Origin of the sequence: Paenibacillus nicotianae (genome assembly GCF_042681745.1) — a bacterium.
Classification (GTDB): domain Bacteria; phylum Bacillota; class Bacilli; order Paenibacillales; family Paenibacillaceae; genus Saccharibacillus; species Saccharibacillus nicotianae.
The window spans coordinates 1-115,343 of the sequence record NZ_JBHUGF010000009.1 but is presented as its reverse complement, the minus strand read 5'-3'; the positions used below and the strand labels follow the sequence as shown (position 1 = coordinate 115,343).

At 39.5% G+C, this 115,343-nt stretch carries 106 protein-coding genes, 2 tRNA genes and 2 other annotated features (1 of these 110 running past the window's edge); of the genes, 86 read left to right on the top strand and 22 right to left on the bottom strand.

The genetic code is table 11. The annotated features are described in order from the left end of the window. Positions 1–598, bottom strand: partial view of an aminotransferase class I/II-fold pyridoxal phosphate-dependent enzyme gene (locus tag ACFSGI_RS03670; protein ID WP_204826772.1) — the start only. The gene continues 701 nt to the left of window position 1, outside the view; only the first 598 of its 1,299 coding nucleotides appear in the window; it begins with the start codon at positions 596–598; its stop codon lies beyond the left edge, outside the window. 193 nt (positions 599–791) lie between these two features. Further along, positions 792–1,409 (bottom strand): pyridoxamine 5'-phosphate oxidase family protein, encoded by a 618-nt coding sequence (locus ACFSGI_RS03665; protein WP_204826771.1) that lies wholly within the window; start codon positions 1,407–1,409, stop codon positions 792–794. A 114-nt stretch (positions 1,410–1,523) separates the two neighbouring features. Between ACFSGI_RS03665 and pdxR the strand changes: the two genes are divergently transcribed. Together pdxR and ACFSGI_RS03655 are read left to right on the top strand one after the other, a co-directional pair. Beyond that, complete coding sequence (pdxR, locus tag ACFSGI_RS03660; protein ID WP_204826770.1) at positions 1,524–3,083, top strand: MocR-like pyridoxine biosynthesis transcription factor PdxR; 1,560 nt, start codon at positions 1,524–1,526, stop codon at positions 3,081–3,083. A 109-nt stretch (positions 3,084–3,192) separates the two neighbouring features. Next, a complete protein-coding gene (locus ACFSGI_RS03655; protein WP_204826769.1) occupies positions 3,193–3,978 on the top strand; it encodes a helix-turn-helix domain-containing protein in 786 nt (261 codons plus the stop codon). Positions 3,979–4,455: 477 nt separating this feature from the next. Here ACFSGI_RS03655 and asd read toward each other — a convergent pair whose 3' ends face one another. Continuing rightward, positions 4,456–5,292 carry an archaetidylserine decarboxylase gene (gene asd / locus ACFSGI_RS03650; RefSeq protein ID WP_204826768.1) on the bottom strand — a complete coding sequence of 279 codons (837 nt, stop codon included), beginning with the start codon at positions 5,290–5,292 and terminating at the stop codon, positions 4,456–4,458. A 334-nt stretch (positions 5,293–5,626) separates the two neighbouring features. Here asd and ACFSGI_RS03645 point away from each other — a divergent pair, with 334 nt between their 5' ends. Together ACFSGI_RS03645 and ACFSGI_RS03640 are read left to right on the top strand one after the other, a co-directional pair. Continuing rightward, a complete protein-coding gene (locus ACFSGI_RS03645) occupies positions 5,627–6,226 on the top strand; it encodes a histidine phosphatase family protein (RefSeq protein ID WP_204826767.1) in 600 nt (199 codons plus the stop codon). A gap of 40 nt (positions 6,227–6,266) precedes the next feature. Beyond that, entirely contained in the window at positions 6,267–6,884 is a 618-nt protein-coding gene (locus tag ACFSGI_RS03640) for an NUDIX hydrolase (protein ID WP_204826766.1), read from the top strand. Positions 6,885–6,961: 77 nt separating this feature from the next. Here ACFSGI_RS03640 and ACFSGI_RS03635 read toward each other — a convergent pair whose 3' ends face one another. The 3 genes from ACFSGI_RS03635 to ACFSGI_RS03625 form a co-directional block, all read right to left on the bottom strand. Beyond that, positions 6,962–7,906, bottom strand: a complete 945-nt coding sequence (locus ACFSGI_RS03635; RefSeq protein WP_204826765.1) for an AEC family transporter — start codon at positions 7,904–7,906, stop codon at positions 6,962–6,964. Between the two features lie 280 nt (positions 7,907–8,186). After that, positions 8,187–9,158, bottom strand: a complete 972-nt coding sequence (locus ACFSGI_RS03630; protein WP_204826764.1) for a nuclear transport factor 2 family protein — start codon at positions 9,156–9,158, stop codon at positions 8,187–8,189. Between the two features lie 197 nt (positions 9,159–9,355). After that, positions 9,356–10,564 (bottom strand): cytochrome P450, encoded by a 1,209-nt coding sequence (locus tag ACFSGI_RS03625; RefSeq protein ID WP_204826763.1) that lies wholly within the window; start codon positions 10,562–10,564, stop codon positions 9,356–9,358. A gap of 128 nt (positions 10,565–10,692) precedes the next feature. Here ACFSGI_RS03625 and ACFSGI_RS03620 point away from each other — a divergent pair, with 128 nt between their 5' ends. The 3 genes from ACFSGI_RS03620 (at position 10,693) to ACFSGI_RS03610 (ending at position 13,627) form a co-directional block, all read left to right on the top strand. Then, the gene (locus ACFSGI_RS03620) at positions 10,693–11,484 is read left to right on the top strand and encodes a GNAT family N-acetyltransferase (protein ID WP_204826762.1); all 792 of its coding nucleotides are present in this window, start codon (positions 10,693–10,695) and stop codon (positions 11,482–11,484) included. Positions 11,485–11,687: 203 nt separating this feature from the next. Further along, positions 11,688–12,599 (top strand): helix-turn-helix domain-containing protein, encoded by a 912-nt coding sequence (locus tag ACFSGI_RS03615; RefSeq protein WP_204826761.1) that lies wholly within the window; start codon positions 11,688–11,690, stop codon positions 12,597–12,599. Between the two features lie 59 nt (positions 12,600–12,658). Continuing rightward, on the top strand, positions 12,659–13,627 hold the full coding sequence (locus ACFSGI_RS03610; protein ID WP_204826760.1) for an aldo/keto reductase: 969 nt from the start codon (positions 12,659–12,661) through the stop codon (positions 13,625–13,627). 116 nt (positions 13,628–13,743) lie between these two features. On the opposite strand, the gene ACFSGI_RS03605 is transcribed toward ACFSGI_RS03610, so the two are convergent. Next, positions 13,744–15,459 carry a glycoside hydrolase family 13 protein gene (locus tag ACFSGI_RS03605; RefSeq protein ID WP_204826759.1) on the bottom strand — a complete coding sequence of 572 codons (1,716 nt, stop codon included), beginning with the start codon at positions 15,457–15,459 and terminating at the stop codon, positions 13,744–13,746. 279 nt (positions 15,460–15,738) lie between these two features. Between ACFSGI_RS03605 and ACFSGI_RS03600 the strand changes: the two genes are divergently transcribed. The 7 genes from ACFSGI_RS03600 to clpB all read left to right on the top strand — a co-directional run bounded on the left by ACFSGI_RS03600 (position 15,739) and on the right by clpB (position 22,641). Then, the gene (locus ACFSGI_RS03600) at positions 15,739–16,182 is read left to right on the top strand and encodes a GNAT family N-acetyltransferase (RefSeq protein ID WP_379282456.1); all 444 of its coding nucleotides are present in this window, start codon (positions 15,739–15,741) and stop codon (positions 16,180–16,182) included. Positions 16,183–16,249: 67 nt separating this feature from the next. Continuing rightward, on the top strand, positions 16,250–16,807 hold the full coding sequence (locus ACFSGI_RS03595) for a pyridoxamine 5'-phosphate oxidase family protein (protein ID WP_204826758.1): 558 nt from the start codon (positions 16,250–16,252) through the stop codon (positions 16,805–16,807). Positions 16,808–16,883: 76 nt separating this feature from the next. Continuing rightward, a complete protein-coding gene (locus tag ACFSGI_RS03590; RefSeq protein WP_204826757.1) occupies positions 16,884–17,108 on the top strand; it encodes a hypothetical protein in 225 nt (74 codons plus the stop codon). Between the two features lie 28 nt (positions 17,109–17,136). Beyond that, entirely contained in the window at positions 17,137–18,093 is a 957-nt protein-coding gene (locus ACFSGI_RS03585) for an acetylxylan esterase (RefSeq protein ID WP_204826756.1), read from the top strand. Positions 18,094–18,387: 294 nt separating this feature from the next. Then, positions 18,388–18,879, top strand: coding sequence for an Hsp20/alpha crystallin family protein (locus ACFSGI_RS03580; RefSeq protein ID WP_204826755.1), 492 nt, complete (start codon positions 18,388–18,390; stop codon positions 18,877–18,879). A 173-nt stretch (positions 18,880–19,052) separates the two neighbouring features. Beyond that, complete coding sequence (locus tag ACFSGI_RS03575; protein WP_204826754.1) at positions 19,053–19,964, top strand: DnaJ C-terminal domain-containing protein; 912 nt, start codon at positions 19,053–19,055, stop codon at positions 19,962–19,964. Positions 19,965–19,977: 13 nt separating this feature from the next. After that, entirely contained in the window at positions 19,978–22,641 is a 2,664-nt protein-coding gene (gene clpB, locus ACFSGI_RS03570; RefSeq protein ID WP_204826753.1) for an ATP-dependent chaperone ClpB, read from the top strand. A 115-nt stretch (positions 22,642–22,756) separates the two neighbouring features. Here clpB and ACFSGI_RS03565 read toward each other — a convergent pair whose 3' ends face one another. Beyond that, positions 22,757–23,647 (bottom strand): LysR family transcriptional regulator, encoded by an 891-nt coding sequence (locus tag ACFSGI_RS03565; RefSeq protein ID WP_204826752.1) that lies wholly within the window; start codon positions 23,645–23,647, stop codon positions 22,757–22,759. Between the two features lie 120 nt (positions 23,648–23,767). Here ACFSGI_RS03565 and ACFSGI_RS03560 point away from each other — a divergent pair, with 120 nt between their 5' ends. From ACFSGI_RS03560 to fba, 13 genes are all read left to right on the top strand, one after another. Next, complete coding sequence (locus ACFSGI_RS03560) at positions 23,768–24,682, top strand: DMT family transporter (RefSeq protein WP_204826751.1); 915 nt, start codon at positions 23,768–23,770, stop codon at positions 24,680–24,682. Positions 24,683–25,497: 815 nt separating this feature from the next. After that, positions 25,498–25,791, top strand: a complete 294-nt coding sequence (locus ACFSGI_RS03555) for a hypothetical protein (RefSeq protein WP_204826750.1) — start codon at positions 25,498–25,500, stop codon at positions 25,789–25,791. Continuing rightward, positions 25,788–26,081, top strand: a complete 294-nt coding sequence (locus tag ACFSGI_RS03550; RefSeq protein WP_204826749.1) for a hypothetical protein — start codon at positions 25,788–25,790, stop codon at positions 26,079–26,081. The genes ACFSGI_RS03555 and ACFSGI_RS03550 overlap by 4 nt, the downstream gene beginning before the upstream one ends. 69 nt (positions 26,082–26,150) lie before the next feature. After that, positions 26,151–26,606 carry a hypothetical protein gene (locus ACFSGI_RS03545; protein ID WP_204826748.1) on the top strand — a complete coding sequence of 152 codons (456 nt, stop codon included), beginning with the start codon at positions 26,151–26,153 and terminating at the stop codon, positions 26,604–26,606. A 127-nt stretch (positions 26,607–26,733) separates the two neighbouring features. Beyond that, on the top strand, positions 26,734–27,753 hold the full coding sequence (locus tag ACFSGI_RS03540; RefSeq protein WP_204826747.1) for an ABC transporter ATP-binding protein: 1,020 nt from the start codon (positions 26,734–26,736) through the stop codon (positions 27,751–27,753). Next, positions 27,750–28,463 carry an ABC transporter permease subunit gene (locus ACFSGI_RS03535; protein WP_204826746.1) on the top strand — a complete coding sequence of 238 codons (714 nt, stop codon included), beginning with the start codon at positions 27,750–27,752 and terminating at the stop codon, positions 28,461–28,463. Before ACFSGI_RS03540 ends, ACFSGI_RS03535 begins: the two co-directional genes overlap by 4 nt. Before the next feature lie 5 nt (positions 28,464–28,468). Continuing rightward, a complete protein-coding gene (locus ACFSGI_RS03530) occupies positions 28,469–29,884 on the top strand; it encodes a GldG family protein (protein WP_204826745.1) in 1,416 nt (471 codons plus the stop codon). 18 nt (positions 29,885–29,902) lie between these two features. Then, positions 29,903–30,889 carry a DUF4340 domain-containing protein gene (locus ACFSGI_RS03525; protein WP_204826744.1) on the top strand — a complete coding sequence of 329 codons (987 nt, stop codon included), beginning with the start codon at positions 29,903–29,905 and terminating at the stop codon, positions 30,887–30,889. 282 nt (positions 30,890–31,171) lie between these two features. Further along, complete coding sequence (gene iolA / locus ACFSGI_RS03520; RefSeq protein ID WP_204826743.1) at positions 31,172–32,644, top strand: methylmalonate-semialdehyde dehydrogenase; 1,473 nt, start codon at positions 31,172–31,174, stop codon at positions 32,642–32,644. Between the two features lie 15 nt (positions 32,645–32,659). Further along, a complete protein-coding gene (gene iolB, locus ACFSGI_RS03515; RefSeq protein ID WP_204826742.1) occupies positions 32,660–33,475 on the top strand; it encodes a 5-deoxy-glucuronate isomerase in 816 nt (271 codons plus the stop codon). A 48-nt stretch (positions 33,476–33,523) separates the two neighbouring features. Next, a complete protein-coding gene (iolC, locus tag ACFSGI_RS03510; RefSeq protein WP_204826741.1) occupies positions 33,524–34,516 on the top strand; it encodes a 5-dehydro-2-deoxygluconokinase in 993 nt (330 codons plus the stop codon). A 10-nt stretch (positions 34,517–34,526) separates the two neighbouring features. Beyond that, complete coding sequence (gene iolD / locus ACFSGI_RS03505; protein WP_204826740.1) at positions 34,527–36,437, top strand: 3D-(3,5/4)-trihydroxycyclohexane-1,2-dione acylhydrolase (decyclizing); 1,911 nt, start codon at positions 34,527–34,529, stop codon at positions 36,435–36,437. Positions 36,438–36,550: 113 nt separating this feature from the next. Next, positions 36,551–37,408, top strand: coding sequence for a class II fructose-1,6-bisphosphate aldolase (fba, locus tag ACFSGI_RS03500; protein ID WP_204826739.1), 858 nt, complete (start codon positions 36,551–36,553; stop codon positions 37,406–37,408). Between the two features lie 140 nt (positions 37,409–37,548). On the opposite strand, the gene ACFSGI_RS03495 is transcribed toward fba, so the two are convergent. The 7 genes from ACFSGI_RS03495 to efeO all read right to left on the bottom strand — a co-directional run bounded on the left by ACFSGI_RS03495 (position 37,549) and on the right by efeO (position 45,865). Continuing rightward, entirely contained in the window at positions 37,549–38,304 is a 756-nt protein-coding gene (locus ACFSGI_RS03495; protein ID WP_204826738.1) for a DeoR/GlpR family DNA-binding transcription regulator, read from the bottom strand. Positions 38,305–38,465: 161 nt separating this feature from the next. Then, the gene (gene nagA, locus ACFSGI_RS03490) at positions 38,466–39,659 is read right to left on the bottom strand and encodes an N-acetylglucosamine-6-phosphate deacetylase (RefSeq protein ID WP_204826737.1); all 1,194 of its coding nucleotides are present in this window, start codon (positions 39,657–39,659) and stop codon (positions 38,466–38,468) included. Beyond that, positions 39,659–40,387: a glucosamine-6-phosphate deaminase gene (nagB, locus tag ACFSGI_RS03485; RefSeq protein ID WP_204826736.1), complete on the bottom strand. Its 729-nt coding sequence runs from the start codon at positions 40,385–40,387 to the stop codon at positions 39,659–39,661. Before nagB ends, nagA begins: the two co-directional genes overlap by 1 nt. A 2-nt stretch (positions 40,388–40,389) precedes the next feature. Next, the gene (locus tag ACFSGI_RS03480; RefSeq protein WP_204826735.1) at positions 40,390–41,250 is read right to left on the bottom strand and encodes a MurR/RpiR family transcriptional regulator; all 861 of its coding nucleotides are present in this window, start codon (positions 41,248–41,250) and stop codon (positions 40,390–40,392) included. Positions 41,251–41,617: 367 nt separating this feature from the next. Beyond that, on the bottom strand, positions 41,618–43,441 hold the full coding sequence (locus tag ACFSGI_RS03475) for an FTR1 family iron permease (protein WP_204826734.1): 1,824 nt from the start codon (positions 43,439–43,441) through the stop codon (positions 41,618–41,620). Positions 43,442–43,568: 127 nt separating this feature from the next. After that, positions 43,569–44,960, bottom strand: a complete 1,392-nt coding sequence (efeB, locus tag ACFSGI_RS03470) for an iron uptake transporter deferrochelatase/peroxidase subunit (protein ID WP_204826733.1) — start codon at positions 44,958–44,960, stop codon at positions 43,569–43,571. Positions 44,961–44,965: 5 nt separating this feature from the next. Further along, the gene (efeO, locus tag ACFSGI_RS03465) at positions 44,966–45,865 is read right to left on the bottom strand and encodes an iron uptake system protein EfeO (protein ID WP_204826732.1); all 900 of its coding nucleotides are present in this window, start codon (positions 45,863–45,865) and stop codon (positions 44,966–44,968) included. 987 nt (positions 45,866–46,852) lie between these two features. Between efeO and pgmB the strand changes: the two genes are divergently transcribed. Together pgmB and ACFSGI_RS03455 are read left to right on the top strand one after the other, a co-directional pair. After that, entirely contained in the window at positions 46,853–47,491 is a 639-nt protein-coding gene (gene pgmB, locus ACFSGI_RS03460) for a beta-phosphoglucomutase (protein WP_204826731.1), read from the top strand. A gap of 108 nt (positions 47,492–47,599) precedes the next feature. After that, positions 47,600–48,814, top strand: a complete 1,215-nt coding sequence (locus ACFSGI_RS03455) for a MalY/PatB family protein (RefSeq protein WP_204826730.1) — start codon at positions 47,600–47,602, stop codon at positions 48,812–48,814. Between the two features lie 182 nt (positions 48,815–48,996). Here ACFSGI_RS03455 and ACFSGI_RS03450 read toward each other — a convergent pair whose 3' ends face one another. Next, entirely contained in the window at positions 48,997–50,352 is a 1,356-nt protein-coding gene (locus ACFSGI_RS03450; RefSeq protein ID WP_204826729.1) for a dipeptidase, read from the bottom strand. A 409-nt stretch (positions 50,353–50,761) separates the two neighbouring features. Between ACFSGI_RS03450 and ACFSGI_RS03445 the strand changes: the two genes are divergently transcribed. The 3 genes from ACFSGI_RS03445 (at position 50,762) to ACFSGI_RS03435 (ending at position 54,316) form a co-directional block, all read left to right on the top strand. After that, positions 50,762–52,129, top strand: a complete 1,368-nt coding sequence (locus ACFSGI_RS03445; RefSeq protein ID WP_204826728.1) for an Nramp family divalent metal transporter — start codon at positions 50,762–50,764, stop codon at positions 52,127–52,129. A 646-nt stretch (positions 52,130–52,775) separates the two neighbouring features. Continuing rightward, positions 52,776–53,207 carry a hypothetical protein gene (locus tag ACFSGI_RS03440; RefSeq protein WP_204826727.1) on the top strand — a complete coding sequence of 144 codons (432 nt, stop codon included), beginning with the start codon at positions 52,776–52,778 and terminating at the stop codon, positions 53,205–53,207. 131 nt (positions 53,208–53,338) lie between these two features. Beyond that, on the top strand, positions 53,339–54,316 hold the full coding sequence (locus tag ACFSGI_RS03435) for an MBL fold metallo-hydrolase (RefSeq protein WP_204826726.1): 978 nt from the start codon (positions 53,339–53,341) through the stop codon (positions 54,314–54,316). Between the two features lie 120 nt (positions 54,317–54,436). Here ACFSGI_RS03435 and ACFSGI_RS03430 read toward each other — a convergent pair whose 3' ends face one another. After that, a complete protein-coding gene (locus ACFSGI_RS03430) occupies positions 54,437–54,865 on the bottom strand; it encodes a hypothetical protein (RefSeq protein ID WP_204826725.1) in 429 nt (142 codons plus the stop codon). A gap of 128 nt (positions 54,866–54,993) precedes the next feature. Here ACFSGI_RS03430 and ACFSGI_RS03425 point away from each other — a divergent pair, with 128 nt between their 5' ends. Continuing rightward, complete coding sequence (locus ACFSGI_RS03425; protein WP_204826724.1) at positions 54,994–55,656, top strand: hypothetical protein; 663 nt, start codon at positions 54,994–54,996, stop codon at positions 55,654–55,656. Between the two features lie 128 nt (positions 55,657–55,784). Here the strand turns inward: ACFSGI_RS03425 and ACFSGI_RS03420 are convergent, their stop codons facing one another. Continuing rightward, a complete protein-coding gene (locus ACFSGI_RS03420) occupies positions 55,785–56,369 on the bottom strand; it encodes a phosphatidylglycerophosphatase A family protein (RefSeq protein WP_204826723.1) in 585 nt (194 codons plus the stop codon). A 165-nt stretch (positions 56,370–56,534) separates the two neighbouring features. Between ACFSGI_RS03420 and rph the strand changes: the two genes are divergently transcribed. The 7 genes from rph to ACFSGI_RS03385 all read left to right on the top strand — a co-directional run bounded on the left by rph (position 56,535) and on the right by ACFSGI_RS03385 (position 63,472). After that, positions 56,535–57,293 carry a ribonuclease PH gene (rph, locus tag ACFSGI_RS03415; protein ID WP_204826722.1) on the top strand — a complete coding sequence of 253 codons (759 nt, stop codon included), beginning with the start codon at positions 56,535–56,537 and terminating at the stop codon, positions 57,291–57,293. A gap of 5 nt (positions 57,294–57,298) precedes the next feature. Further along, a complete protein-coding gene (locus ACFSGI_RS03410; RefSeq protein ID WP_379282519.1) occupies positions 57,299–57,922 on the top strand; it encodes an XTP/dITP diphosphatase in 624 nt (207 codons plus the stop codon). A gap of 126 nt (positions 57,923–58,048) precedes the next feature. After that, positions 58,049–58,900: an STM4015 family protein gene (locus ACFSGI_RS03405; RefSeq protein WP_204826720.1), complete on the top strand. Its 852-nt coding sequence runs from the start codon at positions 58,049–58,051 to the stop codon at positions 58,898–58,900. Between the two features lie 10 nt (positions 58,901–58,910). Next, complete coding sequence (locus ACFSGI_RS03400) at positions 58,911–60,275, top strand: STM4014 family protein (protein WP_204826719.1); 1,365 nt, start codon at positions 58,911–58,913, stop codon at positions 60,273–60,275. A gap of 13 nt (positions 60,276–60,288) precedes the next feature. Next, positions 60,289–61,077, top strand: coding sequence for an STM4013/SEN3800 family hydrolase (locus ACFSGI_RS03395; protein ID WP_204826718.1), 789 nt, complete (start codon positions 60,289–60,291; stop codon positions 61,075–61,077). Between the two features lie 197 nt (positions 61,078–61,274). After that, positions 61,275–62,585, top strand: coding sequence for an STM4012 family radical SAM protein (locus tag ACFSGI_RS03390; protein ID WP_379282517.1), 1,311 nt, complete (start codon positions 61,275–61,277; stop codon positions 62,583–62,585). Positions 62,586–62,587: 2 nt separating this feature from the next. After that, positions 62,588–63,472, top strand: coding sequence for an STM4011 family radical SAM protein (locus tag ACFSGI_RS03385; protein WP_204826876.1), 885 nt, complete (start codon positions 62,588–62,590; stop codon positions 63,470–63,472). Between the two features lie 80 nt (positions 63,473–63,552). Here the strand turns inward: ACFSGI_RS03385 and ACFSGI_RS03380 are convergent, their stop codons facing one another. Continuing rightward, positions 63,553–65,427: a DUF342 domain-containing protein gene (locus ACFSGI_RS03380; protein WP_204826716.1), complete on the bottom strand. Its 1,875-nt coding sequence runs from the start codon at positions 65,425–65,427 to the stop codon at positions 63,553–63,555. 292 nt (positions 65,428–65,719) lie between these two features. Here ACFSGI_RS03380 and ACFSGI_RS03375 point away from each other — a divergent pair. Beyond that, positions 65,720–65,793 (top strand) — tRNA-Arg (locus ACFSGI_RS03375). A gap of 105 nt (positions 65,794–65,898) precedes the next feature. On the opposite strand, the gene ACFSGI_RS03370 is transcribed toward ACFSGI_RS03375, so the two are convergent. Further along, positions 65,899–66,246 carry an aegerolysin family protein gene (locus ACFSGI_RS03370; RefSeq protein WP_204826715.1) on the bottom strand — a complete coding sequence of 116 codons (348 nt, stop codon included), beginning with the start codon at positions 66,244–66,246 and terminating at the stop codon, positions 65,899–65,901. Positions 66,247–66,483: 237 nt separating this feature from the next. Here ACFSGI_RS03370 and psiE point away from each other — a divergent pair, with 237 nt between their 5' ends. The 3 genes from psiE to ACFSGI_RS03355 all read left to right on the top strand — a co-directional run bounded on the left by psiE (position 66,484) and on the right by ACFSGI_RS03355 (position 68,172). Continuing rightward, positions 66,484–66,903 carry a phosphate-starvation-inducible protein PsiE gene (gene psiE, locus ACFSGI_RS03365; RefSeq protein ID WP_379282439.1) on the top strand — a complete coding sequence of 140 codons (420 nt, stop codon included), beginning with the start codon at positions 66,484–66,486 and terminating at the stop codon, positions 66,901–66,903. A gap of 39 nt (positions 66,904–66,942) precedes the next feature. Continuing rightward, positions 66,943–67,383 carry a hypothetical protein gene (locus ACFSGI_RS03360; RefSeq protein WP_204826714.1) on the top strand — a complete coding sequence of 147 codons (441 nt, stop codon included), beginning with the start codon at positions 66,943–66,945 and terminating at the stop codon, positions 67,381–67,383. Positions 67,384–67,626: 243 nt separating this feature from the next. Beyond that, a complete protein-coding gene (locus ACFSGI_RS03355; RefSeq protein WP_204826713.1) occupies positions 67,627–68,172 on the top strand; it encodes a GNAT family N-acetyltransferase in 546 nt (181 codons plus the stop codon). Positions 68,173–68,264: 92 nt separating this feature from the next. Here ACFSGI_RS03355 and ACFSGI_RS03350 read toward each other — a convergent pair whose 3' ends face one another. Then, the gene (locus tag ACFSGI_RS03350) at positions 68,265–69,149 is read right to left on the bottom strand and encodes a helix-turn-helix transcriptional regulator (protein ID WP_204826712.1); all 885 of its coding nucleotides are present in this window, start codon (positions 69,147–69,149) and stop codon (positions 68,265–68,267) included. 195 nt (positions 69,150–69,344) lie between these two features. On the opposite strand from ACFSGI_RS03350, the gene ACFSGI_RS03345 reads away from it, so the two are divergent. Both ACFSGI_RS03345 and ACFSGI_RS03340 read left to right on the top strand, forming a co-directional pair. Then, positions 69,345–70,637: a Gfo/Idh/MocA family protein gene (locus ACFSGI_RS03345; protein ID WP_204826711.1), complete on the top strand. Its 1,293-nt coding sequence runs from the start codon at positions 69,345–69,347 to the stop codon at positions 70,635–70,637. 197 nt (positions 70,638–70,834) lie between these two features. After that, complete coding sequence (locus tag ACFSGI_RS03340; protein WP_204826710.1) at positions 70,835–71,806, top strand: Gfo/Idh/MocA family protein; 972 nt, start codon at positions 70,835–70,837, stop codon at positions 71,804–71,806. A gap of 67 nt (positions 71,807–71,873) precedes the next feature. Here the strand turns inward: ACFSGI_RS03340 and ACFSGI_RS03335 are convergent. Then, positions 71,874–71,947, bottom strand: a tRNA-Arg gene (locus ACFSGI_RS03335). Between the two features lie 274 nt (positions 71,948–72,221). Here ACFSGI_RS03335 and ACFSGI_RS03330 point away from each other — a divergent pair. The 40 genes from ACFSGI_RS03330 to pheA all read left to right on the top strand — a co-directional run bounded on the left by ACFSGI_RS03330 (position 72,222) and on the right by pheA (position 115,150). Further along, positions 72,222–73,112, top strand: a complete 891-nt coding sequence (locus tag ACFSGI_RS03330; protein WP_379282434.1) for a hypothetical protein — start codon at positions 72,222–72,224, stop codon at positions 73,110–73,112. Between the two features lie 139 nt (positions 73,113–73,251). Further along, complete coding sequence (tig, locus tag ACFSGI_RS03325; protein WP_204826709.1) at positions 73,252–74,568, top strand: trigger factor; 1,317 nt, start codon at positions 73,252–73,254, stop codon at positions 74,566–74,568. A gap of 213 nt (positions 74,569–74,781) precedes the next feature. Further along, a complete protein-coding gene (gene clpP / locus ACFSGI_RS03320; RefSeq protein WP_204826708.1) occupies positions 74,782–75,372 on the top strand; it encodes an ATP-dependent Clp endopeptidase proteolytic subunit ClpP in 591 nt (196 codons plus the stop codon). A gap of 14 nt (positions 75,373–75,386) precedes the next feature. Beyond that, on the top strand, positions 75,387–76,643 hold the full coding sequence (clpX, locus tag ACFSGI_RS03315; RefSeq protein ID WP_069325531.1) for an ATP-dependent protease ATP-binding subunit ClpX: 1,257 nt from the start codon (positions 75,387–75,389) through the stop codon (positions 76,641–76,643). Positions 76,644–76,767: 124 nt separating this feature from the next. Continuing rightward, on the top strand, positions 76,768–77,886 hold the full coding sequence (gene ispG, locus ACFSGI_RS03310; protein WP_204826707.1) for a flavodoxin-dependent (E)-4-hydroxy-3-methylbut-2-enyl-diphosphate synthase: 1,119 nt from the start codon (positions 76,768–76,770) through the stop codon (positions 77,884–77,886). Between the two features lie 192 nt (positions 77,887–78,078). Next, entirely contained in the window at positions 78,079–80,436 is a 2,358-nt protein-coding gene (lon, locus tag ACFSGI_RS03305) for an endopeptidase La (protein WP_204826706.1), read from the top strand. 319 nt (positions 80,437–80,755) lie between these two features. Next, complete coding sequence (gene yihA, locus ACFSGI_RS03300) at positions 80,756–81,445, top strand: ribosome biogenesis GTP-binding protein YihA/YsxC (RefSeq protein ID WP_204826705.1); 690 nt, start codon at positions 80,756–80,758, stop codon at positions 81,443–81,445. A 197-nt stretch (positions 81,446–81,642) separates the two neighbouring features. Next, positions 81,643–82,224, top strand: coding sequence for a non-ribosomal peptide synthetase module (locus ACFSGI_RS03295; RefSeq protein WP_204826704.1), 582 nt, complete (start codon positions 81,643–81,645; stop codon positions 82,222–82,224). 318 nt (positions 82,225–82,542) lie between these two features. Beyond that, positions 82,543–82,947 (top strand): adenosylmethionine decarboxylase, encoded by a 405-nt coding sequence (gene speD / locus ACFSGI_RS03290; protein ID WP_204826703.1) that lies wholly within the window; start codon positions 82,543–82,545, stop codon positions 82,945–82,947. Positions 82,948–83,226: 279 nt separating this feature from the next. Then, positions 83,227–84,612, top strand: a complete 1,386-nt coding sequence (gene hemA / locus ACFSGI_RS03285) for a glutamyl-tRNA reductase (protein ID WP_204826702.1) — start codon at positions 83,227–83,229, stop codon at positions 84,610–84,612. Between the two features lie 149 nt (positions 84,613–84,761). Then, entirely contained in the window at positions 84,762–85,454 is a 693-nt protein-coding gene (ccsA, locus tag ACFSGI_RS03280; RefSeq protein WP_379282515.1) for a cytochrome c biogenesis protein CcsA, read from the top strand. After that, complete coding sequence (locus ACFSGI_RS03275) at positions 85,451–86,152, top strand: precorrin-2 dehydrogenase/sirohydrochlorin ferrochelatase family protein (protein WP_204826700.1); 702 nt, start codon at positions 85,451–85,453, stop codon at positions 86,150–86,152. The genes ccsA and ACFSGI_RS03275 overlap by 4 nt, the downstream gene beginning before the upstream one ends. 34 nt (positions 86,153–86,186) lie before the next feature. Further along, positions 86,187–87,137 carry a hydroxymethylbilane synthase gene (gene hemC / locus ACFSGI_RS03270; protein WP_204826699.1) on the top strand — a complete coding sequence of 317 codons (951 nt, stop codon included), beginning with the start codon at positions 86,187–86,189 and terminating at the stop codon, positions 87,135–87,137. 4 nt (positions 87,138–87,141) lie between these two features. Next, entirely contained in the window at positions 87,142–88,692 is a 1,551-nt protein-coding gene (gene cobA, locus ACFSGI_RS03265; protein WP_204826698.1) for a uroporphyrinogen-III C-methyltransferase, read from the top strand. A 122-nt stretch (positions 88,693–88,814) separates the two neighbouring features. Next, complete coding sequence (hemB, locus tag ACFSGI_RS03260; protein ID WP_204826697.1) at positions 88,815–89,819, top strand: porphobilinogen synthase; 1,005 nt, start codon at positions 88,815–88,817, stop codon at positions 89,817–89,819. 39 nt (positions 89,820–89,858) lie between these two features. Next, a complete protein-coding gene (gene hemL / locus ACFSGI_RS03255) occupies positions 89,859–91,166 on the top strand; it encodes a glutamate-1-semialdehyde 2,1-aminomutase (RefSeq protein WP_204826696.1) in 1,308 nt (435 codons plus the stop codon). 62 nt (positions 91,167–91,228) lie between these two features. After that, positions 91,229–92,122: an RluA family pseudouridine synthase gene (locus ACFSGI_RS03250; RefSeq protein WP_204826873.1), complete on the top strand. Its 894-nt coding sequence runs from the start codon at positions 91,229–91,231 to the stop codon at positions 92,120–92,122. Between the two features lie 82 nt (positions 92,123–92,204). Continuing rightward, positions 92,205–92,465 (top strand) — a binding site (T-box leader). A 62-nt stretch (positions 92,466–92,527) separates the two neighbouring features. Beyond that, positions 92,528–95,197: a valine--tRNA ligase gene (locus ACFSGI_RS03245; RefSeq protein WP_204826695.1), complete on the top strand. Its 2,670-nt coding sequence runs from the start codon at positions 92,528–92,530 to the stop codon at positions 95,195–95,197. 10 nt (positions 95,198–95,207) lie between these two features. Next, the gene (locus tag ACFSGI_RS03240; protein WP_204826872.1) at positions 95,208–96,584 is read left to right on the top strand and encodes a bifunctional folylpolyglutamate synthase/dihydrofolate synthase; all 1,377 of its coding nucleotides are present in this window, start codon (positions 95,208–95,210) and stop codon (positions 96,582–96,584) included. Positions 96,585–96,589: 5 nt separating this feature from the next. After that, positions 96,590–97,975 carry a UDP-N-acetylmuramate--L-alanine ligase gene (gene murC / locus ACFSGI_RS03235; RefSeq protein WP_204826694.1) on the top strand — a complete coding sequence of 462 codons (1,386 nt, stop codon included), beginning with the start codon at positions 96,590–96,592 and terminating at the stop codon, positions 97,973–97,975. A gap of 171 nt (positions 97,976–98,146) precedes the next feature. Beyond that, positions 98,147–98,389 carry a DUF4321 domain-containing protein gene (locus tag ACFSGI_RS03230; protein ID WP_204826693.1) on the top strand — a complete coding sequence of 81 codons (243 nt, stop codon included), beginning with the start codon at positions 98,147–98,149 and terminating at the stop codon, positions 98,387–98,389. A 42-nt stretch (positions 98,390–98,431) separates the two neighbouring features. Beyond that, positions 98,432–99,034, top strand: a complete 603-nt coding sequence (locus ACFSGI_RS03225) for a Maf family protein (protein WP_204826692.1) — start codon at positions 98,432–98,434, stop codon at positions 99,032–99,034. Positions 99,035–99,062: 28 nt separating this feature from the next. Continuing rightward, complete coding sequence (radC, locus tag ACFSGI_RS03220; protein WP_204826691.1) at positions 99,063–99,752, top strand: RadC family protein; 690 nt, start codon at positions 99,063–99,065, stop codon at positions 99,750–99,752. Between the two features lie 40 nt (positions 99,753–99,792). Beyond that, positions 99,793–100,827, top strand: a complete 1,035-nt coding sequence (locus tag ACFSGI_RS03215) for a rod shape-determining protein (protein WP_069325512.1) — start codon at positions 99,793–99,795, stop codon at positions 100,825–100,827. A 60-nt stretch (positions 100,828–100,887) separates the two neighbouring features. Beyond that, positions 100,888–101,760: a rod shape-determining protein MreC gene (gene mreC / locus ACFSGI_RS03210; protein WP_204826690.1), complete on the top strand. Its 873-nt coding sequence runs from the start codon at positions 100,888–100,890 to the stop codon at positions 101,758–101,760. Then, entirely contained in the window at positions 101,760–102,290 is a 531-nt protein-coding gene (mreD, locus tag ACFSGI_RS03205; RefSeq protein WP_204826689.1) for a rod shape-determining protein MreD, read from the top strand. Before mreC ends, mreD begins: the two co-directional genes overlap by 1 nt. A 111-nt stretch (positions 102,291–102,401) precedes the next feature. Then, the gene (gene minC / locus ACFSGI_RS03200) at positions 102,402–103,076 is read left to right on the top strand and encodes a septum site-determining protein MinC (RefSeq protein WP_204826688.1); all 675 of its coding nucleotides are present in this window, start codon (positions 102,402–102,404) and stop codon (positions 103,074–103,076) included. 3 nt (positions 103,077–103,079) lie between these two features. Further along, positions 103,080–103,874: a septum site-determining protein MinD gene (minD, locus tag ACFSGI_RS03195; protein WP_204826687.1), complete on the top strand. Its 795-nt coding sequence runs from the start codon at positions 103,080–103,082 to the stop codon at positions 103,872–103,874. Positions 103,875–103,880: 6 nt separating this feature from the next. Further along, a complete protein-coding gene (locus tag ACFSGI_RS03190) occupies positions 103,881–105,026 on the top strand; it encodes an FtsW/RodA/SpoVE family cell cycle protein (protein ID WP_204826686.1) in 1,146 nt (381 codons plus the stop codon). A gap of 145 nt (positions 105,027–105,171) precedes the next feature. Then, positions 105,172–106,419: an Rne/Rng family ribonuclease gene (locus ACFSGI_RS03185; RefSeq protein ID WP_204826685.1), complete on the top strand. Its 1,248-nt coding sequence runs from the start codon at positions 105,172–105,174 to the stop codon at positions 106,417–106,419. Positions 106,420–106,475: 56 nt separating this feature from the next. After that, positions 106,476–106,561 (top strand) — a sequence feature (ribosomal protein L21 leader region). 14 nt (positions 106,562–106,575) lie between these two features. Continuing rightward, entirely contained in the window at positions 106,576–106,887 is a 312-nt protein-coding gene (rplU, locus tag ACFSGI_RS03180) for a 50S ribosomal protein L21 (protein ID WP_204826684.1), read from the top strand. A 13-nt stretch (positions 106,888–106,900) separates the two neighbouring features. Next, the gene (locus ACFSGI_RS03175) at positions 106,901–107,236 is read left to right on the top strand and encodes a ribosomal-processing cysteine protease Prp (protein WP_204826683.1); all 336 of its coding nucleotides are present in this window, start codon (positions 106,901–106,903) and stop codon (positions 107,234–107,236) included. A gap of 16 nt (positions 107,237–107,252) precedes the next feature. Further along, positions 107,253–107,564: a 50S ribosomal protein L27 gene (gene rpmA / locus ACFSGI_RS03170; protein WP_204826682.1), complete on the top strand. Its 312-nt coding sequence runs from the start codon at positions 107,253–107,255 to the stop codon at positions 107,562–107,564. Positions 107,565–107,743: 179 nt separating this feature from the next. Next, positions 107,744–108,595 carry a Spo0B domain-containing protein gene (locus tag ACFSGI_RS03165; RefSeq protein ID WP_379282416.1) on the top strand — a complete coding sequence of 284 codons (852 nt, stop codon included), beginning with the start codon at positions 107,744–107,746 and terminating at the stop codon, positions 108,593–108,595. Between the two features lie 10 nt (positions 108,596–108,605). After that, on the top strand, positions 108,606–109,916 hold the full coding sequence (gene obgE, locus ACFSGI_RS03160; RefSeq protein WP_204826681.1) for a GTPase ObgE: 1,311 nt from the start codon (positions 108,606–108,608) through the stop codon (positions 109,914–109,916). 192 nt (positions 109,917–110,108) lie between these two features. After that, a complete protein-coding gene (locus ACFSGI_RS03155) occupies positions 110,109–111,278 on the top strand; it encodes a DUF418 domain-containing protein (protein ID WP_204826680.1) in 1,170 nt (389 codons plus the stop codon). Between the two features lie 115 nt (positions 111,279–111,393). Further along, complete coding sequence (locus ACFSGI_RS03150) at positions 111,394–111,831, top strand: ACT domain-containing protein (protein WP_204826679.1); 438 nt, start codon at positions 111,394–111,396, stop codon at positions 111,829–111,831. Positions 111,832–111,942: 111 nt separating this feature from the next. Further along, the gene (locus ACFSGI_RS03145) at positions 111,943–113,232 is read left to right on the top strand and encodes a homoserine dehydrogenase (protein WP_204826678.1); all 1,290 of its coding nucleotides are present in this window, start codon (positions 111,943–111,945) and stop codon (positions 113,230–113,232) included. A 47-nt stretch (positions 113,233–113,279) separates the two neighbouring features. Further along, a complete protein-coding gene (gene thrB / locus ACFSGI_RS03140; protein ID WP_204826677.1) occupies positions 113,280–114,275 on the top strand; it encodes a homoserine kinase in 996 nt (331 codons plus the stop codon). Then, positions 114,272–115,150, top strand: a complete 879-nt coding sequence (gene pheA / locus ACFSGI_RS03135; RefSeq protein ID WP_204826676.1) for a prephenate dehydratase — start codon at positions 114,272–114,274, stop codon at positions 115,148–115,150. Before thrB ends, pheA begins: the two co-directional genes overlap by 4 nt. The last annotated feature ends 193 nt before the right edge of the window (positions 115,151–115,343 follow it).

The window sequence follows — 115,343 nt, the reverse complement described above, 5'->3', positions numbered from 1 at the left end:
GGAAGTTCAGGACTACGATCGCTTTACCTTTTTCTTTTTGCGCGAGTAGAGCATCTCGTAAACCATCGCTGTTAAATGTCATTTCTGCTGTAAATAATGGATACGTGATGATCTCAGCTCCGCGACGAACCGCGAAAGTAAGCTCATAATTTTCCCAGTTTTTATCTGGATATATAACAGCATCGCCTACGTCTGCGAATAGATCTGCTACAATACTCAGACCATGAGTCAACGCATTAGTAACGATAGGATTGCTGAATTTTTTATCTTGTAATGAAGGATTATCTTTGATCATTTTCTCACGCCATACACCGCGAAGTTCTGGTTTGCCCGCAGGTGGAGCATAAGGATACAAATCTTTAGGAGCAAAAGCAGACAGCGAATCTTGCAATACCTTCAAATGCATCGGTCCACCATTTTCAGTTGCAATTCCGATCGTTGCATTATATTTTTTAGCCTGGCTTGATGCTTCTGCCGATTGGCTTAATATACCTTCTTTAGGAAAATAAATCTCTCTGCCAAGAGTCGATAGCATTTCATAAATATGAGGGCTATCTGTTTTTAGTTTCTCGTTCAATTGTCCAGCCAGTGGGTTCATCGTTTTCATCCTTCCAGGTCTGTTAAATAATGAATCAGCCGCACCTGATGATAATGGAACAGTAGAAGTTCGCCTGATTTCTGCTGCCCTAGTATATCATTTTTAGCGTTGAAGTGTCACCGTTCAGGAAGTGAAATTTGATAGGTTAGTTGTGAATATGATGTGAATCTTATAGGATACCGTCCAATCCTACTTAACTTTGGTGATGTGGACAGTATTTTTTCATCATTTCGATTGTGGTGAGATCATCATCAAGACCTCGTTTTTGTAATCCATCTATAATATGTTGACGTTCTTCTTCTTTAGCATTTTGACCGAATTTGAATTTGGCTGTCCACTCCTGCGGGACAATTTTGATCAAAGCGACTCCGTTTAGACGTGGAATATAACGCGGATCATTAGCATCAATCGTATCATAACCACCTTCAGGTTGAAGCTTGTGCATAAAGATCGAAAAGGCATCTGCTTTTTCTTCCAGATCAGTAATTAACTCTGCATGACCACGTACCGTAACACTTTTGAAAAAGGCAGAAGCCGGACATGCCATTTCAGCATCGGTAAAGTAAGAAGGAATCAGTGCATATTCTTTAGCTACTGAAAATGTCACCTGATTATCATTTTTAAGCAATTTTATCTTTTCTCCTGCACGACTACCATGAATATAAAATACTCCGTTGCCATAAGCAAAATTGAGTGGAATCACACGCGGAAATCCATCTTCATGACTCATCCCCAGAAATCCAAAACTCATTTCTTCCAAAAATAACGCTAATTCTTGTTCTTCCTCAATCGTAAATTCTTTGCGTCTCATATGTATCTCTCCTTTTCTCTATTGACCATCTATTTGTTTCAGCATATGCTACAATTGGATTAGTCAAAAGAGCCAATTTGCATGAAAACAAGTAGTCCAATAAAGGAGAATACGATGGATATTACGATTGCTTATCAGCGTGCTATTCAGCAATATCCCCATAAATATGTAGCGTTATATCATGCGTTGCGAGAAGGTATTCTGAATGGATCGCTGGCGAGTGGAACACGTTTACCTTCTACTCGTGATCTAGCTACGATGTACGGGTTATCACGTGGAAGTGTATCCGAAGCATATGACATGTTACTGGCTGAAGGATATATTGAATCTGCTGTAGGTAAAGGAACATTTGTGATCGAGCAATCTCTTTTATCTCCTTCTACTAAAGGAGTTCAGAACCAAGCACACAATATATCCAATACACCAGCACCTTTGCCTCCTTTATCAGTATGGGGACAACGGGTTATTCAGATTGAACAAGAAATCAAAGACTCTCGAACGTATATACCAGATTCAGCGTATTCCGAAGAGCATCTAGCGAAGTCTCAATATCAACAAATGAGCGCTATTGATATATCATCTGAAATGATTTCTTTTCGATCAGGAGAAATTATATTAGAAGGCAATTCGCAGACTTCGTGGAAAAGTGCATTATCTGCCGCAGGTAAAGATGTGCAAAAATCAGCGCTTGATTCCAATATAGCGACTGTTCAAGGTGATCCCTGGTTACGTGAAGCAATCTGCAACCATGTAGGTAGAACAAGAGGAATTACAGCGACTCCTGAACAAGTAGTGTTATGTAGCGGTTCTATGGAAGTAATTGCATTACTGTGTCAGTTGTTGATCAATGAACAAGATACCGTCATTTTGGAAAATCCATGTTATTCGGGCATAAGACGTGCCATTACTGCATGCGGAGGACAGATCGAACCGGCTCCACTAGATCAGCATGGCATTATTCCAGAAGATTGGAATGCTCAACTATTATTTGTAACACCCGGGCGTCAATTTCCAACCGGATCTATATTGCCACTGGCGCGTCGTCAACATATTTTACAATGGGCAAGGTCTCGTGGAGCATGGATTATCGAAGATGATTATGACAGTGAATTTCGCTGGTCTGGGCGTCCGATTGAACCGCTCAAAGCATTAGACGATACCGATTGTGTAATCTATGTCGGTTCTTTTTCCAAAAGTATGTTCAGCAGTCTGCGTCTCGGATATGCGATTTTACCGACTGTACTTGCACAAGCGCTTACTGCTGCCAAACGCATCTATGATCCACTGCCACCTGCTAGACTAGAACAAAGAGCGTTAGCACGATTTATGATTCGTGGTGATTATGTAAGACATTTGCGTCGTATGAATCGAATCTATCGCTCACGTTATGATGTTTTTCAACAAGCGGTGCAAGACTATAATCTGGATGAACTGTTTCACTGGCAACAAACGGATTGCGGATTGCATGCTTATGCCACATGGAAGCACGAACCTGCTAAGTATAGCGATTGGATGAATAATGCTCGTCATCATGGTGTAGTCTGGCGTGATGCCGCTACCTATCAGATTGTGCCTACAGTACCATCTGCTTGTTTTATTTTCGCTTATTTACCTGAATCTCAGATTATTGAAGGGATTCGACGTCTACGTGAGTCATGGGATCGTATGCAATAGAATGATTGACGGTTACCGACTTTTTGGTCAATATAAAGAAAAGCTATATCATCTGTTGTTAGGATTTAATATAGCTATAGATCAAATAAAAATTAAGGAGGGTTGAGTGATGCTGAATTTGTCACCTTCTTCATTTATACTAAAACCAGCTTTTGCTAAAATCTTTTGTGAACCGGAATGGCGTTGGCCCAAACGTGAAAAACCGATGCCTAATTATGATTTATTCTATGTGTGGAGCGGTGAAGGAGAATTAATTCTGAACGGTGAACCTTATCCGATCAGTCAAGGCAGTTGTTTTTTGTTTTACCCGGGAGATGAGACAACAGCGACACACAATCCGCAAAAGCCGCTAGTTCTTACGTATATTCATTTTGATATTGCAGAACCAGCACACATGATACCTGTACGTTATCGCAAATTAGAAGAACGCATAGATTTTGAATATATGTTGGTACGGTATGTACGATTGTTTCTTGAACAAGCTTTTGCCGCAGAAGAAGAAGCGAAGTTGATTTTGAAGCAGTTAATGATCCATTTGCTACGCGAAGATCAGCGTGAACCGGTAGAACGCAAAGTCAGTAATCAACTTAGCGAGGTCGTACAGGAGATTGCTAACTATATTCGTCAACATCCCAGTCTGGCTCATCGAGTAGAAGATTTGGCTTCACGAGCTGGATTGTCACCACGATATTTTTCGATCAAATTTAAAGAGTTAATCGGTGTATCAGTCCAATCCTATATTATCAAAATGCGAATCGAACGAGCAGAGCATTTGTTAGTCTACACAGGAATGAATGTCACTGAAGTGGCAGATGCACTAGGATATCGTGATATCTTCTTTTTCAGTCGTCAATTTAAGCAGTATACCGGTAAAAGCCCTTCTGAGATTAGATAGTTAGGATAGAGCAGTATTGAAGTTCTTCTGTAAACTTTGCATTTTACATTATGCTTGATTTAAGATAGGGATACCCTTGATTTCTGATTGTTTCACAATAATTGTCAACGGGTAATACTTGTCATGTTAACGTAATGTAAATGGAAGGAGGTCTACAGAAAATGCGTTTTAGACAGCGGATTCGTAACAGAGGCGGTTCATCTACAGCAGGTAAAAACATTTTTCGTAATCGGCTGCGTCGATTTAAAATGTCCACTACTCTTACAGAATCGTGGTTTTAATAACAAGGTATATACTTAGGTCGTTCTTTTAAACTTATACGAAGTTTGTTGAATGTGTATTCGGCAATCTACTATATATAGCATACCTCAATCGTTATCGGTTGATCAGATGATAGAAAGACAGCCCTGCTTGAAAGAATACTTTCAAATAGGGCTGTCTTTCTATTCTTCTCTTTACAGACATGAATTCATATGATTAAGATTGAACTGTTTCTGGAGTTACGCGACGATAAGGACGAGTAGCTTGCAAATCGACCAGTGTACCCAGACGTTCTCCCATTTTCACTTTACTACCAATCTGTAATTGTTCATTCGCTACAAATGTGCCTTGTTGAACTAGTAAAACAACGGTTGAACCAAATTCAAAATAAGCCAGTTCGTCGCCTTTTTGCCATGACGTACGTTCAGGATCAGCGTATTGAATACTACTTACATTGAGCGCACCTACTTTGACAACAGCCACTTCACCACAATCATGAGACATATAAGTGATTAATCGTTCATTGCGGCTAAGCACAGAACGCATAAAGGTCATACCTTTGTCATTCACAGGATAGACTTTGCCGGGAATATGCTCTGACTCGGTCTGTCTACCGGTTACAGGTGAATGAATACGATGATAATCCGTAGGGCTTAAATACAACACAAACATATATCCATCTTTGTACGACTCCATACGTGGAGAATAATTAAGTAGTTCTTCCAGCAAGTAATCTTGACCTTTCACTTGTGGAATTAAATTGTTCTGAAGTGGACCCATTGCTGTAATCACAGCATCGACCGGACTCACAAGCGACATCGGATCAGTATCAATCGGACGCATTCCAGGGCGAAGTCGACGTGTGAAAAATTCATTAAGGCTATTATAATCTTGTATGTTTTTTTCGGCTTCTTCGGCTGGAATATGGTATGCCTGGATAAATTTCGGGATAAATGTCCGGCTGGCCCGTGATTTAGCGAAGCTTCCTGTAAGCCGCGAAACCCACTTGCGTGAAGATAACTCGGTCATCAGGCGAAACACTGTGTTGGCCATAATAAAGTTGAACCCCTTTCTACATTCGGGAAAACACATACGATTGAGCGCTTCATTGTGATAAGCGCGACTATCAGTCAATCAAAAACTGCTTTTTATTAGTTAAATTACTGGAAGATAACGCTCGTTGGTTCGCTACGTTATATTGCCATATATAACACATGAAATCAATGGTTTGAATCAAATGTGACAGGATCGTATCTAAAATCAGCCTACGAATCGTCACCTAACAGTGATAAAATAGAAAGATCACAATTGATAATCGTACCATTTGCTATATAAAGAATGATATGTTGAATCACACAGAAGTAAGTACGTGAATGGAGGAATAACAATGACTACATTTGGATTGATAAGACATGGAAGTACTATTTGGAATAAAGAAGGCAGAGCACAGGGAAGTTCAGATATTCCACTAGATGCAGGTGGTTGGGCACAAGCTTATCAATTAGGCAAACGAATCAAAACAGAATCGTGGGATCGTATTTATGCAAGCGATCTAATTCGTGCACAGCAGACGGCTCAAGCGATAGCAGAAGGTGGAGAGTTGCAGATTAGTTCTGATCCTCGGCTACGTGAATTGGATGGAGGTCTAATTGAGGGAACAACGCAAGCAGATCGTATCGAACGCTGGGGAGAAGACTGGAAAAATCAAGATCTTGGATTGGAAACGCCCGAGTCTGGAGCAGCACGTGGAGTAAGTTGTCTGGAAGAATTGGTAAGTCTATATCCAAATGAGCGTATTCTGATTGTAAGTCATGGAGTATTACTCAACCATGTATTGAATCGGATTTTGGCAGATGAACCGAAATGGCATGGACTGGAAAATATGTCGATGACTGTTGTACACTGTAATGAAGATCATGTGTGGAGTTGCGAGTTATACAATTGTACTCAACATTTACTACCTTCTGAAGCAGAAGCATTGGACTAAAATAGGTACAGATCGTTTGTAATCAAAGGAGATTATAATCATGCAATTAAAATGGCTAGAATGGGCAAAACAGATTCAAGCGATCAGTCAAGCAGGACTAGAATACTCTAAAGACATGTACGATATTGAACGTTTCCAACAGTTACGCGAACTTAGTGTAGAGATTATGCATCAGTATACAGATGTAGAAGTGGAGAAAGTGCAAAAGCTTTTTGCGAATGAGACAGGGTATGCAACGCCCAAAGTCGATATTCGGGCTGTTGTTTTTCAAAATGATAACATCTTGATGGTACGTGAAAAGCAAGATGGGGCATGGGCATTACCAGGTGGATGGGGAGATATAGGATTATCGCCCAAGCAGATTGCAGTTAAAGAAACAAAAGAAGAATCTGGCTTCGATGTAGAAGCTGTGCGTCTGCTTGGTGTCGCTGATAAAAATTTCTATGATCATCCACCTTCTCCCTGGCATGTATACAAATTTTTTATTTTGTGCCGGATAGTTGGCGGAGAAGCAACGATAGGGGATGAGACATCCGAAGTAGGATTTTTCGGTGCTCATGAATTACCACCTTTATCGGTAGAACGCAATACCAAAGAGCAAGTTTTGAAAATGTTTGAGAGTATCAGCAGTCCACACAAAACGGTATTTTGCGATTGAGAACAGATAATGTATTTGTCATTTTAAAAAAAGACAACGCTAGGACAAGTCTAGCTACGATAACAATCTTCAGATCATTATTGTAACCAGACGATCAATACCGGCATCACGATAAATGAAGCTAGTGTTGTCCAAAGAATGCAACGCGAGACAAGCTTGGGAGCCGCATTGAATTGTCCTGCCAGAATAACCGCATTGACTGCGGTTGGCATCGATGTAAGGATCAGCAATACACTAAATAATATTCCTTCTACATGCAACAACGTTAACAATAGCCATGAAAGCAATGGAGCGCCTACGAGACGAATACTTATGCCTGCCCAGAATGCTCTGTTGCTCGATGATATTGTGCGTTCAGCAGGGATCGTAGAGCTTGTAGTGCCCATCGTAATCATTTGTGTGCCTAGAACTACAAGTGCTACAGGTGAATAAGCTGCTGCTAACATCGCAAATCCAGAATCAAGCGCACCCGGTAATGAAAGATCAGTTACCCGTAACAGAATAGCAATCACAGTAGCATAGATTGCTGGTAGTCGAAAAATAGCCATTCCTGCTTGCTTTACTGAAAATTGAGAGCGGGCTGCAAAAAATACCCCGACTGTATTCACTATAATCATTTGTCCAATGACATAGACCGATGCTTTATCTAATCCCAATTGTCCAAAAGCCAGTAGCACTAACGGTAGACCATAGTTCACACAGTTCGTAAATGTAGAAATAAGCGTCAGACCGGCTTGTTCTTCTTGATTCAATCGTAAGATACGACTTAGCCCGATAGCAATCGCCCATAGTAACACAAGACTTAATAATGAAAAACTAATCGTAGTACCAATATCTTGTATTGAGATATCCGCATGCAATAAAGTATTAAAAACAATCGCTGGCGTTAATACATAAAGAGACATCGTAGCAATCGGCTTACTATCTAGATTGCGAAATCGCTTGAGCAGAATACCACCAATAACAGGTAGCGAGATCGGCAAAAAAACTTGATACAACGTATGTAACAGATTCATAATCAAATGGTATTCATCCTTTCCAAGTACGATGTTACCAATTTACGTCTGAATGTACTCTGCGTCAAATATGTATATCCTATTCGTTTATAGCCTGTACCTATTAGTGTTTATTTGTTTATTGATTATAGTGATATTATTCGATACATAAAATAGATGTAGGCACACAAAAGCCACTTCGTTATGCTTCTATCTATCGCATAAATGAAGTGGCTTTTGTATGTTCCCAATAACACTTAACCAAGTAAGCGAAGGTTATAGATGTAGAGTATAGATCAGAGACAACTTAAAACATTGTATTTTTGTTAGCAGATTTTTCAGGTACAGCTTGGATAGTGTCCCAGTGTTCTACAATTTTACCATCAGCTACTCTGAAAATATCGACTACCGCAGAACCGCGATCATTTTTATCCATACGACTCCAGCTATGCAGAACAACAATATCGCCTTCTGCAATGACACGAATAATTTTGTTGCTACTATTTTTGTTAGATTGTAAAAATGAAGCAAATTGATTTAAAGGTTCTCTGCCTGTAGGTACAGTAGGATTATGTTGAATATAATCTTCAGCAATATATTTATTAATTACAGAGACATCGTGTTTGTTAAATAAATCATCATAGAATGTTCTGACCATTTTGGCATTGGCATTCACTTCGCTTGGGCTAAGTGGAGTAACTTCTACAGGTGTGCCTTTAGCAGGGAACATCGTATTGGTATTGGCAGACTTGGCAGGAACCGGTTGAAAAACATCCCAGTGCTCGACAATTTTGTTGTTTTTGATACGGAAAATATCGACTACAGAACTGCCGCGATCTTTCGCTCCTGTTGTCACATGATTATGCACAACAACCAGATCATTTTGCGCAATAATGCGTTTTACTTCAGATTTATAATTTGGATTTTGCTTGAGGTATGATCCAAAAAAGGTAACAAACGCTTGGCGACCGTCTGCCGCTAAAGGATTGTGTTGCTTATAATTAGAAGCAATATACAGACTCGTTTTGTTCAATTCATGATCGTTGAAAACATCTTTGTACATGTTGAGTACAAGTTTTTTGTTTTTAGCCAGTTGAGCTTCTGTAGACTTCGCTGTAGTCGTGCTAGTCGTTGTAGCACTGGTAGAAGACATTTTGACAGGGGAAGAGGTACATGTATTCTCTTTTGATCCTGCAAGTGGACTCGCCTGAACACCTGTAATCGCAAGGGCAGATACTAATGTGAAACTGATTGCTAATGTACTTGTTTTCTTCATCATGAATAACACTCCTTTGTATAAAATGATCTTGTATCCGGTATGGATGGAATGATTGTAACTTATATAGTTACATGTGTGCAAGTTTTACTTTGAAGCGATTACATACTTGTAGAAACAACAAAAAAGCTTGTATTAACAACAAAAAAGGCCACTTCATGTCAGGTAGACGATGAAGTGGCACTTCGTATATAATGCTTCTATTCATTTACATTGCGTGGTGTGAATGTAACAGGGTATTCTTTCACTCCAAATACGAAAGCGCTTTGAATCGGTTGCAATGTCGTATCAGGAACAAGTTGAATATGCTCCATATGATTTAATAAGGTCTGCAATACGACTCTACCTTCTAAGCGAGCAAGAGGAGCACCAAGACAGAAGTGAATCCCAAATCCGAATCCCATATGTTGATTAGGCTTGCGGTTCGGGACAAATGTATCTGCATCTGCAAATTTCTGTTCATCTCGATTGGCTGAGCCGACCCATGAGATCACTTGATCTCCTGCTTGGATCGTCTGTCCACCTAGTTCAACGGTTTCTTTGGCAACACGTCCGATAGCTACAATCGGTGGATAATAACGCAAAGTTTCTTCGACAGCCGTCTGGATCATTTCTGGATGTTCACGTAATTGCTGTTGCAATTGAGGTTGTTCCGCTAGAATCCGAACGCCATTCGTAATCAGATTTGTAGTCGTTTCATTACCTGCTGCTAGCAACAGAATGCAGAAGCCGACGATTTCTTTATCTGTTAATTTCTGACCGTCAATCTCGGCTGCTAATAATAATGAAATCAAGTCGTCTTCAGGCTGTACACGACGGTGCTCCATAATAGCAGTGAAATAATTAGACAATTCTTCATGATTTTTAGCTTTTTCCGCCATCAATTCTTGGAAAGCTTCATCGCTATCATCTCTAGCGCCTTTCACCTGTACATCTGACCATTCTTTAAACTTATCACGATCTGATGTAGGTACACCGATTAATTCAGCAATCACGATCACTGGAAGCGGTGTAGCGAGATCATGCACCATACGGATCTGTCCTTTTGCCAGATGAGAAGAAAGCAGATCATCGGCAATTTCTTGAATACGTGGAGCCAAAGCTTCTATCGCACGTGGAGTAAACGCTTGATTGACTAAATCACGTAGTTGTTTGTGTTTGGGTGGATCGGTTGTCAACATACTCTCGTTGGCACGATTACGTTGAGACGAGAATAATTTTGGATTTTTCAGCACATATTGAACATCTTCATAACGGAAAACGTCCCAGCATTTGCGATTTTCATCATACCGAACAGGGGTCTGTTCGCGCATTTCATCATAAACGGTAAAAGGAGATAACTGACTTTCAATCGCTGCCAGTTCTCGTATAGGAATGTAGTTAGCATATTTCTTGGTAGCTTGATTCATGATATTCCTCCACCTTTATATATTTATTTACATATAAAACTCTTTCTTTATTATAAACGTACTTGTGCCAAGATACAAATTTTGTAATTTTCTGTGATTCATACATACAGTTAAAGGATGTGCGAGATATGAATAGATTGTGGGAAAAAATAGAGCAAAGTTCACTACAGACATGGCCTGCGCTACAGAGCAAACAGGTCAATGGATGGAATCTACGTCTTTCTGATGGCTATAGTAAACGTTCCAATTCGGTTAGCCCTTTGCATTATGTAGAAACAGCAATGACACTAGGTGAACAGATCGCTTATTGTGAAGCAGAGTATCATCAAGCACAATTACCTGTTGTATTTAAAATGACTTCTTTTACACAACCATCGACACTGGATACGATTTTGAATACACGAAGTTATCAGATTCAAGACGAGACCAGTGTACAGTTGAAGTCGCTGGCAGTGATCGATGAAGAGGTAGAACGATATAAAGCTTCTAAAGGAGAATCTTTATCGGAATTAACATTTTCTATACAAGAACAGTGGAGTCAAGAATGGATTAGACAAGCAAGTGCGCTTGGAGAATGGTCGGATCAAGTAGGTCAATCAATCGCCAAACTGATGAATGTAAATACATTACCCAAAGCGTATATCACAGTCTATCAAGCGGAACAACCTGTAGCTTGTGCGATTGGGATTATTGATAGTGAATATATGGGCATATACGATGTGATCACAGGTACCGCATATCGACGGCAAGGTCTTGCAAGAGCTATGCTGTATCATTTGATGCAATGGGCGAAAGAACAAGGAGCAACGTATGCTTATCTGCATGTAGGTGAACATAATGAAGTCGCGATCGGGCTATATCGTAAGCTAGGATTTGAAGAAATATATCGTTATTGGTATCGTGTATTGCTGGAGAAATAAACAAAGAGCGCCTGTAAGATAGGCGCTCTTTGTTATATAACAATATTCAACATCTTCAATTTAACTACAATAATCAGGGATTCGATTATTCAACTGATGTATTTATCTCTATACAATCAATATATAAACATTCAACATAAATACGTTTAACTATAAGGAGGGGTATATTAATACTAAAAAAGGGATACGAAAGGAAGAACAGTATGACAGATGAAAGATTGCCCGTTATCAAAATAAATTCTATTTCTGAACAGCACCATTATATGGGACTTCCGAAACCTGAACATCCTTTAATTAGTATTTTTAAAATAGACGATCTTCCTCGTACCAATCATGATGCAGTGCGAATGACTATGAATTTGTATACTATTTCTTTGAAAAGAAACGTAGATAACAAAATAAAATATGGTCAGAGTTACTACGATTTTGATGAAGGAATTATGGGGTTAATGTCGCCCGGTCAAATTTTCACCAACGATCATAGAGGGAATATTACAGGATGGTTTTTGGCTTTTCATCCCGATTTCATCAGAAATTATCCATTAGGACGAAAAATCAAAGATTATGGCTTTTTTTCCTATCATGTAAATGAAGCATTACATGTATCAGAAAAAGAAGAAAGTATGATCTTGAATATTATGGATAGTATCAAAAAAGAATATCATGCCTCTATTGATAATTATAGCCAGGATGTTATGGTGTCTCATCTTGAGGTGTTGCTTAATTATACGAACCGATTTTATAACAGACAGTTTATAACGCGCAAAACGCCTAATCTGGAATTGGTAGATAAAATAGAAAATTTACTTACAGTCTATTTAGACAATGAATTAGGACAGGAACATGGTCTACCAACCGTACAGTATCTGTCGGAACAATTAAATATCTCGGCAAACTATTTGAGTGATATGTTGCGAAAATATACAGGACAAAGCGCACAAAAACATATTCATTATCAGTTGACTGAAAAAGCAAAAAACTACCTGGTGACAACGACATTATCAGTCAGTGAAATTTCGTATTTGTTGGGATTTGAACATCCACAGTCATTCAGTAAGTGGTTTAAAAGCAAAACCGATCAATCGCCATTAGAATATAGAAGTTCGTTTCATTGATGGGATCGGAGTTATGAATAGACACGAAATATATTAGAATATTAAAGGAGCTTATCATAATGAAAACGACGAAATTAGGCAATAGCGATATTACAGTATCTTCTATCGGTTTGGGACTTATGGGAATGTCAGGTATATATGGTCAAAGTAACGATGAGCAGTCGATTCAAACGATTCATAGAGCATTAGAACTTGGTGTGACTCTTTTGGATTCAGCAGATGTTTATGGAAATGGACATAATGAAGAATTACTCGGCAAAGCTTTAAAAGGACGTAGAGATCAAGCGATTGTAGCTACAAAATTTGCATTTCAATCTGATTTTCAGACGATTAGTGGTCATCCCGATTATGTGAAAAAAGCCGTAGACGAAAGTTTGCGTCGATTAAATATTGACTATATCGATCTTTATTATCAACATCGTGTAGATCCAAATGTACCTATTGAAGAAACAGTTGGAGCTATGAGTGAGCTCGTTCAAGCAGGTAAAGTCCGTTATCTTGGACTATCAGAAGCATCTGCACAGACGATCCGAAGAGCACATGCGGTACATCCTATCTCTGCACTACAAACAGAGTATTCTCTTTGGAGTAGAGAAGTGGAAGCAGACATTTTACCTGTTGTTAACGAATTAGGCATTACTTTTGTAGCGTATAGTCCTTTAAGTCGTGGATTCATTTCTGGTGAACTTCGTCGATTTGAAGATCTTGCAGAGGACGATGCACGTAGAAATTTACCAAGATTCCAAAAAGAAAATTTCCAACAAAACGTAGACATTGTTGAAGAAATTCTAAAAATGGCTAAAGAAAAAGGCTGTACAGCATCACAATTGGCATTAGCATGGACGATAGCTAAAGGTGCTCTGCCTATTCCGGGAACAAGACGAATTAGTTATCTAGAAGAAAATGCAGAAGCAGCCAATATTGTATTAACTCCAGATGAGTTAGCACGCATAGAAGCAGTTAGTCCGGGATCAGCTATTCAAGGTGGTCGTTACGATGATTCACATATGAAAGGGTTAAATATCTAAATAAAATGATGGATTTGAAATCGAGAAAACAAAAAGAGCGCTTATACTAAAGGCGCTCTTTTTTGCTTGCTAGAATTGGGTTATATCATCGTATAGATTCTGTCTTTTGTATGATATTAATGAGTCGCTTTAGGCAACACAGATGGAGTATCTTTATAATACACTCTTGTCTCATACGGACGTAGTGGTAACGAATGAAGTTGATGGTGTTCATGATCTTTATAATTAGACAATACCAGTTCCCATCCTTCATCACTTATACGTTCAGATAATTCAAATGTAGGTTCATCATCGAAGAAATTCATAATTACCATTAATTCTGTACCTTCATAACTACGTATAAATGAATACACTTGATGATGCAACGCACATAATAGACGGTAATCTCCGTAGATCACAACCGGATATTTTTTGCGTAATGCGATTAGACTTTTGTAATAGTAAAAGATCGAATCAGGATCATTCAGTGCTTGTTCTACATTGATATCCGTATAATTTGAATTGACTTGAATCCAGGGATTCCCATCGGTAAAGCCAGCATGAGTGGTATTATCCCATTGCATCGGAGTCCGAGCATTATCACGACTACGTCTAGCTAAATTTTTCAGAATCTCTTCTTCTGTTTTGCCTTCTTTTAACGAAATATTGTAATAATTAATCGTCTCTACATCGCGGTAATCTTCGATATGCTGGAAGCTGGCATTGGTCATTCCAATCTCTTCACCTTGATAGATATAAGGCGTTCCTTGTAGTAAATGGATCAGTGTTGCTAACATTTTGGCAGATTGTTTGCGATATTCGCCTGTATTCCCAAAGCGAGATAGATGTCTTGGTTGATCATGGTTAGAGAAGTAGTTCGCATTCCAGCCTTTGCCATGTAGAACCGTCTGCCAGTGACTCATAATCTTTTTGATATCTAATAAGTTCCAGCTTCGTCCTACCCATTTGGAACTTCCTGTACCTACACAATCCAGATGCATATGTTCAAATTGGAACACCATATCCAGTTCATGACGTTCATTTCCCACGTATTCTAATGCTTGTTCAGGCCCAAGACCGGATGTCTCGCCTACAGTCATTAGATCGCGTGTTGCAAATACTTGCTGATTTAGGTCTTTAAGCAAAGTATGCACTTTTTCCAGATTGGAGAAAAATTGAAAAGCTTGTACCACCGGTAAGTTTTGTGGATTATCTGCATCCGGTAGACCTACTGCTTTGACAATATGCGCAATCGCATCCAGACGGAATCCATCGACACCTTTGTCCATCCACCAGCGAATCATATCGTGTAACTCATTGACGACTTCTTTGTTTTCCCAGTTCAGATCAGGCTGTTGACGAGCATAGAGGTGCATATAGTATTCTTCTGTTTCTTGATCATATTCCCAGACTGAACCGCTAAAATATGACTCCCAGTTATTCGGATAGCCGCCATGTTTTCCTTTACGCCAGATATAATAATCTCGCTTTGGATTATCAATAGAAGAACGTGATTCGACAAACCAATCATGCTTATCCGATGTATGATTTAACACCATATCTAGCACTACTTTAATTCCTCGTTCATGAGCTTCACGCATAAATTCATCGAAATCTTGCATCGTTCCGAAGTCTTTCATAATTGCTTGGAAATTGCTGATATCATAACCATTATCAAAATTAGGAGATTCGTAAATAGGACAAAGCCAGATCGCTCCGATCCCCAATTCTTGCAAATAATCTAATTTGGAAATAATACCTTGAAAATCCCCGATCCCATCACCGTTAGAATCTTTAAAACTTCTTGGATAAATCTGATAAATTGCATTTTCTTTCCACCATTTGCGTATCATCGTTGGTTCCTCCATCTGCAAGCTGAGTATGTGTTTATTGTAAATAATCAATAAGGGGCTAGACGTTTTGGCGTTCAAGCAGAATATAACAGCTTATTCTTCTAAGTATTGCGATGTACGCGATATCTCTACTTTACTTTTATCCAATTTAGTCACTGACGAAAACGAAATAGAGCATTATCACTGAATCGATCCTCTGAAAGTGTATTTATTGTGATCATTTCAAGGATCTGCTACACTGCTAACAAATACATAATTTATCTAAAGGAGCTTGCTATCATGAACAATCACACCGTTGTTATTCGTGAAGCCCATCAACAAGATATCACGCCATTAGTAGGATTAATGGAACAATTAGGCTACCCGACTACAGAAGAAGTGTTCAAAATAAGAATCGATGCATTAGAGCAACATGAAGATTATCAAATATACGTAGCCGAAATAGAAGAACAAGTGGTCGGTATGATTGGATTGATTCGTGAACTGCGTTTTGAACGAGATGGAGTACATGTCCGCATCGGCTCATTAGTCGTTGATGAGCAATATCGTGGAGCAGGGATAGGTCATTCTTTGATACAAGCAGCCGAAGGATGGGCAGGTAGCGTCGGTGCTCAAGCGATCGCTCTCAATAGCGGTAATCGTGATGAGCGTGAAGGTGCACATGCTTTTTATCGCAAATTAGGATTTGCAGGACTGTCCACTGGATTTGTCAAAAAGTTGTAAGTCATTAGCATAGAAACGTGTCTATATCAGAATAATCATATCTATATGTATAGAGAGGATGTTCATGATGGCTAAAGTATTTGATTCTATGTCTCCCGAGCACATCGCCTTTATTCAAGCACAGAAGATGTTTTTTGTAGGTAGCGCGGCAGCAGAAAGTCATGTCAATATTTCGCCGAAAGGCTACGATTCATTTCGCATTTTGTCTCCTAATCAGGTAGCTTATCTTGATCTAACAGGGAGCGGCAATGAGACCAGTGCTCATTTACAAGAAAGTAATCGGATGACTTATATGTTTATTGCTTTGGAAGGTAAACCACTGATTTTGCGATTGTATGGAGATGGGCAGGTTATTTTACCCGATGATCCAGCATGGGAACAGTACGCAGATTTATTTGATCTTCATCTAGGATATCGTCAAATCATTGTCTCAAATATTCACCGGGTACAGACGTCTTGCGGCTATGGGATTCCTTTCTATACGTATGAAGGTGAACGGGAGACGTTGATAGATTGGGCGGAGAACAAAGGCGAAGAGAAATTAGAACAATATCGTAAGCAGAAAAACTCGACCACTATAGATGGCATGATGACCCCTATTGGTAAAAAGTTTGCTGATATATAGTAAGGTGTTGTATTTCATCTGTATTATTGATAGCATGCAAATGATGGATTATACACGCAGATAAAGAGGGATGAGCATGAAATTGGTCAATACGATCAAAAATAATTTTAGATTATCGGATTTTATAACATGGTATGTCATTATGGCGATTTTACTGATTGTATTGGAAGTGCGAAATAATCCTGAAGGTGTGACATTTTTGGGTGTCGTGATTACCCTTATCACCGCTCTTATTCCAGCCGCTATTTTTAGTTTCTTTTTCCGCTTAATTACAGGTTGGATTGTCAAACTGAACGAATAAATCAAAGCTACACAAAGGAGTCATGATGATGAAGAATCATGCGATTGCTAGACGAGTGCGTGAATTGGAACAATATGCCCCGATGCATACAGCACAACCTGATTTGGCTGATTTCTGGCAATATACATTACAACAATTTGCAGATAAGCCGTTAAACGCTCAGCAGACAGAGCAAGTAACACCGATGAAGTCGATTCAGTCTTATCAAGTGATCTATGAAGGTTTTGACGATACACCACTTCATGGAATCTATGTACGACCTGCCGATCAAGCAGGGCAAGCAATTCCTTGTATCGTTATGTTTCATGGATATACGATGAATAAAGGATACCCTGAAGATTATGCTCACTGGACAGCGATGGGATATGCAGTATTTGCTATTGATACTCGCGGACAAGGTGGAGATACAGGTAATCATTTGAATTCTGATTTTGGGATGAGTAGTGGTTGGTTAACTCAAGGATTGTTGGATAAAGATCATTTTTATTATCGTGCTATTACGATTGATGCGCTCAAAGCGATACAATGGGTAGCCGAGCAATCTGATGTAGATCATAGTAAAATTGCAGTCTATGGCGGTAGTCAAGGAGGCGGGCTAGCGTTAATTACGTCTGCTCTGAGCGATATTCCGGCGATTACTGTCGCTAATATTCCGAATATGAGCCATATGGATTTTGGAATATTAAATTCAGAAAGTTCTCTTCGCGAAGCCGCTCAGTTTGTAAGCCGTTATCCTGAACATCTGGATCAAGTGCTAGAGACGTTGAGTTATTTTGATATGATTAATCTAGCAGACCGTATAAATTCACCTATATTGATCTCATGTGGTCTTAAAGACACTGTCTGTATGCCTGAAACGGTCTATGCAGTATACAATCGGATTCATGCAGAAAAAGAAATGTGTCTGTATCCATTTGATGGACATTTTGTGAGTCCATATCATCAACGCAAAACGATGGAATTTGTTCAAAAACATTTCGGATAAATCAGTATAAAGTCTAAACAAAAGTCTGTTTCTGAGTAACTGAGAAACAGGCTTTTTTGCTATAAAAAAAGTAGAAATAGTAACAAAAGGTCAAAAAAGGTCAAAATCGATAAAAAATGTTGAAAACAAGAATTTTAAGTAGAAAAAAGGCTTTAAATCGATCTAAATGAGCTTATTTTACTGATAATGTATTTTGCTTATTACCGGTGTTCTCACTATAATAAAGACATAAGGTCAAACAAAGTCAAACTTATGAAAAGCAGTTCAAAACATCATGTCAGGAGGAGATTGGATATGTTTGATTTGGTTCCTTTTGGTAAACGTCGTGAGGATGCTTTGAGTCAATGGATGAAGTCATTTCAAGATATTTTTGAAGATGATTTGCTAACTCCGTTCAAAGGATCGACCTTATCCTTCCGTACGGATATTCGGGAAAATGACAAAGCTTATCTTGTTGAAGCCGAATTGCCTGGTTTGCAAAAAGAAAATATCGACATTGATTATGCCGCTCCTTATTTGACGATCAAAGCTATACAACAACAAGAACGACAAGAAGAAAATGAAGATCAGCGTATGGTGCGCAAAGAGCGTCGTTATGGAGAATACGTTAGAAGATTTTATGTGCAAGATATTGAAGAAGATCAGATTCAAGCCACTCTGAAAGATGGAATATTGTTATTAACGATTCCGAAAAAACAGCCTGCTGAAGGACGACGGATTCAGATACAAGATGGAAGTTCCTCTTCGGCTCGACTGGAAGATGGACAACAACACTCTGCTGAATAAAAGTCGCATGATTCGTCAGTTAGCTGTAAAATAATCTTATACCCAGAGGTGCATTGTAGATTAAACAGCTATAATGCACCTTTTTTTTAGTAAAAAGAAGCCATTCCGCTTATTTTCCTGTAAAGTACGTTAATAAATAGAAAGATTAGAGTTACAGGAAAGGGGGAGAACCTATGGTCAAAGATTACTATAAGATTCTAGGCGTCGATCGCCAGGCTTCACCGAAAGAGGTCAAGAAAGCGTATCAACAACTGGCTAAAAAGTGGCACCCTGATGTGAACAAAGCGACAGAAGCTGAAAGTAAATTTAAAGAAATAGCCGAAGCCTACGAAACATTAAGTCAACCTACCAAAAAAGAAACGTATGATCAACAGTTGCATTATCAAGAAAATCCTCCTCGTCATACAAGAGCGAACACCGCGAATTCGACGCGTAATCATAGAGCAAGTCAAGCTTATAATTTTGAAAATTTTGATAATGCTGGTTTTCCTGATGAAGATTTATTCGATATGTTTTTCAATAGTCGTACCGGTAGTGGTCGTGGGATGGAGAATACAACTCAAACGTTACGTACAAATCTGGATATCACACTGGAACAAGCGTATCGGGGCGATCGAATTTCTGTACGAGTCAGTGGCAAATCGATTCAACTCAAATTGCCTGCGCGCATCAAAAATAATAGCACATTAAAAATTCGTGGAAATGGTAGCAATGGACTTGATCCACATGAAGAGTTATTGATTAGCTTCCATATTACTAACCATTCGATGTATACCATCGAAGAAAGTAATCTGATTGCTGTAGCTCAGATTGCACCCTGGCAAGCGATTTTTGGCGGCGATATGCCTGTACGTCTGCCAGATCAATCTACAGTGCGTCTCAAAATTCCTGCGGGTACACAGACCGGTCAGACGTTGCGCCTTTCTGGTAAAGGATTAAGCAAAGACAAGCAACATTATGGAGATGTACTGATTCGTATCGAAATGATTATTCCTGAGATTAATGATATTGATGAACATGAACGCAAATTGTATCGTCAATTAGCAGAATTTAATCCGTTTCAACCACAAATTAAAACCAAATAAGGAGGAGTTCACAATGGATTATAATAAGCTGACTCAAAAGCTTCAAGAAGCGGTTGCTTCTTCACAATCCATTGCTTCAACGATGGGACATCAAGAGATTGATACCGCCCATCTATTAAAAGCATTACTTGAACAATCAGAAGGATTATTACCTCGATTGTTACAAAAAATGAATATTTCGTTGTCTGAAGTCGCCAGACTAAACAATGAATATTTAGGTCGCAAACCAACGATCAGTGGATCGTCGGGAGCTGTACGCCGTTATGCTTCACCTGCATTATTATCTGTATTGGATCAAGCTCAGCAAGAAGCTACTACTATGCAAGATGAATTTGTAGCAGTAGAGCATGCTGTACTAGCTATGGTGTCCGGTCATGATCGGGAGAATCAAGAACTGCGTCATATGTTACAGCAACAAGGATTACAGCGTGATCCGTTGTTAACGGCTTTAGCCGAAATACGAGGACATCAACGGGTAACTAGCCGAGAGCCGGAAGCTACCTATGAAGTATTGCAGAAATACGGTCGTGATCTGGTTGCAGAAGTACGCAGTGGCAAAGTCGATCCAGTAATTGGACGAGATGCAGAGATTCGCCGGGTTATTCGTATTTTATCGCGCAAAACCAAAAACAATCCCGTACTGATTGGTGAACCTGGTGTAGGTAAAACAGCGATTGTAGAAGGGCTGGCACACCGGATTGTACGCAGAGATGTACCGGAAGGGCTAAAAGACAAAACAATTTTCTCACTGGATATGAGTGCACTTGTTGCCGGAGCTAAATACCGTGGTGAATTTGAAGAACGTCTGCAAGCAGTACTGAAAGAAATTCGGGAAAGCGATGGACGTATTATTTTATTTATCGATGAATTGCATACGATTGTAGGAGCAGGTAAAACAGAAGGTTCGATGGATGCGGGGAATATGCTCAAACCAATGCTAGCGCGCGGGGAACTTCATTGTATCGGCGCAACAACATTGGATGAATACCGCAATTATATTGAAAAAGACCCTGCATTAGAACGCCGTTTCCAACAGGTACTTGTACATGAGCCTAATGTAGAAGATACAATTTCTATTTTGCGCGGCTTAAAAGAACGGTTTGAAGTGCATCATGGTGTCAAAATTCATGATAGTGCGATCGTAGCCGCAGGTGTGCTATCCGATCGTTATATTTCAGATCGCTTTTTACCGGACAAAGCAATCGACTTAATCGATGAAGCTTGTGCGATGATTCGTACCGAAATTGACTCGATGCCAAGTGAAATGGATGAAGTCACTCGCCGGATTATGCAGATTGAGATCGAAGAAGCAGCTCTTAACAAAGAGACCGATGATGCGAGTCAACGCCGATTAGCACAATTACAACGTGAACTGGCAGATCTCAAAGAAAAACAATTGGAAATGACAGCACGCTGGGAAAAAGAAAAATCAGCGATTCAAATGGTACGTGATCTCAAAAAAAATCTAGAGCAAGCACGTAATGATCTATTCGAAGCACAAGAAGAATATGATTTGAATAAATCGGCTGAACTCAGTTACGGAATTATTCCAGATTTAGAACGTCAGTTAAAACAAGCCGAAGAAGAAGCCTATCAGGATCAAGATAACCGTCTATTACGTGAAGCAGTTACAGAAGAAGAAATATCAGATATTGTTTCCCGCTGGACAGGGATTCCGGTGAGTCGTCTGGTTGAAGGCGAACGGGACAAATTGTTACGGTTAGAAGAAAGTCTGCATGAACGTGTCGTCGGTCAAGATGAAGCGGTACAATTGGTTGCTGATGCTGTGATACGTTCGCGTGCAGGTATCAAAGATCCGAATCGCCCGATTGGTTCATTCTTATTCCTCGGCCCTACCGGAGTAGGGAAAACAGAACTTGCCAAATCGATTGCCGCTTCTTTATTTGATCGGGAAGACGGTATGATTCGTATCGATATGTCAGAATATATGGAAAAACACAGCGTATCTCGATTAGTCGGAGCGCCACCTGGATATGTCGGTTACGAAGAAGGCGGTCAATTAACCGAAGCTGTACGTCGTCAACCGTATTCGGTATTGCTATTGGATGAAGTGGAAAAAGCACATCCTGACGTATTCAATATTCTGTTGCAACTACTAGATGATGGACGATTGACCGACTCGCAAGGACGGGTTGTCGATTTTAAAAATACTATTGTGATTATGACTTCAAATATAGGGTCTGCTCATCTGGTAAGTGGATTAGGCACAGATGGAGAATGGAGCGAGACGGTACGTGACAATGTGATGCGTGAATTAAGTAATCATTTCCGCCCTGAATTTCTGAATCGTGTCGATGATATTGTGTTGTTCAAACCACTAAGCTTAACAGAGATTGGACAGATTGTTCGTAAATTGGTAGAGCATTTACAAGATCGTTTGAATGATCGCCAGATTACGTTACAATTGACTGATGAAGCCATCCAACTTATCGCTGAACAAGGATTTGACCCGGCTTATGGAGCAAGACCACTCAAACGATTTATTCAGCGTGCATTAGAAACCAAAGTCGCTCGTGCGATGATTGCTGGTGAAGTTTCAGAAGGATCAGTGGTGGTTGTTAATGTGGTGGATCATGAATTGCATGTTGTGATTCAGTCATCGCCTTCAGAAGGCAACCCGGCAGAAGAGTCTCCTGCTGCTATCTCGATCGGCTGACCATAAAGTGCTGTACAAGTTGTAAAAGATGCACTATTTTTACTAACTAAATCTAGAATATATTATAAAAAGTCTGCATGCTCGTAATGAGCGGATGCAGACTTTTTGCGTTTGGTTAGGACGAAATTAATTCAGGAGACTCTAAAAATAATTCTTGTGCTGTTTTGATCAGTAATTGTACCGCCAGTGAAGCTTGAGATAAAGAAGGAATAGCGATTCCAATCTGACTTGTTATACGCGGGGTGACTTCGCGCATATCCAGATGATGAGGATGCATTGACAAGGCTAGATTAGAAACGATACCAATTCCGAGTCCTTGACGAACCATATTGATCAATGCGCTCACATTATGAGTAGTAAAGGTAATATTAAGATCACAGTTTTCTTTGTCAAAAGCTTCAATAATCGCAGTCTCGTGACCACCTTTGCACAAAATCATATCTTCGCCATGAAGATGCTGAATAGTAATATTGGTCTGCTGTTGCAATGGATGATTATCCGGTAACAGAATGACCATATCATTTTCAAATAATGGAATTACATCTAATTCAGGTGCAGGCAAAAGAACAATGCCTGCTTCAAGCTTACGAGTGTAGACCCATTCTTTCACATCATTCGCAGAACCTTCATGGAGATCGAAGATCAGGTTAGGATAGTTTTGTTTAATCTTTTGAATAATCGGTGGCAAAAAATAAGCAGATGCCGAAGGAAAAGCGCCGACACAGATCGTACCTACATCCAATCCTTTTACAGCAGCGACCTGTTGTTGTACTTTTTCCATACTGTGTAAAATCGTACGGAATTGCACTAACACTTGCTCGCCGATTTCAGTTAGCAATACTCCTTTTTTGCGATCCCGTAACAGTAATAAAGTGTCTAATTCATTTTCAATACTGGCAATCGCATGGCTCACAGCAGGCTGGGTCATATGCAAGTCATGTGCAGCTTGAGTAAAACTTAATGTCTCGGCAACCCGTACAAATGTCATAATCTGAGTAATGGTCATAACAATATCGTTATCTCCTTTATGCAAAATATTCATTTTCTTTATAAGTGATAAAAGTATAACCTAAAGAAGCACAAATTTAAAATAGTGTACACCGTAATAGATGAAAGGATGAATAACATGAAGACTTTATCACCTAAAATGACATTATGGTTAGTTATTTTTCTTGTAACGATCTGGGGAATCAACTGGCCTTTAACCAAATTAGTATTACCTGATGTACCTCCGCTTTTATTTTCAGGTCTGCGAACATTGATCGGTGGACTGATTTTGCTAGGATTTGCTATGAAGCATGTAGAACGATTGCAATGGAAACGAAATATGAAGATATACGCAGTACTCGCCGTTTTAAATATTATCGGGTACTATGGGTTGCAAACGATTGGAATCGGTTATTTGCCAGCAGGTCTATTTTCAACCATTGTATTTTTACAGCCTATTTTATTAGGATTGTTCTCATGGTTATGGTTAGGCGAAAAAATGAATACGCTGAAAGTGGTTGGATTAATATTAGGTTTTATAGGTGTAGCTGTGATTAGTTCAGGCGGGCTTGAAGGGAATCTATCTTTAACGGGTATCGGATTTGCTCTCGCTTCTTCCTTATGCTGGGCGCTAGGTACCATCTATATGAAGAAAAATAATCAGCAACTGGATTCACTATGGACAGTGACGATGCAGTTATTGATCGGCGGAGTCGTCTTAATGATTGCTGGGTCATCTACTGAAAGTTGGAGTGATATTCAGTGGACATCTTCATTTATCGAAGTATTGTTGTTTATCTCTCTATTTGTTATCGCAGGTGGATGGATGGTGTATTTTAAATTGATCGACAGTGGAGAAGTCAGCACCGTAGGAACGTATACATTTATGATTCCGGTGTTATCTAATATTTTTAGTATCTGGATTCTTCATGAGTCGATTACACTCTCATTATTGATCGGTCTGGTTATGATTGCTTGTAGTATCGCTCTCGTCAATTGGAAAAAAGCGGTGAAAGCTCCGTTGGTAGTCCCGGTACCATTAAATAAAAAGTAACTTCGGTTACAGCTAAAGGAGTAAATCTTCATTATCAAAAGACTATTTCGATTGTAGAAATAGTCTTTTTTTGATTGCAAATGATCATAAGAGTGAATGTTGAACCATCTATTCTAAGGCGTATTTCAAAAATTTGAACAAAATCTAGGTCAAGCTGACCATGAAGTAAGTACCTTTCTATTCTGACCGATAGACCTTATTTATATTACATATAATGGTAATTGTGTCGAACATTAATGAGGTTTGCACTATTTTTTAAATGGAAATACCTAATTTTGGTTATTTATATCAGAAAAAAATACAGTATTAAATAGTAAGTTGCTATTTTTTCCTTTTATTAGGAAAACAGCTCTATTTACCTCTGCTTTAAATTCGGACAAAATAAGAACATGTTTTTCAAAACTTATTAATGAGTCATATTTACAGTTTGATCTTAAACATAAATTTAGGTATAAATCATAATCTCATAATTAAGGAAAGAGAGAAACATTATGATAGAGTTATTAAGGAAAAATTTCGATGATCGAAAGCAAAGTAAGTATCTGAATATTAGTCTTGTGATTATGATAATTACTCTTTTTACAGTAAGTTATCTTAGCAGACATTTAGGTGTTATAAGTGATTACTGGGGAATAGTCCTTATTAGTGTATCTTTTATACCCGGAATTCTAGTGATTATTGCTATGTATATACTTGCAGATGAATCAGAACGTAAACAATATCGAATACGACTCTATCTAGGTGTAATCGTGTTTAGTATGATTGGATATTGGAGGTACGGAAGGTAGTCACATTCATTTGAAGGAGAAAATCATTTGCAAAAAATCCGTAAATATTTTACTCATAAGCGTCAACTTCATTATTTGAGATTAAGTGCTCTTATTTTTGTGTTTGCTATGTTGTTAACTAGTTATCTGAATAGACACTTAGGAATATTAAGTTTTAGATTGGGTGTAATGATTGTAGTTGCTTCATTAATACCTGCTTTGGCTATAATAACAATTAATTACATAATTGCAGATGAGCCAGAACGCAAACAATATCGAATACGACTATATCTTGGTGTGATTGTGTTCAGTATGATTGGATATTGGAGATATGGAAGATGATCAATATGTTAAAGAATATAGATAAGCAATTAATTAATCGATGGCTGAATATGTCTTTGATTATTATGTTTGTTGGTGCTGCGGTGCTGAGCTATTTGGGTGGGAATTTAAATCTGTTCCATCTAAATATATTTATTGTTATATGGATCATTTGTGCTCTTCCTTTTTTGTTTGTAGCTGTAACGATGTATATTCAAGCAGATAAGCAAAAAAAATCATATATGCGTTTGCAGTTTTATTTTATTCTTATCTTTATTATAGGCATGACGATATGGAGATTAGTAGATTAGAATAATACAAAAATATCTATTATACTCTTTATTATAAGCACTACATTTCAATCAAAAAGGAGGATTTCATTGTTATCACCTAAAGTTCAGCAATATTTCAAAGAACAAAACGCATGGTATGAAGAAGCTTCAACAGACTATGCAGGGGCATTGGAAACGTTACATATTCCACTGGATTCAGACTTTGCGCAGTTTTATCTTCATGCAGAGACAGGGCCTACTTTTTACAGTCGACATCAGGAGCTTTACCATATTTGCTGGTTTGTATTGTATTCAGATTATGATCTAAGTGTACATAGTGCTCGCGAGACATTGAAATTACCTGAAGAATATCTTCCGCTGGATTCTTTTGTCGGGGAAGGTGGGTACTTTTACAATCGGCAGACTGATCAAGTGTTGGAGTTGAATCTAGGTCAACGATTACAAGACTTTTGGGCAGGGCAATTACAACCGCAATGGCAGAACTTTAACTCTTTTTTAGAATGGTTTTTTGAATTGGATCATTCTTCTCATACTTCATCTTAAATAAGTCGCTAAGATCATCATGATCTGGCGGCTTTTTTTAAGCTTTCCTTTACCTTCTTTTAAGCTGAATTTATAACAATTACGTTATAGTAAAAAGGATTTTGGGAAAAGCGGGAGGGAACAAAATATGCTGCAAGTCCAGCAAGTAAGCAAATGGTTCGATCAGCGTCGAAGTGTAGACGGGATCGATTTTGAAATGAAGCGGGGCGAAATTGTTGGCTTTCTAGGTCCCAATGGAGCTGGCAAAACAACCACAATGCGTATGATTACAGGCTATCTCACACCATCCTCTGGACAGATATGGGTAGATGGCTTACCGATGCATGAACAATCCAGACAAGCGCGTAGCAAAATAGGTTATTTACCGGAGACGCCTCCACTTTATCCGGATATGACGGTACGTTCTTATTTACGTTTTGTAGCAGATTTACGTGACGTAGCAGTGCGAGAGCAGAAGTTGCGAATTAGCGAAATGATCGATCGGCTTGGACTACAAGGAAGAGAACGACAGGTGATCCGTTCTTTATCCAAAGGGTATAAGCAACGGCTTGGTCTAGCTGGTGCGATTATTCATCAACCGGAATTGCTTATTTTGGATGAACCGACATCTGGGCTTGATCCGAATCAGATTATGGAGATTAGACAATTGATTCGTGAATTGGGTGAACAACATACCGTACTATTGAGCACGCATATTTTACCAGAAGTCAGTATGCTGTGTAATCGGATGTTAATTATTCATGAAGGCAAATTAGTACTGGATCGCGATGCTGACCATATTGGTGATTTCTTACATGAGAATTTCCAGGTGCAATTGGAAGTGAAGTCGAAGCCGGTTATTGTACGCTCTGTACTGGAACATGCTGCTTTTGCACATACTGAATTTCAGTATTCTGATACAAATGAACAACAAGAACAATTGATTACGATTAAATTAACAGGAGTCGACCAAGAAGATTTTAGAGAATCATTGTCTCTTTTATTAGCAAACGCGAAGATTCCAGTATTGGAGATGCGTAAAGAAGGTCACAGTCTGGAAGAGTTATTTGCCAAATTAACAACTGATTCCGAATCTCATCTTGATATAAATGCTGCTTCTATCGATCGTTCAGACACTCCTTTGCCAAAGGAGGATACAACCAAGTGAGACGTATGTGGGCGATATGCTCTAAAGAATTACAGTTGTATTTTTTAAATCCAACAACGTATTTTGCAATAGCTGTCTATGTATTACTATCTAGCTATATGTTTTATGTAAGTTTTGTTGGTTACCAGCCAAGTATACTGGATTACCGCTTGATTTTGGGTAATACCATTTTTATGTTGTTAATTATTATTCCGTTATTAACGATGCGTTTGATCTCGGAAGAATTTAGACAGGGAACAGATGAACTATTACTGACTTCTCCTGTAACAGTCACCGAGATTGTTATCGGTAAATACTTAGCTGCGCTTGGATTGTTGCTAGTATTAATTGCTTGTAATCTGGTGTATCCGATAACGATGTCTTTTTTCGGTACGATGAATATGCCGCTGTTATTATTATCTTTATTAGCGGTATTTTTACTAGGCGCTGCAATGATGGCAATCGGATTATTTGCTTCCAGTCTGTCTCAACACCAGATGGTATCGGCTGTGATTGCATTTGTACTATTACTAGGACTATGGATTCTGGATTCTTTTACAATGAATTCAGATATTGCGCAGAAATGGTTAGAACCTTTTTCAATATCTAGCCGAATCGATAATCTGGTCAAAGGTGTATTACATGGCCCGGATATTCTGTTCTATATCACCTTATCGCTATTGTTCCTTGTACTGAGTATACAAGTCGTGGAACGGAAAAGGTGGAGGTGAGCACAATGAAAAAGTGGATACAAGGAACAAATGCAGTCGTTTTTTCAGTAGCCATAATCGGCATTTTTATTATTTTGACCTTATTTCTTAATTCTATCGGAACGTTTCAAGTCGATTTAACCAAAAACAAACAATATACATTATCCGATCAGACAATCACAACACTGCAAGGATTGGATCAGAATGTTGAAGCGCTCGTATTTCTCAATTCACAAGATGCAGAAGTATATACCCGCGAAGTGACCGATTTGCTAGCAGAATACCATAAAGTAAACAGCAAGCTAGAAGTCAAAACATATGACCTTTTGACCAATCCGACACTTGCGAAGCAATATGGAGTTACAGAAAGTGCAGTAGTATTGAAAAAAGGAGACACCACCAAAGTGGTACCTGTCTACGATATGTTCGCTGATGGTGCAGGAGCTAGCGATATGAGTGCAGAAAGTGCAGAAGCCAGTACGTCATATCAATTTAGTGGTGAAGAAAAGATAACATCTGGTCTATTATCGCTTTCTTCATCTACTACGCACAAAGCATATTTGCTTAATGGACATAATGAATTTGCAGCAACAGATATGAGTACACTGGTGAGTCATTTACAAGAAGAACATATTACAGTGAGTGATCTGTCGCTATTGCAAGCAGGATCGATTCCAAAGGATGCTAATCTGCTTATGATTATCGGGCCGCAAAATGATTTGAGCGATGGAGAAACCCGACTGATTAAGCAGTACTTGAACAATGGCGGTAAATTATTTTTATCGCTTGGCTTTAATGAAAAGATGAGCAGTAGCTGGAAAAACTTAGACTCTTTAATGAGTATGTATGGTGTCAAAGATACCCATGCTGTAGCAGTAGAACCCAAAGATACTTCATTATACGATCCGCTTACGATTATTCCAGACTATGGACAACATGAGATTACAGCCAAATTAGCGGCAAATAAAATGTATACGATGATGTCATTATCGATAGGATTGCAGTTAGAAGCAGTCAAAGGATGGACAACTACACCATTACTAACTTCTTCGAGTAATAGTTATGGAGAAACAAATCTATCTGGATTGCTAGAATCCAAAACAGAGCGAGATACCAAAGACCTTGCAGGGCCATTTGATCTAGGATTTGCTGTAGCAGATGCTAAAGGTGAACCTAAAGCTGTCATTTTGGGCGGGTCTACCTTTATGATGGATCAGGAAATTGTGCAACAAGCGAATTTGGATTTTGCGCTCAATAGTATCAATGATCTACTGGGTAACACCAACAAAATCACGATTCGACCGCAAGTACAAGAGCAATACCAGACAGCGAATTTATCGTTATCTCAAGCGAAAATCATTTTCATTGGAACAGTGATTGTATTTCCTCTGTTATTTGTCATTGTAGGAATTGTACTATGGTGGAGACGACGTAGAGGATAGAAAGGAGTCGGGCAGATCGTGCAACTTCGCAAATGGATGCCAACAATCATAATGGTGGTGATTTTGCTGTTGGGTGTAGCTTATGCTTATTCACAGAATTTTTTTCAAAAAGATCAGACTGCTCCTGTGGAAGCCAAATGGGTTACATTTACACCTGCTAACGTACAGCAAATCGAGATGCAATCTTCACCGGACAATGCAAACACCACCACAACACCGGCATCGATTACGTTAGAAAATAAACAAAACCTATGGCATATGCGTACACCTGCGAACTATCCTACCAATGCGTATGCCATTACAGATTGGTTAACTACACTACAAGCGGCAACGGTGCACGATATTGTAGAAGATTCACCTACCGATGTTGCTAAATATGGAATAGATGCACAGCAACCTACGATTATCTTAACAACATCGACCGGGAAACAGGATAAACTCTATATTGGTAGCAAATTACCAACCGATGGGTATTACTATGCACGCTTAAATGAAGGAGCGATTATTCAATTATCTCAGCAGACGGTGACTGACTTATCTGCTACTGCATTTTATTTTGTGGATACGACTCCATTTGGTTGGGATGATCAATATATGACAGCTTTAAGCTGGACAGGTCAAGATCAGACCAATAACTGGACTTTAACACATCAAGCCAATCTGGAAGACCCAAGTCAAGATCGTTGGACATTTGATGGTCATTCGATTAGTAGCGAGCAAGCGTCTAATTTGACTGACAGTATCAAAAATATTCCTACCGATCAATTGCCAACACCAGCTTCTAAGCTATCTTCCAAGTCGCCGTTATTCACGCTTCGGGTTACTCGTACTGAAGGTGAGCGGACAGTGAACGATACTTATCAAGGATTCCAGTCTGCTAATAACCCTGCTTATATCGATGTGGTCGATTCTTCTCAGCAATGGGCATATCGATTGCCTTCCGAATCGATCAAGCAAGTGATGAAAGCAGCTCAAACGATAACCGATTCAACTTCTTCTGAATAAGTTCAAATCTGTGTGACATCGATCCTGGATGCACCTGATCGAACGCTAGATCATGAACATCTTTTATAGAGTAGATCATATACTCTGTAAAAGGTGTTTTTATTTTGCTCAAAAAGCAGTACTATTGCATAAAATGATTGACTGTAGATCATTTTGATAATAATATCTAACTATAAATTAATCAAAACATAATCAAAAAGTGATAAATGAATCAAAATATAACAAACATATCAATCATTCAGTTATTTTTTATCATGTGTATCGATTAGAGGAGGAATAGCAATGACAGAAGCACGAGAAGTAGAAAAGTTGAAAAATTATATCAACGGAGAATGGGTAGAAAGCCAAACAACCGTCTACGAAGATGTATACAATCCAGCTACCAAAGAAATTATCGCTAGAGTCCCTCTTTCTACTAAAGAAGATATTGATTATGCCGTTGAAGTCGCTCAGCAAGCTTTTGAATCCTGGCAAAAAGTCGCTGTTCCCCGGCGTGCTAGAATTCTGTTCAATTTCCAACAATTATTATCGACTCATAAAGAAGAATTAGCTCGTCTGATCACGATCGAAAATGGTAAAAATCTAACTGAAGCGCTCGGAGAAGTAGGGCGGGGGATCGAAAATGTAGAATTTGCGGCAGGTGCACCTACATTAATGATGGGTGATTCACTTGCTTCGATTGCAACCGATGTAGAAGCTGTTAATTATCGCTATCCGATCGGTGTAGTTGGTGGAATTGCTCCATTTAACTTTCCAATGATGGTGCCTTGTTGGATGTTTCCAATGGCTATTGCGCTAGGAAATACATTTATTCTCAAACCTTCTGAACGTACCCCGCTATTAACAAGACGGCTAGTAGAATTATTTACAGAAGCAGGTCTACCTAAAGGAGTATTCAATATCGTCTACGGAGCGCATGATGTCGTTAATGGCGTATTGGATCATCCTGCTGTTCAAGCGATCTCATTTGTCGGTTCAAAGCCTGTCGGAGAATATGTATTTAAGCGTGGAAGCAATAACCTCAAACGTGTCCAAGCTTTAACCGGAGCCAAAAACCATACGATTGTATTGAACGATGCCGATCTCGAAGATACGGTCACCAATGTGATTGCATCTGCTTTTGGTTCGGCAGGTGAGCGTTGTATGGCTTGTGCGGTAGTCGCTGTTGAAGAAGGAATCGCTGATGCATTTATCCATCGATTAAAAGAAAGAGCAGGCGAGATCGAAATCGGTAACGGTCTGGACGATGGCGTATTTTTGGGTCCTGTTATTCGGGAAGAAAATCAGAAACGCACGATAGGATATATTGAAAAAGGAATTAGTGAAGGAGCTACATTAGTCTGCGATGGTCGTGAACAGGTATCGGATGAAGGATACTTTATCGGGCCGACTATTTTTGAAAATGTAACTACCGATATGACGATCTGGAAAGATGAAATTTTTGCTCCGGTATTATCTATTATTCGAGTCAAGCATTTAAAAGAAGCTGTCGAAACCGCTAATCGATCTGAATTTGCAAATGGAGCTTGTATTTTTACATCCAATGCGTCAGCGATTCGTTATTTCCGCGAAAATATAGATGCAGGCATGTTAGGTGTGAATCTAGGTGTACCGGCTCCTATGGCATTTTTCCCATTTTCTGGTTGGAAATCTTCATTTTTTGGTACATTGCATGCGAACGGCAAAGATAGCGTAGATTTTTACACTCACAAAAAAGTAGTAACCGCTCGTTATGTTACACCTACATTTGAGTAAAGGAGATGGCACATCATGAGTACATTATTGCGCAAGCTTCAACAACAACCTCTCAGCACAGGTGTCACTCTGCTCCATGAAGTGAATCAAGACAATTCTCCTTTACACTATGTAGGATTCAAAATGATAGATATCGAACCAGGTGCAACTTATAGCGAATCACTAGGCGAAATCGAATGTTGTATTGTAGCAGTCACTGGCAAAATAACAGTTAGCGATCATGAGCAGACTTTTACAGGAGTAGGCACACGTACAAGTGTATTTGAGAAAAAGCCTACCGATAGCGTATATATCTCCAATGATCGTTCGTTTACCATCACCGCAGAGACAATGGCTAGAGTAGCATTATGTTATTCTCCTTCATTAGTACAACGTGCAACCCGTCTGATTTTAGCTAGTGAAAATAGTGTAGAGCATCGTGGAAAGTATAATAATCAACGGCTAGTGCATAACATTTTGCCAGATTCAGATGATAGTGTGAACAGTCTATTGGTAGTTGAAGTGATTACCGAAAGTGCGAACTGGTCAAGTTATCCACCACATAAGCATGATGTAGATCAATTGCCTGCTGAATCTTTATTAGAAGAAACCTATTATCACGAAATTGATCCTGCACAAGGATTTGTATTTCAACGAGTATATACCGATGATCGCTCCCTTGATGAGACGATGGCGGTAGAACATCGCAACGTCGTTATCGTTCCTGCCGGTTATCATCCGGTAGGCGTGCCTGATGGATATACATCGTATTACCTCAATGTTATGGCAGGACCCAAGCGCATCTGGAAATTCCACAACGATCCTGATCACGAATGGATATTGCAACGTTAAGCAGATCACCAAGTAGAAAATAGTGAAGGAAATGGAGTGGAAGTACAGATGAAATTTGAATTAAAAAGTGAACGTGTATTCGATATGATTGCGATCGGTAGAGCATGTATCGATCTGAACGCAACTGAATATAATCGTCCGATGGAAGAAACAATGACCTTTACCAAATATGTTGGCGGATCACCGGTTAATATCGCGATTGGTAGTTCCAAACTAGGGCTCAAAACTGGATTTATCGGAAAGCTTGCTGATGACCAACATGGTCGTTTTATTTCAAATTATATTCAGAATCTAGGTATTGATATTACAGGAGTCGTTATTGATCAGGCAGGTCACAAAACAGGGCTTGCTTTTACCGAGATCAAAAGCCCGGAAGAATGTAGTATTCTAATGTACCGCGAAAATGTAGCCGATCTGTACTTGGAGCCTGATGAAGTAAGCGAAGATTATATTCAGCAAGCAAGCGCTCTATTGGTGTCAGGCACTGCATTGTCTCAAAGCCCTTCACGAGAAGCTATCCTCAAAGCAGTCAGTCTGGCTCGTAAGCATCAGGTGAAAGTAATTTTTGAATTGGATTATCGTCCGTATACATGGACATCCAAAGAACAGACTTCGATCTACTATGCCCTGGTTGCTGAACAAGCCGATATTGTGATTGGTACACGTGATGAATTTGATATTCTGGAAAATCGTACAGGAAATAATGAGCAGACGATAGCGTATTTATTCCAGCATACCCCTCAATTGATTGTGATCAAGCATGGAGTCGAAGGATCATATGCATACACCAGGTCAGGGGATGTATTTCAAAGCAAAGCCTATATGACTAAAGTGTTAAAAACATTTGGTGCTGGCGATTCGTATGCGTCTGCTTTTCTATATGCTTTATTTGCGGGCAAAGATATTGCTACAGCGCTCAAATACGGGAGTGCTTCGGCTTCGATCGTTGTTAGCAAACATAGCTCCTCTGAAGCGATGCCTACAGTGAGTCAGATTGAACAGTTAATTGCAGCAGACGAAATCGAGGCACAATACAGATAGAGGTGAAACTATGCAAACGATTCGGCTTACAACAGCGCAGGCATTAATTCGTTTTTTGAATGCACAATATATCCATATTGATGGGAACGAATTTCCTTTTGTCGAAGGGATATTTACCATTTTCGGACATGGTAATGTACTTGGAATCGGTCAAGCATTAGAACAAGAATCCGGTCATCTCCATGTGATACAAGGTAAAAATGAACAGGGGATGGCTCATGCAGCAATTGCCTACAGTAAGCAAATGTTGCGCCAAAAAATATATGCAGTTACAACTTCTGTCGGGCCAGGTGCGGCGAATCTAGCAGCGGCAGCAGGCACAGCACTTGCTAATCAGATTCCGGTACTTTTTTTACCAGGAGATACGTTTGCTAGCCGTCAACCTGATCCGGTACTTCAACAAATTGAGCAACAATACAGTGCCGCAGTTACAACGAACGATGCTTTAAAACCATTATCACGTTATTGGGATCGTATTACGCGTCCAGAACAATTGATGTCTAGTTTACTGCGAGCGTTTGAAGTGATGACTGATCCTGCCCAAGCAGGGCCAGTGACGATCTGTATTGCACAAGATGTTGAAGGAGAAGCTTATGATTATGATAAGACTTTTTTTGCCCGTCGTGTCCATTATGTAGATCGCAAATTGCCAACAACACGCGAATTAGCAGGAGCAGCAGCATTGATCAAAGCAAGTCGCCAACCGGTGATTCTAGTCGGTGGTGGAGCCAAATATTCGGAAGCAGGCGCTATATTAAAAAAATTATCCCAAAAGCATCATATTCCATTAGTGGAGACACAAGCTGGCAAATCGACGGTAGAATATACATTTGCAAACAATCTAGGCGGGCTAGGCGTAACCGGTACATTATCAGCTAACAAAGTAGCACGACAAGCTGATCTCATTATTGGTATCGGTACACGTTATACCGATTTTGCTACTTCTTCCAAAACAGCATTTGATTTTGAACAGAGTCAATTTTTAAATATTAATGTTAGCCGTTCGCAAGCATACAAATTGGATGCTTTTCAAGTAGTTGCTGATGCCAAAGTCACTTTGGAACAACTTACTCCATTATTGGAAGGGTATACAAGTGAATTTGGTAATCAGATACAAGAACTCAAAGTAGAATGGGATCAAGAGCGAGAACGGTTAAGTCAGATTACCTTTAAGCGTACAGAATTTAAGCCAGAAGTAGACAATCAATTTGATCAGGCGACACTTAATGAATATGCAGATGCACTTCAGACCGAGTTACCACAGACGACTGCTTTGATTGCTATTAATAAAGCTATTCCGGCAGATAGCATTATTGTTGGTTCAGCAGGGTCATTGCCAGGTGATCTGCAACGGATCTGGAATCCGACAGTTGCTAATACGTATCATCTGGAATACGGATATTCCTGTATGGGTTATGAAGTATCCGGCGCGCTTGGGATTAAATTAGCTGTTCCTGATCAAGAAGTATATTCGATTGTCGGGGATGGTAGCTTTCTCATGTTACATTCCGAGTTGGTTACTGCGATTCAATACAATCATAAAATCAATGTCATACTTTTTGATAATGCAGGCTTTGGTTGTATTAACAATCTACAGATGGAGAACGGTGGAGGCAGTTATTTCTGCGAATTCCGTACTCACGATAAGCAGATTATGAATATTGATTATGCCAAAATAGCTGAAGCGTATGGAGCCAAATCGTACAAAGTAAACAATATGAAGCAATTGCACGAGGCTCTGGCAGATGCACAGCAACAATCGAATTGTACATTGATAGAGATCAAAGTATTACCGAAAACGATGACCCATGGATATGATAGCTGGTGGAATGTAGGAGTAGCCGAAGTATCGAACAACGAACGGATTCAGCAGGTATTTGACGCGCAACAAGAAAAGTTGAAAACAGCTAAACAGTATTAGAATGTTTTCCTTTGCATGTGAATCGATGATTCCTGTACATCCTGTTAGAGTCGAAGTTACATTAAAATAATATATGCTCTTCTGACTGTATAATGATAAAAGGAGAGATGAAGTTGAGAACGGTATCTATGAAACCGATGTTACTCCAAGCACAAGCAGGTGGATATGCAGTAGGGCAGTACAATATTAACGGTGTGCAATGGGTACAAGCTATTCTCCAGGCGGCTCAAGCTGAGCAAGCACCTGTTATTCTGGCGGCTTCGGATCGACTGGTATCATTTCTCGGTGGCTATCCTTTGATCGCAGCTATCGTAGACAAGTCGATACAAGAATTATCGATTACAGTACCCGTCGCTTTACATTTAGATCATGGAATCAGTGTAGAACGTTGCAAACAAGCTATTGATAGTGGATTCAGTTCAGTAATGATCGATGGTTCACATTATCCTATTGAACAGAATATAGCGATGACACTGGAAGTCGTACAGTATGCCAAGTCTTTTGGAGTATCGGTCGAAGCAGAAGTAGGGACAGTCGGTGGAATAGAAGATGGATTAATCGGAGGTATTCAATACGCAGATCCACTTGAATGTGATCAACTGGTCAAACAAACAGGAGTAGATGCACTAGCCGCTGCTCTTGGCTCGGTGCATGGCCCTTATCAAGGAGAACCTGTACTTGGATTCGCTGAAATGAAGCATATTGCAGACATAACAGGGGTACCATTAGTATTGCATGGAGGTTCCGGTATTCCAGAGCATCAGATTCGGCAAGCGATCGGATTAGGGCATGCCAAAATTAATGTTAATACCGAATGTATTCAAGCATGGGCATCAGCCGTACGTACAGTGCTGAACCAGAATCCTCAACTTTATGATCCTAGCCATATTCTGACACCCGGTACAGAAGCTATCCAAGCCGTAGTTCAAAGTAAAATGCAAGAGTTCGGTACCAGTGGGCAGGCTGTATAAATTAATATGGATTACAAGTGAAAGATATACAACAGATTGTTATTGAATAGCTAAGCAGCAGGATAAATCATATATTACACTAAAAAAGACATTTCTTTTTCTAAGTTAATAGTAGAGAAAGAGATGTCTTTTTGGATATGTTATTGACAAATATACAATTCAATCTGATGTTCCCGACAGAAAGAATGATATTCATCCGATAAAGTGCCAGAAGTAATTAACACATTCACTTCTTGCAGAGGAGCATACGTAAGCTGAGTAGACTTGCCAAATTTGGAAGCATCCGCAAGTAAATAGACAGCCTGTGCTTTTTCAGCTATTCGTTTTTTTATTTCATATTCCAAAATATCCGAATTGGTCAAACCATGCGCAATCGATACTCCCGTTGCCGCCATAAAAGCTTTACTGATATTATATTTATCCAAAATATGTAGATCATCAATACTGACAAACGATTTTGTTTTGCGTTTGTAGCGATTACCGATCGTGATCAATGTAATATTTTCAAAAGCAACAGCCGCATTAATAACATCCAGACTATTAGTCAAAATGGTTAACTGTTGAGAGGAAGAAAGAAATTCAACAATATTGCGTGTTGTGGTACCGGAGTCGATAAAAATCAAATCTTGATCTTCTACCAATGCTGCCGCTTGTTTACCGATTTTTAGTTTTTCAGGATGATTGGTATGATCGCGATTTTCAAATGGAATCAAAGCAGGTGTGACAGAAGTAACACCACCATATACTTTTTGAATCGTTCCTTTTTCTAAAATCTGATTTACATCACGACGTACTGTATTTTTAGAAACGTTAAAATATTCACAAAGTTCGTCTAAAGAGACAGTACCTACCGAATGAATATAATCTTCCAAATGTTGTAGACGTTTTTCTTTCATGAAAGTAAACTCCTGTCTCGTTAAAAATGGTACTCAGAATATAACATATGACCAAAAGTTAATCAATAGTTTATCTTTAAATAGTAATTCAATAGCAAACATCACTAAAAAAGCAAGTTCTCTAGTGATTATCCATAGAGAACTTGCTGTTATATTGCATATTAACGATAAGATTTGAGCAATCCTTTGATAAAAATATGCTGTAATTCCATCTCTGGATTGAGTACCAGAATATCAGCACGTTTACCAATATCAAGGCTACCTGTCTGTTCGTATAAGCCTAGTTCACGAGCAGGGTTACCACTTGCGGCGGCAGAAGCTTGCATAATCGATAATCCGGCTTGCTGAATTAAAAAGCGGAACCCTTCGATCATCGTTAAGCGACTACCTGCTAATGTTCCGCTATCATCTGGTAGAGTAGCTATACCGTTGATAACATTTACAGGTTGATCGCCAAGCATATACTGACCATCTCCAAGTCCAGCCGCAGACATTGCATCGGTAATCAGGATAAGATTATTGTTTTGCTTGAGCTGTGCGAGCAAAGAAACAGCCGCAGGATGAACATGAATACCATCGGCTATCACTTCAGCATGAATAGCAGGAGTACTTAACACAGCACCAGCGACTCCTGGCTTGCGATGGTGAAGTGGAGTCATAGCATTAAATGTATGAACTGCATGATTAAGCCCTACTGCGACAGCTTCCATGATCTCTTCATAAGAAGCATCGGTATGCCCGGCAGCGGCTGTAATTCCATGCTGACGTAACCATGGGATCAATAGCAAAGCCCCTTCTCGTTCAGGAGCTAGTGTAAGTTGCTTGATTAGTCCAGGATAACGAGCTTCCCATTGCTCTAACCATTCGATATTGGGTAGTACGATATGTTCTGGATTTTGAGCACCCGGCCATTTAGGACTGATAAAAGGCCCTTCCAAATGAACACCTTCGATTTGAGCACCAGGCATTTGTCCATGATTGATATAATTGTAGACCTGTTCTAACACATGCTCGATATCGGCATGAGGTGCTGTCATGGTTGTAGCTAGAATAGCTGTTGTTCCTTGACTGGCATGAAAAGTAGTAATCGTATCTAATACTTGAGGATCAGCATCCATAAAGTCTGCACCCATTCCACCATGCACATGAATATCGATAAAGCCAGGAATCACCAGGCCACCTTGAGCATCATATGTAGTCTGATGTTGCCACATTGGGGCATTGGCTGTAGAACCAACATACGTAATGATTTGATCTTGCACTTGTACTGTTCCATTTTCAATCACATGTGTAGGTGTTACAACACGTCCATGAATAATTTGAAATGAATGAGTGGTATCTGTTGAAATCGACATTACTCAAACAACCTCCCGGCTTCAGCATCCAGTAGCACTGTAACATTGGAATGAAGTTGTAACAGCGAAGCAGGGCATTGGGTTGTAATCGGGCCTGTTACGGCGCGATGAATAATTTCAGCTTTGTCGGCACCACGCACCAATAATAGTATTTGGCGGGCTTTCATAATACTACCGACACCCATTGTGATCGCTTGTGCAGGAACTTTATCGATCGAATCAAAATAACGGGAATTGGCTTCTCGCGTCTGTTCCAATAAAGTCACTACATGGGTAGCAGGATTTAAGCTATCGTCCGGTTCATTGAATCCAATATGACCATTATGTCCAATACCTAGAATCTGTAGATCAATCACAGCTTCAGACAACATTTCATCATATAGACGACATTCAGCATCCAGATCTGTCGCTTGTCCATCAGGCACATGTGTATTTTCAAGATTGATATCAATATGGTTAAATAAATGCTCATTCATAAATGTACGATAGGAAGCAGGATGATCTGTAGGTAGCCCTGCATATTCATCCAGATTGTAGCTTTTGACTTTGGCAAAACTAACTAATCCTTGTTGATGAATCTGAATCAATTCACGATACAATCCTACAGGGGTGCCTCCGGTAGCAAGCCCTAATACTGCACGAGGAGAAGTTTGTACCAGACTAGCAACAATATGAGCAGCTACTTTATGAAAATCTTCTTCATGAGTCACTTTGATTACATTAGCCATATTTAAAAACCTCCCGAGTCTTTGCGATAGCGTTGTACATTTTTATAAGATAATTCCAACTTAGCAACAGAATCATTAAATTGAGCGCTGATCATACCGGTAAACAAAATATCGATAATATGCAGTTGAGCGATTCGTGAAGCCATATCCCCGCGGCGTACTCCTTGTTCAAGAGACGATGAGAATAGAGCAATATCCGCCATTGAAGCTAATTTGTTGTTACTGTATTGAGTAAGCGATAAGACGGTAGCTCCATTATCTTTGGCACAAGAAAGAGCATCTATTGTTTCTTTTGTTTCTCCCGAATATGAGATCGCCAGTGCTACATCTTCTGAAGAAAGTGTAGAAGCAGAAGTGATCTGCATATGAGAATCAGAGAACGACGTACTATTTTTGCCAATCCGAATTAATTTCTGATAAAAGTCTTGCGCTACGATCGATGAAGTCGCGATGCCATACAGATCGATACGACGTGCACGTGTAAGATAACCAATAGCTTGTTCAAGCTTAGGCAGATCTAGGAGACGAGTTGTATCATTGATCGATGTAATATGATTTTTTTCGATAGCTTTGACAATCTCAGCTAACGGATTGCCTGCAATAATATCTTGATATGAACTTGGAATCGATTGTTGCGCTAATTCACTAGCCAACTTCATTTTAAAATCTGGAAATCCTTCGAAATGAAATGTTTTGCAAAAGCGAGTAACGGTAGCAGGACTAATACCACATTGAGTTGCTAACTGCGTGATCCCCATACGAATCACAGTAGAAGGTTGCTGTAAAATATAATGAGCCAGTCGGCGCTCTTGAGGAGATAAACTTTCGATGCGTTGCTCCAACATATGCAAAATAGGAGACAAGTTTAATCCTCCTTAATGAAAATTATTTTTATTTTATTATTATTTATAACGAAAATTATTTTCTTTCACCATTATCTTAAAGCACAAGATAGCAGATTGCAACTGATTTTAAACAGAAAATAAATATTTAGTAAATGAATTTAACAAAAGGATAATTTAATAAAAATAATATAAATAATCAAAGCTTGATTAGTAATATGTATATCATTATGGAATGTATATGTTTGGAGAATTACAGTAAATAATCAGTACACAGTTATGCTTTGTCATCAAAGACAATAAGATATTCAAAGGTGTTAACCCAAAAAAGCCTGCACCCTTATACAAAAGGATACAGGCTTTTGAGATATCAACAAATCACATTTATTTAAGCGGTCTGTTTACGATTACGATACTCTGGCAAAATCAATCTCCATACCATCCAGATCAAGACGATCATTTGTGGAATAAACGTCTCCCATGTCGGATACATCCCGATCCAACTGATTGAAGGCAATTCTGCAACTGTATGTGCAGGGAATTTGCCTGCCACTTGAAGTGCATGAATACTTTCGCCCAGAAAACGGAAAACTAGATAATAGATCAACACTGTTGCGGTTAAGAAGAATGGACGAATCGGTAACTTCACACTGAACTTGATAATCAGTACAGCAATTACAATCAGGATCACAAGCGCAATCGCGATCCCTAAAATCAATTGCGATAGGGCAATTGCTGGAGCCATACCAATATAGAAAATCGCTGTTTCTGCACCTTCACGTAAAATAGCAAGTCCAGAGACAATAGCTAACGACCAGAGACTACCACGTTCTAATGCGCCACTGACTTGATTTTCAATATACGTATTCCAGTTTTTTAAGTTGGCTTTCTGATGTAACCAGTGCCCTACACTAAGCATCATCACGACAGCAACCAGACCGGTAATCCCTTCAATCATTTCGCGGGTACTTCCGCTACTAGACACTTGAGAGAAAGCATACACAAAGATCGCTGCCATCACGCCACTAAGCACTAACCCGGAAATAGCGCCTGACCAGATATAGTTGCCGGCAGTACGACTACCACTACGTTTGGCATAAGCTAACAAAGCAGCTAATACCAGAATAGCTTCCAGACCTTCACGTAGTAAAATAATAGCGGCATCCCAGGCGGTATAGGATGTTTTGGATGTTAAAGGTGTTAATTCATCTAGCATCGTTGCAATCACTGTATTCGCTTGTGTCCATGCAGGCGGGTTAGAAACCAAATAGCCTTGTACTTCAGCCATTTCATTTTCAATAGCAGTATACGTCGAAGCGGAAGAGATCTGTACTTCTCCTTCAACCAACGGCCACATTGAGATAAATTGAGTCATCAAATCAGACGCTTTAGTCTGATCTTGATCGGTTACCGCTGTCTGTACTTGTTGTAGTAACGTAACCGCATCACTCAAGCGAACTGTACCACTTGCAGGAGCAGTATCTGCAATATCGCCTGCCGCATATTCATTTAGCAATGTAATCAATGCTTGAGTGTCTGCTTTGGCTTGTTCTTCACGCGGAGGATCAGCTTGCAGTGCGACCCGAATCATACTCATTTTAATCTCAAGCTGACTATACACTGTAAAATTATCGGCACGAATTGCATTTTCTACATCAGGCCACGAATTAACTATTTGTTTGTAACTGTCTTGAGCAGCTTGCCAATCGTGCTGATCTATATGTTGAATTGTTGCATCTGCCAAAGGCAAAATCACTTTGACTGCTGTTAGTCCTTGCTTAGAAGGACCATTATTACTGGTTGCACCTGTTTTGGATTGAGCTTGACCCGCTTCAGCAAATGTATTGACTGCACGTGCTAATGTTCCCAGAGCAGAGGTAGCCGCTTTGGAATCAGTAGAAGATTTGGTAAGTGCGGTTTGAGCATCGGTCAACGCTGTATTTACTTCATTGGCTTCTGTTGGAGCGACCGAGGTATCGATACCTTTCCATGCTGTAGCAAATGTATCTAATTCTTGCTGTGCATCTGTCCACTTTTGTTGTCCGGCATCGACAAGAGCGCTACCGACCAGTGGCAATAGTTGATTTACTTGCGCAGAATCACCAGAAGCGGCTTGTGCAGTAGATATCACTGTATTCCAAGTGGTTGAAGATAGTACTATAAATAGACTCAAGCAAAGCATAAACCTGATTAACAGGGCACTTTTACGCATAGCCTAGAACCCTCTTTTCCATATCAAAATAAATAACAATCATAACGATTACCCTATATGCCAACAATCATTTGTTCAAAAAGACGTATCTTAGCATAGCTCTAAAGCAAGCAATCGGCACCATCTACTAAACCAGTTGATCTCCGATATAACCGCCTTGCTGTACACCCGGAAAACAAGCAAAAACAGCACTTCCGATATGCTGAATATATTCATTCAATGCATCAATCTGTGCTAACCGTTGTTGCATCGGAATAAATTGCTTTTCGATACTGCGTTGATAACTAATAAAAAATAATCCCGCATCCAATTGTCCGGTTACTTTATCCATCCCGCTTGAATACGAATACGGACGACGCAAAATTTGCATAGTACCGTCTCCGCGTGCTACACGCATATGGGCATTCATCGGAATAACAGGTTTGCCTGAAGTGTCTTTGGCTTCCATATCGCCGCGATCAAATTCGTGCTGTGAACCGAGTGGAGCACCGCTTACCCGTTCTCGTCCGAATGTATTTTCCTGATCTGCCAGACTGGAACGATCCCATACTTCAATACGCATCCGAATACGGCGTACAACCATATAACTACCATTGGTCATCCAGCCTGCACCATCTTGTGGTTGCACCCAGACGACTTCATTCATCATATTGTTGTCTTTGACACTTGGATTCGCTGTACCATCTTTGAAGCCCATAAGATTCCGTGGAGTCGCCTGATTAGGATCGGCTGCACTACTGCGCTGGAATCCTTCTTGACTCCAACGTAATACCGCAGAACCGCGAGCAATCCGAATCAAATTACGCATCGCGTGAAAAGCGACCTGCATATCATCCGCACAGATTTGTACAGCTAGATCACCACCACACCATTCCGATTGTAGATTGTCTCCGTTAAAAGCAGGCAATTCTGCAAAGTTAGCCGGCTTTTTGCCAGAAAGTCCAAATCGATGATCAAATAAAGCAGGGCCTGCGCCAAATGTAATCGTAAGTTTGGAAGAAGAGAGTCCAGCCGCTTCTCCAGTATCAGCAGGTGGAAGATGAGGGTTTTCATTTTGTCCATCTAACAATTCACCAGCCATTAGTGAAGCACTAGCTTTGGTCCATGCTTGAAAAAGTCGCCGTAAGCCTGCGGCATCGTTTAATGTCACATCAAACGACGCAAAGCACATAAAGTTCTGGCTAGGCGTAACGATTCCTGGTTGATGGATATCGTAAAAAGAATATTGATCTCCGCCATGTGTAATACCGGTTGTTACATTTTCTGCACTGCCCGGTGTATCAGACGCAGGTTGTTTGGTGAGTCCTGTAGCTTTCATAATACCTAGTGCGCCTGAACTTCCCAAAAGAAGCCCAACACCAGAAGCGCCTGCTAACCGCAACATATCACGACGGCTAACAGGCTTTTTGAATACTCCAGTTTGAGGTTCGGTATTGATTTCTGTAGAAGAAGTTGAATCCACTTCAGATGGAACTGAAGTGGATTTTGATTGATCTTCGGATGAATTCTTTTTGCTCATTCTAATTACACCCCTAAAATAGTACCCATCTGCGATAAAGGTTCAGCCAATGCATCAAGGTTTTGACTTAATGTACGAATATCTTCTTTAGTTAGTTTGTCATAGGTTACATAACCGCCGTCTTTGGTAGCAAAAGGAGCCAACTCTTTATTTAATGCTTCAAATCGTTCACCGATTTGTTTTTCCAGGTCAGCATCTTTTTCAGCCAGACGTGGTTTGAGAATTTGGTAGATTTTTTCTGCACCTTCTACGTTAGCGACAAAATCATACAAATCGGTATGAGAATAACGTTCTTCTTCACCTGTGATTTTGGAAGAAGAGACTTCATTCAGCAGTTCTACTGCTCCGACAACAAGCATACTAGCATCAATATCAACTGTTTCCACTTTGGCACGTAACAATTGTGCATCTTGTAGCAGACGATCTGCATATTCGCTCATTCCGTCTGTTGTTTTCTTTTCCCACAGGGCTTGTTCGATCTTGTGGAATCCACGCCAGTCTTTATCATCGACATCACCTGCACGCGCATCAATATCAGGATCAAGATTTCCTAATGCTTCTGCAATCGGTTCGATCCGTTCATAATGCATACGAGCTGGAGCATAGAGCGCTTGAGCTTCTTTCAACTTGCCCGCTTTGACTGCTTCTGTAAATTTCTCTGTTTCGGTTACAAATGAATCGATCTCACCGATCGCATATGTACGATATTGTTCGGTCTCATTTTTGAAATCGGCTTTAGAAGCTGTAGTCGATTCGGTAGATGGTGTGGTAGTAGTTGACTCTGTAGTGGTTGCTTCTGTTGTTGCTGGAGCTGTTGTTGTATTAGTAGGCGCTTGATTCCCACAAGCGGTAAACAGTACAGAAGATAAAAGAATAGTTGCTGGTATAGTTACACGTGCTTTCATGAATGACACTCCTTAATAATGATAATCGTTCTCAATTATTAATCTATCATAAAGGTGAACGATAAGAGCGTCAATCTTTATTTTTATGTAAATGGATACAAGGGGAGATTGAAAATAAAACGGGGGTTGGGGGAGTGGCGAAGATTGTGAGGGAATATCGCTCTGGTAAAGGATCATTCATACGATCACTGTTAAGATCGGATATATTGGATTCTGTTTTCAACAGATTATATCCGATCTTAAAGGCGAACGCTTCGCTGCTGCTGAACGATTCCTTTACCTCCACTGGGTTCGGTGAGCACCTTTGCCAGATGTTTAGGTAGGGTGCTTATTTTCAATGAGGGGGGAGGAGGTAGAAAAGAGGATAAGGGAATAAAATATAGTTATATTTTATTTGGAATGAGTGAAGGAGGAATGAATAAAACATATATGGTGTGAGAAATATAATGTAAAAAAGTTATTTTGAGCTTAGAGCTATTAGTGTTTCTGCTAGTCTCAAAATAATAAATCAAATACGATAGAATACACTCAAAACTTATTTGTTATTAAAATAGATTCATCTAATTGTATTTCTTAATCTTGTTGCTTAATTTTATAGGGAAATTAATTTTACAGGCATGTGCACAGTAAGAAATGATATGCAAAACAATAATGTAGATAAGCACCTCTAGCGGAGCAAATGGAATCGTTCTGGAGAAGCGTAGCGTTCGCCTTTAAGAATAGATATCCTCTGCGACAGCAGATTTCAAAGATATCTATTCTTAACAGCGATCAGAAGAATAATCCGTTTGGGTAGCGGAATGACCTTTACCAGCCTCACGTATCTGCGATTCACGCCACACCAAAGTAGCGATTTTTCTACCTTACCTACAAACATAATTTAGCGTTCTCTGTCTAGTATCCTTGTTTCGTGTTTAATAAAGAACATACTTAGTTTTGCTAACCAAACATTATCAATGATTGAACATACCCGAGGAGGACGTAACAATGACGATTAAAGCGGTTATTTTTGATTTAGATGGCGTGATCGTATCGACAGATCAGTATCATTTTGAAGCATGGAGTAAGATTAGTGAAGAAGAAGGGATTCCTTTTAATGAAACGATCAATCATCAGTTGCGCGGAGTAAGTCGGATGGAAAGTCTGGATATTATTTTGCAACGTGCGACTAAAACATATTCGGATCAAGAAAAATTACAGTTGGCAGAGAAAAAGAATGAGTATTATCGCCAATCCCTGCACCATTTAAGTCCAAATGATCTTTTGCCAGGGGTAGAATATACGTTAAAAACATTGAAACAAAATAATATCAAAATTGCTATCGGTTCTTCCAGCAAAAATACACCTACTATTCTCAAGCAGATTGGTCTGGATAAAGAGTTCGATGCGATCGCAGATGGTAATGATATTACTCGCAGTAAGCCTGATCCTGAAGTGTTTTTACTAGCAGCAACACGTCTGGATATTGCTCCCGAAGAATGTCTGGTTGTAGAAGATGCACTAGCAGGCGTAGAAGCAGCGATAGCTGGTAAAATGAATGTAGCTGCTGTAGGAGAAAGTCTGCGTAGTTCTGATGCAGACTACTATTTGGAAAGTATCGATGAATTACTTGAATTAGTATTATAACTTGAACACCCTTCAAAACCTGCTATGATAAATATATCTTAAATTCATTCTGGGATAAAGATAATGAATAGATAGAATATTTGGATAGATGGATATGGGGGGACTCTTATGGATTATACTTCAACATTTGATTGTACACCTGAGCGCATAGGGACAGGTTCAGAGAAGTGGGATGCACTGCATAAGCATTTTGGCACAGAAGATATTATTCCTTTGTGGATCGCGGATATGGATTTTGCTGCACCTTTGCCTGTACAGGATGCAATACGTCAGCGGATCGAACATGGAGTACTTGGATACACATTTCGCACTGATGACTATCATCAATCTATTGTAAATTGGATGGAGCGTAAGCATCAATGGAAGATAGAAAAGGACTGGATTGTGTTCACACCGGGTGTTGTATCTGCGTTGAACTTTGCGGTTCAGACCTATACAGAACCTGGAGATAAAGTGATTATTCAGACCCCGGTGTATCCTCCTTTTTATAATGTCGTCAAAGGGCATGGGCGAGAATTAGTCGAAAATCCGCTAGTACAAGATCAGTATGGAGATTATCGCATGGATCTGGAACACTTGGAGACGGTGCTGGACGAACAGGTGAAAATGTTGATTTTGTGTAATCCACATAATCCTTTAGGACGTGTATGGACACGTATAGAGTTAGAACAATTAGAATCTCTATGTGCAAAATGGAATATTATTGTTGTGTCTGATGAAATTCATGGTGATCTTGTGTATAAACCTCATGCTCATATTCCATATGCCAGTCTATCGGAATCGGCAATGAATCGAAGTGTTATTTGTACAGCACCAAGCAAAACATTTAATATTGCAGGCATGAATACGTCTAATATTATTATCCCGAATGAACAACTACGGAATGCTTTTGCATTAAAAATCAATCAGTTCGGTGTCGGACAAATTAATACATTTGGCGCTGTAGCTACGCAAGCCGCTTACACGTATTGCGAAGAGTGGTTAGAACAGTGCAAAGTGTATATGTATCGCAATATGGAGTATGTACAACAATATATAGAAGCACATTTGCCAGAATTATCGGTGCGACTTCCAGAAGCCACCTATCTGCTATGGATCGATTTTAGCAAACTTCATATGGAACAATTGGATTTGGTTTCTTTTTTACTGGATCAAGCTAAGATTGCCCTGAATGATGGCAATGCGTTTGGCAACAAAGGTCAAGGATATATGCGTATGAATATAGCCTGTTCACGTGGATTGTTAGAAGAATCTATGGAACGATTGCACAATGCTATCAAGACATGGAGAACGACGCAAGTAGTAACAGCTACTTTGGAATAGACTGTGAATACTAAGCAATTATCAGCTTGAATTGATATTAGTACGCTCACATTATCAAAAACAGACTGCTTTCTACTATACCGATATACAGGTATGTAAAAAGCAGTCTGTTTTATTTTAAACCTAGTAATCTGGTTATAGTTACAAAGATGATTCAGTACACAACTGCTGTACTGACAATCTTAGATTTGGTTCAGATATTCTACAATCGTAAGCAAGCCTTTATCGAAATTCTCCAAGTTGAAATGTTCATTCGGAGCATGAAGATTTTCATCAGGTAGCCCGAAGCCCATCAATACAACAGTAGGAGCAATCAGACGAGAAAATGCTTCAACGATCGGAATCGAACCACCATCTTTGGTAAATAGTGCACGTGTACCGTAGACAGTTTGGAAAGCGTCTGCCGCTTTTTGCAACAATTCGCCAGAAGGATCGATATTGAACGCACGCGCTTTTTCACCAGGCTTAATATCAATTGTTGCGCCTGTTGGTACATTTGCTTCTAAATGCTTAATAATTTGATCCAATACATAAGCAGGATCTTGATTAGCCACTAGACGACAAGTGATTTTGGCACTGGCTTCTTTAGGAATAACTGTTTTGCTTCCTTCGCCCTGGAAACCACCATACAATCCATTGATTTCAAGCGTTGGACGAGCACCAACACGTTCTACAAATGAATAACCTTCTTCACCATGAAGAGATTCTAGAGCCAACGATTGTTGCAATTTCTTTTCATCGAAAGCTTGTTTAACAAATTCATTGCGCATGTCATCAGATAGTGGCAATACACCTTCATAGAATCCATCAACCAGTACACGACCTTGTTTATCATGCAAAGAGTTCAACAGTTCTACAATCGAATGAAGAGCATTCGGAACACCGCCACCGAAGCTACCGGAGTGTAGATCGGTATTCGCTGTATGAATTGTAAATTCAAGTGAGCACAATCCGCGTAATCCGGTGCAGATAGCTGGTTTGCCTTTTTCGATCAAAGACGTATCCGAGATCAATACAGCATCCGCAGATAGCATGTCTTTATTGGTTTGCAAAAAGTCAGGCAGATTCGCACTCGAAATTTCTTCTTCGCCTTCAATACAGAACTTCACGTTAACCGGAAGTGTACCTTCTTGTTTCAGAATCGCTTCTACTGCTTTGATATGCAAAAAGATTTGACCTTTATCATCCGTAGCACCACGAGCAAACAATTTGTCACCACGAATCGTAGGTTCAAACGGAGGCGTCTCCCATAAATGTAAAGGATCGACCGGTTGCACATCATAATGTCCGTAGACCAATACCGTTGGCTTACCTGGTGCATGCAAATAGTCCGCTGTAACGATCGGATGACCGGCAGTTGGATGAATCTCGACATGTTCTAGACCCGCTTTTTTCAACGTTTCTGCTAACCATTCAGCCGCACGTTGCATATCAGGCTTGTGCTCTGAGATCGCCGAAATACTCGGAATAGATAACCATTCTTTTAACTCATTCAAATGGTGTTCACGATTTTCTTGAAAATATGTAGCATAACTCATAATTGTATATCCTCCTTGAGAAATAGAGATCATTGCTTGAATCCGATAGGATCAATCCTGTCATCAAAAAGCGTATGTTTCTATTTTACTACGTTTTGCTCCAATTGCGAAAATTTTCATCAGATCATCTATAAATAGGCTCTACTATTTTGGATACTATTCTTCATATCTATCTAGATTTTAAAATAATTTCTGTAGAAATACCTGAACAGTTCGATTAATGGGTAATGTGTAATAGATCATATACATATTTTATAATATTAGATTGGTGTAACTATGCCTTTTATATTGTCATGAGCCATAAAAATTAGCTGTTGACAAATATGTTTCCCTAGTGCAAAATATGGTCAATGTATTATGTTGTTATTGGTATAGATAAGCTTAGAGAGAGAAAGGAGAAAGATGGAGAATGGATTCCAACACAGAATTAAATACGAATATAGATGCAAAAAAATCAAACTGGTTACACTCCAGTTCGAGTATCAGTATGGAAGAAGTAAACAATACAGTGAAGATTCCTGAAAATGCTGGATTCTGGCGCAAATTCTTCGCTTTTTCCGGCCCGGGAGCATTGGTTGCTGTTGGATATATGGACCCAGGAAACTGGGCAACTTCGATAGCAGGGGGAGCACGCTTCGGATACACACTGTTATCGGTTGTACTGATTTCTAATCTGATCGCTATGTTATTGCAAAGTCTGTCTGCCAAATTAGGGATTGTTACAGGGCGAGATTTGGCACAGGCTACTCGTGATACTACAAATAAAAGAACAGCCGTTTTTCTCTGGATTCTAACAGAACTTGCTATTATTGCTACTGATCTGGCAGAAGTTATCGGATCAGCAATCGCACTGAATTTGTTATTCGGGATTCCGTTATTATGGGGTATTTTGATTACTACTTTTGATGTATTGCTTCTATTATTATTACAGAAAAAAGGATTTCGGATTATTGAATCGATTATTATCGTTTTGATGGCGACGATTTTTTGTATCTTTGTGTTTGAAGTGATTATCTCCAAACCAGAAGTATCTGCATTGTTAGGCGGATATGTACCGAAGTTCGAGATTGTGACCAATCCAGCAATGTTATTTGTAGCATTAGGGATTTTGGGAGCGACAGTTATGCCGCATAATCTGTATCTACATTCATCGATCGTACAGACACGTCAATACAAGCGCACAGAAGAAGGGCGCAAAGAAGCAGTAAAATTTGCGAATATTGATTCGATTCTTTCTTTATCTGTCGCTTTTCTGATTAACTCGGCAATTCTGATCTTAGGAGCTTCTGCTTTTTTTGGTACAGGATTGAATGTTAGCGGGATTGAAGATGCTTATGCTCTGTTGAGTCCGACGTTAGGTGTAGGTATTGCTAGTACATTATTTGCTGTTGCACTGCTAGCTTCAGGGCAGAATTCGACAATCACAGGTACACTGGCAGGACAGATTGTCATGGAAGGATTTATTAATTTACGTATTTCTCCTGTGTTGCGCCGTATTATTACTCGTTTATTAGCAGTTATTCCTGCTTTTATCGTGACATGGATCGCAGGGGCAAAAGGAACAGGGGAATTATTATTATGGAGTCAGGTGGTACTTAGTCTACAATTACCATTTGCGATTATCCCACTTGTTCGGTTTACAAGTGATCGTGCCAAAATGGGCTCATTTGTCAATCCAGCATGGGTCAAAATTTTAGCATGGATCGCTACTGTGGTGATTGTAGCATTAAATATATTTTTAATTATTTATATTTTTGCAACCGGCGGTGGATTTTAATATCCAATCTATAGCTGTAAATAATACGAATGGGTCTATCTGATTGATGCTAATACGTATATCCAAAAAAGCTTTTATCCACTTGATAGGGTAAAAGCTTTTTTGTCATATTTTGTTCAAATAATAGACTGAAAAGTGGGAAAAATTGAATATTTTTTTATAAAATACTAATCGTTTTTGGTAGTTTGTACGTATATATAAGTAGAACAAATTTCAATATCTTTTGTCATACTTTTTGTAAAAATAGATAAATAAATACTACTTTTACGATTTGTTTGACAAGCTGTGGTTAAAATATGTATACCGCAGTACTTAATATTACTCAAGCATGATCAATTAAATGTATAATACATGTCTACACATCTATCTCTCATACTTCACAATCTACTCCTACTATCTGAATTCACTCCTTTTATAAAAGTTACTATTGAGTAATAAGAACTACTTCTTCCTATTGATTTATGGTTCTATAGGCATACTATTCCTACTCTCATACCTATGTATAGGAATATAAAAATGTCGAAAAAGAACGAATGAGAGGAAAGTGCTATAAATATTATGCAAAATTTACCGATAAACTATATAACAGGCACAAAGTCGCATCAAAGACTTCAACATTACCTAAAATCTAAGGGGGATTCAACCTATGAATTATACTAAATTATCTAACGTGAAAATTATGGAAAAAGCAAAAGCAACTTCTGGTGGATGGTTCCGATTTGTAGAAAGTAGCGAAATTAAAAACAATGCAAATGAAATGGAACAATGGGCAGCTATTTACCACGTTGCTAATGATAAATATATCGTAACTAACGATTTTCTAAATGTAGGCTTGAATGACCATGCTAACCAAGTTAACGTAGTCGGTTATGGCGACAATTTAGATAGCATCATGTTCGTGATCTGGGAACACCAAAAAGAAGCAGGTAAATCGTTCACTATTCTAGATGAAATTCGTCAAATCAAAAATGATGAGATTGAAAAAGCAAGCCAAAAATTGTGGGATTGGAACGAAAAAGCAGCAGACAGCACATACTTCAAACACGAAATGTTCAACCCGTGGGAAGAAAGTTATTGAGCAATGACTGACCGAATCAAACACAAGCTCTTCTGAACACCTTATGCTATAGAGGTGCAATCAGGAGAGTTTTTTGTGTTTAGATCGTTTATAATATACATATAGACAGACTGACGGAGGATACATATATTATGGAATTACCAGAAATCACTCATTTTGAGCACGGTATAATTCAAGTGAAAATAGCGATGTCTTATCCACTACGCTGGGTAAACAGTTATATTATTGTTGGCGATCATACATGGAGTGTGATAGACCCAGGACCTCGTAGTACAGAAAATGAAGCAGCCTGGCAAACAGTCATGGAGACGTTGGAATTATCTGTAGATCAATTGGAATCGATTATTTTGACGCATCATCATCCTGATCATTACGGGTTAGCCGGTTGGTTACAAGCACAAAGTCATGCACCTGTATATATGTCAGCACGATCACTGACTGAAGCTAGATTAGCATGGGGCGCAGGCAATACAGCCGCTCAAGATTTGATTACTTTTTATACGATTCATGGTATGCCTTCAGAGATTACAAATGAACTTCCTGAACATCTACAAAGCTTTGTTACGCAGGTATTACCACAACCGGAAGTCTCTATTATTACTCCAGGGGAACCGTTTCTGATTGCTGGACATGTATGGTTACCGATCCAGACATCCGGTCATGCAGCAGGGCATATTTCTTTTTATCAAGCCGATTGGAAAACAATGATCTGTGGAGATGCGGTTTTACCTCAGATATCGCCTAATATTAGTCTGATTCCGAACAGTGATCCTGAGCCACTAAAATCTTATTTAGAAGGATTACGTGTGCTTGGACAATATGAGGTAGAGTGGGCATATCCAGGTCATCGTCGTCCTTTTAATGGTTTTAGAGAGCGAACAGTCAAATTATTAGATCATCATGAACAACGGCTAGATGCGATGACAGAACGAATCCGTACCCAACCTTCTCATGGATACGATGTATGTATGTCTATATTCAATAGCAAGCTGACGCTTCATCAATTGAGATTTGCAATGTCAGAGACGTTGGCACATCTTGAAGAACTTATTCGACGCGGAATTGCACATAAATATCAACAAGATGGTATTTGGATTTATGCAGTCTAACCGATATGGATAACTCACCATCATAGCGATATGATAAAAAACACAAAAAAAGAAGCAGAATATAGATAGTAGTTACTACGTCTATATTCTGCTTCTTTTTTATTATCATTTAAAATGCGATTATTCATTCAGATCACCGGTTAATTTGGCAATCGCCCGGCGCGCAATCTGTAAGGTGTCTTCTGTAGCGGCTTTATTTTTAGCAGATTGTACTTGTTCCAATTGTCGTTCTGCTTGATGAATCGTATGTTGAAGACTGCGCAGCAGTATATCACGTTCATTCTCATCCAATAGCGCTTTGAGCTTATCGGTTACATTAGGCTCATAAGGCATCTGGTTATATTCGGAAGCTGACATTTTACGAATATCAAGATAGCTATTTTTGTATTCGATAACAGTTTCGGTATTACGAGCATTGCGCTCTGTTTCGACAACCACCATTTTATTCGCATAATCAGGATAAACATTCACAATTTTTTGTCTAATATGCAATAATCCACATATTTTACGAAAAGGAATTTTGTGTACTCGACTGACTTCTTGTGACATCCTATCAACCTCCGCAACCTAGCAGTATTAGTTTTAACTCTGTTTAAGTCCATTTTCATCCAATATTAAGCTAATTCTTTTACAATACATAATAATCAACACCCCGAAATACGAAAGGGGCTTCTATTATGTTTAGCACGAATGGAACTTTAATGGATATCGCAGTCGAAGGATTGCGATTTCTTGCTTATTTATTATTGCTGATTGGTGCAGTTATCGGAATATTTAGTAATATGTCTATGATACAAGAAAAGTACCGTTCTGTCTGGTATCGTTGCCGTAATATACTGGTCTTTATGGGACTAAGCGTTGGGATCGTTCAAGGGATCACCAGTATGATTAATATTATTATCCATCAAGGATGGTCTGCTGCTATTATTCCATTTACGACAGCTTCAGGACGTCTGGCTAATGGATGTGCTTTAATTGCTTTCTATATCACACTGGCTTATGTTATTCCTGCTATCTGGGTATGGAAAAGACATCATCAACCGTCACCACGTTTTATTTCTGTTCTGTTGTACCCTGTATTAGAGTTATTATTGCTATCTGGATTATTGACACGTAATGATTCTGGCATTTTATCGATTCATTTATTTTATGTATTTACAGGATTGTGCTTGATCTGGTTATTTGTACTACAATTTATGTCTGGCGAAAGTAGAAGACGGCGCGAACGCAAGCACTGGTGGGTAAGCCCTGATATCAAAGTAGGTCACCAATCGTCTTCCAGCACTCCATCTGAATCCAAAGAAGAATCATCTTCTTTATTTCATTCCAAAGGATTCTAAAAGAATCTACAACTACTACTTCTTACATTGCAATCATATATGCTTATGTCCAAATCAAAAACTCTGATCTCTGTATAAAGTATCTATACAGAATCAGAGTTTTTTTTGATGAAATGATTTTGATGAGATTAGATAGATGGTTCGCTTTCATCGTCTTCAGGCAATATAGTCGTACTTGTATCTGAGGTAGGGTCTTGCTCTTTATATTTGCCATGAGCAATACGGCTACTTGCTGCGGCTGCAATTGCACCTACAATATCGTCAAAAAACGTATGAATCGGCCCGATACTTTTATCATTTAAGCGACCAAGTACACCTGGTTTTAATTTATCGACATAACCATAATTGGTAAAGCCGATACTTCCATATACATTCACAATCGCAAATGCCAAAATCTCATCGACACCATATAGCCCTTCATCGTTTTCAATCATTTCCTGTAACGGAGAAATCAATTTACCTTCTTCTGCCAAAATATCTAATTGAATACCGGTCAGAACAGCATTTTGCACTTCACGTTTTAATAGTACTTTTTCGACACTTTCTACACACTCTTCTATCGTAAGGGAAGGATAATAACTTTTTTGAAGAAACATGACGATATCTGCTATTTCTAAAATTGTGACACCGCGTTTGAGCAACCATTCTCTTGTCGCTTGTTCTACATTTAGACTGCTTAAATTGTAAGGAACTTTGCTTGGTTTGGATTCCATACATAGCCACCTCTTTCTTAGATAACGTTATACAGTATTAACCGATTTTGGATGAAAAACTCACATATCAGTTATAGAAGGATAATCAATCATCAGATAAGGGTGCTTTTACAAGTTAGGTTTGTTAGAATAAGAAGGTGAATATGACGCAGGAGGCAACCATTTATGAGAACAGACGGACGACAACCGAATGAATTACGCCCGTTAACAATAACACCGAACGTGAACAAATATGCAGAAGGTTCTGTATATATCGAAGTAGGCGATACCAAAGTATTATGTACTGCTTCTGTAGAAGAACGTGTCCCTCACTTTATGAAAGGTCAGGGTAAGGGCTGGGTAACAGCAGAGTATTCGATGCTTCCTCGCGCTACGCATACCCGTAACCAACGTGAAGCAGCCAAAGGTAAATTAGGTGGACGCACCATGGAGATTCAACGTCTAATTGGACGTGCTCTTCGTTCTGTTATTGATCTACAAGCTCTGGGAGAACGTACAATCACAGTCGATTGTGATGTGATTCAAGCTGATGGAGGTACACGTACGACTTCAATCACAGGTTCTTTTGTTGCTTTAGCTATTGCAATGAACAAATTATCAACTCAAAATAAATTTACTAAATTCCCAATTACCGATTATTTAGCTTCTGTAAGTGTAGGTGTTGTAGGAGATCGTGCTTTACTTGATCTGAACTATGAAGAAGATTCCAAAGCCAAAGTCGATATGAACGTTGTGATGACAGGCGGAGGACAATTTGTAGAACTTCAAGGCACAGGCGAAGAACGTCCTTTTTCTCGTGAAGAGTTAGATCAATTGTTAGTATTAGGCAGTGAAGGTATTGAGAAAATGATTGCGATGCAAAAAGAAATTCTTGGGCCGATCGCTTTGAAAATCACTTCCGGTCAAGCAGGTACACAAGTATGAATCTGATGAGTAGCTCTATTGTCGTTGTTGCTACTCAGAATAAAGGGAAAGTTAGAGAGTTTGCTCATGCTCTAGCTCCTTTCGGTAAAGAAGTGCGTAGCATGTTTGATTATCCTGATCTGCCTGACGTGGTAGAAGACGGAGCAACATTTGCTGAAAATGCACTCAAAAAAGCCAAAACGGTCGGCGATGCTCTCGGTATTCCTGTACTTGCTGATGATTCAGGTCTATGTGTCGATCGCTTAGATGGAGAACCAGGAGTGTATTCAGCAAGATATGCAGGCGAATCGGCTACCGATGCAGATAACAATGCCAAATTGCTAGATGCACTTGAACGTTTACAAATGGGTGAAGATACCGACCAGACTTTACTGAGTACAGCACGATTTGTATGTTGTCTGGTATTGTATGATCCAGCTACAGGTTTAGCATTAACGACAGAAGGCTCGGTCGATGGTTGGATTACTTCTCAACCTTCTGGCAACGCTGGTTTTGGTTATGATCCATTATTTTATTTGCCGACTCATGATAAAACGATGGCAGATATTACGATTGAAGAAAAGCAAGCGATTAGTCATCGCGGAGAAGCTTTGCGCAAATTAGTCGATCAATTGAATCTAAATTCTTAATATCAGAACAGCTTAACCTTTAGTATCGGGGTTAAGCTGTTTTGATATCTATCGATATTCTTTTTTTGATTATAGAGAGAGGTCTATTGTAAAATATAAGAAATAAAACTGAAGGAGGTTTTAATAATGGAAGTGAAATTATCGGTAGATTATGATCAGAATGAAAATGGGGTAAAGTTAAAAGATTTGATCACAGAACTGGTTAGTGATCCAGAGGCATGTAAAGCGATTACCAGTTTGATTATTGGTGATTGGGGTGCGGCTTATGAAGATACGATGGATGATGCGATTCCTGCTCTGATTGCAGCAAGCCCTTTATTGCCGAATGTAAAAAGTTTATTTATTGGCGATATGTCGTCTGAGGAATGTGAAATCTCATGGATCAATCAGACGAATCTGGGTCCTTTATTATCAGCTTATCCACAGATTGAATCATTTACGATTCAAGGCAGTACAGAACTATCTTTAGAACCGCTTCATCATGAGAAATTACATACATTAGAGATTATTTGTGGCGGACTACCCAAATCTGTTTTGCAGAACGTCTACAATGGGCATTTGCCTGAGTTAACCAAATTAGTATTGTATCTAGGTGTTGAAGATTATGGATTTGATGGTTCTATAGAAGATATTTTGCCATTTTTGAATCAGAATCCTTTTCCTAAATTAACATATTTAGGTCTGACGAATAGTGAAATCCAAGATGAGATCGCTATCGCAGCCGCTGATGCTCCTGTACTAGAGCAATTGGATGTTCTGGACTTGTCTAATGGAACACTATCAGATAAAGGTGCAGAAGTACTGATCCATAGTGATGCTGTGAAAAAGCTGAAACATCTAAATTTAAATTATCATTATATGTCGGATGAAATGACTGCGCGCTGGCGGGCGACAGGACTATCTGTAGATGTAGAAGATCAACAAGAAGCAGATGCTGACGATGAGTACGAATGGCGTTATCCTGCAATCACCGAGTAACTGATTGGTCATGAATAAGTCTGCATCATCTCACTATAAACAATGGCTAGCTTCATCATCGGCTTGTATTTTATTTGGCAATCCTAATAACAAGCGGACAGCAGGCTGGCAACAAGCAAGAGAGCACCATCATTTATCTTCTGCTCTGGTTGTTCCTTATATTCGCATATTGCATAGTATTCGTGCAGGAGAATCGCTGGATGATCTGTTACAAGCCGTATTTCAAAGACAGACTCATCAGCGTGATCCTATTGATGGTAAAGAATCAAACACAGGTATCGATATCTGCTTAGTATCATCTCAGGTAGAATCTTCTTTGTCCCATCAACCTTCATTATTATTGCGTCTGGATGCACCTGGCGATCATTTTGCGGTCGAACGTGAATTGATTGCACTAGGTGCAGTGGATGCAGAAGGGGATATTGATGATGTATTTGTACCATTAGATGCTTACACTGTAGGGGCTTCGATCTCCGCAACAGCAGCCCGCCGATTGCAACCTCAGCATGGACGTATCTGGTATCCTGCTCAATGGTTTCGAGGGTATTGCCGGCTGTTATCCTGGCTTCAGCGTGAAGTATCATTGCTATTACCGCAAGCAAAGTGGATGAATGATCCGGCTGAGATTGCTATTATGTTCGACAAAAGGCGTTGTCATCAGTGGTTACATACAGCAGGTGTAGCTGTGCCTCCACTTGTACCTGATCTGCTAGGAAAGCATACTAGCTATGAACAACTTAGACAACGTATGCAGCACCACCGAATTCATCGCGTGTTTATCAAATTATTTTGTGGATCTGCGGCTTCCGGTGTTATTGCTTATCAATACAATCCCCGTACAGGTGCAGAGATTGCGACCACTACGATCGGAATCGATAACAGTGGTAGCGAATCTTATTATTATAATTCTGGCAAATTACGTCGTTATACCGAATCGGCTACGATTGCACAGATTATCGATTGGGTAGGGCAAGAAGGAATGCATGCCGAACGGTGGATCAGTAAAGATAGCTGGCAAAATAAAGCGTACGATGTAAGGCAATTAGTATGTCGATATGAAGCAGGACATGCAGTGATGCGATTAAGTCATACTCCGATTACAAATCTACATTTACGCAATGAGCGATTGTTAGTAGAACAATCTCATTTGTTAGCAGATCAGATAAGTGCGATCGAACAGACAGCTAGAGCCGGGCTACAGACATTTCCTTATTCATTTTGTGCAGGGATTGATGTACTTGTTCCTAGTGGTGGTGGACAACCTTATATTATAGATATGAACCCGTTTGGTGATTTGCTATATCATGTAGAGCATCGCGGCTTAGGCACTTATGCATGGGAATTACAACAATGGTTAGAGCATGAGGGCGAATGAAAGGATTATCGTTATGCTTAATATGAATGAAATTGTGGGTACACATGATATTTTGATGATTACACTGGATACATTGCGATACGATGTAGCCAAGTTGGAAGAAGAAAATTGTCCTCATTTGTGTGCAACCGGAGGATGGGAGAAGCGCCATAGTCCGGGCAGTTTTACGTATGCAGCACACCATGCTTTTTTTGGTGGATTTCTACCGACTCCTGCTACTACAGATAAAGCTTCACATATTCGATTATTTCATGGGAAGCACAGCGGATTTCGCACTCATCCGTATACATGGCTATTCGATGCGCCTGATATTGTATCTGGATTAGCGCAAGAAGGATATCGTACGATCTGTATCGGCGGTGTGATCTTTTTTACGAAAAAGAATCAATTGGCAAAAGTATTACCTGCTTATTTTCAGGAGAGTTATTGGCGCATGACATTTGGCGTGACTAATCCACGATCTACCGAACATCAAGTAAACCATGCGTTACAATTGTTAGACAGAGCTGATCCAGAGCAACGTTTATTTTTATTTCTTAATGTATCTGCTATTCATGGGCCGAATCATTATTTTATTCCTAATCATATTCGCAAAGACTCGATTGATACACAGCGAGCGGCTTTGCGTTATGTCGATGGAGAAGTAGGACGATTATTTGATGCTTTTCGCAAGCGGAAGCGACCAACATTATGTCTGGTATTTTCCGATCATGGAACTGCGTATGGTGAAGATGGATACGAAGGTCATCGATTAGCACATGAAGTCGTCTGGAATGTGCCTTATCGCGAATTTATATTATAGAAAATATATTATATAAACTTTCCACTGTATAAAAAGTATAAAATCATGTAGATAAAGCAAAACATGAATCTGTTTAAGTGAAGCGGTTATTGATAAAAAAGGAGTGTTGTAGTATGAATTCGGAATCATTGCAGTTACCGCTCCATGCGATCCCACTATCAGAATGGACACCAGCGTTGCAGGAATGGGAACAACAGATGAAGAGTGCTCCTTATCGTTCATATCTTTATTCTTATCCACATAAAACAGCGTATCGTGAACTCAATCCACCGTATTCGTTGCAACAATTATGGGAGCAAGAGCAACTGGAAAGTTATTTTCTTTATATGCATATTCCATTTTGCGGAGCACGTTGCGGGTTTTGCAATTTATTTACGTTGCCGGATAAGCGGGTTGATGTACACGAGCAATATGTAGATGCTCTGGAACGCCAGGCCAAGCAGTGGGCACCACTTGTAGCAAGACGACCTTTCTCACGATTTGCGATTGGTGGAGGGACGCCCACTTTGTTACAACCGGATCAATTGAATCGCTTATTTGATATCGCTGAAAATGTTATGGGGCTTGATCCTACACATGCTTCAATTTCTGTAGAAACATCGCCGGATACTGTAACTCCTGAACGTTTGGATATTTTGAAACGTCGCGGAACAGATCGAGTCAGTATGGGGATTCAAAGCTTTGTCGAATCGGAAAGTAAAGCGATCTATCGCCCGCAAAAACCGGAATTGGTACGTGAAGCTTTGCGGATGTTAGTGGATTATGACTTTCCTTTACTGAATGTTGATCTGATCTATGGATTACCTGAACAAACTGTAGAGACATGGTTATATTCGGTAGAAAAAGCATTATCTTATCATCCAGGAGAAATTTTTATTTATCCATTATATATTCGAGAAAATACCATTTTGAAGCCGGGGCATACGGGGTTAGAGAAAGATATCCGCTTGGAGCTTTATCATGCTGCTCGTAATCGTCTAGAAGCTGCTGGATATACGCAATACTCGATGCGTCGTTTTGCCAAGCCATTGTCTTCATCCAAGCAACTGTTGCCGTATAGCTGTCAGGAAGAAGGGATGGCTGGACTTGGATGTGGAGCGCGTTCTTATACCAGAGAGGTACATTATGCTTCTCACTATGGAGTAAGCGCAGCAGCAACACGTAGCATTATTGAAGATTATGTAGCCGCAGAACGTCATGATCAGGCGAATTATGGATTTGTGCTAAATCAAGAAGAACGTCAGCGACGCTTTATTCTCAAAGCGATTTTACATCGCGAAGGATTGACGATAGCTGATTATGAAGAACGTTTTGGTCAGTCACCGCTTACTCATTTTCCAGAATTACAGAATTTGATCTGGACAGGGATGGCAGAGCTTGTAGAAAATGAACAACAATCTCAAGTGCTACAACTCACCACCGAAGGGTTAGCGTATTCAGATGGAATCGGCGATTGGTTTATTTCAGATGATGTCTATGCATTGATGGAAGGATATGTAGGCTCATGAGTATGCAGGCAACTATCTATTATCGGGGCAAATTATCTTCGTGCAATTATAGTTGTCCCTATTGTCCGTTTAGCAAAACAGTCGATAGCAAAGAAACGCTGATGCAAGATCGGGAACAATTAACACGTTTTATAGAGTGGGTACGTGAACAACAGAAGTATAATCATCAGCTTTCTATCTTTTTCAATCCTTATGGGGAAGCGCTTGTACATTCATGGTACCGGGAAGCGATGATAGAATTGTCCCATATGTCTCATGTGAACAAAGTAGCTGTACAGACCAATCTGTCGGTGAAGCTAGATTGGACATCTCAATTGAATACCAATAAAGTATCGTTTTGGGCAACGTATCATCCCGAACAAGTACGTGAAGATCGATTTGTTGCACAAGCGATGACTTTGTATGAACAAGGAATTGTATTTAGTGCAGGTACAGTGGGGTTACGGGAAGCTTTTCCAGCGATTCATCGTTTGCGTGCTCGATTGCCTGAAGATGTATATGTCTGGGTCAATGCTTTCAAAGATCGCCCGCATTATTATAGCGAAGCAGAAGTGGAAGAATTAAGCGGAATTGATCCGTATTTCAGATACAATCTGCAAGATTATGATAGTCTCGGACAAGCCTGTCAGGCAGGGGAACATGTTTTTTATGTGCAAGGTTCAGGTATAGTGAAGCGTTGTTATCAAGATAAGCGAGTGATTGGACACCTCTATCGTCATTCTTTAGAACAGTTGTCGAAAGATCGTCCATGTCAGATGAAAACGTGTGGTTGTTATATCGGATATATTCATATGAAAGAGCAACCATTCAATTCTATTTATGGAGCGGGAGTATTAGAGCGTGTTCCTGAAGCGTACCGTAAGCTGTCTACACCTATACCTCTATAACAAAAACCGGAATGGAATATCTCCATAACCGGTTTTTGTTTTTTAACGATTGTATATGGAATAGGAACTAGAGAATAGATTTAGGATGAAGGGACACTGGTTTGTTGAGGCATTTTTTGTTGATCCAACATGTATTCCATATTGAACAACTGTTTTTCGACTTTTTCCCAGACGTTTAATTTATAGCTATCAATCATAATGCAACCATTATGCATATGGTTCACATACACATGAGTGCGTGCTTTGAGGATACAATGTGCATTACTACTACTACCTACCTGTTGAGCAACAATCCGATCCATAGCTTCTAGCTGAGAACCACGACATACCGAATGTTCATCTAAAAAAGCGATACTGCCAGCAGAGTATAATTCACTTTGAATAACGCCTGCTTGTGTGATAACGATATCACCATTTGATTTGATAATAGCATTTTGACATTGAGCCATTTCAATACTGACTTTGGTCTCCTGCATACTAGCTACATTCGAGTGAAGCTGTTCTAACAATAATCTCATTCGTCCTAAAGTCTGCTCGCAGAAAATATCCGCTACTTGAGCTGATTGAATGATCTGTCGAAGCAATAGCAATAACTGCTCATTTTGTTCGGTCTGTACTTGTTGGATACTTGCAAATACTTGTAGAAGATCACGCGCGAGATCAGGGATAATCTTGAATTTACTTTCTAGCAACAACATAATAACCTGTCCATAACGTACCGTTTGTTTACGGGCACGTATCTCGTTAGTCAGCAATTGAGCAGCAATCTCTAAGCGCTCCATTTCTTGCTTGAGTTGCTTGGACACCATATACATTCGATTGAACATCACTCCGAAATACCCTGAATACAACTGACCACTAATCACATTTCCTTTGACTAGAATACTGCCTGTAGCTGTAATCGTAGAATTATATACATTTCCATGAACATAGACATTGCCAAGTGATTCAATAATCATATGATCGGTGACATGACCATGAATAATAACGTCACCTGAAAAAACGATATTTCCTGTGCTGAGATCCACATTGCCTTCTACAATAAAAGCATTAGAAATATCGAATTGATGCACTTTTTTACCAGTTAAGCGCGGTCTACCTGGAGTCAAAGCAATAATTTCACCTTTATCATTCATTTCAGTCGATTCTTTAGCGACCACTATAATATCTTGAGCAGGTGTGGGTGGAAGCATATCTCCATATACATCATAGCCTGGAATACCATCAACTAATGCATGTTTGACAGCAATCACATCGCCTTCATGAACAGAAGGGATACGGCGATGACTGCGATAATCGATAACACCACCAATTTCATGAAAGATTGTTTCGACTTGTTCAGGAAAAAATAACTCTAGTCTTGCATCTATACCCGGTGTGGAGGCTTTGCCACGAGCGACTACTATCGGTTGGTGAGTAGGATGTTCCAATTCTTCCATAATAGCGGCTGTATCCACATGTTTGCGAATACCTAACTTCTCCAAGGTATTGATAATATGATTGAATTGCACTACATCAATCACAAGCTCTTTGTTTGGAGCTACTTTGATAAAAGCCCGATCAGAAGCAGGTAGATCTTGCAATTCCCATGTATATTTTTCACGCGAATGTAGAATCAATGAAGCTTCCATTCGATCGCGAGATACTTTAATTTCGAATAATGGCGGGTATTTAATATCCCACGTAATAATATCGTCTTCGGTAACTTCTGTTGCTCCATTTAAAGGAATCCCGTTGATTAATAATGTCAAAGGAGAAACTGCGCAAATTGTAGCCGGCTTTTTGCCTTCATCGGGTGAAGTGACGATAAGTTGATGATTCTCGACTTGAATCCATCCATTACCATGAAAAGAATCGGACACATTAGACTTACGATCTACAGAAGTAGACGATGAATCCAGGTTCATACGGTTAATAAGTAAGCCCAGTTCCTTTTCGGAGATGGGTGTAGCCATAAGGAATACCTCCATTTCAATTGCTGATAAATAATATAGGAAAATGGAACCGACATGAGTATGTTTGAAAAAATAAGTGGGAGCGTTTGCAAGTAGAAAAAGTATGTAAGCGTGGGAGATTCGATATAGGTATATTAATCCACTTTTTTCCAATTGAAACTTATAATTGAATATAAAGTACCACATATAGCAAACAAAAAACAGGTAATTCTAAGTATATAATAATTTTTTTTGAAATTAAATACATAATAGAGTATAATCAATAATGTTGTATTATATACATAACCTATTTGTCTCAGTAGCTCAGCTGGATAGAGCAACGCCCTTCTAAGGCGTCGGTCGGGGGTTCGAATCCCTCCTGGGACGTAAAAAAAGAAGTCTTCTCATTATACAAATGGGGAGACTTCTTTCTATATTCAATAACAATAAATAAAAATAGTAAGCATACAACCACTTAGCAATATATTTTACTTATGTGTTACTAACTAGATAAGTCACATTACATACATTCCCACTGCCACCGATAACCTGCACCGTATAAGCAGGCGAACTACTTTGCGCAGAAAATCCGTCTGAACCCACGTATGGATCATCAAAATACAACGTAATTTCTCCTTGCGGTAACTTGTAATAAATTGTTCCTTCTACCCCTGTTGCAAATCCATCCGAATCTGCTTCAAAATTAACAGGTTTAGCATTGTTTGTTACATTGGTCGGAGAAACCACCCATTCTCCATGAGCTAAATTCGTTTTACTTTCCAAAACCAATTCGCTGTCAGTTACATTAATTACAGAAATGTGTACTTCGCGTTGAGACATACGAAAATCACTCCTCTAATATAAAGTGGTATTGCAAAACTATAATAGTTTAATTTACTAATTTAATCAATATATTTATTTTAAAACATTTTTGGTATTAAAAGTAAAATGTAAATATGAATGTAATCATTTGAAGCGTTTCATTGCGGGTTCTCAATTCCGATTGTATAATCTATGAATAGACGCATATTTGCGAATTACAGATCATAGATCGTGATGCAATAAAGGAGGATAACCTTGAAATCGTGGATGAGTCATATTTATAAAATACCTGCTATTTTACAAGGAATATTGAATGTTACACTTGTTTTAGTAGGTTTTACACTAACCTTCTTTCTTCTTAAAGAGACATGGTATATTTTCAGCTTTATGTTTATTGATTCAGATGTGGGTAAAACCGATTATGAATTTACAGAACAGCTTTTAGTATTCTTTTTGTATTTTGAATTTATTGCATTAATTATTCAGTATTTTAAAAGTGGATTTCATTTTCCGTTACGCTACTTTATTTATATTGGTGTTACTGCGATTATTCGTCTAATTATTATCGATTACACTAACGCATCCAATACATTGTTGTGGTCGATTTCGATTGCTGTATTATTAGGTGCGCTAGTACTCGCTAATATGAAAGTTATGCGAAGAGACGAACACTAAAAACTTTTTAATCCAACCCCTAATTCTGGAGGAATTCGCATGAGTGAACAAGTAAAAGTATCTCAACGTACTGCACTAATTCTAGAACGCCTACGTCGTGATGGAATAACACAAGAGCAATTGATCGATGCTTTGGAACGCCAAGATATCGCTCCATTAGAGCAAATCACATCATCACAGACTGATTTTCAAGAATGGTTTGCTTATGCGACAGAGCATAGCGAACCTTTAGTACAAGCGGTAAAAGAAGGATATAGGATCACATTTAATACCATTCAAGGACTTAAAATGTGGTTGGATTATCGATTTTTGCTAGAGGAAGATGATGATTATACCGAAGGCGAAGGTCGTCTGGATGAAATTACACTAACTGCGGATCAGATTGAACAATTAAAAAGTGCACTGGCTGTAAACTGGGTTGTGCTAGAACAGGAAGATGGTACAGTTTCACTTGCTTTACGAGGTTTGTTACCTGCGTAATACTAACAATTATAAAAGACTTCTACTCTTACACGAATGACGTTATCTGTCTAGTAAGAAGAGAAGTCTTTTTGTGTATAAACATAACATCTAACAATTTATAGTAGAGAACCAAAAGAAGTATATTTGTCTCTACTAAGATTAAGATTTTTGCGTAGGTGCGAAGTTTGAATATAGCGTTAGCTTACGATATGGTATAGATAGATGTAGATCAGTTAGAACATATAAAGTAGGAGATAAATCATGAAAAACATCGTAACAGAACGATTGATGCTAAGAAATTTTATGAAAGCAGATGCTCCAGGGCTATTAGAATATTTGGGACAGCCCAGAGTAAATTGTTTTCTGGATGACAAGATCAGTACTATACAAGAAGCGGAATTAAAAATTCAAAAAAGAAGCAAAGAAGATTCCTATATCGCTGTCTGTCTTAAAGAAACGAATGAGCTGATCGGAGAATTATTTGCTTTAAAAGAAGAACCGGATACGTATTGTGTAGGTTGGAATTTCAATGCTCGGTTTGAAGGTAAAGGGTATGCCAGTGAAAGTGTCAAAGCGTTATTTGAGTATCTATTTACACAGATGCAAGCGAGAAGATTATATGCTTATGTTGAAGATGATAATATTAGATCACAGAAATTATGTGAACGGTTTCAAATGCGTCAAGAAGGTTGTTTTGTAGAATTTGTATCAATGACCAAGTATGAAGACGGCACGCCTAAATATGAGAATACATTTCAGTATGCCTTGCTCAAAAAAGAATGGTTACACCATCAATCAGTACAATAAATAATTATTCCACATACAAAGGAATCTTTGTAGATAAAGGTTCCTTTGATCACAATAGTAAATATCACTAACAGATAGATTGCACCTTATAGTTATGTGATGGTGCTTACATGTTTGATAGAAGCACGATATTCACGAGGGCTGACTTGAGAAAAATGTTTGAACATTTTACCGAAATGAGAGAAGTTGCCGAACCCTACGATATTCGCTATATCTATAATTTTGAGATCCGATTCTCGTAATAAACGCTGCGCTTCCTGTATACGAATCGTGTTTAGATACTCAGTAATACTAAATCCTGTTGTTTTTTTGAAAGTACGGCTCAGATAAGAAGGGCTTAAATGAAATTGCTCTGACAATAAAGGCAATGATAACTCTTGCTGGTAATGACATTTGATATATCGAGCGACTTCAGACATGTGTTGATGAGCTTCGCTACCGATCGTAACAGCAGGCAAAAGAGGTTGCTGCCGATCCAGACGAGCACAGGTGATCAATAATTCAATAACTATACATTGCATACATAATTCATAACCATGTGCCTGCACCGTTAATTCCCGTAACAATTGTTGTACTAATAGATGAATCGGTGATTGTTCTCGGGTAGAGAGATGCAAAACAGGTGGTTTGTTTTGAAATAAAGACAATATCCATTCATTTTGATCCGCAAAATAACGTTCGGCAAATAGATCACTAAAGTAGATAACAATCCGTTCATGTTCAGGCAGTTCTGCAGGCAGTGTTCGATGTAATTCATTTTTCTGAATAAATACAAGATCACCTTGATGCACACGATACACCTGATCTCGTATAAAATAATGCCGCTCCCCAGATAATAAAATGTACACTTCATAATGAGGATGAAAATGTTCAGTAGTCATCGCAAAATAATCACTTCGTCCTGCATATTCTACTGTTAATGAATGAGGTGTCTGTGTATCTGTTAGACTTAGTAATGTTTCCCCTGCCTTTTGCATCGATGCTTTCCTCCTAATCTGTAGCCGTTTCTTTTATGATTAATACTATTTATGTAAGCGTTATCTATAATAACAGTATATCACAACAAAATAAGCGGTATTTTTAAAATAAAACAAGATTTGCGGAGAAATATACTGTTTTATTTGTTACCCTTTGAATAATAATAAACGGAAATAATGAAAGGGGTATAGGATATGACTTTGAAAAAATACGTGTTAGTAGGTACAGGTGGACGGGCTGAATTTTTTTATGGAGCGATAGCAAATACATACCGGGATACATCAGAGTTAGTCGGGTTGTGCGATATCAATCGTACGCGTGCACAGTATGCTAATCAGTTATTACAAGATAAGTATAATTATCATGCTGTCGACCTGTATACAGCAGATCAATTTGAGCAAATGATTCATGACAAACAGCCGGATGTTGTGATTGTGACCAGTGTCGATCGTACCCATCATCGTTATATTATCAAAGCGCTAGAATTAGGATGCGATGTAATTACTGAAAAACCAATGACTGTAGATGAACATAAATGTCAGGATATTATTGATGCGGTAGAACGTACCGGTCAGAAAGTAAGAGTAACATTTAATTATCGTTATGCCCCTCATCATACCAAAGCACGACAATTAATAGCAGACGGTACGATTGGTGATATCACTTCTGTTCATTTTGAATGGTTATTGAATACCGAACATGGAGCAGACTATTTCCGTCGCTGGCACCGAGATAAGCGCAATAGTGGTGGATTACTTGTACACAAATCAACTCATCATTTTGATCTGGTGAACTTCTGGATCGGTTCACAACCGGATACTGTATTTGCTATGGGTGATCTGTTATTTTATGGACGTGAAAATGCAGAAGAACGAGGGGAAACGTCTTTCTATGCACGTTCTACAGGAAGCGAAGTTGCACAGAATGATCCGTTTGCTTTACCGCTGGATACCAATCCTAATCTAAAAGCGATGTATCTAGATGCCGAGCATGAAGATGGGTATATTCGGGATCAGAGTGTGTTTGGAGATGGGATTAATATCGAAGATACGATGAGTGTCGTTGTACGCTACAAAAACAAAGCGATGCTAACCTATTCGCTAAATGCTTATATGCCCTGGGAAGGATACCGCATTGCTTTTAACGGAACCAAAGGACGTATCGAAATGGAAGTAGTTGAAAAATCATACGTGAACGCTGGCGGAGAAAAAGCAGACGAAGGTGCTCTCAAACGCAAAACAATCAAAGTATTCCCTATGTTTGCAGAAGCATATGAAGTACAAGTAGAAGAAAAAGCAGGCGGTCATGGTGGCGGTGATCCTGTACTTCTGAACGACTTATTCGGCGAACCTGTAGAAGACCCTTTCCACCGCGCAGCCGATCATGTGGATGGAGCACGCTCGATTTTAACAGGAATCGCGGCTAACCAATCTATTCGTACCGGCTTGCCTGTCAAAATCGATGGGTTGGTTCATTTTAATAAATAAAGTAAATACTCATTTGAAGAAAAAGTAGATGTTGGTTGCAATACAATCTTTAATAGGAGCAACTTAAAAAGCCATGTATTTGGCTTTTTTTGTTATACATTTTGAGGGGTTATGTATAATTATGTATAATATAGTTGAAAGAGAAGTAGATAGAACGAATAATATATTATCGTTTTTTCATTCAAGGAGGTCAAATCATGACAAATACTCTGAATTGGGCAATAATGGGCACTGGCGAAATAGCGTACGACTTTGCCAAAGCGATTCAAGCAGTCAATGGTAAAATATATGCAGTAGCCGCTCGTCGTTTATCCAAAGCTCAAGCTTTCGCAGATCAATACCAGATCGATCACGTATATGACGATTTTCAGACGATGTTACAACAGCCTGATATTGATGTCGTTTACATAGCTACACCTCATAGTAGCCATTATGAATATATTATAGAAAGTTTACATCATCAAAAACACGTTTTTTGCGAAAAAGCGATTACTGTCAATAGCCAGCAACTTTCTGAGATTCAAGCTTTAGCTACCAAACAGCAACGGATTGTAGCAGAAGCAATGACAATCTATCATATGCCTTTGTATAAACAATTGCGAACTATTTTAGATTCGGGGCAATTAGGTGCTTTGAAAATGGTACAAGTTTCCTTTGGTAGTGCAAAGCCATATGACGTAAATAGTCGCTTTTTCAATCCTGACTTAGCAGGTGGGGCATTATTAGATATTGGAACATATGCGTTATCATTTGCTCGCTATTTTTTAAGCAGTCAGCCTCATGACATTGTAACAACAGTCAAAACGTTCGAAACTGGTGTAGATGAACAATCAGGCATTTTACTACAAAATAAAGATAATGAACTTGCAGTTATTTCGTTAACGATGCGCGCAAAAATGCCCAAACGAGGTGTAGTTGCAGGTGAATTAGGATTTATCACAGTAGATGATTTTCCAAGAGCAGACCAGGCCACGATTACTTATTTGGATGGACGATCTGAAGTGATCCAAGCAGGTCATACAGAAGATGCGTTAAAATATGAAATAGAGCATATGAATAATATTATTTTGCACGCTCAAAAGGAAACCACACTACCGTTATCGATAGATGTGATGCAAATTATGAGTAATGTACGACAACAATGGGGGATCTCGTATCCATTTGAATAAATTATCAACAAAATAAAGAACAAAAAAAGAAGCCTTCTACATAAGCGTAGAAGACTTCTTTTTGTTACGTCCCAGGAGGGATTCGAACCCCCGACCGACGCCTTAGAAGGGCGTTGCTCTATCCAGCTGAGCTACTGAGACAAATAAAATATGTGTTTGAAGCGCAACAAAAATATTGTAGCACAACATGAATAGGTAAGACAACACTTTTTTTAGATTGCAAAATAAGGATATGCAACAAGGTAAGAACGATTACCCACTTTTTGAAGCAGGGACAAGCTATGTTATAATCATAAAATCGTAACGTTTAATTGATATTTTGATCATATAAATATACAGTTGGCATGGAAATGTAGGAGGTGCTATTATAACGGACTCAACGAATTCACATACAGAATCATCTGGAAATGTTATTTTGTTTCCCAAAACGCTAGATTTTTATCAGATTGAATTAACCAATATGTTAGAAACCGAACGTTATGGCGAAGCGATGTCTTTGCTTGACTTTTTACTGCATTGTCAGGGGCAAAGCGACCAGCAAATCGAAGAGTGGGAATCACTATTAGGTTGGTTACGAATGAGCTTTCCAGAAGCAGCGATTCAAAGCAGTTCTTTGGATCAGCAAGAAGAGGAAGAAAACCATCCAGATAGCGATACGATGATGCGAGATCGTATTAAAGGGAAGCAATCAGCAGATCATTCTTATGAATCCCAACTACTGGAGACAGCCATGCAACAGCCTGTAACTGAACGTACGTTATTGGCACTTGAACAGTTATCTTATTTGGATCAACCGAAGATCGATGACGAATTGATTGAATGGTTGCAGACCGGTAAGCAACATCCTTTAATTCAGTTCCGTATTTTACAAACGTTGCGTAGACGCGGGCATTTGGGTAATGTAAGATTTGAACGTGATCACGAATGGATTGAAGTCGAAGTAGAAAATGTTCCGCTCGAACCTGCTGAGTTTCCTTTGCCGGTGATTCAGATTTTGGAGCGTGTGGCTGATAAGACTGAGAGCGATGCTCCTAACTTATTTTACTTTGCGCAAGAATTATGGTCACAATTTATGATGGGCACATACGGTACAGCTAATTATCAGTTGATTGCAAGAGGCGATGATGCTGAACTTGATATTTGGGCAGCGGCACTTCATCAGACCGTTTCGGAGACATTAGAAGGTAGTAAAGAAGAAGAAAGTATCCGTCTCCTATACGGTGTAACCGATAATATTCGCTTCCGCTATGAACAAGCTTATCGCGCGATGCATCAATTTGTGTCAGGACAATTGCCACGTTCATGATCGAAGAACAGAGAGTCCAGACCATCAAAGGAATCACGCTTGAAAAACCATCGATAGTTGTATATACTATAATGGTTATTCTGTACGTGAAATTAACATTTATACAATGTGAAATATTTTTTGGAGGGGAATACTTGAAATGACAGCAAAATGGGAAAAAACAGAAAAGAACCTTGGGGTTCTTGAGGTAGAAGTAGGTGCAGAGCGTGTAAGCGCGGCACTTGATAAAGCATTCACAACAGTAGTTAAAAAAACCAGCATCCCTGGTTTCCGCAAAGGTAAAGTGCCTCGGTCTATTTTTGAAGCACGCTTTGGCGTAGAAAGTCTTTATAACGATGCAATCGATATCTTGCTTCCAGAAGCTTACTCTGAAGCTGTTGACGAAGCAGATATTTTCCCTGTGGATCGTCCTGAAATCGAAATCGAGCAATTCGCAAAAGGCGAAACTTTCAAATTTAAAGCTAAAGTTACTGTAAAACCTGAAGTTAAATTGGGTGAATACAAAGGACTAGAAGTACCAGTTGCTAAAGCTGAAGTTAGCGAAGAAGACGTGAACGAAGAATTGACACGTTTGCAACAACGTCATGCTGAATTGTCTGTACTTGAAGAAGGCGCTGCTGAAAATGGAGACGTTGTTGTTATTGACTTCGACGGTTCTGTAGATGGCGTTCAATTCGAAGGTGGACAAGCAGAGCGTTATTCTCTTGAATTGGGTTCTAACTCCTTTATCCCTGGATTTGAAGAGCAAGTAGTTGGTATGGCTACTGGCGACTTCAAAGACGTAAGTGTAACTTTCCCAGAGAGCTACCATGCGGTAGAACTTGCTGGTAAAGATGCAGTATTCAAAGTAAAAGTTCACGAAATCAAACGCAAAAATCTTCCTGAATTGGACGATGAGTTTGCTAAAGACGTAAGTGAATTTGATACACTTGACGAGTTCAAAGCAGATTTGAAATCTCAAATCGCTACTCGTAAAGAAAACGAAGTAAAAGCAGCAAAAGAATCAGCAGCAGTAGAAAAAGCGGCTGAAAATGCTGAAGTAGAAATTCCAGAAGCAATGATCAACTCCGAAACAGATAACATGGTTCGTGATTTTGATAACCGTCTTCGTCAACAAGGTATGAACCTTGAAATGTACACAGGATTCTCTGGTCAAACAACAGACGATCTTAAAGAGCAAATGAAAGAAGAAGCTTCCAAACGCGTTCGTAACAACCTAGTGTTGGAACAAATCGCTAAAGAAGAAAATATTGAAGTTTCTGAAGAAGAAGTAACTGCGGAATTGGAAAAAATGGCTGGACAATTCCAACGTGATGCTGAAGAAGTTCGTAACATTCTTGCTGCGAACGGTTCTCTTGCAAGTCTTTCTGACGAAATCAAATTGCGTAAAACAATTGAAATCTTGGTAGATAACAGCAAAGAAGTTGAGCCTGTAGCTGCTGAGAAAGCTGAGTAATTTTTAACTTTATATGAACGTTGCAAATATTTGCAACCTTTTCAGATAAGGCACGTATACATTTGCGTGCCTTATTTTTACCTATTTATAGATAAAATGATTAGCACTGAAAAAATGACATGCGACCTTGTACATGTTAAAATGGTTCTGTGTCATTATTTCTATGCACTTTTATATCCCTATACTTTATGACAAAGAAAAGAGGTTGGTCTTATGAGTCTAGTACCTATGGTTGTCGAACAAACCAGTAGAGGTGAACGATCTTACGATATTTATTCAAGATTGCTCAAAGACCGGATCGTGTTTCTGAGTACAGCTATTGATGATGATGTAGCCAATCTTATTATTGCACAACTATTGTTTTTAGCTGCGGAAGATCCAGAGAAAGACATTCATTTATACATCAACTCTCCTGGTGGTTCTGTCACAGCAGGGATGGGTATATACGATACAATGCAATTCATTAAGCCAGATGTATCTACAATCTGTATCGGTATGGCTGCAAGTATGGGTTCACTGTTGTTAACAGCAGGTGCACCAGGTAAACGTTTTGCATTGCCGAACAGTGAAGTTATGATTCATCAACCGCTTGGTGGTATTAGCGGACAAGCATCAGATATGAAAATCCATGCTGAATGGATTATCAAAACACGTCAAAAATTGAACCAAATTTATGTAGAACGTACGGGTCAATCTTTAGACAAGATTGAAAAAGATACCGATCGCGATTATTTCTTAGAAGCTGAGGAAGCGAAAGCTTACGGAATTATAGATCAAATTCTCACTCGTCCGATCACAAGCTAAAGAGGGGTGCTTACATGTTTAAATTTAATGATGAAAAAGGACAGCTTAAATGTTCTTTTTGCGGAAAATCTCAAGATCAGGTCCGTAAGCTTGTAGCAGGTCCTGGTGTTTATATATGTGACGAATGTATCGAACTTTGCACAGAGATCGTAGAAGAGGAATTGGGACATGAAGAAGAGTTAGATCTTAAAGATATCCCAAAACCACAAGAAATTCGTGCAATTTTGGATCAATATGTTATCGGACAAGATCAAGCAAAAAAATCATTGTCTGTAGCCGTATATAATCACTACAAACGTGTAAATTCACAAAGTAAAATTGAAGATGTAGAATTGCAAAAAAGTAACATTATGCTTGTAGGACCAACAGGTTCTGGTAAAACGTTACTTGCGCAAACAATGGCTCGTATTTTGAACGTACCATTTGCGATTGCTGATGCAACTTCATTAACAGAAGCTGGTTATGTAGGGGAAGATGTTGAAAATATCTTGCTCAAACTGATCCAAGCTGCTGATTATGACGTAGAAAAAGCAGAACGCGGTATTATTTATATCGATGAAATTGATAAAGTAGCTCGTAAATCCGAAAATCCTTCAATCACTCGTGATGTATCCGGTGAAGGTGTTCAGCAAGCATTGCTGAAAATCCTTGAAGGTACAGTTGCTTCTGTTCCACCACAAGGCGGACGCAAGCATCCTCATCAAGAATTTATTCAAATCGATACCACGAACATCTTGTTTATCGTAGGTGGTGCTTTTGACGGTCTGGAACAATATATCAAACGCCGGATCGGTAAAAAAGTAATCGGTTTTAACTCGAACAATGAAGGTCAAAAAGAATTGAAAGCAGGCGAATACCTAAGCATGGTATTGCCAGAAGATTTGCTTAAATTCGGTTTGATTCCTGAATTTGTAGGACGTCTACCAGTTATTTCTGCTCTAGAACCATTAGATGAAGAAACATTGGTACGCATTTTGTCTGAACCTAAAAATGCATTGGTAAAACAATATTCCAAAATGTTGGAAATGGACAATGTAGAATTAGTATTTGAACAAGGTGCACTTGAAGCGATTTCCCGTGAAGCGATCAAACGCAACACAGGTGCTCGTGGACTTCGTGCGATCATCGAAAGCATTATGCTTGATGTGATGTATGAAGTACCGTCTCGTGACGATGTAACCAAATGTGTAATTACTCAACAAGTAGTTGAGGATAAAGTGGTTCCAGAATTGCAGACAGGCAAAGATAAAAAGCAAGAAGAAAGTGCATAATAACTTGACGTAAAGGTTGAGTATGCGTTTCTTCTATGATGTTCATAGATAACGCGCCGGCCTTTTTCCTTTGCGGGATAAAGGCTGGTTTGCGATTAAGCCCACATGTAAGGGAGCAAAAAAAATGTTTTTGAGAGAAAACACAAGACCGGTAAAAGTCGGAGATTTGACAATTGGCGGCAGTAATGAAGTCTTGATCCAAAGTATGTGTACAACCAAAACAGCAGATGTAGAAGCGACTGTAGCTGAAATCCTACGTCTAGAAGAAGCTGGTTGTCAGCTAGTTCGTGTAACTGTTAATAACGAAGAAGCGGCAGCAGCGATCAAAGAAATCAAAAAACGTATTCATATTCCTCTTGTAGCAGATATTCATTTTAATCACAAATTAGCTTTGCTTGCGATTGAAAATGGAATCGACAAAGTGCGTATTAATCCAGGTAATATCGGTAGACGCGATAAAGTTGAAGCTGTTGTACGTGCATGTAAAGAAAAAAATATTCCGATTCGTATCGGTGTAAATGCAGGATCACTGGAAAATCATTTGCTTGAGAAATACGGTTATCCAACACCAGAAGCAATGGTAGAAAGTGCATTGTTCCATATCGGTATTTTGGAAGAACTGGATTTCCACGATATTATCGTTTCACTTAAAGCATCTGATGTGCCTATGGCGATCGAAGCTTATAGTCAAGCAGCGAAAGTGATTCCTTATCCGCTTCACTTAGGTATTACAGAAGCCGGAACATTGAATGCAGGAACAATCAAGAGTTCTGCTGGTATTGGTGCGCTATTAGCATTAGGCATCGGTTCTACTGTGCGTATCTCGCTTAGTGCTGATCCTGTAGAAGAAGTAAAAGTTGCGCGTGAACTACTCAAAACATTCGGTTTGATTACGAATGCAGCGACACTGGTATCTTGTCCGACTTGTGGACGTTTGGATATTGATCTATTCTCGATTGCGAATGAAGTCGAAGAGTATATTTCCAAATTGAAAGTGCCTATTAAAGTATCTGTGCTCGGTTGTGCGGTAAATGGACCTGGTGAAGCGAAAGAAGCTGATATCGGCATCGCTGGTGCTCGTGGAGAAGGTTTGCTTTTCCGCTATGGTAAAATGATCCGTAAAGTACCAGAAGCAGATATGGTAGTTGAATTGAAAAAAGAAATCGATGCGATTGTAGTAGCTTTTGAAGCGACAGGGAAAATTCCAGGTCGTGAAGAGCGTCATGCACCTGCAACGAAGTAAATATTTTGATTAATGGTATAACGTAAACGTAAAGATACTGATAGAGGAAATTGCCTCAATCAGTATCTTTTTTTACATGAATTTCTGTAAAATAGGTTCGGTTGGAAGATCATTGGTTTTTCAATGTGATATTTGGTAAACTAGGAATGATATAGGCAGTATGATACGCACAAGCATAGGAGGTTGAAAGCGATGGGACCAAATAAAAATAAGGGGCGTCGTTTTCCTTTACTGCCTTTGAGAGGACTACTTGTCTATCCAAGTATGGTATTGCATCTGGATGTAGGACGAGATAAATCTGTAAAGGCATTAGAAAAAGCGATGGTTGACGATAATTTAATTCTTCTTTGTTCGCAATCGGAAGTCAGCATCGAAGAGCCGAGCCAGGATGAGATTTTTAGAATCGGAACGGTAGCTAAAGTCAGACAAATGTTGAAGCTGCCTAATGGAACGATTCGTGTACTGGTTGAAGGCTTGGAACGTGCAGAGATTATTCAATATATTGATAATGAAGAATATTATGAAGTGCAAGCGAAAGAACTACCGGAAGAAGAAACCAATGATCCAGAAGTCAGCGCATTGATGCGAACTGTATTGACTCAATTTGAACATTATATCAATTTGTCCAAAAAGGTCACGCCAGAGACATTAGCAGCGGTATCTGATATTGAAGAACCGGGTCGCTTGGCAGATGTGATTACCAGTCACTTGTTGATCAAAATCAAAGACAAACAAGATATTTTGGAAACGGTTGATGTTCGTGCTCGTCTGGAACGTTTGTTAGATATTTTGAATAATGAACGTGAAGTATTAGAGTTAGAACGCAAAATCAATCAACGTGTCAAAAAACAAATGGAAAAAACACAACGTGAATATTATTTGCGTGAACAAATGAAAGCGATCCAAAAAGAATTAGGTGAAAAAGAAGGTCGAGCTGGGGAAGTCGAAGAATTACGTCAACAATTATCCGAACTTTCGGTACCTGAAAAAGTACAAGAAAAGATTGAAAAAGAAATCGATCGTTTGGAGAAAATGCCTGCTAGTTCTGCGGAAGGTAGTGTTATTCGTAACTATGTGGACTGGTTGATCAGTTTACCGTGGTCGAAATCGACAGATGATGATCTGGATCTTCATCATGCAGAAGCGATTTTGAATGAAGATCATTATGGACTCGATAAGCCCAAAGAACGGGTGCTTGAATATCTAGCGGTACAGAAATTAGTGAAAAAGCTAAAAGGGCCTATTCTTTGTCTTGTAGGGCCTCCAGGTGTTGGTAAAACATCATTAGCACGTTCGATTGCCAAGTCTTTGGGACGCGAATTTGTACGTATTTCACTCGGTGGTGTACGTGACGAAGCTGAGATTCGTGGTCATCGTCGTACGTATGTAGGTGCGATGCCTGGACGTATTATTCAAGGAATGAAAACAGCAGGTTCAACTAACCCTGTATTCTTAATGGATGAGATCGATAAAATGGCGTCTGATTTCCGCGGAGACCCTTCTGCGGCATTGTTAGAAGTGCTTGATCCCGAGCAAAACAATACGTTTAGTGACCATTTTATTGAAGTACCGTTTGACCTGTCGAATGTTATGTTTGTAACAACAGCCAACAGTGTACAAAGTATTCCTCGTCCATTATTGGATCGGATGGAAATGCTTTCGATTCCGGGATATACAGAGCTTGAGAAAATGCAGATCGCTAAGCAATACCTATTGCCTAAGCAGACTGAAGAACATGGTCTAACACCCGAGCAATTAGAAATTGGTGAAGATGCTTTGCTACGTATGATTCGTGAGTATACACGCGAATCCGGTGTACGTAACTTAGAACAGCAAGTAGCTGCATTATGTCGTAAAGCAGCGAAAGCGATCGTCTCGGACAATCTAGAAAAAGTATCTATCGAACCCGATCAAATCAAAGATTATTTGGGCGTACCTAAATTCCGTTATGGTGTGATTGAAAAAGAAGATCAAGTTGGTAGTGTAACAGGACTGGCATGGACAGAAGTTGGTGGAGAAACGCTAACGATCGAAGTAACAGTTGTACCGGGTAGTGGTAAATTAATGCTAACAGGTAAACTAGGCGATGTGATGAAAGAATCAGCGCAAGCTGCTTTCAGTTACACACGTTCCAAAGCCAAAGACCTGCATATCGCAGACGATTTCCATGAAAAAAATGATATCCATATTCATATCCCTGAAGGTGCTATTCCCAAAGATGGCCCTTCCGCTGGTATCACGATCGCTACCGCTCTTATTTCCGCATTGACCGGTCGCCCTGTATCCAAAGAAGTCGCAATGACAGGTGAGATCACATTACGTGGACGTGTACTGCCGATCGGTGGCTTAAAAGAAAAAACACTAGCTGCTCACCGTGCAGGATACAAAAAAATCCTGCTTCCTATGGATAACGAACGCGACTTACGCGATATCCCGGAGAGCGTAAAAAATGATCTTACATTTGTTCCTGTATCTCATATGGATCAAGTGCTAGAACATGCTCTTATCGCTCAAACACAGACACCAGAACCAACACAACCATTAATCTAAAACAAGCAACTAAATAGCTATATTCATAACGGAATCGTTCTATAAGCAGTAAAATAGAGCGATTCCGTTTATTTGATGTGCTATACTATTACTAATCCGTTGATGGGACAGAGTATCTTTTGTAGCACGGAACGAAGCAAACGGCATTATTCGATAGAAGCGAAGCGTTCGCCTTTAAGATCGAATATCTACTGCAACAAGCAGTATTCCAAGATATTCGACCTTAACAGCGATCGACAGAATAATCCGTTTGTGGAGTGGTCAAGCTACTTGATGAAATGTTTACCTTCAACTTCTAACTAAAGGGGAACTTGTAATTATGAAAGTAAATAGCGCGGAATTTATTATTAGCGCGGTGCGTCCGAACCAATACCCGGAAGATGGGTTGCCAGAGATTGCTCTAGCAGGACGATCTAATGTAGGTAAATCTTCTATGACTAACCGTTTGATTAGCCGTAAAAACCTGGCACGTACCAGTGCAACACCAGGTAAAACACAACATCTAAACTACTATATGATCAACGAATCGATGTATTTCGTCGATTTTCCTGGATATGGTTATGCCAAAGTTTCCAAAAGCCAGCGTGAAGCTTGGGGTAAAATGATTGAAAAATATCTACTCGAACGCGAAACATTACGCATGGTTGTGCTGGTGATCGATCTTCGCCATCCACCTTCCAAAGACGACGTAATTATGTATGAATGGCTTAAATACTATGAACGGGATGTCTGTATCGTTGCGACCAAAGCCGATAAGATTCCACGTAGTAAATGGGACAAGCATATCAAAATCGTAAAACATGGTTTGAGCTTTGTACCGGAAGATGATTTTGTACTGTTTTCATCTGAAACAGGATTGGGTAAAGATGAATTATGGTCTGTGATCGAACGTTATGCTTTTGCACTTCCTGAGTCTGAAGACGATGAAGAAGTGGTACAAGTGGAGACAGAGAACGAAGAGCACCAACCAGAAATGCAAGAGTCCAAACCCCCTCAAAGCAATCAATAAAGTCATGAACAGGTCAGCAAAACGAAGAAGTTTGTATAGAAAAGTGAGTATTCAGGCCGTTCTTTAGAACTTTACGGGGATAGTTCCGTTTTTTTCTGGAATATGGTGAAAATCATTCATCTTGATCACAAGCAAGGCGTTTCGCAGATGATGTATAATGAATACATTGGAATGTTAAAAGAATTGAGGAGATTTTTATGGCTCAGCGGTTAGCCACAGAATATATTAAAGCCAGTTTACAGTTGTCGAAAGCTCAAATGTCCCAGTTTGTCCATTATGCCGAAGATCCTCAGATCCATCATCGGGTAAAAATACTTGATAACGGAAATCAGGAAATTGTTCTCGGAGTAAAAAACGGAGAAGAAGTGCATTTACCTTTTGACCTCAGAGAAGGAAGCTATGTCTGTGAGTTGTCTTTCCGCTTGGTAAATCCGCAGTTAACCAACATTATTCGCAAACTATTTGTTGCTTTTAAAGGTAATGGAATAGTGAATCGAATCTATGATGGATTTATCATGAGGTACCATTATCAACAAGGTTCTGTTCGTCAGATTGTCGAATGTATAGGCGAACAAGAAAAAATGATCTATCAACACAAACATACAGCCATAGATCTGAAAAGCCAGTGGCAATCTGTAGCTGTTGAGACGGATATCGAATTGGTACGAAGTATTGTAGATCAACTGTTAGACCAACGCTTAGCTTCACAAGGGCCATATGAGCAGATTGATCAAGAACTGCGTATTCAATCTCAACGATTATTCGGTATGGAAGCTTAATGATCAATAACAACGTCTGTTTTCCTATAGAGGGAAACAGGCTTTTTTTATAATTAAAATATTATATTTATACATAAAAATGCATGCTAAAACAGTCGAAATAAACAATCTTTAAATATTTAATAAATATTACAAAAACACTTGCATTTCATGTCGATAGATGTTATTTTTAATCTCGTTGAAAATAATATTAGGAACCAGGATTCACTCAGGACATAGTAATGTTGCGAGAGCTAATACCCTCGGGAAGTGAATGACGTAGGTCCTAGCGGATGAAATTTTTCAAACATTTTATTCCTAGGAAGGGGGAACCGGAAGATGGAATACTCAACTTTCGGAAGACACGTTGCTGTTGATACTTGGGGTGTAGATTTTGATATGCTGAATAATGCTGAGGTTTTGCAAGCTCATATGGTTGATGCAGCCGAAGCATGCGGAGCAACAGTAATGTCTGTTCAAGCCAAACAATTCGAACCACAAGGTGCTACAGTACTTGTTTTGTTGTCGGAGAGTCACCTCTCGATTCACACATATCCTGAGAGAGGATTCGCGGCTATTGACTGCTATACCTGCGGAGAAACCGTAGATCCACAGTTAGCTATTGACTACCTGGTATCCGTTCTGAAACCTGAAAAAACGTATGCCAAAAAATTAGTTCGTGGTTTGGGAGAACTTCAAGTGGAAACACCTGAAATCAAATCAGTTGAGCTTATCAATCAATAATATAAATTTTGCTTCTTACGAGCAAAAGATTAAAATGAAATAAGATGCAAACAATAGCCATAGGGGTTACCTATGGCTATTTCTTTTTAAGGATATCAATTTGACGATATGAAATCATTTGATTATGGTAGAGATAAAGAAATTGTGTCTATATTCCGATGATGATTTCATAAACATTTCATAAAAACGACGAAATTCGTAATTTAGCTGTGATATAATTAACGTATTGTTAATGAACGTATAGAGATATGACTTTTAGATTAGGCAGGTGAACTTGCAATGCACATCGTTGTTGTCGGATTGAATTACCGCACAGCACCCGTTGAAGTGAGAGAACGGTTTGCTATTGCGGACGAAGATTTACCGCAGGCGCTCCGGCAGCTCAGAGAAACTAAGAGTGTGTTGGAAGGGACTATTGTAGCGACTTGCAACCGTACGGAGATTTACGTGGTATTGGATCGTCTGCATATGTGTGGACATTTTATCCGTACCTTTATGGAGCAGTGGTTCGGTATTCCCCGTCAGGAATTTACACAGCATTTATATATATATGAAGATGAACAAGCAATAAGTCATCTTTTTCGTGTAGCTTGTGGATTGGATTCGATGGTGCTAGGTGAGACTCAGATTCTGGGTCAAGTAAAGCGTTCATTCCAATGGGCGCAAGAAAATAAAGCAACAGGTACATGGTTTAATATGTTGTTTAAGCAAGCTGTTACACTGGGCAAACGTGCTCATTCCGAGACGATGATCGGTGAAAGTGCAGTTTCGATCAGTTATGCAGCGGTAGAACTAGGCAAGCGCATTTTCGGTGCTTTTCATAATAAAGTGATTATGATTCTAGGTGCTGGTAAAATGAGCGAGCTTACTGTAAAGCATCTATATGCGAACGGTGCGGCTGAAGTAATTGTAGCGAATCGTACACTCGGACGTGCGCAAGAGTTGGCGCACAAGTTCAACGGTACACCATGTACGATCGAACAAGCGATGGATCGTTTACATCAAGTCGATATTTTGATTAGTTCTACAGGGGCACAAGGGTATGTGTTGAATGCAGATACACTTGCTCAAAGTATGAAATTGCGTAAGTCTCGTCCTTTGTTTATGATTGATATAGCGGTTCCACGTGATATTGATCCAGCGATTGGCGATATTAGCAATGTGTTTTTATACGATATCGATGATTTAGAAGGTATTGTTGAAAGTAATATGGAAATGCGTCGCGCAGAATCGATTAAGATTGAGCGTATGATCCGTCAAGAAGTAGAATCTTTCAATCAATGGCTCAAAACATTGGGTGTACGTCCAGCGATTCGCGCTTTACAAGAACGTGGAGCAGATATTCATGCGGAGACACTGGAAAGTCTATTTAACAAATTGCCAGAGTTGGATGAACGACAACGTAAAGTGATCAGTCGTCTAACCAAAAGTATCGTAAATCAAATGAATCATGAACCGATTCATCGGATAAAAGAAATGGCTGCCGAGAAAGATGGAGCTGAAGCACTTGATTTGTTCACTCGAATATTTGCTTTAGAAGATCAGCTTGAACATTCAGCAGATCAAGTCAATCCAAGCGAAGTTTCTAAAGCACAGTCGCCTGTGCAAGCTAATAAATTGGGATTAGAAGGTAGTTTTGGGTCTTTTGCTCCCGCAACCCTATAGGCAGGTGATTCGCTTTGACGCTTTTTAACCTGTTATACGATATTATTATTTATTTATACGCCCTGAGCCTTCTGTTTTATTTCTCGGATTGCATTCGTCGCAATCCGAGGGCGAAGCGGTTAGGCACAGGGTTTCTTGTTTTGGTATTTGTGATTCAGATTGTCAGTATTACGATTCGAACGATTGAGGAAAAAACATTACCGTTATTTTCAACGTATGATTTTTTCTTTGTACTGACTTTTATTTTAATATTAATTTCCTTTTTTATCGAAAAGGTATTGAAGACTGATTATGCCGTATTGCTGTTAAATGTAATCGGCTTTTGTGCTATGGTGCAAAATCGACTTCATTCACCAGGTGAAGGTGTACTCCCTACAGGTTGGGATACCGTTCATGGATTATTAATTTTACACGTGATCTTTGCCAATATTAGTTTTGCTGCTTATACAGTAGCTGCTGTTTTTGGTTCGATGTATTTGTTTTTACATCGTAAATTAAAACAGAAAAAATGGGATAATACAGTACGCCGTTTACCTAGCTTAGAAAGTATGGAAAAGTACACTTATACAGCGATGTTAATCGGTACACCGGTATTGATCGTTTCGCTAATTGTGGCTTTGATGTCGATTGTAGCAGAAGGCAGATATATTCTTTTGCTCGATTCCAAAGTTGTTTTTACCTTATTAGCGTTATGCGTGTATGTTGCTTTTTTTGCTACCAAAAAAATGCGTAACTATTCAGCCAGCACGATGGCTTTATGGGCAATCTTAGGATATATTTTGTTTATTTTAAATTTCGTTTCTAATTCATGGTCTGCTTTTCATCAATGGGTGGGTGTATGAGTGATCCTATTCATTATCTGCCTATTATGCTGGATTGCAGAGATCAAGATTGTCTGATTGTAGGTGGCGGTAAAGTGGCTGAACGTAAAAGTATTTCTTTGCTTCAAGCAGGAGCGATACTCACGATAATCAGCCCTACTGTAACCGCGAAATTGCAACAATTAATCGATCAGCAACAGATACGCTGGCTGGATCGAGAGTATCAGACAGATGATATCGCTAATTGTGCTTTTTCCGATAAGAAACTTAGTGAAATTGGTTACAGACCTTATTTTTTGGTACATGCGGTAACTTCGGTGCCTGAGATTAATAATCAGGTTGCCACTGAAGCGAAAGTGTATCGTATTCCTGTAAATGTAGCTCATCAGCGTGAACAAAGCACCTTTATCAATCCGAATGTCATTCGCAGAGGACGATTAACGATAGCTGTAGCCACTTCGGGAGCCGGGCCTTTAGCAGGTCGGCATATTGCTAAAGAAATTAATCAACACTTTGGTAATGAATATGAGATATATATTGATTTTTTATATCATGTACGGGAAACGATTGCTAAACAAGTGAGCGAGGAATCATTACGCAAATCCTTGCTACATCAAGCGATGTCGCTTTCTATTTTAGAAGATATTCGACAGGGTGTATTTGAACCCTGGAGTGAGCAACAAATACAACACTGGATCAACCAATCAATAGAGGAATAGACTATTGAATACAATGGGATCAGGAGATGAATATATGCGTACGATCGTAGTAGGAAGTAGACAAAGTGCTCTAGCGTTAACGCAAACAGGTCATGTGATCGATGCATTAACAGCGATTAGTGAAGAGCAGGGGTTAGATGTTCATTTTGAAATTAAAAAGATTATTACCAAAGGCGACCGGATTCTAGATGTGACTTTATCCAAAGTCGGCGGGAAAGGTCTATTTGTCAAAGAGATCGAGCAAGCACTATTAGATGGTGAAATCGATATGGCTGTGCATAGTATGAAAGATATGCCCTCTGAATTACAAGAAGGTCTAATCAATGGTGCAATCCCACCAAGAGTAGACCCTAGAGATTGTTTGATTACACGTACAGGTTGTTCATTAGAAGAACTTCCTCAAGGCGCTAGACTGGGAACAAGTAGTCTGAGACGTGCAAGTCAGCTTAAATTATATCGTCCTGATCTACAGATTGAGTCAATTCGTGGGAATATTGATTCTCGTTTGCGTAAGCTTGAAACCGAAGGTTTTGATGCTATTATGTTAGCTGCCGCAGGGCTAGAACGGATGGGTTGGTCTGATCGAATCACTTCCTTTTTACCAACAGAAATCTGTCTGCCTGCTGTAGGGCAGGGAGCACTTGGAATCGAATGTCGCGCAGATGATATTGAAATGTTGCAATTGCTGTCTCTGTATAATGACGATCTTACCGCAGTGACGGTAACAGCAGAGCGTACATTTTTGGCTGAGTTAAATGGTGGTTGTCAGGTGCCTATTGGTGCTTATGCCGTTCGTCTACAAAGTTCGGATGTGCCTGAGGAGCAAAGTATTATACAATTAACAGGAATGGTTGCTACACCGGATGGTAGTATTATGCTGAAAGAAACGATGCAGGGTACAGATCCTGTAGCACTTGGTATTGCTGTAGCAGCGCAACTGAAAAGTCAGGGAGCAGATCGGATACTGGCAGAAGTAAGGGGATGAGTGGATGACCGGTAAAGTGTATTTGGTGGGGGCAGGCCCAGGAGCATTAAAATTAATTACGCTTCGGGGCTGGGAATGCATAGGGCTTGCAGATGCAGTTGTATATGATCGTCTAGCAAGTCCACGGTTGCTCAAGCAAGCAAAGCCAGGAGCAGAGAAGATTTATGTTGGCAAATTGCCTGATCGTCATACGATGAAGCAAGAAGAGATTAATCAGTTGCTGGTTGATCTGGCTTTACAAGGGAAAACGGTAGTTCGTCTAAAAGGTGGCGACCCGACAATTTTTGGCAGAGTAGCTGAAGAAGCTGAATTGCTACGCCAGCATCAGATTCCGTATGAAATTGTACCGGGTATCAGCTCTTCGATTGCTGTTCCTGCCTATGCAGGTATCCCTGTGACTCATCGTGATTTTGCTTCATCTTTATCTATTATTACAGGGCATGAGAGTCCTGATAAATTAGATCAAAGTATTCACTGGGATAAGGTGACTAACGCTACAGGAACACTTGTCTTTATGATGGGTGTTGCTAAGATCGGTTATATTAGTGAGCAATTGATCAAGCATGGACGACCGACATCTACACCTGTTGCATTGATCCGCTGGGGAACGCGAGCAGAACAGGAGACACTGGTGGGTACACTTGAAGATATCGCTGCTAAAGTAGAAGCTGCTCATTTCAGACCACCTGCTGTAATCGTAGTTGGGGAAGTCGTGAATCAGCGTGAACATTTGAAATGGGTAGAAGATTTACCTCTTTTCGGTAAGCGTATTTTGGTAACTCGTGCACGCAGTCAGGCTAGTGAATTGGTCAATCGTATCGATGAACTGGGTGGAGAACCGTATGAGTATCCAGTGATCGAGACAAGGTTACCTGTAGATGAAGAAAGTATTCAAAATATCGGCAATGCTTTATCAAATTTGCCCAAATATGATTGGGTATTCTTCACCAGTGTTAATGGAGTAGAGTACTTCTTTGAACATTTGAAGTTACATGCTCAAGATATTCGAGCATTGTATCGTGCCAAAATAGTCGCTGTCGGCCCTGCGACATTAGAAGCTTTACGATTGCATGGGATTGTTGCGATGCCTTTACCGGAGAAATTCCAAGCAGAGGGCTTGTTGGACAGCTTAGAAGGTCAACTACAAGCCGGACAGCATGTGTTGTTACCTCGCGGTGATCTAGCACGCTCATGGTTGCCAGATACACTGCGTACGATGAATATAGAAGTAACTGAGATTGATACGTACGAGACGGTAATGGTCGGAGAAGATGATATTGAGTTACGTAAGTTATTAGAGGAAGAAGCGATTCATGCTGTGACGTTTACCAGTTCTTCGACAGTCACTAATCTTTTAGCTGCTTTGAAAAAGATGGGTATTGAAGATCCTGTACAAGCGTTGCAACATTCGATGATTGCTTGTATTGGTCCGCAGACTGCTTTGACAGCCGAACAAGCAGGACTAAAAGTAGGATTATTAGCTGAACAAGCCACGATTGAAGGATTACTAGATGTACTTTGTCGTTGGAATGCTGATGTATTGATAGATGTTTAAATTGTAAATGGATGATCGACATCAGATATGCCGACCTTGCTAGTGCTGGTCGGTTTTATTTATCTAGGGTAGTCAAAATATTTCGTTATTTATGATGTATACATTCAAGGAGGAATATAATTATGAGTCAACCTTTTTCACGTCACCGTCGTCTTCGCAAAACGCCAGCTATTCGTAGCATGGTCAGAGAAACAATACTGCACAAAAGCGATTTTATTCAACCGGTATTTGTAACATACGGCACAAATGTAAAAGAAGAAATTTCGTCGATGCCTGGCGTATACAATTTCTCATTAGATACGATGCAAGCAGAAATTCAAGAAATTGCTGAATTAGGTATTCCAGCAGTGCTGTTATTTGCGGTTCCTGAAGTGAAAGATAGTGTAGGCACAGGTGCTTATGCTCAAGATGGTCTAGTGCAACAAGCGACTCGCTGGATCAAAGCGCATTATCCGAATTTGCTAGTTATTGCAGATACATGCCTATGTGAATTTACAGATCATGGACATTGCGGTGTGGTACATGCACATGAATGTGATGGTCATATTGAAGCAGAAGTGGACAACGATGAATCGTTAGCATTGTTAGTCAAAACAGCCGTATCTCAAGCAGAAGCAGGCGCAGATATTATTGCTCCTTCTAATATGATGGATGGATTTGTCTATGCGATTCGTGAAGGCTTGGATGCAGCAGGATACAAAGATATTCCAATCATGTCTTATGCGGTTAAATATGCTTCAGCATTCTACGGTCCATTCCGCGAAGCTGCTCAATCTGCACCTCAATTTGGAGATCGCAAGTCTTATCAAATGGACCCTGCTAACGTACGTGAAGCATTGCGCGAAGCTGAAAGTGATGTAGCAGAAGGTGCTGACATGTTAATGGTCAAACCATCGCTTGCTTATATGGATGTATTGCGTGCTGTACGTGAAAACTTTGATCTACCATTAGTCGCTTATAACGTAAGTGGTGAGTATGCTATGGTCAAAGCAGCCGCACAAAACGGATGGATCAATGAACGTGGAATTGTAACTGAAATGATGCTTGGCTTCAAACGTGCAGGAGCAGATATGATTATTACGTATTTCTCCAAAGACGTTGTACGCTGGTTGCGCGAAGAACAATAATGTAGCACAAAATAAATCAATTGATGGAGGTATTTGCTCATGGAATCTACTCATTCTGTTCGTCGTGACGAGCGTTCACGAGAAGCTTTTGAAGAAGCAAAACAATATATTCCGGGAGGCGTGAACAGCCCTGTTCGTGCTTTCAAAACGGTAGGCTTAACACCAATCTATGCTGAACGTGGTGAAGGTTCAAGATTGTATGATATCGATGGCAATGTATTTATCGACTATATTGGTTCTTGGGGCCCGCTCATTATGGGTCATGCGCATCCTGATGTTGTACGTGCTCTACAAGAAACAGCGATCAAAGGCACAAGCTTTGGTGCACCTACTGAATTAGAAACGAAAATGGCGAAGCTTGTCGTAGAACGTGTTCCATCGATGGATATTGTACGTATGGTCAATTCAGGAACAGAGGCGACGATGAGTGTGATTCGTCTTGCTCGTGGATATACCAAGCGCAATAAAATTTTGAAATTTGAAGGTTCTTATCATGGACATTCGGATAGTCTGTTGATCAAAGCAGGTTCCGGTGTTGCTACTTTAGGTTTACCTGATAGTCCGGGTGTGCCTGAATCTGTAGCAACCAATACGATTACAGTCCCTTATAATGATCTGGAATCTTTGAAGTTAGCATTTGAACGGTTTGGAGAAGAGATTGCTTGTATTATTGTAGAGCCTGTTGCAGGTAATATGGGAGTTGTACCACCGCAACCTGGATTTTTGCAAGGATTACGCGATATTACAACTCAATATGGTAGTTTGCTTATTTTCGATGAAGTCATGACAGGTTTTCGTGTACATCTAAATTGTGCACAAGGACGTTATGGTGTAACACCTGATTTGACATGTCTGGGTAAAGTAATCGGTGGCGGATTGCCTGTAGGTGCTTACGGTGGTAAACGTGAGATTATGGAGCAAGTAGCACCAACAGGGCCGATTTATCAAGCAGGAACATTGAGTGGTAATCCGTTAGCAATGGCAGCAGGATATACGACATTGAGTTTGTTAACGCCAGCCGTCTATGAACGTTTAGAAACCATCTCTGCACGTTTACAAGCAGGATTTGAAAAGAATGCTGCTGAATTTGGGATTCCTTTGACTGTGAATCGTGTAGGATCAATGGTGTGTCCTTTCTTTACAGCAGGGCCTGTAACTGATTACGATTCTGCCAAAGCAAGCGATATGGATATGTTCAAACGTTATTTTGGAGAAATGTTAGATCGCGGAATCAGTGTAGCTCCGTCTCCTTTTGAAGGTATGTTTGTATCTGGTGTTCATAGTGATGAAGATATCGAACAGACGCTTGCAGCTCATTATGAAGTAATGAAGTCTTTGCAATCATGATGAATGTATCTCGTCCTGTATCTGACAATTCTAAGCCTCCTTCTCTACTGTCTCAGTGTGCGATGAGAGAGGGAGAATGGTTACAAATCACACCGGATAATGATCTTCTACAGGCAGAAGGAAATGCCAGGCACAAAGCTGTAATGCAGTGGTTAGAACAAGCATCGGTTCCAGTTAAATTAATAGGTAGACTTCATTCCAAAGGTGAAGTGAAAATAGACATAGAGCATATTCGGCTTCGTCTATTTCCGCCGATGGATTATGGATTTGATCCTCGTCCACATGATCGCGCACAAGTACTTTATGAAGATGATTATGTTCTGGTAATGCATAAGCCAGCAGGTATGAATGTTCATCCTTCCGAAGCATCTGATCCTACGATTACTTTAGCCCATGTAGTCGCTGATCATTATCAACAAACCGATCAGAAATGTGCGGTTCGTCATGTGCATCGTCTAGATGAAGATACAACAGGACCTGTATTGTATGCCAAAAATGAGTTTGCTTTATCGAAATTAGATGAGCAAATGCGCTCTAAAACGATAGATCGCAAATATATAGCTATAGTACAGGGCAAAGTAAGTGATACATTAACTGTAATTGATCAACCTATCGGTAAAGATCGCCATCATAAGCAGCGCCGACGTGTATCTCCGACAGGACAAGAAGCGATTACTCATATTGAGAAACTCTATAGTTCAGCTAGAGCGAGTCTTGTCCGTTTGACATTAGAAACAGGACGTACGCATCAGATTCGTGTGCATATGAGTGATGCCGGGCATACCCTTATCGGGGATGTACTTTATGGAGGCAGTCAAGAGTTTTATCGTCAGGCGCTTCATGGTGAGCAATTGACATTTGAACATCCTTTTACAGAAGAAATAATGACTGTTCATGATCCTCTACCTGAAGATATGATTGAATTATTAGATCAATTAGGGATACCTCGCTTTTAGGTCAGCTTGATGACAGGTTTTTTGTTGACTTTGATAGGAGCAACAGGTATGATTTGGAGTAAATATTGATTTATTTATGATCTCAATAACCTTGAACGGGAATAGTAGATTATATCGTCCTCAAGAGAGTAGAACTGTTGCGCTGAAAGGTTCTATAGGATACGGTAGATCGAAGTCGCCTGGGAGTTGTTTATTTGAATTTCAGTGAACGTTTGAGATGAACACTGACTGTAGAATAGACCGGTAGCAGCCGTTATCTGCCTCGGAGTGTCGTTCATAGGCTTTTTTATGCATGGACGAAACAAAGGTGGTACCGCGAGAGCTAAGTCCTTTCGTCCTTTGAGACGAAGGGCTTTTTTTATTGAGAATTTTAGCAAAATGACTATGAATATGGGGGTATTTACTATGGCAGATACGCATGAGAATCAAGCAACAACTTCAATGCCGACAACTTATGATCCTAAAGCGGCAGAACGTAAATGGTATGATTATTGGATGGAAAATGGTTTTTTCAAAGCAGGGCAACGTCCTGATGCGAAGCCATATACAATTGTTATTCCACCTCCTAACGTAACAGGTATGCTTCATATTGGACATGCACTTGATTTTACATTGCAAGATATTATGACACGTACCAAACGGATGCAAGGTTTTGACGCGCTTTGGCTTCCAGGAGCAGACCATGCAGGGATCGCAACACAGACCAAAGTAGAGCAGAATCTGCGTGCAGAAGGAATTACTCGTCATGATCTAGGACGTGAGAAGTTTGTAGAAAAAGTATGGGAATGGAAAGACAAATACGCAGCTAACATTCATGAGCAATGGGCGAAAATGGGCTTTTCTCTCGATTATTCACGCGAACGTTTTACATTGGATGAAGGTTTATCCAAAGCGGTTCGTGAAGTATTTGTAAAGTTGTACAACAAAGGTCTGATTTATCGTGGTAAATACATTATTAACTGGGACCCTGAAGCACGTACAGCTTTGTCAGATATCGAAGTAGAATACAAAGAAGTGAATGGACATCTGTATCATTTACAATATCCACTTCAAGATGGTAGCGGGCATATTGTTGTAGCAACGACTCGTCCAGAGACGATGCTTGGTGATACAGCGGTAGCCGTTCATCCCAAAGACGAACGTTACAAAGATATGATTGGTAAAATGCTAGTATTGCCAATCACCGGACGTGAAATTCCGATTATTGCTGATGATTATGTTGACCGTGAATTCGGTAGTGGCGCTGTAAAAATTACTCCTGCTCATGATCCGAATGACTTTGAAATGGGACACCGTCATGATCTGCCTCAGATCGTAGTGATGGATGAAACAGGCACGATGAATGAAAATGCAGCACAATATCAAGGATTGGATCGTAGTGACTGTCGCAAACAGATTGTTAAAGATTTGGAAGCAACAGGCGTTTTGATCAAAATCGAAGATCATGTACACCAAGTAGGTCATAGTGAACGTACAGGCGCTGTCGTTGAACCTTATTTGTCTACACAATGGTTTGTTAAAATGAAGCCACTTGCGGATGCTGCGATTCAAGCACAAAACGAAGGCAAAGGCGTTAACTTTGTACCGGATCGTTTTGAAAAAACATATTTGAACTGGATCGAAAATGTACGTGACTGGTGTATTTCCCGTCAATTGTGGTGGGGACATCGTATTCCAGCATGGCATTGTGAAGAAACAGGCGAAATTATTGTAGCAACAGAAGATCCAAGTCATTTACCTGAACATGCAGGCAAAACATTACGTCAAGATGAAGATGTATTGGATACTTGGTTCAGTTCTGCATTATGGCCGTTTTCTACACTGGGCTGGCCGGATGAGACAGAAGATTTAAAACGTTATTACCCTACAGATTTGCTTGTAACTGGATACGATATTATCTATTTCTGGGTAGCTCGTATGATCTTTACAGCACTTGAATTTACAGATGAAATTCCATTCAAAGACGTATTGATGCATGGTTTGGTACGGGCTGCTGATGGACAGAAAATGTCCAAGTCACTTGGTAACGGTATCGATCCGCTTGAAGTGATTGAGCAATACGGTACAGATGCGATGCGTTATATGTTGTCTACAAGTAGTACACCGGGACAAGATTTACGTTTCCGTCTAGAGCGTGTCGAACAAGCACGTAACTTTGCTAATAAAATCTGGAATGCTTCCCGTTTTGCTTTGATGAATATGGAAGGCTTCCGTTATGAAGATATCGATTTGAGTGGTGATCTTAGTACAGCAGATCGTTGGATTTTGCATCGTATGAACGAAACAGCACGTGATATTACACGTCTAATCGATTCTTATGAATTTGGTGAAACAGGTCGACTATTGTACAACTTTATCTGGGATGATCTATGTGATTGGTATATCGAAATTGCTAAATTGTCATTGTATGGTGAAGATGCAGTAGCGAAGAAAACAACGCAATCCGTACTGGCTTATGTTTTGGATCGCACATTACGAATGATCCATCCATTTATGCCATTTATTTCAGAAGATATCTGGCAACATTTGCCGCATGAAGGCAATACGATTACACTTGCGGCTTGGCCTGAATTTGATCCAGCTTTAGAAAATAAAGCAGCTCAAGAAGAAATGAATCTGTTAATCGACTTGATTCGTGCTGTACGTAATATTCGTGCAGAAGTAAATGTACCGATGAGCAAAAAAATCGAATTGATGGTTAAAGCCAAAGACCAAAAAACATTGGATATTATTCAATCCAACGAAGGATATATTCGTCGTTTCAGCAACACTTCCGAGTATCAATCTGGATTGGATCTAGCAGCACCGGATAAAGCAATGACAGCGATTATTACAGGCGCAGAATTGTATTTGCCAATTGCAGGTCTGCTTGATATCGGTCAAGAAATCGCTCGTCTAGAAAAAGAAGTAGCTACCTTAACGTCTGAAGTAGAACGCGTTGACAAAAAGCTAGCTAATCAAGGCTTTGTTGCCAAAGCGCCTGCTAAAGTTATAGAAGAAGAACGTGCTAAACAAGCCGATTATTCGGAAAAACGTGAAAAAGTTCTTGCCCGAATCGCAGAATTGAAAGGGTAAGGTGAACATGATGGAATATGGCACATCAGAGGGGCACCAAGCCCCTTTTCACACTTATGAGCAAGCAGTGGAATGGATTAATGGTCTAATTCCTTTTGGGATTCGTCCGGGATTGTCTCGGATTGAAGGTCTCATGGAGTTGTTGAATAATCCTCATCGTAAGCTCAAATTTGTACATGTCGCAGGAACGAATGGCAAAGGAAGTACTTGCGCTTTTTTAACAAGTGTTTTGATAAATTGCGGTTATGATGTAGGTACATTTACATCGCCTTATATCACCAAATTCACCAATCGTTTTCAATACAATGGTGTTGATATTCCAGAAGAAACATTGTGTCGTCTAGCAAATACGCTGTATCCATTAGTAGAACAAATGGCGCAGACAGAACTGGGATCGCCCACTATGTTTGAAGTATCCACAGCACTTGCGATTTTGTATTATGCTGAAGAGTGTTATCCTGATGTCGTGATCTGGGAAACAGGGCTTGGGGGAAGACTGGATGTAACTAATATTGTTCATCCAATCGTATCGGTGATCACGAATGTAGGTTATGATCATACTGATATTTTAGGAGATACATTAGAGCAGATTGCTAGTGAAAAAGCCGGCATTATTAAGCCAGGCGTTCCAGTAGTCAGCAGTGTAGATCAACCGGAAGTGATCGAAGTACTTCGTGCCAAAGCAGCAGCCTGTAAATCAACACTTTATGTAGCAGGTGAGCAGTACACAGCAGAACGTTTATCCGGTGATGAACATGAGCAGACGTTCCGTTATAAAGGCCTTTTTCGCGAATTGGATATTACGATTTCGATGCAAGGAGAACATCAATGTGCCAATGCGGGAGTAGCGATGATGGCGTTAGAAGTATTGCGTCAATATTCAGCTTTTGTACTGGACGATGAATTGTTGCTAGAAGGATTTAGACATACTTTTTGGGCAGGACGGTTAGAGAAAATGCCTGGCGAGCCAACGATTGTACTGGACGGAGCACATAATCCTGAAGGAGCAGCGATGCTTGTCAAAAGTGTACCGCAGACTTATCATTACAAGAAGCTTCATATGCTTGTAGGCATGTTAGAGAACAAGCATCATGAGCCTGTATTCAGACATTTGCTATCTATTGCAGATACAATTATTTTGACAGAACCTGATTTTCGACGCAAAATGGATGCAGGTCAATTGTCACAATTAGTAGCAAAATTACAACAAGAAATGAATAGAACAGAAGTAAATGTTATAGTGGAGCGTGACTGGCGGCAAGGTATTCAGTTGCTTCAATCACGAACAGAACGGGAAGATCTAGGGGTCGTAACCGGAACACTGTATTTAATTTCGGATGTAAGAGCGACTCTTTTGCATCAAACCGATTCTGAAAAGGGCTGGTGAGTCAGATGAATAAGACAGAACATGTACATTTTATCGGGATTGGTGGGTACGGTATGAGTGCCATCGCCCGTGTTATGCTTGAAATGGGATACAAAGTAACAGGTTCCGATATGGCAATGAGCGCGTTAGCCGCGAAATTGCAACAAAAAGGAGCAGTCATTCATATAGGTCATGCTACAGAACAAGTTCATGGTGCTGATCTGGTAGTGTATTCTACAGCACTATCAGATGATAACGCGGAATGGGTAGAAGCAAAGCGTCTCAATATCCCAGTGATCCATCGTTCTGAAATGTTAGCAAGATTGCTTAATGAACGTAAAGGTGTAGCTGTAGCAGGGGCTCATGGCAAAACAACTACTTCTTCGATGATTGCATTGGTGATGGAAGAATGTGATACCGATCCAACATATATTATCGGTGGAGAAATCGTTAATCTGGGCACTAATGCCAAAGCTGGTAAAGGTGATTATGTCGTTGCAGAAGCAGATGAGAGCGATGGAACGTTTTTACAATACCATCCTGCTATTGCAGTAGTCACCAATATTGAAGCTGATCATCTTGAAAATTATGATGGTGACTTTGCTAACCTCAAAGCAGCCTATGTGCAATTTTTAAGCCAATTGCAAGCTGGTGGTAAAGCAATCGTCTGTGGTGATGATGAAAATATTCGTGAAATTATACCGAATATTGAAGGCACAACGATCACTTATGGTGTAGAGTCACACAATGATTATACAGCGACAGATATCGAGCCAGGCGATCGCAAAATTTCATTTACGATGCAGTATCAAGGAGCAGATTTGGGTCGGATTGAATTATCTGTGCCAGGACTGCATAATGTATATAACGCGATGGCAACTGTAATTTCATGTCTGGAAGCAGGAATTTCATTCACAGCGATTGCAGCAGCGATCGTTCAATTCCATGGTGCCAAGCGTCGTTTTCAAGTAGTCGGTGATGCTAGAGACATTTTGATCGTTGATGATTATGCTCATCATCCTACCGAAATCGAAGCAACGATTGTGGCAGCTCAAGCAACAGGGAAACGTGTGATTGCTGTGTTCCAACCGCAACGTTATTCACGCACATTCTTTTTGTTAGACGCATTTAGTCGTGCTTTTACAGGAGCCGATGAAGTGATTATTGCTGATATTTATTCACCAGCAGGCGAAAAGCAGATTGAAGGTATTAACTCTGCACGTCTGGTTGAATTAATTAAGCAAAATAGTAATGCGGGCGCACGTTATATTGCACAAAAAGAAGATATTATTGCAGACCTATCGACTCGTATTCAACCTGGCGATCTTGTGATCACTATGGGTGCAGGCGATATATGGAAAGTCGCTGAAGCACTTGCTGCTGATTTACAAGCTACAGAGAAAATAGAGTAAGTTGATCAAAAAGGCTGTCTCCGGACAGTCTTTTTAACTGGAATAATAACAAAATGTTTGCGAAATGAAGACGATAAGTTACAAAAAATTGTTACTTTCATTTTTGTTTGTATTGATGTGGGAATAAACGTATAATGATGAAGTGTCAAATTAAAGGCAGGAGAAATAAGAATGAAAAAGAATGCAGGTATGCTTATTTTATTTTTATTGCTAGGCTGGTTTATTGGCACATGGGTAGCCACTTTACTTGAACCTGTAGCGATAGTATCTTTTCTCACGCGATCGACAACGATTGATTGGGAGCCTAGCGCTAATTTAGACATGATTCGTTATCATCTCGATATTCATTTCAAAGTGAGTCTACTTAGTTTGATCGGTATTGTTGCTAGTATTTGGGCATATCGCAAACTGTAAAGAACCAATCTAACTTTTTTAAACAAAGGAGAGGACCTTTCGATGAATAGAGAATCAACACGCCGTCTCATTTTGGCGTCCGCTTCTCCAAGAAGAAAGGAGTTAATGACCTCTTTACAATTGGAATTTGAAGTGTTGCCCAGTGATACGGATGAATTGGTGCCTGAAGACTGGTCACCAGAACAAGTCGTCAAAGAGCTTGCACTGCGCAAAGCTACTGCTGTCCAATATCATTATATAACCGAGGTAACAGATAGTATTATTATAGGCAGCGATACGATCGTTGTTTTGGATAAACGTATATTTGGCAAGCCTCGCGATCATGATGAAGCTGTAGCAATGTTAGATGCTTTGCAAGGAAGAAGTCATTATGTCTACACAAGTGTAGCTTGTATCGATACTTCTACTGGCGTAACTCGTGTGGAATACCGGCGAACTCTTGTACATATGAAGCCGCTCACCCCTTCCAAAATTCAATCATACGTACTTAGCGGTGAACCTGCTGACAAAGCTGGAGCTTATGCTATTCAAGGACTAGGTTCGACGTTGATCGATAAAATAGAAGGCTGTTATTTTACAGTCGTCGGATTGCCTGTATCACTTTTGAGCGATATGTTGGAACAATTTGGTGTGCAGATTATTTGAATCTGTCGTGGAGAAGAGGAACATATTAATGGAGGCGCCACAGTACCTTTTACGTGATGTTCCACTGGAAGAAAGACCCCGGGAACGGATGATGAATTACGGTGCAGAGGCGCTTAGTCATGCAGAATTACTAGCGATTTTACTGCGCACAGGCACAAAAGATGAATCGGTAATGCATTTAGCGAACCGAATTATGCGTCAAGTAGGCAGTATCCGGCAACTGGTTGATCTCAGTATTGAAGAATTAACAGAGATCAAAGGAATCGGAACAGCCAAAGCGATTCAGATCAAAGCGGGCATCGAGTTAGGTAGACGTATTACTCGTACCGGTAAAGAAGAAGTCAAAGCGATTCGCAGTCCGCGTGATGCGGCTGATTTATTGATTGAACAATTACGTTATCTTCAAAAAGAACATTTTGTATGTCTGTTTCTAAACACGAAAAATCATATTATTTCCCAGGAAACCTTATCGATGGGTAGTTTAAATGCGTCTATTGTTCATCCGCGTGAAGTTTTTCGAGCAGCAATCAAGTGTAGTAGTGCATCTGTTATTTTTGCGCATAATCATCCTAGTGGTGATCCTACACCAAGCCCGGAAGATGTAGCACTAACCAAACGGCTTGTAGATGCAGGCAAAATTATCGGAATTGAAGTACTGGATCACCTTGTGATTGGGGATATGAAATTCGTAAGTTTGAAGGAACAGGGCTTAATGTAATATAATAGTCGAGATTTAGGAAGAAAGGGAGTTAATAGTTATGTTGGGTGGCTTTTCAAAAGATTTAGGGATTGATTTAGGAACAGCAAATACGTTGGTATATGTAAGAGGTAAAGGTATTGTCGTAAGAGAACCGTCGGTTGTTGCGATTCGTACAGATACGAATACAATCGAAGCAGTAGGAGAATCTGCAAAAAAAATGATCGGTCGTACACCTGGAAATATCCGTGCGATTCGTCCGATGAAAGATGGCGTTATTGCTGATTTTGATACAACAGCTACGATGATTAAATATTTTATACGTCAAGCTCAAAAACAACGTTCGATGTTCCCGCAACATCCAAATGTTATGGTTTGTGTACCATCTGGTATTACAGCAGTAGAACAACGTGCTGTTGAAGATGCGACTAAGCAAGCTGGCGCTCGTGAAGCTTACACGATTGAAGAGCCTTTTGCAGCAGCAATCGGTGCTGATCTTCCAGTATGGGAACCAACAGGTAGTATGGTTGTTGATATCGGTGGCGGTACAACAGAAGTAGCTGTTATTTCTCTTGGTGGTATCGTAACAAGTCGTTCTGTACGTGTAGCTGGTGATGAAATGGATGAGTCGATTATCCAGTACATCAAACGCCAATACAACTTGATGATTGGTGAACGTACATCAGAGCAATTGAAAATGGAAGTCGGTTCTGCAACTCCATTTGAAAAAGTAGAAACAATGGAAATTCGTGGTCGTGACCTTGTAAGTGGTCTACCAAAAACATTAACAATTACTTCAGACGAAATCGCTGAAGCATTGTCTGATACAGTAGCTGCTATTGTAGAAGCTGTAAAAGTAACGTTGGAAAAATGTCCACCAGAACTTGCAGCAGATATTATGGATCGTGGTATTGTATTAACAGGTGGCGGAGCATTACTTCGCAATCTGGATAAATTGCTTGCTGGTGAAACAGGCATGCCTGTTATCGTTGCTGAGAATCCTTTGGATTGTGTAGCGATCGGTACAGGAAAAGCATTGGAAAATATCCACCTGTTCAAATCACGTAGTAGTTCATCGCTTCGTTCAAAACGCTAATTTTCGGCCAGGTATGGTCAACCCCTGCTAGGGAAAGAAAAACCGTTAATTAAGAGGGTGTTGAAACTGTTTAAACTGCTGGGTAACAAGAAACTGTTTATCCTGCTTGTAGGACTCATTTTATTTATCGCTTTAATGGGATTTACGTTGACGAATCGTACATCTTTGTCCTGGCCTGAGAAGTTCGTCCGTGATACTGTTGGTTTTGTTCAAGGTGTGTTTTACAAGCCCGCTTCTTACATGGCGGGCTTGTTTGAAGATATCGGCAACTTGAACAGCCTTTATGAGGAAAATCAAGAGTTGAAGTTAACAGCTGCGCAGTATTTACTGCAACAAGCGAGTTATAACAAATTAGTACAGGACAATAAGCGTTATAAAGAAGATCTTAAATTTACGCAACAGCAACTTGCTCAAAACCAATTTGATCTTCGTATTGCAAATGTAACGAGTGTCGATACAGATGCAGATACAGGAACAATTGTAATTGATCTGGGGCAAAATGATGGGGTACGTAAAGATATGCCTGTTATTTCCACAGAAGGTATGGTTGGAATTATTAGTGAGACAAGTCCGTTCCATTCAACAGTGAAGCTGTTAACGACGCTTGATCCACTGGATTCTAATTCCAAAGCGATTGCTGCTACTGTAGTAGGTAAAGAAAATGAATCTTTCGGCATGATAGAAAGCTATGATAAAGCAACAGGAATGCTCACAATGACACAAATTAAAGAAAATGATCCGCTCAAAAAAGGCGATGAGATTGTTTCATCCGGTAGTGGTGGATTATTTCCAAGTGGCATGATTATTGGTAAAGTCGTTAGTCGTCAAGTTGGTGATTTTGGATTGACCAATACAGCTACAATTCAACCAGCGGCAGACTTTAAAGACTGGAAAGAAGTATTTGTAGTGTACACCAAGGAGACTCAGGAATAATGGTACGTCGTATCGTATTGCTGTTGTTGTTATTTCTAGTATTTATCTGTGAATCAACCATTGTGCCATGGCTGATTCCAGATGTTTTGCATACTAGATTGATTCCGCATTTAGCGTATATTTTAATTTTGTTTGTAACGGTTTATTATCATCGTCATACAGCACTTGTGCTAGGATTGGTTTTTGGATTGTTGCATGATGTTGTATTTTACGGTGATATGATTGGTGCTTATTCGTTCTCTATGGGGCTATCTGCTTATGTATTAGGGCTGTTGTTCCAATCTCCTCGAGCACCTTATCCACTGATGATGACAGTAGTATTAATCGGTAGTTTGTTACTGGATAATATGCTGTATGGACTTTATTTGGTATTTGGTTTAACTAGAGAACCTTACAGTTGGGCGTTAGGACATTATATGTTCCCGAATTTGCTGCTTCATTTTATATTTGCTTTGCTGGTGTTTGTACCTGTTCGTCGTCAACTGGAGAAAGTAGCCAAGTTGCGTAAACGGGCTGCCGAAGATGAGTAAAAGTACAATATTCCCACATGCAGAAACATTCAGTTCCTGCTTAATTTGCGGATGGAGCAGGAAAATCCCGCGACTAGCACGAACTGATAGTAAGGTGGGGGTGACAGGTGAATGGCTGTAAAATCATCAAGATATGTAACCATCAAAGGAATCAAAGATGGATTGATTTTTCAATTTGATGATCAATGTGAATTTAATGACCTTGTGACAGAACTGACGTACAAGCTGGAACATAGTCATCAAAATATTTTAACAGGCCCGCTAGTTCATATTGATATGAAATTAGGTAATCGGGAAATTACAGATGAACAAAAAGATACATTGCTAGATATACTTAGTCAAAAAGGAAATCTGATTGTGCGTTCTTTTGATTCTCCACATGAGGAACCTGTAGTAGCACCTTTGCCAGAAAAGCATATGGTCAAAACGATCAGCGGTATGATTCGTTCGGGTCAGGTACTTCATCATGAAGGAACCGTTCTATTTCTAGGCGATGTTAATGCAGGGGGGACGATTATTAGTACAGGCGATATCTATATTTTGGGAGCACTTCGTGGAATGGCTCATGCAGGTATAGATGGAAATGAACAAGCTGTGATCGCTGCTTCTTTTTTCTCACCTACACAGATTCGGATAGCGGATATGATTAGTCGTCCGCCAGATGAAGGTGAAAGTCGAGAATCTCATATGGAATTTGCTTATTTGCAGGACGGGATCATGAAGATTGATAAAATGGCTAATATTGCTCGACTTGGTCGGGATTTCAATGTGTTCAAAGGGGTGTAGTACATGGGAGAGGCTATTGTCGTCACTTCAGGAAAAGGCGGAGTTGGAAAAACAACCACTACTGCTAATATAGGTACCGCGCTCGCGCTTCTTGGTAAAAAAGTCTGTCTGGTAGATACAGATATCGGTCTACGTAATCTGGATGTTGTGATGGGTCTTGAAAACCGTATTATTTATGATCTTTGTGATGTAGCGGACGGTCGTTGCCGTTTAAATCAAGCACTGGTTAAAGACAAACGGTTTGACGAGTTGTATATGCTTCCAGCTGCGCAAACAAAAGATAAAAATTCAGTATCACCAGAACAAGTCAAAGAGATCATTTTGGAACTCAAAAAAGACTTTGACTATGTAGTGATTGATTGCCCGGCAGGTATAGAGCAAGGATTCAAAAATGCAATTGCAGGTGCAGATCAGGCGATCGTTATGACCACACCCGAAAATGCTTCTGTTCGTGATGCAGATCGAGTAATCGGATTACTTGAAAATTCACATATTACAGCACCCAAATTGATTGTCAACCGTATTCGTCAAAGTATGGTGAAATCAGGAGATATGCTGGATATTGATGAAGTATTACAAGTGCTGAATATTGATCTTCTAGGTGTTGTACCGGATGATGAAATGGTTATTAAAGCTGCGAACTCGGGTGAACCTACAGTAATGAATCCTGATTCCAAAGCAGCGATTGCTTATCGTAATATTGCTCGTCGTATTCTAGGAGACACAGTTCCTTTGATGCCACTAGATCAAAAGAAAAGTGCATTTACTCGCTTTAAGAAGTTTTTTGGAATGGGTTGATCGATTTTGCTTAACAAGCTAAAAAAGCTAGACTTGGGTATTATTACTTTACTCGTTATTTTTATGGTGTTTAGCACGTTGATCGTGCGCAGTGCAATTGCTCCTGATCCCAAGTTTCAGGGCTATGATACGCGGACGATCATTTTCTATGTCATCGGGTTTGTTGTTTTATTTGCAGTGAGTATATTTGATTATCGTATCTTATTACGCAAACACTGGTATTTGTATGGCTTAGGATTACTTTCGCTATTGTTACTGTATCCGTTTGGATCAGAGATTAATGGTGCCAAAAGCTGGTATGCTTTTCCAGGAGGTTTACAGTTTCAACCTGCTGAAATGGTCAAAATTGTGCTTATCTTAACGATGGCTCATATGTTAAGTAAAAGAGACGGAGATCCTCTTCGATTTCGTTCTGATCTGATACCAACGGCTTTTATCGCATTGGTACCTTTTCTGATTGTTTTGATTCAACCAGATTTAGGAAATGCGATTATTTATTTGATCATACTGGTAGGTATGTTGTGGATTGGAAATACCAAATATACGCATGTATTAATTGGATTAACCACCATTGTAGGTGCACTTATATTGGTTGTAGTAATGTTTACAACATTTAATACACAGATTCACGATTATTTAGAAAGCCATAGTAAGTTACACTGGTATCAACGGATCAATACATTTATAGACCCGGCGCAAGCTTCTGATGATGATAAGCATCAATCTAGTTATGCACTGATTGCTGTCGGATCAGGTGGTTTGCTAGGCGATGGTTATATGAATGGACAATTGAAAAATAATAAATTTGTACCTTATCCATATTCAGATTCTATTTTTGTGGTTATTGGTGAAGAATTTGGATTTATCGGAGCATCAATATTATTATTGCTGTATTTCTTACTTATTTACAGGATGATTTTGATTGCTTTGCAGTGTTATGATCGGCGTGGTTCATATATTATTATCGGAATTGTCAGCATGTTCGTATTTCAGATTTTTGAAAATGTGGGTATGATGATTGGTCTGATGCCTATTACAGGAATCACGTTACCTTTTATTAGCTACGGTGGTACTTCACTGCTTTTGAATATGTTTAGTATCGGTCTTGTACTGAGTATTAAGATTTATCAAGAAAAATACGAATTAGAATAGCCGGTACCGGGAGGTGCCGGTTTTTTGTTAACACTGTAGTAATCATGAAACTTTTTACTTGAAGATAACGTCTAGGAATCAAGGGAACCTATAAAGTTCGTGAGATAAATAGTAGCCTTGATGAGAGATAGAGGTGGAACATAGAGTGAAGCAAATGATTGTAAACTGTGGGGTCAAAGATACACGTATGGTACTGCTTGATGATAGCAAATTAGTCGAGTTTGCTTCGGAACAATCTTCAGGTAGCGGAATCGCTGGAAGTTTTTATAAAGGAAAAGTTATGAACGTTCTGCCGGGTATGCAAGCTGCATTTGTAGATATCGGTCAGAAGAAAAATGCTTTTTTATATATTGATGATGTTTTGCATGCTCATTTAGATAAACAACCTAAAGTCAAACCAAGTATTGCTGATTTATTAAAACCCGGTCAAGAAATTTTGGTACAAGTAACCAAAGAACCTTATGCTAACAAAGGGGCACGGATTACAACTCATTATTCGTTGCCAGGACGCTGGATTGTGTATATGCCTGAAGCTGACTATATTGCTGTATCCAAAAAGATCAGTACAGATGGAGAACGAGCAAGATTACGTCAATTAGGCTCGCATCTGAAGCAAGGCGAAGAAGGGCTTATTTTACGTACTGTAGCTGAAGGAGAAAATGACGAAGCGATTACCAATGATCTGAATACATTAAGACAACACTGGCAACATATTCGTGAATCTTTTGTACAGAAGTCAGCGCCAGCAGAACTACATCGTGATCTAGGGATGGTAGAGCGATTAATTCGTGATGTGTTTAATCCGCTACAAGACCAATTGATTATTGATAATCAGGAGCGAGCGACTTCTGCGATCCGTTTTCTACAAACGTTACTTCCGACTGGAGTATATCCACCAGTATCTATTTATACGGAGAAAGAACCTTTATTCCATGCGATGAATATACACGAACAACTGCATCGCGATTTTCAACGTAAAGTATGGTTGCAAAGTGGAGGCTATATCGTATGGGATCAGACGGAAGCTTTTACAGTGATTGATGTGAATACTGGTAAATTTACAGGTGGCATTACTCTGGAAGATACAGTGACTCAGACCAATCTTCAAGCTGCTTCAGAAATTGCGCGTTTACTTCGATTACGAGACACTGGTGGAATCATTATTGTTGATTTTATAGATATGGATAATGAAGCGAATCGCCGATCAGTGGTAGAAGCGTTAGAACAGATTTTACAAAGAGATCGAACCAAAACGCATATTGTAGGCTGGACACGATTGGGTCTGTTAGAATTGACTCGTAAAAAGGTTCGTGAAGAAACAGGTGGCTTTTCTTATGAGACTTGTACAGTCTGTCAGGGAACTGGTAAAATAGCATCATGGATAAAAGATTGATTTCTTAAAATGGCTGTGATAGAATAGTCAAGTATGTGTCTGGTTCATAAGCTTTTCACATGCTGTAACCGCTCCGATGGGGTCACAAGCTTATACGTTTTATAACGTATGACACCTGCATTAGGCGAGTCTGAGACATGAGGAGGTGCAATTCAAATGTACGCAATTATCGAAACAGGTGGTAAACAATACAAAGTTCAAGAGGGCGACGTATTGTTCATTGAGAAGTTGGACGCTAATGATGGCGACAGCGTAACTTTCGACCGTGTTCTAGCAGTATCTAAAGAAGATGGTTTGGTAACTGGTTTACCGTTGGTAGAAGGTGCTTCTGTAACAGCGACTGTCGAGAAACACGGCAAAGGAGCTAAGGTTGTAGTTTACAAATACAAACCTAAGAAGAACTATCACGTGAAACAAGGTCATCGTCAACCATATACAAAAGTAACTATCGGAAAAATCCAGGCATAAGAAGGTGCGGTAATTGATTATCGTACGTATCGAACGTAGACCAGATGGTACAATCGATGGTTTTTCATCCCGAGGACATGCCGGCTATGCCGATCCTGGTGAAGATATTGTCTGTGCTGCTGTTTCCGCTATTACAATCGGAATAGTGAACTCAGTCGAAGCTTTAACAGGAGTAATCATGAAATCAAGAATGAAAGACGGGTTTCTAAGTGCGCGTTTACCGAAGCTTTCGGAAAATGCAAATGTTGAACAGATTCAACTGTTACTCGAATCTATGCAAGTTATTCTTATTGGAATTGAAGATGAATATGATAAGTATATAAAAATAAAGCAAGTCACAATCTCGTAAGAAGGAGGTAGACCACATGTTAAAAATTAATTTGCAGTTATTCGCATCGAAAAAAGGTGTAGGTTCCACAAAAAACGGACGTGATTCACAGTCCAAACGTTTGGGAGCAAAACGTGCTGATGGACAATTCGTAACTGGTGGTAATATTTTGTTCCGTCAACGCGGTACAAAAATTCACCCAGGAACTAATGTAGGCATCGGTAAAGACGATACACTATTTGCAAAAGTGGACGGCGTTGTTAAATTTGAACGTTGGGGCCGCGACCGTAAAAAAGTGAGCGTCTACCCGGTTGACGTTGCACCAGTAGCAGCAGCAATCGAAAATTAATCATAAACCTGATAGGTTAGATTAGATAAGCCTCCGGTACTTGATGTGCCGGGGGCTTATTATATTTGCATATAAGTTGGACGTTAAAGTAATTTTTAGTATAATAATGTCATAAAATTCTGCGCTATATGTTATACTTGTTCTTGGTTAAAAAGCCATTGAAAGAATGGAGAGAGACCATGAAGCAATCCAATCAAGTACCCACGCTGTTACTTATTTCTATTATCATCCCATTAATTATTGCTTATTGGACGCAATCCTGGATTGCTTACATTGTACTCGGCATATGGATTGTTGCAGCCTATGCAAAAGGTGTACAATACACACGTCATTTTTATGAAAAGCGTGAGCAAGTGCAACTTGGAGAATACCATAACGGACAATCCAAAATGGCTGTGAAAAAGAAACAGTATCAAGCAGAACATCAAAAACAACGTGCAGCCATCGATCAAGCTCATACCGAATTAGATGAAGTCTATGCAGTAGCAGTTGATGCTTTAAGTCATCATCGCCATGACTGGATGAATGAACTCCAATTATTGTATGGTTATGTTCAATTAGGTAAACGTGATAAGCAAGTGGAATGTGTGGAAAGAATTAAAGAGCAAATGCTAGCAGAGAGTCGCGTTTCCAAACTGGGTATCCATTCCCTTGTTTTTTATTTACAATCTTTTAGAGCAGTGAACCGTTCGATTCAATTAGAAGTCGAATTAAGTGACGGAATCAAGCTTGCAGATCGATTGGGAACGGAACAGAGTGAGGAATTGACCCGAGTCATCAAAGAGACGGTCTCTGCATATGAGCAATTTGGTGGATCGTCCTGGGGTGAGTGCCCCACACTATTTTTGATGGTTAGCGAATATGAAGGAGCAGTTCATTTTATATTTGAGCCAGAAGAAGAGTATCCTAATCCTGATGGAGTCTGGGAAGCTGTGAACTTGATCGTTCAAGATACAGAGATTACAGCAACTCGAACGGAAGAAGATCCTGCCTCCATTTCTCTGCAAGTGTTAGTGGATTCTAAAAATTAGAGGTGTAATCATGTTTGTAGATAAAGCGAAGATTTATGTAAAAGGCGGTGACGGTGGAGATGGTATTATCTCTTTCCGTCGTGAAAAATATGTACCTAATGGCGGCCCGGCAGGTGGCGATGGTGGACGCGGTGGAGATGTCATTTTTCGTGTAGATGAAGGTTTGCGAACATTGATGGATTTCCGTTACCAACGTCATTTTAAAGGCGAACGTGGCGTTAAAGGTCGTAACAAAAGTCAGCATGGTGCGAATGCAGAACATACAATTGTTCGTATTCCTCCAGGTACAGTCATTTTGAATGATGATACCGGCGAAGTGATAGCAGATTTGACCCGTCATGGTCAAGAGATCGTTATTGCTAAAGGTGGACGTGGTGGACGTGGTAACGTTCGTTTTGCTACGGCTGCGAATACTGCTCCTCAAATTGCTGAAAATGGCGAAGAAGGACAAGAACGTTATATCGTACTTGAACTGAAAGTAATGGCTGATGTAGGGTTAGTCGGCTTCCCAAGTGTAGGTAAATCTACATTGTTATCTGTAGTATCTGCTGCTCAACCTAAGATTGGTGCATACCATTTTACAACAATCACTCCTAATTTAGGTGTAGTTGATGTAGGAGATGGACGAAGTTTTGTAATGGCTGATCTACCTGGATTGATAGAAGGTGCACATGAAGGCATAGGACTTGGTCATGAATTTTTACGTCATGTAGAACGTACTCGTGTTATTATTCATGTGGTAGATATGTCCGGTTCAGAAGGACGCGATCCTTTTGATGATTGGCAGAAAATTAATGAAGAATTAAAATTATACAATGCAGAACTAGAAAATCGTTTACAAATTATTGCAGCCAATAAAATGGACGACCCTCAAGCTCAAGAAAACTTAGAAGAGTTTTCTAAAAAAGTACGTGAAGTTCGTTCAGATATTGAAATTGTTCCAATCTCTGCCTTAACTCGTCAAGGTATTCAAGAAATGCTTTACAAAACAGTCGATATGCTTGATAAATTACCAGACGTTGTGGCTATAGAAGAAGTAGAACAAATTGCAGAACGTAAAGTATATACGTTAGAAAAGAAAGAAGACGATGGCTTTATTATTCGTCGCGAGAACGATACTTTTGTTGTGGAAAGTACTAAGATTGAGAACATGATGAAACGGATGCAGTTGAACTCTCATGATGCTATTCTCAAACTAGGACGTACACTTCGTCATATGGGTGTCGATAGTGAACTGCGTAAACGGGGAGCAAAAGATGGTACGCTTGTACGTATTGGCGAACTTGAATTTGAATTTGTTGAAGGTAGTAGTTACTTCTAAACTCAATCCAAATCATCATATAGAACCGGACATAGAACGTATATGTCCGGTTTTTTTATGTCATTATTTGGTGTACTCATGACAATTTTGCGTCCAGATTGATTCTAAATTGAGAAAAATGAAATCAGAACTTCTCCTATAATAAAAAACGAGTTCTATAGTTAACGCTAAATGAAGAATAAAGGAGAAGTTATGAATACTATATCATCGAACAATCCATTACCAACTGCCCGTATTACTATTTTAGATGAAATGAGAGGTATCGCATTATTCGCTATTTTTCTATGTAATTTATTATCGTTTACAGAAGCACATATTGGAGATAAAGGAACGTTTAGCTATTTCTTGTACCAATTGATCCATAGTTTGTTTGGAGATAGCAGTCGTCCTTTATTTTCGTTTATGTTCGGAGTCAGTATGTTACTGATTTATGATGCTGCTGTTAAAAAAGGTGTTCGACCTTATATGTTATTACTTCGTCGCATGTTGATTTTACTTGTTTTTGGAGCTGTCCATTTATTTGGTATCTGGGCAGGTGATATTTTATTTATGTATGCACTAGATGGGTTGATGCTTCTTCTTTTTGTTCGCATAAAACCTGTATGGCTAATGATTATTGGATCGTTACTTTTTGTGATTATGTCATCCGTAATGAATGAATATGGATCATCTTTATTTAGCTATGCGTGGTATATGCCTGATTACTGGATTATGCAAGGAGTCGGATTACTTCCTCAACCTGATCTCGTATACACAAATGAATATATATTTTCAAGCCTTACCGAATGGGGACTAGCGATTCAACATCTTCCATTTTTCTTATTTGGTATGGTTGCTTATCGCAAGCAGATATTTACCAGAATCCCATTGTATCCTAGACGTTTTTGGATCTTAGGTAGTATCCTGCTACTTGTAGGATTACTGGGGAAAATCGGTTCTAATTTTGAGATCATACAAGCAGGATCTTCTATTTTTTATATAGGTAGCTCATTTTTTAATTTTGCAGTGACTGTGGGTGCTATATTTATTATTATTTTACTGGGTAGTAGACAAGGTCGGATCGCGACCAAGCTTTCTTATTTTGCTCCTGTAGGACGGATGGCATTCAGTAACTATCTGATGCAATCTCTTGTATTTGTTTCGATATTTACCGCAAGTGGCAAAACTATTTTCGCTTCTTTAGGTTGGATTGGATCAATCAATTATACGTATGTTGTTTTGATGGCTATAGTGTTTTTTATTATACAAATGATCGTAAGTCATTACTGGTTGAAACTATTCAATTATGGCCCTTTTGAGTGGCTGTGGAGAATAGGAACCAATTTACAAATACCTCCTTTTCGTAAAATTAAAAAATCATAATAAACAAAATTCAGAGGTAAAATAACTATTTTATTATCGATATAGTTGCCTAACACCAAAGGTTACTTTATAATGTCCACTATATGAATACATGAGTCTTTGAGGAGAGGACGTTGTGAAAGAACGCTATTATTTAGTACGAGAAGATATTTTACCAGAAGCAGTGATCAAAACGATGCGTGTTAAAGAATTGCTTGCTGCTGGCGAGACTCGGACAATCAACGAAGCAGTCGAAAAAGTTGGTTTAAGCCGAAGTGCTTTTTATAAATACAAAGATGGCATTCATCCGCTTAATCGTTTGGAAAAAGATCAGATTATTACAATCTCATTTGATTTAGAGCATCGTTCTGGTATTTTGTCTCATGTGCTTGGTCTGATGGCAGAATATGGTGGGAATGTATTAACAATTCATCAAAGTATCCCTCTTCAAGGTCGAGCGAATGTTGTACTCTCGGTAGAGATTTCTCGTTTAACAGAAGATTTGGAAACGATGGTAGAAGCGATGGAAAATGTTCCGGGTGTCAAACAAATTCGAATTACCGGTCAAGGATAATCTTATCAGTGAATCTACTTTAATCTAGAAGCAATATAGGATAAGCTACAATAAAATAAATATCCTATGATAAAAGCTTGCTAATGAATAGTTCCAGGAGGGAAACAACATATGAAACCAGTAAAAGTAGGATTGCTTGGGCTTGGTACAGTAGGTACAGGAGTAGTGCGTATCGTAGAAGGAAATCAGGAAGATCTAAGTAGTCAGGTAGGATCTCCTATTATAATTGGCAAAGTAGCTGTAAAAAATATAGACAAGCTACGCAATATTGAGATCGATCCTTCCAAACTAACAGAAGATCCGTGGGAAGTCATTCGTGATCCTGAGATTGATGTTATTGTAGAAGTTATGGGTGGTATAGAACAGACCAAAGAATATATATTAGAAGCTTTAAATCTTGGCAAACATATCGTGACCGCGAATAAAGATTTAATGGCATTGCATGGTTCAGAGATTTTAGCCAAAGCTCAAGAAAAGCAATGTGATGTTTTTTATGAAGCCAGTGTAGCAGGCGGTATACCTATTATTCGTACACTGATCGAAGGATTCTCTTCAGATCGTATTATCAAAATCATGGGTATCGTGAATGGAACAACTAACTACATTTTAACCAAGATGAGTCAAGAAGGAGCTTCCTATGAAGATGTGCTTAAAGAAGCTCAAGAATTAGGTTATGCAGAATCTGATCCTACAGGTGATGTAGAAGGTTTGGATGCTGCACGCAAAATGGCGATTCTCGGTACACTTGGATTCCGTACAAATGTAGATTTGAGCGACGTAAGTGTTAAAGGTATCTCTTCAGTAACTAAAGACGATATTACGTATGCCAAAAATTTAGGCTATGAAATGAAGTTGATTGGTATCGCTGATCGTCAGGATGAACATATTACAATCAGTGTACAACCGACGATGATTAAGCAGTCACATCCAATCGCTTCTGTAAATGGTGTATTTAATGCAGTTGTGGTACATGGTGAATCTGTAGGGGAAACGATGTTCTATGGAGCAGGTGCAGGAGAATTACCAACAGCAACATCGATCGTAGCTGATCTAATCGCTGTTATCAAAAATCTTAAATTAGGCGTGAATGGACTTAAAGCGATTGTTCCTTATAAGACGAAGAAGATACAAAGCGACGAACAAATCTTTTACAAAAACTTCATTTTGCTTCATGTAGACGATAAAGCTGGCGTACTCGCTCGAATCACACAGATTTTTGCAGAATATGACGTAAGTTTAGCTTCTGTTGTTCAACAACCGAATGAATATAATCCAGATGCAGAAATTATCATCATTACTCACAAAGCAAGTAAAGCCAATATGGACAAAGTACTTAAACATTTTGAACAGTTGGATGTTATTCAACGAATCAAAAGTGTATATCGCGTAGAAGATATTTAATAGTCTACCGAGCCGTTGAATACATTTTAAGTAAGGAGTCATAGCTTATGATAGAGCAAGACACTAAACGAGAACAGTGGCAGAACCATACCGTACGTGTGGCTGTACCAGCAAGTACTGCTAACTTAGGGCCAGGATTTGATACGTTGGGAATGGCAGTCAATTTATATTCCTGGATTGAGATGAAAGTGTCCACACAGACCAAAATCACACTATTAGGTGATGAACTGTATGGTATTCCTACAGACAAAAGCAATCTGATCTACAAAATGGCACAATTGGTTTTTCAAAAAGCACAAGTAACTATTCCTGATTTAGAAATTACGATGTACTCCGATATTCCACTGACACGCGGATTGGGAAGTAGTGCATCGGCGTTTGTTGGTGGACTATGTGCAGCTAATGCTTTAATTGGTTTTCCTTTAACAGATCAAGATATTTTAAATATATCGACTTCTATTGAAAAACACCCTGATAATGTAGCAGCTTCTTTATATGGAGGGATAGTGGTAGCGACATGGGACGGGCAAGAAGCTAATTGTATCCAGATTACTCCACCAGAAGATTTGGAGACATTGGTTGTTATTCCAGATTTTCAACTATCGACTTCCAAAGCTCGTGAAGTATTACCAACCGGTTTATCTGTAGCAGATGCTATATTTAATATCAGCCGTAGCTCATTATTGGTAGCAGCATTATCACTAGGCAAACTCGACATGATCAAAACAGGGATGCAAGATCGACTACACCAACCGTATCGTGCTTCTCTTGTACCCGGAATGCAACAGATTCTAGAGCAAGCTACAGAGCAAGGAGCATTAGGTATAGCACTTAGTGGAGCAGGGCCTACAATGATCGCTTTTGTAGATCGTCATTCAGTGCAGAAAGAACAACTGGAGCAATATCTGTTAGATACCATGCAAGTGCAAGGAATCACTGCACAGGCTATGTGGCTCAAGCCTGTGAATGAAGGTGTAATATACTATGATGATATAGAATCTCATTCATTCATGGATGTAATCAAAGGAGAAGTACGTTTATGATTCGTATAGCTGCTTTACCATCTGGATCAGTTTCACATGAAGCACTTCTTCATCTACTAGGAGAACAAGAAATCGAGATCTCCCATCATAAACTTATCGCAGATGTATTTCTTTCAACCGCTGAAGGTAAAACAGATTACAGCGTTATTCCAATCGAAAATACAATCGAAGGTTCCGTAAGCCTTCATATGGATTGGCTTGTACATGAAGTCGATATTCCAATGCAAGCAGAATGGGTGTATCCATCTATTCAGAATTTGATTGGTAACCGTGCTGAATTTAGTAATGAAAAGAATGAACTTGATTACAGTAGAGTGCAGAAAGTATTATCACACCCTGTAGCAATGGCACAATGTCTTCAATTTATACGAAAAGAAATGCCTCATGCAGAGTTAGAGCATGTAGGTAGTACCGCAGAAGCAGTAGAAATGGTGAGCAAAAACGCAGGTAAAGGATGGACTGCAATCGGAACCTCATTAGGAGCGCTTCGATATAATCTTGATATACTAGCAGATCGCGTGACCGATCATGATAATAACTACACACGATTTGTATTAATAGGAGCACAACCTGTTCATATTGAGCGAGCAGAAGATCATACCAAGACAAGTATATTAGTTACATTATCGGAAGACTTTGCAGGAGCACTCCATCAAGTACTAGCAACATTCTCTTGGAGAAAGTTAAATCTATCGCGCATCGAATCTCGTCCAACCAAGAAGAAGTTAGGAAGCTACTATTTTTATTTAGATGTGTTAGCGCCTCAAGATTCGATTTTGTTAACGGCTGCGATAGAGGAAATTATAGCGTTGGGTTGTCAGGTCAGAGTACTGGGGTCATATCCTTGCTTTGAATACAACCTAGTATCCAAGTAATATAATTGCTCCGAATAAATAGCATACTTCAAGGTATATAGGTACCTTTGAGGTATGCTATTTTACTTATTAAAAATAATTCTAAAATAATGCTTGCTAAATAAATTCAACCATGATATATTATAAAAGTTGTCACGAACGAACGACAACACAAGCAAAACATCATACGAAAACAACTTGAAAAAACACTTCA

Bases quoted from the DNA above. Each gene is read 5' to 3' on its own strand.
- ACFSGI_RS03430 (WP_204826725.1), bottom strand. From the start codon at position 54,865: ATGTCACAAGAAGTCAGTCGAGTACACAAAATTCCTTTTCGTAAAATA.
- ACFSGI_RS03165 (WP_379282416.1), top strand. From the start codon at position 107,744: ATGAAGCAATCCAATCAAGTACCCACGCTGTTACTTATTTCTATTATC.
- nagB (WP_204826736.1), bottom strand. From the start codon at position 40,387: ATGGCTAATGTAATCAAAGTGACTCATGAAGAAGATTTTCATAAAGTA.
- ACFSGI_RS03585 (WP_204826756.1), top strand. From the start codon at position 17,137: ATGAAGAATCATGCGATTGCTAGACGAGTGCGTGAATTGGAACAATAT.
- ACFSGI_RS03245 (WP_204826695.1), top strand. From the start codon at position 92,528: ATGGCAGATACGCATGAGAATCAAGCAACAACTTCAATGCCGACAACT.
- ACFSGI_RS03640 (WP_204826766.1), top strand. From the start codon at position 6,267: ATGCAATTAAAATGGCTAGAATGGGCAAAACAGATTCAAGCGATCAGT.
- ispG (WP_204826707.1), top strand. From the start codon at position 76,768: ATGTTTTTGAGAGAAAACACAAGACCGGTAAAAGTCGGAGATTTGACA.
- ACFSGI_RS03425 (WP_204826724.1), top strand. From the start codon at position 54,994: ATGTTTAGCACGAATGGAACTTTAATGGATATCGCAGTCGAAGGATTG.
- hemA (WP_204826702.1), top strand. From the start codon at position 83,227: ATGCACATCGTTGTTGTCGGATTGAATTACCGCACAGCACCCGTTGAA.
- ACFSGI_RS03560 (WP_204826751.1), top strand. From the start codon at position 23,768: ATGAAGACTTTATCACCTAAAATGACATTATGGTTAGTTATTTTTCTT.
- clpB (WP_204826753.1), top strand. From the start codon at position 19,978: ATGGATTATAATAAGCTGACTCAAAAGCTTCAAGAAGCGGTTGCTTCT.
- pdxR (WP_204826770.1), top strand. From the start codon at position 1,524: ATGGATATTACGATTGCTTATCAGCGTGCTATTCAGCAATATCCCCAT.
- ACFSGI_RS03215 (WP_069325512.1), top strand. From the start codon at position 99,793: ATGTTGGGTGGCTTTTCAAAAGATTTAGGGATTGATTTAGGAACAGCA.
- ACFSGI_RS03530 (WP_204826745.1), top strand. From the start codon at position 28,469: ATGAAAAAGTGGATACAAGGAACAAATGCAGTCGTTTTTTCAGTAGCC.
- minC (WP_204826688.1), top strand. From the start codon at position 102,402: ATGGCTGTAAAATCATCAAGATATGTAACCATCAAAGGAATCAAAGAT.
- ACFSGI_RS03590 (WP_204826757.1), top strand. From the start codon at position 16,884: ATGAAATTGGTCAATACGATCAAAAATAATTTTAGATTATCGGATTTT.
- ACFSGI_RS03615 (WP_204826761.1), top strand. From the start codon at position 11,688: ATGACAGATGAAAGATTGCCCGTTATCAAAATAAATTCTATTTCTGAA.
- ACFSGI_RS03565 (WP_204826752.1), bottom strand. From the start codon at position 23,647: ATGACCATTACTCAGATTATGACATTTGTACGGGTTGCCGAGACATTA.
- iolB (WP_204826742.1), top strand. From the start codon at position 32,660: ATGAGTACATTATTGCGCAAGCTTCAACAACAACCTCTCAGCACAGGT.
- ACFSGI_RS03420 (WP_204826723.1), bottom strand. From the start codon at position 56,369: ATGGAATCCAAACCAAGCAAAGTTCCTTACAATTTAAGCAGTCTAAAT.
- ACFSGI_RS03655 (WP_204826769.1), top strand. From the start codon at position 3,193: ATGCTGAATTTGTCACCTTCTTCATTTATACTAAAACCAGCTTTTGCT.
- ACFSGI_RS03155 (WP_204826680.1), top strand. From the start codon at position 110,109: ATGAATACTATATCATCGAACAATCCATTACCAACTGCCCGTATTACT.
- speD (WP_204826703.1), top strand. From the start codon at position 82,543: ATGGAATACTCAACTTTCGGAAGACACGTTGCTGTTGATACTTGGGGT.
- ACFSGI_RS03580 (WP_204826755.1), top strand. From the start codon at position 18,388: ATGTTTGATTTGGTTCCTTTTGGTAAACGTCGTGAGGATGCTTTGAGT.
- iolD (WP_204826740.1), top strand. From the start codon at position 34,527: ATGCAAACGATTCGGCTTACAACAGCGCAGGCATTAATTCGTTTTTTG.
- ACFSGI_RS03145 (WP_204826678.1), top strand. From the start codon at position 111,943: ATGAAACCAGTAAAAGTAGGATTGCTTGGGCTTGGTACAGTAGGTACA.
- pheA (WP_204826676.1), top strand. From the start codon at position 114,272: ATGATTCGTATAGCTGCTTTACCATCTGGATCAGTTTCACATGAAGCA.
- hemB (WP_204826697.1), top strand. From the start codon at position 88,815: ATGAGTCAACCTTTTTCACGTCACCGTCGTCTTCGCAAAACGCCAGCT.
- nagA (WP_204826737.1), bottom strand. From the start codon at position 39,659: ATGTCGATTTCAACAGATACCACTCATTCATTTCAAATTATTCATGGA.
- ACFSGI_RS03350 (WP_204826712.1), bottom strand. From the start codon at position 69,149: ATGCAAAAGGCAGGGGAAACATTACTAAGTCTAACAGATACACAGACA.
- ACFSGI_RS03295 (WP_204826704.1), top strand. From the start codon at position 81,643: ATGGCTCAGCGGTTAGCCACAGAATATATTAAAGCCAGTTTACAGTTG.
- ACFSGI_RS03360 (WP_204826714.1), top strand. From the start codon at position 66,943: ATGAGTGAACAAGTAAAAGTATCTCAACGTACTGCACTAATTCTAGAA.
- ACFSGI_RS03385 (WP_204826876.1), top strand. From the start codon at position 62,588: ATGCAGGCAACTATCTATTATCGGGGCAAATTATCTTCGTGCAATTAT.
- ACFSGI_RS03625 (WP_204826763.1), bottom strand. From the start codon at position 10,564: ATGAATCAAGCTACCAAGAAATATGCTAACTACATTCCTATACGAGAA.
- ACFSGI_RS03370 (WP_204826715.1), bottom strand. From the start codon at position 66,246: ATGTCTCAACGCGAAGTACACATTTCTGTAATTAATGTAACTGACAGC.
- ACFSGI_RS03450 (WP_204826729.1), bottom strand. From the start codon at position 50,352: ATGAGTTATGCTACATATTTTCAAGAAAATCGTGAACACCATTTGAAT.
- ACFSGI_RS03230 (WP_204826693.1), top strand. From the start codon at position 98,147: ATGAAAAAGAATGCAGGTATGCTTATTTTATTTTTATTGCTAGGCTGG.
- tig (WP_204826709.1), top strand. From the start codon at position 73,252: ATGACAGCAAAATGGGAAAAAACAGAAAAGAACCTTGGGGTTCTTGAG.
- ACFSGI_RS03630 (WP_204826764.1), bottom strand. From the start codon at position 9,158: ATGATGAAGAAAACAAGTACATTAGCAATCAGTTTCACATTAGTATCT.
- iolA (WP_204826743.1), top strand. From the start codon at position 31,172: ATGACAGAAGCACGAGAAGTAGAAAAGTTGAAAAATTATATCAACGGA.
- mreD (WP_204826689.1), top strand. From the start codon at position 101,760: ATGGTACGTCGTATCGTATTGCTGTTGTTGTTATTTCTAGTATTTATC.
- thrB (WP_204826677.1), top strand. From the start codon at position 113,280: ATGATAGAGCAAGACACTAAACGAGAACAGTGGCAGAACCATACCGTA.
- ACFSGI_RS03445 (WP_204826728.1), top strand. From the start codon at position 50,762: ATGGATTCCAACACAGAATTAAATACGAATATAGATGCAAAAAAATCA.
- obgE (WP_204826681.1), top strand. From the start codon at position 108,606: ATGTTTGTAGATAAAGCGAAGATTTATGTAAAAGGCGGTGACGGTGGA.
- ACFSGI_RS03435 (WP_204826726.1), top strand. From the start codon at position 53,339: ATGGAATTACCAGAAATCACTCATTTTGAGCACGGTATAATTCAAGTG.
- ACFSGI_RS03400 (WP_204826719.1), top strand. From the start codon at position 58,911: ATGAATAAGTCTGCATCATCTCACTATAAACAATGGCTAGCTTCATCA.
- ACFSGI_RS03495 (WP_204826738.1), bottom strand. From the start codon at position 38,304: ATGAAAGAAAAACGTCTACAACATTTGGAAGATTATATTCATTCGGTA.
- radC (WP_204826691.1), top strand. From the start codon at position 99,063: ATGGAGGCGCCACAGTACCTTTTACGTGATGTTCCACTGGAAGAAAGA.
- clpP (WP_204826708.1), top strand. From the start codon at position 74,782: ATGAGTCTAGTACCTATGGTTGTCGAACAAACCAGTAGAGGTGAACGA.
- ACFSGI_RS03380 (WP_204826716.1), bottom strand. From the start codon at position 65,427: ATGGCTACACCCATCTCCGAAAAGGAACTGGGCTTACTTATTAACCGT.
- ACFSGI_RS03355 (WP_204826713.1), top strand. From the start codon at position 67,627: ATGAAAAACATCGTAACAGAACGATTGATGCTAAGAAATTTTATGAAA.
- ACFSGI_RS03240 (WP_204826872.1), top strand. From the start codon at position 95,208: ATGGAATATGGCACATCAGAGGGGCACCAAGCCCCTTTTCACACTTAT.
- ACFSGI_RS03475 (WP_204826734.1), bottom strand. From the start codon at position 43,441: ATGCGTAAAAGTGCCCTGTTAATCAGGTTTATGCTTTGCTTGAGTCTA.
- clpX (WP_069325531.1), top strand. From the start codon at position 75,387: ATGTTTAAATTTAATGATGAAAAAGGACAGCTTAAATGTTCTTTTTGC.
- ACFSGI_RS03225 (WP_204826692.1), top strand. From the start codon at position 98,432: ATGAATAGAGAATCAACACGCCGTCTCATTTTGGCGTCCGCTTCTCCA.
- ACFSGI_RS03410 (WP_379282519.1), top strand. From the start codon at position 57,299: ATGAGTAGCTCTATTGTCGTTGTTGCTACTCAGAATAAAGGGAAAGTT.
- ACFSGI_RS03600 (WP_379282456.1), top strand. From the start codon at position 15,739: ATGAACAATCACACCGTTGTTATTCGTGAAGCCCATCAACAAGATATC.
- ACFSGI_RS03610 (WP_204826760.1), top strand. From the start codon at position 12,659: ATGAAAACGACGAAATTAGGCAATAGCGATATTACAGTATCTTCTATC.
- ACFSGI_RS03550 (WP_204826749.1), top strand. From the start codon at position 25,788: ATGATCAATATGTTAAAGAATATAGATAAGCAATTAATTAATCGATGG.
- pgmB (WP_204826731.1), top strand. From the start codon at position 46,853: ATGACGATTAAAGCGGTTATTTTTGATTTAGATGGCGTGATCGTATCG.
- ACFSGI_RS03540 (WP_204826747.1), top strand. From the start codon at position 26,734: ATGCTGCAAGTCCAGCAAGTAAGCAAATGGTTCGATCAGCGTCGAAGT.
- ACFSGI_RS03575 (WP_204826754.1), top strand. From the start codon at position 19,053: ATGGTCAAAGATTACTATAAGATTCTAGGCGTCGATCGCCAGGCTTCA.
- ACFSGI_RS03340 (WP_204826710.1), top strand. From the start codon at position 70,835: ATGACAAATACTCTGAATTGGGCAATAATGGGCACTGGCGAAATAGCG.
- rph (WP_204826722.1), top strand. From the start codon at position 56,535: ATGAGAACAGACGGACGACAACCGAATGAATTACGCCCGTTAACAATA.
- hemL (WP_204826696.1), top strand. From the start codon at position 89,859: ATGGAATCTACTCATTCTGTTCGTCGTGACGAGCGTTCACGAGAAGCT.
- ACFSGI_RS03665 (WP_204826771.1), bottom strand. From the start codon at position 1,409: ATGAGACGCAAAGAATTTACGATTGAGGAAGAACAAGAATTAGCGTTA.
- asd (WP_204826768.1), bottom strand. From the start codon at position 5,292: ATGGCCAACACAGTGTTTCGCCTGATGACCGAGTTATCTTCACGCAAG.
- ACFSGI_RS03605 (WP_204826759.1), bottom strand. From the start codon at position 15,459: ATGATACGCAAATGGTGGAAAGAAAATGCAATTTATCAGATTTATCCA.
- iolC (WP_204826741.1), top strand. From the start codon at position 33,524: ATGAAATTTGAATTAAAAAGTGAACGTGTATTCGATATGATTGCGATC.
- hemC (WP_204826699.1), top strand. From the start codon at position 86,187: ATGCGTACGATCGTAGTAGGAAGTAGACAAAGTGCTCTAGCGTTAACG.
- yihA (WP_204826705.1), top strand. From the start codon at position 80,756: ATGAAAGTAAATAGCGCGGAATTTATTATTAGCGCGGTGCGTCCGAAC.
- ACFSGI_RS03645 (WP_204826767.1), top strand. From the start codon at position 5,627: ATGACTACATTTGGATTGATAAGACATGGAAGTACTATTTGGAATAAA.
- rpmA (WP_204826682.1), top strand. From the start codon at position 107,253: ATGTTAAAAATTAATTTGCAGTTATTCGCATCGAAAAAAGGTGTAGGT.
- ACFSGI_RS03455 (WP_204826730.1), top strand. From the start codon at position 47,600: ATGGATTATACTTCAACATTTGATTGTACACCTGAGCGCATAGGGACA.
- minD (WP_204826687.1), top strand. From the start codon at position 103,080: ATGGGAGAGGCTATTGTCGTCACTTCAGGAAAAGGCGGAGTTGGAAAA.
- ACFSGI_RS03620 (WP_204826762.1), top strand. From the start codon at position 10,693: ATGAATAGATTGTGGGAAAAAATAGAGCAAAGTTCACTACAGACATGG.
- ACFSGI_RS03405 (WP_204826720.1), top strand. From the start codon at position 58,049: ATGGAAGTGAAATTATCGGTAGATTATGATCAGAATGAAAATGGGGTA.
- efeO (WP_204826732.1), bottom strand. From the start codon at position 45,865: ATGAAAGCACGTGTAACTATACCAGCAACTATTCTTTTATCTTCTGTA.
- ACFSGI_RS03275 (WP_204826700.1), top strand. From the start codon at position 85,451: ATGAGTGATCCTATTCATTATCTGCCTATTATGCTGGATTGCAGAGAT.
- ACFSGI_RS03250 (WP_204826873.1), top strand. From the start codon at position 91,229: ATGAGAGAGGGAGAATGGTTACAAATCACACCGGATAATGATCTTCTA.
- efeB (WP_204826733.1), bottom strand. From the start codon at position 44,960: ATGAGCAAAAAGAATTCATCCGAAGATCAATCAAAATCCACTTCAGTT.
- ACFSGI_RS03390 (WP_379282517.1), top strand. From the start codon at position 61,275: ATGAAGAGTGCTCCTTATCGTTCATATCTTTATTCTTATCCACATAAA.
- lon (WP_204826706.1), top strand. From the start codon at position 78,079: ATGGGACCAAATAAAAATAAGGGGCGTCGTTTTCCTTTACTGCCTTTG.
- ACFSGI_RS03440 (WP_204826727.1), top strand. From the start codon at position 52,776: ATGAATTATACTAAATTATCTAACGTGAAAATTATGGAAAAAGCAAAA.
- cobA (WP_204826698.1), top strand. From the start codon at position 87,142: ATGACCGGTAAAGTGTATTTGGTGGGGGCAGGCCCAGGAGCATTAAAA.
- ACFSGI_RS03345 (WP_204826711.1), top strand. From the start codon at position 69,345: ATGACTTTGAAAAAATACGTGTTAGTAGGTACAGGTGGACGGGCTGAA.
- ACFSGI_RS03595 (WP_204826758.1), top strand. From the start codon at position 16,250: ATGGCTAAAGTATTTGATTCTATGTCTCCCGAGCACATCGCCTTTATT.
- ACFSGI_RS03395 (WP_204826718.1), top strand. From the start codon at position 60,289: ATGCTTAATATGAATGAAATTGTGGGTACACATGATATTTTGATGATT.
- rplU (WP_204826684.1), top strand. From the start codon at position 106,576: ATGTACGCAATTATCGAAACAGGTGGTAAACAATACAAAGTTCAAGAG.
- murC (WP_204826694.1), top strand. From the start codon at position 96,590: ATGAATAAGACAGAACATGTACATTTTATCGGGATTGGTGGGTACGGT.